The sequence below is a fragment of the Xanthobacter luteus genome (assembly GCF_040049235.1).
GTDB lineage: Bacteria > Pseudomonadota > Alphaproteobacteria > Rhizobiales > Xanthobacteraceae > Xanthobacter.
Window position 1 is genome coordinate 1,000,208 of record NZ_JBDZDO010000001.1, and the last position, 110,988, is coordinate 1,111,195.

General features: G+C 66.4%; 111 protein-coding genes, 2 tRNA genes, 8 pseudogenes and 1 other annotated feature (2 of these 122 only partly in view). Of the genes and pseudogenes, 64 read left to right on the top strand and 57 right to left on the bottom strand.

Going from position 1 to position 110,988, the window contains the following annotated elements:
* On the top strand, positions 1–830 hold the 3' portion of the coding sequence (locus ABLE88_RS04825; RefSeq protein ID WP_348830319.1) for a pyridoxal phosphate-dependent decarboxylase family protein. The gene continues 550 nt to the left of window position 1, outside the view; 830 of the gene's 1,380 nt are visible here — the last part of the coding sequence; its start codon lies off the left edge, out of view; its stop codon occupies positions 828–830.
* A 41-nt stretch (positions 831–871) separates the two neighbouring features.
* Here the strand turns inward: ABLE88_RS04825 and ABLE88_RS04830 are convergent, their stop codons facing one another.
* From ABLE88_RS04830 to ftrA, 3 genes and pseudogenes are all read right to left on the bottom strand, one after another.
* A complete protein-coding gene (locus tag ABLE88_RS04830; protein WP_348831124.1) occupies positions 872–1,060 on the bottom strand; it encodes a hypothetical protein in 189 nt (62 codons plus the stop codon).
* Positions 991–1,118: a sequence feature (AL1L pseudoknot), on the bottom strand. It overlaps the preceding gene by 70 nt.
* A pseudogene (locus ABLE88_RS04835) lies at positions 1,023–1,399 on the bottom strand (IS3 family transposase); the annotation flags it as partial. It overlaps the preceding feature by 96 nt. The pseudogene ABLE88_RS04835 and the gene ABLE88_RS04830, both read right to left, overlap by 38 nt.
* Positions 1,400–1,683: 284 nt before the next feature.
* On the bottom strand, positions 1,684–2,688 hold the full coding sequence (gene ftrA / locus ABLE88_RS04840; RefSeq protein WP_348831085.1) for a transcriptional regulator FtrA: 1,005 nt from the start codon (positions 2,686–2,688) through the stop codon (positions 1,684–1,686).
* Between the two features lie 100 nt (positions 2,689–2,788).
* Between ftrA and ABLE88_RS04845 the strand changes: the two genes are divergently transcribed.
* From ABLE88_RS04845 to bktB, 6 genes and pseudogenes are all read left to right on the top strand, one after another.
* A complete protein-coding gene (locus ABLE88_RS04845) occupies positions 2,789–3,403 on the top strand; it encodes a glutathione S-transferase family protein (protein WP_348830320.1) in 615 nt (204 codons plus the stop codon).
* A gap of 28 nt (positions 3,404–3,431) precedes the next feature.
* A complete protein-coding gene (locus tag ABLE88_RS04850) occupies positions 3,432–4,106 on the top strand; it encodes a glutathione S-transferase N-terminal domain-containing protein (protein WP_348830321.1) in 675 nt (224 codons plus the stop codon).
* 174 nt (positions 4,107–4,280) lie between these two features.
* A pseudogene (locus tag ABLE88_RS04855) lies at positions 4,281–4,436 on the top strand (2-deoxy-D-gluconate 3-dehydrogenase); the annotation flags it as partial.
* Positions 4,376–4,714 (top strand): SDR family oxidoreductase, encoded by a 339-nt coding sequence (locus ABLE88_RS04860; RefSeq protein WP_348831086.1) that lies wholly within the window; start codon positions 4,376–4,378, stop codon positions 4,712–4,714. The pseudogene ABLE88_RS04855 and the gene ABLE88_RS04860, both read left to right, overlap by 61 nt.
* Before the next feature lie 80 nt (positions 4,715–4,794).
* Entirely contained in the window at positions 4,795–8,241 is a 3,447-nt protein-coding gene (locus ABLE88_RS04865) for an indolepyruvate ferredoxin oxidoreductase family protein (protein WP_348830322.1), read from the top strand.
* Positions 8,242–8,257: 16 nt separating this feature from the next.
* On the top strand, positions 8,258–9,445 hold the full coding sequence (gene bktB / locus ABLE88_RS04870; RefSeq protein ID WP_348830323.1) for a beta-ketothiolase BktB: 1,188 nt from the start codon (positions 8,258–8,260) through the stop codon (positions 9,443–9,445).
* 61 nt (positions 9,446–9,506) lie between these two features.
* Here the strand turns inward: bktB and ABLE88_RS04875 are convergent, their stop codons facing one another.
* Positions 9,507–10,208, bottom strand: a complete 702-nt coding sequence (locus ABLE88_RS04875; RefSeq protein WP_348830324.1) for a GntR family transcriptional regulator — start codon at positions 10,206–10,208, stop codon at positions 9,507–9,509.
* Between the two features lie 158 nt (positions 10,209–10,366).
* Between ABLE88_RS04875 and ABLE88_RS04880 the strand changes: the two genes are divergently transcribed.
* From ABLE88_RS04880 to ABLE88_RS04930, 11 genes and pseudogenes are all read left to right on the top strand, one after another.
* Positions 10,367–10,720, top strand: coding sequence for a RidA family protein (locus tag ABLE88_RS04880; RefSeq protein ID WP_348830325.1), 354 nt, complete (start codon positions 10,367–10,369; stop codon positions 10,718–10,720).
* Positions 10,721–10,748: 28 nt separating this feature from the next.
* Complete coding sequence (locus ABLE88_RS04885; protein ID WP_348830326.1) at positions 10,749–12,041, top strand: D-amino acid dehydrogenase; 1,293 nt, start codon at positions 10,749–10,751, stop codon at positions 12,039–12,041.
* A 256-nt stretch (positions 12,042–12,297) separates the two neighbouring features.
* Complete coding sequence (locus ABLE88_RS04890; RefSeq protein ID WP_348830327.1) at positions 12,298–13,398, top strand: ABC transporter substrate-binding protein; 1,101 nt, start codon at positions 12,298–12,300, stop codon at positions 13,396–13,398.
* A gap of 98 nt (positions 13,399–13,496) precedes the next feature.
* Positions 13,497–14,390, top strand: a complete 894-nt coding sequence (locus ABLE88_RS04895) for a branched-chain amino acid ABC transporter permease (protein ID WP_348830328.1) — start codon at positions 13,497–13,499, stop codon at positions 14,388–14,390.
* Positions 14,383–15,276, top strand: coding sequence for a branched-chain amino acid ABC transporter permease (locus ABLE88_RS04900; protein WP_348830329.1), 894 nt, complete (start codon positions 14,383–14,385; stop codon positions 15,274–15,276). Before ABLE88_RS04895 ends, ABLE88_RS04900 begins: the two co-directional genes overlap by 8 nt.
* The gene (locus ABLE88_RS04905; protein WP_348830330.1) at positions 15,269–16,027 is read left to right on the top strand and encodes an ABC transporter ATP-binding protein; all 759 of its coding nucleotides are present in this window, start codon (positions 15,269–15,271) and stop codon (positions 16,025–16,027) included. Before ABLE88_RS04900 ends, ABLE88_RS04905 begins: the two co-directional genes overlap by 8 nt.
* Positions 16,024–16,779, top strand: coding sequence for an ABC transporter ATP-binding protein (locus ABLE88_RS04910; RefSeq protein WP_348830331.1), 756 nt, complete (start codon positions 16,024–16,026; stop codon positions 16,777–16,779). The genes ABLE88_RS04905 and ABLE88_RS04910 overlap by 4 nt, the downstream gene beginning before the upstream one ends.
* Positions 16,780–16,824: 45 nt before the next feature.
* The gene (locus ABLE88_RS04915; protein ID WP_348830332.1) at positions 16,825–17,637 is read left to right on the top strand and encodes a maleate cis-trans isomerase family protein; all 813 of its coding nucleotides are present in this window, start codon (positions 16,825–16,827) and stop codon (positions 17,635–17,637) included.
* Positions 17,544–17,828 (top strand): annotated as a pseudogene (locus tag ABLE88_RS04920) (helix-turn-helix domain-containing protein); the annotation flags it as partial. The gene ABLE88_RS04915 and the pseudogene ABLE88_RS04920, both read left to right, overlap by 94 nt.
* 258 nt (positions 17,829–18,086) lie before the next feature.
* Positions 18,087–18,248: pseudogene (locus ABLE88_RS04925) on the top strand (IS21 family transposase); the annotation flags it as partial.
* Positions 18,248–18,373 (top strand): annotated as a pseudogene (locus tag ABLE88_RS04930) (IS21-like element helper ATPase IstB); the annotation flags it as partial. The pseudogenes ABLE88_RS04925 and ABLE88_RS04930, both read left to right, overlap by 1 nt.
* 147 nt (positions 18,374–18,520) lie before the next feature.
* Here the strand turns inward: ABLE88_RS04930 and ABLE88_RS04935 are convergent.
* Positions 18,521–19,429 (bottom strand): AraC family transcriptional regulator, encoded by a 909-nt coding sequence (locus tag ABLE88_RS04935; RefSeq protein ID WP_348830333.1) that lies wholly within the window; start codon positions 19,427–19,429, stop codon positions 18,521–18,523.
* 138 nt (positions 19,430–19,567) lie between these two features.
* Here ABLE88_RS04935 and ABLE88_RS04940 point away from each other — a divergent pair, with 138 nt between their 5' ends.
* On the top strand, positions 19,568–20,521 hold the full coding sequence (locus ABLE88_RS04940; protein ID WP_348830334.1) for an SDR family NAD(P)-dependent oxidoreductase: 954 nt from the start codon (positions 19,568–19,570) through the stop codon (positions 20,519–20,521).
* Between the two features lie 336 nt (positions 20,522–20,857).
* On the opposite strand, the pseudogene ABLE88_RS23785 reads toward ABLE88_RS04940, so the two are convergent.
* The 8 genes and pseudogenes from ABLE88_RS23785 to ABLE88_RS04980 all read right to left on the bottom strand — a co-directional run.
* Positions 20,858–21,055, bottom strand: a pseudogene (locus ABLE88_RS23785) (integrase core domain-containing protein); the annotation flags it as partial.
* A 101-nt stretch (positions 21,056–21,156) separates the two neighbouring features.
* Complete coding sequence (locus ABLE88_RS04950) at positions 21,157–22,149, bottom strand: Gfo/Idh/MocA family protein (protein ID WP_348830335.1); 993 nt, start codon at positions 22,147–22,149, stop codon at positions 21,157–21,159.
* 14 nt (positions 22,150–22,163) lie between these two features.
* Entirely contained in the window at positions 22,164–22,925 is a 762-nt protein-coding gene (locus ABLE88_RS04955) for an SDR family NAD(P)-dependent oxidoreductase (protein ID WP_348830336.1), read from the bottom strand.
* 12 nt (positions 22,926–22,937) lie between these two features.
* Complete coding sequence (locus ABLE88_RS04960) at positions 22,938–23,765, bottom strand: phosphoenolpyruvate hydrolase family protein (RefSeq protein WP_348830337.1); 828 nt, start codon at positions 23,763–23,765, stop codon at positions 22,938–22,940.
* A 29-nt stretch (positions 23,766–23,794) separates the two neighbouring features.
* Positions 23,795–25,081 (bottom strand): TRAP transporter large permease, encoded by a 1,287-nt coding sequence (locus tag ABLE88_RS04965; RefSeq protein WP_348830338.1) that lies wholly within the window; start codon positions 25,079–25,081, stop codon positions 23,795–23,797.
* Between the two features lie 26 nt (positions 25,082–25,107).
* The gene (locus tag ABLE88_RS04970; protein WP_348830339.1) at positions 25,108–25,611 is read right to left on the bottom strand and encodes a TRAP transporter small permease; all 504 of its coding nucleotides are present in this window, start codon (positions 25,609–25,611) and stop codon (positions 25,108–25,110) included.
* A gap of 4 nt (positions 25,612–25,615) precedes the next feature.
* Positions 25,616–26,644 (bottom strand): TRAP transporter substrate-binding protein, encoded by a 1,029-nt coding sequence (locus tag ABLE88_RS04975; RefSeq protein ID WP_348830340.1) that lies wholly within the window; start codon positions 26,642–26,644, stop codon positions 25,616–25,618.
* A gap of 174 nt (positions 26,645–26,818) precedes the next feature.
* On the bottom strand, positions 26,819–27,820 hold the full coding sequence (locus ABLE88_RS04980; RefSeq protein WP_348830341.1) for a LacI family DNA-binding transcriptional regulator: 1,002 nt from the start codon (positions 27,818–27,820) through the stop codon (positions 26,819–26,821).
* Between the two features lie 130 nt (positions 27,821–27,950).
* On the opposite strand from ABLE88_RS04980, the gene ABLE88_RS04985 reads away from it, so the two are divergent.
* Both ABLE88_RS04985 and ABLE88_RS04990 read left to right on the top strand, forming a co-directional pair.
* The gene (locus ABLE88_RS04985) at positions 27,951–29,150 is read left to right on the top strand and encodes a Tm-1-like ATP-binding domain-containing protein (protein ID WP_348830342.1); all 1,200 of its coding nucleotides are present in this window, start codon (positions 27,951–27,953) and stop codon (positions 29,148–29,150) included.
* A 141-nt stretch (positions 29,151–29,291) separates the two neighbouring features.
* Positions 29,292–30,071 (top strand): LysR family transcriptional regulator, encoded by a 780-nt coding sequence (locus tag ABLE88_RS04990; protein ID WP_348830343.1) that lies wholly within the window; start codon positions 29,292–29,294, stop codon positions 30,069–30,071.
* Positions 30,072–30,791: 720 nt separating this feature from the next.
* On the opposite strand, the gene ABLE88_RS04995 is transcribed toward ABLE88_RS04990, so the two are convergent.
* The 4 genes from ABLE88_RS04995 to ABLE88_RS05010 form a co-directional block, all read right to left on the bottom strand.
* Positions 30,792–30,868, bottom strand: a tRNA-Arg gene (locus tag ABLE88_RS04995).
* Positions 30,869–30,974: 106 nt separating this feature from the next.
* Complete coding sequence (locus tag ABLE88_RS05000; RefSeq protein ID WP_348830344.1) at positions 30,975–31,277, bottom strand: hypothetical protein; 303 nt, start codon at positions 31,275–31,277, stop codon at positions 30,975–30,977.
* A 104-nt stretch (positions 31,278–31,381) separates the two neighbouring features.
* Positions 31,382–33,007, bottom strand: a complete 1,626-nt coding sequence (locus ABLE88_RS05005) for a GMC family oxidoreductase (RefSeq protein ID WP_348830345.1) — start codon at positions 33,005–33,007, stop codon at positions 31,382–31,384.
* A gap of 143 nt (positions 33,008–33,150) precedes the next feature.
* Complete coding sequence (locus ABLE88_RS05010) at positions 33,151–33,822, bottom strand: GntR family transcriptional regulator (RefSeq protein WP_348830346.1); 672 nt, start codon at positions 33,820–33,822, stop codon at positions 33,151–33,153.
* Between the two features lie 330 nt (positions 33,823–34,152).
* Here ABLE88_RS05010 and ABLE88_RS05015 point away from each other — a divergent pair, with 330 nt between their 5' ends.
* The 5 genes from ABLE88_RS05015 (at position 34,153) to ABLE88_RS05035 (ending at position 40,163) form a co-directional block, all read left to right on the top strand.
* On the top strand, positions 34,153–35,523 hold the full coding sequence (locus tag ABLE88_RS05015) for a malonyl-CoA decarboxylase (protein WP_348830347.1): 1,371 nt from the start codon (positions 34,153–34,155) through the stop codon (positions 35,521–35,523).
* 14 nt (positions 35,524–35,537) lie between these two features.
* Positions 35,538–37,064 carry a malonate--CoA ligase gene (locus ABLE88_RS05020; protein ID WP_348830348.1) on the top strand — a complete coding sequence of 509 codons (1,527 nt, stop codon included), beginning with the start codon at positions 35,538–35,540 and terminating at the stop codon, positions 37,062–37,064.
* Between the two features lie 144 nt (positions 37,065–37,208).
* Complete coding sequence (locus ABLE88_RS05025; protein ID WP_348831087.1) at positions 37,209–38,201, top strand: TRAP transporter substrate-binding protein; 993 nt, start codon at positions 37,209–37,211, stop codon at positions 38,199–38,201.
* Between the two features lie 133 nt (positions 38,202–38,334).
* On the top strand, positions 38,335–38,841 hold the full coding sequence (locus tag ABLE88_RS05030; protein WP_348830349.1) for a TRAP transporter small permease subunit: 507 nt from the start codon (positions 38,335–38,337) through the stop codon (positions 38,839–38,841).
* The gene (locus ABLE88_RS05035; RefSeq protein WP_348830350.1) at positions 38,838–40,163 is read left to right on the top strand and encodes a TRAP transporter large permease; all 1,326 of its coding nucleotides are present in this window, start codon (positions 38,838–38,840) and stop codon (positions 40,161–40,163) included. The genes ABLE88_RS05030 and ABLE88_RS05035 overlap by 4 nt, the downstream gene beginning before the upstream one ends.
* Before the next feature lie 379 nt (positions 40,164–40,542).
* On the opposite strand, the gene ABLE88_RS05040 is transcribed toward ABLE88_RS05035, so the two are convergent.
* The 3 genes from ABLE88_RS05040 to ABLE88_RS05050 form a co-directional block, all read right to left on the bottom strand.
* Positions 40,543–41,427 carry a transglutaminase family protein gene (locus tag ABLE88_RS05040; protein ID WP_348830351.1) on the bottom strand — a complete coding sequence of 295 codons (885 nt, stop codon included), beginning with the start codon at positions 41,425–41,427 and terminating at the stop codon, positions 40,543–40,545.
* Between the two features lie 7 nt (positions 41,428–41,434).
* A complete protein-coding gene (locus ABLE88_RS05045; RefSeq protein WP_348830352.1) occupies positions 41,435–43,942 on the bottom strand; it encodes a circularly permuted type 2 ATP-grasp protein in 2,508 nt (835 codons plus the stop codon).
* A gap of 485 nt (positions 43,943–44,427) precedes the next feature.
* Positions 44,428–45,246, bottom strand: coding sequence for an enoyl-CoA hydratase/isomerase family protein (locus ABLE88_RS05050; RefSeq protein ID WP_348830353.1), 819 nt, complete (start codon positions 45,244–45,246; stop codon positions 44,428–44,430).
* Positions 45,247–45,495: 249 nt separating this feature from the next.
* On the opposite strand from ABLE88_RS05050, the gene ABLE88_RS05055 reads away from it, so the two are divergent.
* From ABLE88_RS05055 to ABLE88_RS05115, 13 genes are all read left to right on the top strand, one after another.
* Positions 45,496–45,810 carry a DUF2849 domain-containing protein gene (locus ABLE88_RS05055; RefSeq protein WP_348830354.1) on the top strand — a complete coding sequence of 105 codons (315 nt, stop codon included), beginning with the start codon at positions 45,496–45,498 and terminating at the stop codon, positions 45,808–45,810.
* A 27-nt stretch (positions 45,811–45,837) separates the two neighbouring features.
* Positions 45,838–47,490: a nitrite/sulfite reductase gene (locus ABLE88_RS05060; protein WP_348830355.1), complete on the top strand. Its 1,653-nt coding sequence runs from the start codon at positions 45,838–45,840 to the stop codon at positions 47,488–47,490.
* Entirely contained in the window at positions 47,477–47,986 is a 510-nt protein-coding gene (locus ABLE88_RS05065) for a DUF934 domain-containing protein (protein WP_348830356.1), read from the top strand. The genes ABLE88_RS05060 and ABLE88_RS05065 overlap by 14 nt, the downstream gene beginning before the upstream one ends.
* Positions 47,983–48,693: a phosphoadenylyl-sulfate reductase gene (locus tag ABLE88_RS05070; protein ID WP_348830357.1), complete on the top strand. Its 711-nt coding sequence runs from the start codon at positions 47,983–47,985 to the stop codon at positions 48,691–48,693. The genes ABLE88_RS05065 and ABLE88_RS05070 overlap by 4 nt, the downstream gene beginning before the upstream one ends.
* 181 nt (positions 48,694–48,874) lie before the next feature.
* On the top strand, positions 48,875–49,888 hold the full coding sequence (locus ABLE88_RS05075) for a sulfate ABC transporter substrate-binding protein (protein WP_348830358.1): 1,014 nt from the start codon (positions 48,875–48,877) through the stop codon (positions 49,886–49,888).
* 182 nt (positions 49,889–50,070) lie between these two features.
* The gene (gene cysT, locus ABLE88_RS05080) at positions 50,071–50,925 is read left to right on the top strand and encodes a sulfate ABC transporter permease subunit CysT (protein ID WP_348830359.1); all 855 of its coding nucleotides are present in this window, start codon (positions 50,071–50,073) and stop codon (positions 50,923–50,925) included.
* Complete coding sequence (gene cysW, locus ABLE88_RS05085) at positions 50,922–51,836, top strand: sulfate ABC transporter permease subunit CysW (protein WP_348830360.1); 915 nt, start codon at positions 50,922–50,924, stop codon at positions 51,834–51,836. Before cysT ends, cysW begins: the two co-directional genes overlap by 4 nt.
* Positions 51,833–52,882 (top strand): sulfate/molybdate ABC transporter ATP-binding protein, encoded by a 1,050-nt coding sequence (locus ABLE88_RS05090; RefSeq protein WP_348830361.1) that lies wholly within the window; start codon positions 51,833–51,835, stop codon positions 52,880–52,882. Before cysW ends, ABLE88_RS05090 begins: the two co-directional genes overlap by 4 nt.
* Positions 52,883–52,971: 89 nt before the next feature.
* Entirely contained in the window at positions 52,972–53,163 is a 192-nt protein-coding gene (locus tag ABLE88_RS05095) for a hypothetical protein (protein WP_348830362.1), read from the top strand.
* Positions 53,164–53,324: 161 nt separating this feature from the next.
* Positions 53,325–54,578 carry an efflux RND transporter periplasmic adaptor subunit gene (locus tag ABLE88_RS05100; RefSeq protein ID WP_348830363.1) on the top strand — a complete coding sequence of 418 codons (1,254 nt, stop codon included), beginning with the start codon at positions 53,325–53,327 and terminating at the stop codon, positions 54,576–54,578.
* Entirely contained in the window at positions 54,575–56,572 is a 1,998-nt protein-coding gene (locus ABLE88_RS05105) for a MacB family efflux pump subunit (RefSeq protein ID WP_348830364.1), read from the top strand. Before ABLE88_RS05100 ends, ABLE88_RS05105 begins: the two co-directional genes overlap by 4 nt.
* 149 nt (positions 56,573–56,721) lie before the next feature.
* Positions 56,722–57,525 carry a hypothetical protein gene (locus ABLE88_RS05110; RefSeq protein ID WP_348830365.1) on the top strand — a complete coding sequence of 268 codons (804 nt, stop codon included), beginning with the start codon at positions 56,722–56,724 and terminating at the stop codon, positions 57,523–57,525.
* Positions 57,512–58,027 carry a type II toxin-antitoxin system VapC family toxin gene (locus tag ABLE88_RS05115; protein WP_348830366.1) on the top strand — a complete coding sequence of 172 codons (516 nt, stop codon included), beginning with the start codon at positions 57,512–57,514 and terminating at the stop codon, positions 58,025–58,027. Before ABLE88_RS05110 ends, ABLE88_RS05115 begins: the two co-directional genes overlap by 14 nt.
* 37 nt (positions 58,028–58,064) lie before the next feature.
* Here ABLE88_RS05115 and ABLE88_RS05120 read toward each other — a convergent pair whose 3' ends face one another.
* Both ABLE88_RS05120 and moaA read right to left on the bottom strand, forming a co-directional pair.
* A complete protein-coding gene (locus ABLE88_RS05120; protein ID WP_348830367.1) occupies positions 58,065–59,000 on the bottom strand; it encodes a DMT family transporter in 936 nt (311 codons plus the stop codon).
* 529 nt (positions 59,001–59,529) lie between these two features.
* A complete protein-coding gene (gene moaA / locus ABLE88_RS05125; protein WP_348831088.1) occupies positions 59,530–60,573 on the bottom strand; it encodes a GTP 3',8-cyclase MoaA in 1,044 nt (347 codons plus the stop codon).
* A 196-nt stretch (positions 60,574–60,769) separates the two neighbouring features.
* Here moaA and ABLE88_RS05130 point away from each other — a divergent pair, with 196 nt between their 5' ends.
* Positions 60,770–61,159 (top strand): gamma-butyrobetaine hydroxylase family protein, encoded by a 390-nt coding sequence (locus ABLE88_RS05130; RefSeq protein WP_348830368.1) that lies wholly within the window; start codon positions 60,770–60,772, stop codon positions 61,157–61,159.
* 6 nt (positions 61,160–61,165) lie between these two features.
* On the opposite strand, the gene ABLE88_RS05135 is transcribed toward ABLE88_RS05130, so the two are convergent.
* Positions 61,166–61,750: a TetR/AcrR family transcriptional regulator gene (locus ABLE88_RS05135; RefSeq protein ID WP_348830369.1), complete on the bottom strand. Its 585-nt coding sequence runs from the start codon at positions 61,748–61,750 to the stop codon at positions 61,166–61,168.
* Positions 61,751–62,001: 251 nt separating this feature from the next.
* Between ABLE88_RS05135 and ABLE88_RS05140 the strand changes: the two genes are divergently transcribed.
* Together ABLE88_RS05140 and ABLE88_RS05145 are read left to right on the top strand one after the other, a co-directional pair.
* Entirely contained in the window at positions 62,002–62,703 is a 702-nt protein-coding gene (locus tag ABLE88_RS05140) for a glutathione S-transferase family protein (protein WP_348830370.1), read from the top strand.
* 19 nt (positions 62,704–62,722) lie between these two features.
* Entirely contained in the window at positions 62,723–63,520 is a 798-nt protein-coding gene (locus tag ABLE88_RS05145) for an SDR family NAD(P)-dependent oxidoreductase (RefSeq protein ID WP_348830371.1), read from the top strand.
* A gap of 9 nt (positions 63,521–63,529) precedes the next feature.
* Here ABLE88_RS05145 and ABLE88_RS05150 read toward each other — a convergent pair whose 3' ends face one another.
* Together ABLE88_RS05150 and ABLE88_RS05155 are read right to left on the bottom strand one after the other, a co-directional pair.
* Positions 63,530–64,276 (bottom strand): SDR family oxidoreductase, encoded by a 747-nt coding sequence (locus ABLE88_RS05150; protein ID WP_348830372.1) that lies wholly within the window; start codon positions 64,274–64,276, stop codon positions 63,530–63,532.
* Positions 64,277–64,466: 190 nt separating this feature from the next.
* A complete protein-coding gene (locus ABLE88_RS05155) occupies positions 64,467–65,393 on the bottom strand; it encodes a polyprenyl synthetase family protein (protein ID WP_348830373.1) in 927 nt (308 codons plus the stop codon).
* A 159-nt stretch (positions 65,394–65,552) separates the two neighbouring features.
* On the opposite strand from ABLE88_RS05155, the gene ABLE88_RS05160 reads away from it, so the two are divergent.
* The 3 genes from ABLE88_RS05160 to ABLE88_RS05170 all read left to right on the top strand — a co-directional run bounded on the left by ABLE88_RS05160 (position 65,553) and on the right by ABLE88_RS05170 (position 67,604).
* Positions 65,553–66,224 carry a biosynthetic peptidoglycan transglycosylase gene (locus tag ABLE88_RS05160; RefSeq protein WP_348830374.1) on the top strand — a complete coding sequence of 224 codons (672 nt, stop codon included), beginning with the start codon at positions 65,553–65,555 and terminating at the stop codon, positions 66,222–66,224.
* 240 nt (positions 66,225–66,464) lie between these two features.
* Entirely contained in the window at positions 66,465–67,070 is a 606-nt protein-coding gene (locus tag ABLE88_RS05165; RefSeq protein ID WP_348830375.1) for a septation protein A, read from the top strand.
* Positions 67,071–67,157: 87 nt separating this feature from the next.
* A complete protein-coding gene (locus ABLE88_RS05170) occupies positions 67,158–67,604 on the top strand; it encodes an RrF2 family transcriptional regulator (RefSeq protein ID WP_348830376.1) in 447 nt (148 codons plus the stop codon).
* Between the two features lie 65 nt (positions 67,605–67,669).
* Here ABLE88_RS05170 and ABLE88_RS05175 read toward each other — a convergent pair whose 3' ends face one another.
* Both ABLE88_RS05175 and ABLE88_RS05180 read right to left on the bottom strand, forming a co-directional pair.
* Positions 67,670–68,542, bottom strand: a complete 873-nt coding sequence (locus ABLE88_RS05175) for a DUF72 domain-containing protein (protein ID WP_348830377.1) — start codon at positions 68,540–68,542, stop codon at positions 67,670–67,672.
* Positions 68,543–68,562: 20 nt separating this feature from the next.
* On the bottom strand, positions 68,563–69,024 hold the full coding sequence (locus ABLE88_RS05180; protein WP_348830378.1) for an Lrp/AsnC family transcriptional regulator: 462 nt from the start codon (positions 69,022–69,024) through the stop codon (positions 68,563–68,565).
* A gap of 167 nt (positions 69,025–69,191) precedes the next feature.
* Between ABLE88_RS05180 and ABLE88_RS05185 the strand changes: the two genes are divergently transcribed.
* The 3 genes from ABLE88_RS05185 to ABLE88_RS23790 all read left to right on the top strand — a co-directional run bounded on the left by ABLE88_RS05185 (position 69,192) and on the right by ABLE88_RS23790 (position 72,150).
* Entirely contained in the window at positions 69,192–71,576 is a 2,385-nt protein-coding gene (locus tag ABLE88_RS05185) for a thiamine pyrophosphate-binding protein (protein WP_348830379.1), read from the top strand.
* Between the two features lie 109 nt (positions 71,577–71,685).
* Positions 71,686–71,775 (top strand) — tRNA-Ser (locus ABLE88_RS05190).
* A 129-nt stretch (positions 71,776–71,904) separates the two neighbouring features.
* Positions 71,905–72,150 (top strand): hypothetical protein, encoded by a 246-nt coding sequence (locus tag ABLE88_RS23790; protein ID WP_510182850.1) that lies wholly within the window; start codon positions 71,905–71,907, stop codon positions 72,148–72,150.
* A 189-nt stretch (positions 72,151–72,339) separates the two neighbouring features.
* Here the strand turns inward: ABLE88_RS23790 and ABLE88_RS23795 are convergent.
* The 6 genes and pseudogenes from ABLE88_RS23795 to traA all read right to left on the bottom strand — a co-directional run.
* Positions 72,340–73,380 (bottom strand): annotated as a pseudogene (locus ABLE88_RS23795) (recombinase family protein); the annotation flags it as partial.
* Positions 73,377–73,838 carry a type II toxin-antitoxin system VapC family toxin gene (locus tag ABLE88_RS05200; RefSeq protein ID WP_348830380.1) on the bottom strand — a complete coding sequence of 154 codons (462 nt, stop codon included), beginning with the start codon at positions 73,836–73,838 and terminating at the stop codon, positions 73,377–73,379. The gene ABLE88_RS05200 and the pseudogene ABLE88_RS23795, both read right to left, overlap by 4 nt.
* Positions 73,835–74,083 (bottom strand): type II toxin-antitoxin system Phd/YefM family antitoxin, encoded by a 249-nt coding sequence (locus ABLE88_RS05205; RefSeq protein WP_348830381.1) that lies wholly within the window; start codon positions 74,081–74,083, stop codon positions 73,835–73,837. The genes ABLE88_RS05200 and ABLE88_RS05205 overlap by 4 nt, the downstream gene beginning before the upstream one ends.
* A gap of 86 nt (positions 74,084–74,169) precedes the next feature.
* On the bottom strand, positions 74,170–74,415 hold the full coding sequence (locus tag ABLE88_RS05210) for a hypothetical protein (protein ID WP_348831089.1): 246 nt from the start codon (positions 74,413–74,415) through the stop codon (positions 74,170–74,172).
* The gene (locus ABLE88_RS05215; protein WP_348830382.1) at positions 74,405–74,623 is read right to left on the bottom strand and encodes a helix-turn-helix transcriptional regulator; all 219 of its coding nucleotides are present in this window, start codon (positions 74,621–74,623) and stop codon (positions 74,405–74,407) included. The genes ABLE88_RS05210 and ABLE88_RS05215 overlap by 11 nt, the downstream gene beginning before the upstream one ends.
* 129 nt (positions 74,624–74,752) lie before the next feature.
* Entirely contained in the window at positions 74,753–77,659 is a 2,907-nt protein-coding gene (gene traA / locus ABLE88_RS05220; protein WP_348830383.1) for a Ti-type conjugative transfer relaxase TraA, read from the bottom strand.
* A gap of 169 nt (positions 77,660–77,828) precedes the next feature.
* On the opposite strand from traA, the gene ABLE88_RS05225 reads away from it, so the two are divergent.
* The 5 genes from ABLE88_RS05225 (at position 77,829) to ABLE88_RS05245 (ending at position 79,478) form a co-directional block, all read left to right on the top strand.
* Complete coding sequence (locus ABLE88_RS05225) at positions 77,829–78,155, top strand: conjugal transfer protein TraD (protein WP_348830384.1); 327 nt, start codon at positions 77,829–77,831, stop codon at positions 78,153–78,155.
* Between the two features lies 1 nt (position 78,156).
* The gene (locus ABLE88_RS05230) at positions 78,157–78,423 is read left to right on the top strand and encodes a conjugal transfer protein TraD (RefSeq protein ID WP_348830385.1); all 267 of its coding nucleotides are present in this window, start codon (positions 78,157–78,159) and stop codon (positions 78,421–78,423) included.
* Between the two features lie 156 nt (positions 78,424–78,579).
* Positions 78,580–78,786 carry a type II toxin-antitoxin system Phd/YefM family antitoxin gene (locus tag ABLE88_RS05235; RefSeq protein WP_348830386.1) on the top strand — a complete coding sequence of 69 codons (207 nt, stop codon included), beginning with the start codon at positions 78,580–78,582 and terminating at the stop codon, positions 78,784–78,786.
* Entirely contained in the window at positions 78,776–79,009 is a 234-nt protein-coding gene (locus ABLE88_RS05240) for a hypothetical protein (protein ID WP_348830387.1), read from the top strand. The genes ABLE88_RS05235 and ABLE88_RS05240 overlap by 11 nt, the downstream gene beginning before the upstream one ends.
* Positions 79,002–79,478, top strand: a complete 477-nt coding sequence (locus tag ABLE88_RS05245; protein WP_348830388.1) for a hypothetical protein — start codon at positions 79,002–79,004, stop codon at positions 79,476–79,478. Before ABLE88_RS05240 ends, ABLE88_RS05245 begins: the two co-directional genes overlap by 8 nt.
* Positions 79,479–79,859: 381 nt before the next feature.
* On the opposite strand, the gene ABLE88_RS05250 is transcribed toward ABLE88_RS05245, so the two are convergent.
* The 5 genes and pseudogenes from ABLE88_RS05250 to ABLE88_RS05270 form a co-directional block, all read right to left on the bottom strand.
* A complete protein-coding gene (locus tag ABLE88_RS05250) occupies positions 79,860–81,110 on the bottom strand; it encodes an MFS transporter (RefSeq protein WP_348830389.1) in 1,251 nt (416 codons plus the stop codon).
* Positions 81,107–81,916, bottom strand: coding sequence for an endonuclease/exonuclease/phosphatase family protein (locus tag ABLE88_RS05255; RefSeq protein WP_348830390.1), 810 nt, complete (start codon positions 81,914–81,916; stop codon positions 81,107–81,109). The genes ABLE88_RS05250 and ABLE88_RS05255 overlap by 4 nt, the downstream gene beginning before the upstream one ends.
* Positions 81,917–81,928: 12 nt before the next feature.
* A complete protein-coding gene (locus ABLE88_RS05260) occupies positions 81,929–82,471 on the bottom strand; it encodes a Chromate resistance protein ChrB (RefSeq protein ID WP_348830391.1) in 543 nt (180 codons plus the stop codon).
* 127 nt (positions 82,472–82,598) lie between these two features.
* Positions 82,599–82,671, bottom strand: a pseudogene (locus ABLE88_RS23800) (sulfite exporter TauE/SafE family protein); the annotation flags it as partial.
* A gap of 108 nt (positions 82,672–82,779) precedes the next feature.
* The gene (locus tag ABLE88_RS05270) at positions 82,780–83,211 is read right to left on the bottom strand and encodes an SDR family oxidoreductase (RefSeq protein ID WP_348830392.1); all 432 of its coding nucleotides are present in this window, start codon (positions 83,209–83,211) and stop codon (positions 82,780–82,782) included.
* Positions 83,212–83,311: 100 nt separating this feature from the next.
* Here ABLE88_RS05270 and ABLE88_RS05275 point away from each other — a divergent pair, with 100 nt between their 5' ends.
* Together ABLE88_RS05275 and ABLE88_RS05280 are read left to right on the top strand one after the other, a co-directional pair.
* Positions 83,312–84,232: a LysR family transcriptional regulator gene (locus tag ABLE88_RS05275; RefSeq protein WP_348830393.1), complete on the top strand. Its 921-nt coding sequence runs from the start codon at positions 83,312–83,314 to the stop codon at positions 84,230–84,232.
* 333 nt (positions 84,233–84,565) lie between these two features.
* Positions 84,566–85,054 (top strand): DUF8051 family protein, encoded by a 489-nt coding sequence (locus ABLE88_RS05280; protein ID WP_348830394.1) that lies wholly within the window; start codon positions 84,566–84,568, stop codon positions 85,052–85,054.
* A gap of 448 nt (positions 85,055–85,502) precedes the next feature.
* Here ABLE88_RS05280 and ABLE88_RS05285 read toward each other — a convergent pair whose 3' ends face one another.
* The 8 genes from ABLE88_RS05285 to pstS form a co-directional block, all read right to left on the bottom strand.
* Positions 85,503–87,296, bottom strand: a complete 1,794-nt coding sequence (locus ABLE88_RS05285; RefSeq protein ID WP_348830395.1) for a sulfatase family protein — start codon at positions 87,294–87,296, stop codon at positions 85,503–85,505.
* A gap of 194 nt (positions 87,297–87,490) precedes the next feature.
* On the bottom strand, positions 87,491–88,234 hold the full coding sequence (arsH, locus tag ABLE88_RS05290; RefSeq protein WP_348830396.1) for an arsenical resistance protein ArsH: 744 nt from the start codon (positions 88,232–88,234) through the stop codon (positions 87,491–87,493).
* Positions 88,235–88,244: 10 nt separating this feature from the next.
* The gene (locus tag ABLE88_RS05295; RefSeq protein WP_348830397.1) at positions 88,245–89,522 is read right to left on the bottom strand and encodes an MFS transporter; all 1,278 of its coding nucleotides are present in this window, start codon (positions 89,520–89,522) and stop codon (positions 88,245–88,247) included.
* Between the two features lie 55 nt (positions 89,523–89,577).
* Entirely contained in the window at positions 89,578–90,009 is a 432-nt protein-coding gene (locus tag ABLE88_RS05300; protein WP_348830398.1) for a PadR family transcriptional regulator, read from the bottom strand.
* Between the two features lie 157 nt (positions 90,010–90,166).
* Positions 90,167–91,441 (bottom strand): organoarsenical effux MFS transporter ArsJ, encoded by a 1,275-nt coding sequence (gene arsJ, locus ABLE88_RS05305; RefSeq protein WP_348830399.1) that lies wholly within the window; start codon positions 91,439–91,441, stop codon positions 90,167–90,169.
* Between the two features lies 1 nt (position 91,442).
* Positions 91,443–92,483 (bottom strand): ArsJ-associated glyceraldehyde-3-phosphate dehydrogenase, encoded by a 1,041-nt coding sequence (locus tag ABLE88_RS05310; protein WP_348830400.1) that lies wholly within the window; start codon positions 92,481–92,483, stop codon positions 91,443–91,445.
* Positions 92,484–92,570: 87 nt separating this feature from the next.
* Complete coding sequence (locus ABLE88_RS05315; protein WP_348830401.1) at positions 92,571–93,458, bottom strand: metalloregulator ArsR/SmtB family transcription factor; 888 nt, start codon at positions 93,456–93,458, stop codon at positions 92,571–92,573.
* Positions 93,459–93,501: 43 nt separating this feature from the next.
* Positions 93,502–94,527: a phosphate ABC transporter substrate-binding protein PstS gene (gene pstS / locus ABLE88_RS05320; protein WP_510182872.1), complete on the bottom strand. Its 1,026-nt coding sequence runs from the start codon at positions 94,525–94,527 to the stop codon at positions 93,502–93,504.
* Between the two features lie 556 nt (positions 94,528–95,083).
* Here pstS and ABLE88_RS05325 point away from each other — a divergent pair.
* From ABLE88_RS05325 to pstB, 4 genes are all read left to right on the top strand, one after another.
* Entirely contained in the window at positions 95,084–96,085 is a 1,002-nt protein-coding gene (locus ABLE88_RS05325) for a PstS family phosphate ABC transporter substrate-binding protein (protein ID WP_348830402.1), read from the top strand.
* Between the two features lie 129 nt (positions 96,086–96,214).
* Positions 96,215–97,150 (top strand): phosphate ABC transporter permease subunit PstC, encoded by a 936-nt coding sequence (gene pstC, locus ABLE88_RS05330; protein ID WP_348830403.1) that lies wholly within the window; start codon positions 96,215–96,217, stop codon positions 97,148–97,150.
* Between the two features lie 11 nt (positions 97,151–97,161).
* A complete protein-coding gene (gene pstA / locus ABLE88_RS05335) occupies positions 97,162–98,097 on the top strand; it encodes a phosphate ABC transporter permease PstA (protein ID WP_510182851.1) in 936 nt (311 codons plus the stop codon).
* Between the two features lie 29 nt (positions 98,098–98,126).
* Complete coding sequence (pstB, locus tag ABLE88_RS05340; RefSeq protein WP_348830405.1) at positions 98,127–98,936, top strand: phosphate ABC transporter ATP-binding protein PstB; 810 nt, start codon at positions 98,127–98,129, stop codon at positions 98,934–98,936.
* Positions 98,937–99,049: 113 nt separating this feature from the next.
* On the opposite strand, the gene ABLE88_RS05345 is transcribed toward pstB, so the two are convergent.
* From ABLE88_RS05345 to soxY, 9 genes are all read right to left on the bottom strand, one after another.
* The gene (locus ABLE88_RS05345) at positions 99,050–100,327 is read right to left on the bottom strand and encodes an FCSD flavin-binding domain-containing protein (protein WP_348830406.1); all 1,278 of its coding nucleotides are present in this window, start codon (positions 100,325–100,327) and stop codon (positions 99,050–99,052) included.
* A 26-nt stretch (positions 100,328–100,353) separates the two neighbouring features.
* Entirely contained in the window at positions 100,354–100,860 is a 507-nt protein-coding gene (locus ABLE88_RS05350; protein WP_348830407.1) for a DsrE family protein, read from the bottom strand.
* Between the two features lie 113 nt (positions 100,861–100,973).
* Entirely contained in the window at positions 100,974–101,336 is a 363-nt protein-coding gene (locus ABLE88_RS05355) for a c-type cytochrome (protein ID WP_348830408.1), read from the bottom strand.
* Between the two features lie 217 nt (positions 101,337–101,553).
* Positions 101,554–101,952 carry a c-type cytochrome gene (locus ABLE88_RS05360; protein WP_348830409.1) on the bottom strand — a complete coding sequence of 133 codons (399 nt, stop codon included), beginning with the start codon at positions 101,950–101,952 and terminating at the stop codon, positions 101,554–101,556.
* 68 nt (positions 101,953–102,020) lie between these two features.
* Positions 102,021–102,761, bottom strand: a complete 741-nt coding sequence (locus ABLE88_RS05365; protein ID WP_348830410.1) for a c-type cytochrome — start codon at positions 102,759–102,761, stop codon at positions 102,021–102,023.
* Positions 102,745–104,058 carry a sulfite dehydrogenase gene (soxC, locus tag ABLE88_RS05370; RefSeq protein ID WP_348830411.1) on the bottom strand — a complete coding sequence of 438 codons (1,314 nt, stop codon included), beginning with the start codon at positions 104,056–104,058 and terminating at the stop codon, positions 102,745–102,747. Before soxC ends, ABLE88_RS05365 begins: the two co-directional genes overlap by 17 nt.
* 88 nt (positions 104,059–104,146) lie before the next feature.
* Positions 104,147–105,841, bottom strand: coding sequence for a thiosulfohydrolase SoxB (gene soxB / locus ABLE88_RS05375; protein WP_348830412.1), 1,695 nt, complete (start codon positions 105,839–105,841; stop codon positions 104,147–104,149).
* Between the two features lie 108 nt (positions 105,842–105,949).
* Positions 105,950–106,279 (bottom strand): thiosulfate oxidation carrier complex protein SoxZ, encoded by a 330-nt coding sequence (soxZ, locus tag ABLE88_RS05380; RefSeq protein ID WP_348830413.1) that lies wholly within the window; start codon positions 106,277–106,279, stop codon positions 105,950–105,952.
* A 79-nt stretch (positions 106,280–106,358) separates the two neighbouring features.
* Complete coding sequence (soxY, locus tag ABLE88_RS05385; protein WP_348830414.1) at positions 106,359–106,832, bottom strand: thiosulfate oxidation carrier protein SoxY; 474 nt, start codon at positions 106,830–106,832, stop codon at positions 106,359–106,361.
* A gap of 257 nt (positions 106,833–107,089) precedes the next feature.
* On the opposite strand from soxY, the gene soxA reads away from it, so the two are divergent.
* A complete protein-coding gene (soxA, locus tag ABLE88_RS05390; protein WP_348830415.1) occupies positions 107,090–107,920 on the top strand; it encodes a sulfur oxidation c-type cytochrome SoxA in 831 nt (276 codons plus the stop codon).
* A gap of 13 nt (positions 107,921–107,933) precedes the next feature.
* Positions 107,934–108,557: a sulfur oxidation c-type cytochrome SoxX gene (soxX, locus tag ABLE88_RS05395; RefSeq protein WP_348830416.1), complete on the top strand. Its 624-nt coding sequence runs from the start codon at positions 107,934–107,936 to the stop codon at positions 108,555–108,557.
* Positions 108,558–108,615: 58 nt separating this feature from the next.
* Here the strand turns inward: soxX and ABLE88_RS05400 are convergent, their stop codons facing one another.
* Both ABLE88_RS05400 and ABLE88_RS05405 read right to left on the bottom strand, forming a co-directional pair.
* Positions 108,616–109,194, bottom strand: a complete 579-nt coding sequence (locus ABLE88_RS05400) for a SoxW family protein (protein ID WP_348830417.1) — start codon at positions 109,192–109,194, stop codon at positions 108,616–108,618.
* A 21-nt stretch (positions 109,195–109,215) separates the two neighbouring features.
* On the bottom strand, positions 109,216–109,947 hold the full coding sequence (locus ABLE88_RS05405) for a cytochrome c biogenesis CcdA family protein (protein WP_348830418.1): 732 nt from the start codon (positions 109,945–109,947) through the stop codon (positions 109,216–109,218).
* Between the two features lie 115 nt (positions 109,948–110,062).
* On the opposite strand from ABLE88_RS05405, the gene ABLE88_RS05410 reads away from it, so the two are divergent.
* The 3 genes from ABLE88_RS05410 to ABLE88_RS05420 form a co-directional block, all read left to right on the top strand.
* Positions 110,063–110,437 carry a thioredoxin fold domain-containing protein gene (locus ABLE88_RS05410; protein ID WP_348830419.1) on the top strand — a complete coding sequence of 125 codons (375 nt, stop codon included), beginning with the start codon at positions 110,063–110,065 and terminating at the stop codon, positions 110,435–110,437.
* A gap of 30 nt (positions 110,438–110,467) precedes the next feature.
* Positions 110,468–110,839, top strand: a complete 372-nt coding sequence (locus tag ABLE88_RS05415; protein ID WP_348830420.1) for an ArsR/SmtB family transcription factor — start codon at positions 110,468–110,470, stop codon at positions 110,837–110,839.
* A 74-nt stretch (positions 110,840–110,913) separates the two neighbouring features.
* A protein-coding gene (locus ABLE88_RS05420) for a YeeE/YedE family protein (RefSeq protein WP_348830421.1) crosses the window boundary here: on the top strand, positions 110,914–110,988 show its 5' portion. It continues 1,032 nt past the right edge of the window; 75 of the gene's 1,107 nt are visible here — the first part of the coding sequence; it begins with the start codon at positions 110,914–110,916; the stop codon falls past the right edge of the window.

The following is a 110,988-nucleotide window of genomic DNA, read 5'->3' on the forward strand; positions in this document are numbered from 1 at the left end:
CGCTGTTGGGCCTGGGGCGCAGCAACCTTCGCCTGATCCCGGTCGACGAGGACTTTCGGTTGCGGTCCGACGCGCTCGCGGCAGCCATTTCCCGTGACAGGAGGTCAGGCAAGAAGCCCCTGGCGATCGTGGCAAGCGTCGGCACGGTGGCCACCGGCGCGATCGATCCGTTGCCCGAGATTGCGAAGATTGCGGAGACCGATGGTCTTTGGCTTCATGTCGACGGTGCCTTCGGCGTCCTGGCGGCGCTGGCGGCCCCGGACAGGTTCGAAGGATTGAACTTGGCCGACTCGGTTTCTCTCGATGCGCACAAGTGGCTCTACCAGCCAATCGATTGCGGATGCCTGCTTTATCGCGATCGCGACGCGGCGCGAAAAACCTTCTCGGATAGCGGGGATTATGTCCGGATTCTCAATCAGGACCCAGGAGAATCTTTCGCGTTCTTTGACGAATCGATAGAGCTGTCGCGGCGCTTCCGGGCGCTAAAGCTCTGGCTGTCGCTGCAGTATCATGGACGCAAGGCTTTTCGAGAGGCCATCGCCCGGGATCTTAGGCACGCCCAGCTCCTTGCCGAAACGATCCAGGCGCACCCGAAGCTCGAACTGCTGGCGCCGGTGCCCCTCAGCGCCGTCTGCTTCCGCTATCGCGGAAGAGACAACGAGGCCATCCTGCGGCGCGTGATCGCGCGGGGGCGCGTGTACCTCTCGAATGCCACGATTAATGGTCATTTTGCATTGCGCGCGTGCTTCGTCAATCATCGGACAGGACCGGAAGATATTCATGAGATTATTTACGAGGTGATAGCTGCTGCGGATGACGTAAAGTCTTAGACCGCTGAAATATTCATTGTGTGTGTCGGAAACGAACTGGGTCAGCCGGCACGGAAGCGCCCCATGCCGAAATACGTTGTGAGGCTCGTGATGGGCTTCCAGCCCAGCGCCGAGCCTGCGCCCGCTGGAAACTGGCGATGGGTCCGCATCTCGTCGATGCGGGGGCCCCACCTGCACATCAGCATCAGCCGCGCATTGCGGCTCGACCCCAAACGCACCGCCGTGATCATCGATCAACGCGATCATGTCTTCGACCGGCGGTCGAGCTCCGCCAGGGCGAAATATGCGGAGGCCTTGCGCAGGATCTCGTTCGCTTGCCGCAACTCGCGGTTCTCCCGCTCGAGCGCCTTCAGCTTCGCCGCCATATCCGTCGACAGGCCGGCCCGCTTGCCGGCATCGACCTCGGCCTTCTTCAGCCCCTCGTTCAACGCGTGCGCCGAGCAGCCGATCTTCGCCGCAATCGAGACAATCGCCTGCCAGCGCGACGGATGCTCGGCCTCGTGATCCAGCACCAACCGCACGGCCCGCTCGCGCACCCCAGGCGAAAACGTGTTCGTCGTCTTGCTCATGGTGGCTCATCCTTCTCAGGAGTTGAGCCCTCCGGCAAACCCAGTGCGGTTCATCATCGCCTTCTCATCGGAGACTGTGAATCACACCCTCAGTTCTATTAATATGTCCTGAGCCTAGATCGCCTGCATCGGACGCGAGTCAGGCCCAATTTTCCATGCCGAAACACATCAAAGGCCATTGTTAATCCTCCGGGTGGCGCTGTTCAAGCCTCTCGCTCCTCGAAGAGAGAAGACTTTGCATGCGAACAATAAGGATGAACAACCGTCTGTACTCGGCGTCCCGATCATTTCGCCAAGGCATCCGGTCCGACACATCGAAATCGAACTCGGTAAGTGCCGGGGGACAGGCCGACCGACGCACGGAAATGCTGACGGAAATTTGTGGCCGTACCGAAGCCTGAGCGGGTCGCGATGTCCTCTATGGACAGGTTCGTCTCTTCCAACATGTCACGGGCATAGGCGAGACGCCGCCGCTGCAGCCATTCCCCAGGCGGCATTCCGGTCGCCTCGCGGACCTGCCGGTGAAGGCTGCGCACGCTGACACGGGCCTCGGATGCCATGCGCTTCACGCTCCATCGCTTGTCTAGGTGCTGCTCGACCGATTCCAACAAGGCCGATAGGCGGGCGCCCGAGGGCGGTGGCAGTGAGCGCTCGATGAATTGGGATTGGCCGCCGTCCCGGTGCGCGGCAACGACAAGGCGCCGTGCCACGCTGTTTGCGGCCTTCGCGCCGAAATCCTTCCGGACGATATGGATGCATAGGTCTAGGCCGGACGCACTGCCGGCCGAGGTGAGGATATCACCCTCGTCCACATAGAGCGCCCGCCGCTCGATTGAGATGTCCGGATAGCGGGCAGCGAGCGTTGCGAGGTGGTGCCAGTGGGTGGTCGCGCGCCGGCCCGTGAGCAGGCCGGCCTGCGCCAGCACGAACGCGCCGCCGCATATGGAGACGATGCGTGTGCCGTTGGCGTTCGCCCGGCGCAGGGCGTCCAGCATGGGTTCGGAAGCCGCGGCCGTGGGACCGCGCCAGCCGGGGAGGACGATCGTGTCCGCTTGCTCCAAGAGCTCCAGTCCGCCATCGGCCTCAATCCGTAGGCCGCCGGCGCCGCGGATGGGTCCTGGCTCCGCCGCGGCGGTCAAGCAGCGATACCAGTCCGGTCCCATCTCCGGCCGGGACAGGCCGAACACCTCGAAGGCGCACCCAAACTCGAAGGTGCAGAGCCGATCGTAGGCGAGGATGACGACGAGGGGGGCGCGGCCTTTTGGCATGATCCTTACGCTAATGGCAATTCCAGCCACTCGCAACCGCAGCTCCGGGCCTTTAGCGTCGCTCGTGAAGGTGGACTTGCGATCCACCGAAGGTAGCCAAGACAAGGCAAGAGCTAGTCCCATGAAACTGGTCGGAATGCTGGATTCGCCCTATGTGCGGCGAACGGCCGTCTCCCTGCGCGCGCAGAACATCCCCTTCGAGCATCTGCCCCTATCGACTTTTGCGAGCTTCGACGCCTTCGCCGCCATCAATCCGGTCGTCAAGGCGCCCTCCTTCGTCACGGACGAGGGGATTGTGCTGATGGATTCCAGCCTGATCCTCGAATACGGGGAACGGCTAGCTGCGCCTAGCCTCAAGCTCGCGCCGCAGGACATGGAAACCCACGCCCGGGCGCAGCGGATCATCGGCCTTGCCCTGGCCGCCTGCGAGAAGACGGTTCAGATCGTCTATGAGCACAACCTGCGTCCGCCAGAAAAATGGCATCAGCCCTGGCTCGATCGCGTGCGCAGTCAACTCGTGGCGGCCTACGGCTTGCTTGAGCAGGAGGTCCGGCGGGCCGACCCGTGGCTCTTCGGAGAGCGGCCTCTTCAGGCCGACATCACCAGCGCCGTCGCGTTCCGCTTCACGCGCGAGAAACTACCGCAAGCCATTAGCGCCGAGGACCATGCGGCCCTTGCAGCCCTTTCGGCGCGGGCGGAGGCCACAGAGCCGTTTTGTGCCTTCCCCTTCGTTTGACCCGCAGAGCAAGGATGCGAAGCTGCCCATGACCGCGCTTCAACTTTATTTCTGGCCAACAGCCAATGGCCGCAAGGCGGCCATCATGCTTGAGGAACTGGGCGTCCCCTATCAGTTGAACTTCGTCAATATCGTCAAGGGGGAGCAATTCGCGCCCGAGTTCCTCAAGATCTCACCCAACAACCGCATCCCGGCGCTGGTCGATACCGGTGGGCCGAACGGTACCTGCCTCTCCGTCTTCGAATCCGGCGCCATCCTTCAATATCTCGGCCGCAAGTTCGGGCGCTTCTACGCTGACGACGAGAGGCGCCGGGTGGAAGTCGAGCAGTGGCTGTTCTGGCAGGTCGGCGGGCTCGGCCCCATGGCCGGACAGGCGCACCACTTCCGGGAGTATGCGCCGGTCTCCATTCCTTACGCAGTCGACAGATACACGAAGGAAGTCGAGCGCCTCTATGGCGTCATGGAGCGACGGCTCGCCGACAGGAACTTTCTCGCCGGCGAGTACTCGATCGCCGATATCGCCTGTGTTGGCTGGATCGTGCCCTACGAGAAACAGGGGCAGGACCTTGGGAACTTTCCCCGTCTGAAGACCTGGTTCGAAACCGTCATGGCGCGGCCGGCGGTGGAACGCGCCATGGCGATCGGGCGCGCGGAGCGGGATCGGACAAACTTCGCTGAAGTCGCGTCCTTCAGTCCGCCTTAGACGGCACAGCCCCTCTGCTTATCAGAAAGGAAACGAACGCGGCGCCGTCGCGCCACCGCGCCTCGCGATGACCGCAGACCGTTCCGGTCCCAGGTCGATGGACTCTCAATCGCGCCTATTGCGCTCGCAATAAAATCCACTAGTGTATTCACTAATGATTGAAGGGAAGATCGGGTGTCGCATTTTGACTTGACCGGGCGTATCGCCCTGGTGACGGGGGCTTCCTCCGGGCTTGGTGCGCATTTCGCCGCAACGCCGGCGCGCAACGGTTGCGCCGTCGCCCTGGCGGCCCGTCGCATAGATCATCTGCCGGCGCCAGGCGAGCGAGTTTCAGGGGATGGCGGCGAGGCAATTACGGTCCCGATGGACGTCGGCGACCTTGGTACCATTTCAACGCCATTGCCCCCGGTTATTTCGAAACCGAGCTCACACGACAGTTTCTCGCCAGCGATGCTGGCGAGAAACCGCGCCGGCGCATTCCGACGCGGCGTGTCGGACGGCTTCAGGGGCTCGACGGGCTCCTCCTATTGCTGGCCTCTGACCTCGCCAACGTCAGGACCGGCGCGGTGATCCCCGTGGACGGAGGGCATCTCCTTGCCAGCCTCTGACCCCGATCTCGAGCCGTCGGGGACGCTCGGCCTGCCCGCTATCCTGCCCGCGCATGCATCGCTGCGAAGAGACGTAACAGATGACTCTGATGCCGGTTGACTTAAACGACAAATATAAGCTTGATAAATCACGGATCTTCATCAGTGGAACGCAGGCGCTTGTCCGCCTCTGCCTCACCCAAAGCTGGAGAGACCGCGGGGCCGGACTGAATACCGCCGGATACGTGACCGGCTATCGCGGCTCGCCACTCGGCGGGCTCGATCATGAGTTCCCCCGGGCCAAGGAGCGGCTCGACGCCGCGAACATCGTCTATGAGCCGGCCCTGAACGAGGACTTGGCAGCGACCGCGCTCTGGGGTTCGCAACAGGCAGAGATGCGCGGCGAAGGCCGGTATGATGGCGTCTTCGGCCTTTGGTACGGCAAGGGACCCGGCGTCGACCGCACGGGGGATGTCTTCCGCCATGCCAATTTGGCAGGCACCTCGGCAAGGGGCGGGGTCCTGGTCCTGATGGGCGACGACCACACATGCGAGAGCTCAACAACCTGCCACCAGAGCGAGTATGCCTTGGTAGATGCCATGATCCCGGTGCTGAACCCGGCCGGCGTCGAGGAAATCATCGATCTCGGCCTGCACGGCTGGGCGCTGTCGCGTTTCGCGGGCACTTGGGTGGGCCTCAAATGCGTCAAGGACAATGTCGAATCCACCGCCTCGATCGATGCGGATCCGGCCGCTTTCCGCTTCGTCCTGCCGGCCGACCACGCGCTGCCTGATGGCGGGCTGAACATTCGTCCGAGCGACGCTCCGCAGGAGCAGGAGGTGCGCCTGCATCGGCACAAGCTCGATGCCGTACGAGCTTATGTGCGGGCCAACGGGCTCGACCGGGTCGTGCTATCCGGCGGTCCGCGGCGCCGCATTGGCATTGTCTCGACCGGGAAGTCCTATAACGACGTGCTCTCCGCGCTCGACGAGCTGGGCATCGACGCGGCGCGCGCCGATGCCCTGGGGCTCGCGCTCTACAAGGTCGCCATGCCTTGGCCGCTGGAACCTGAGGGAATCGCTGAATTTGCCTGCGGGCTCGATCAGCTCGTCGTGGTCGAAGAAAAGCGCGGGCTCATCGAAGATCAGATCCGCTCGCAACTCTACGCAGTGGCAAACGCGCCACGCTCGATCGTCGGCAAGGCGGACGAGCAGGGCGCGACGCTGTTCCAAGCCGAGCTGGCGCTCAACCCCATGCAGATCGCCGAGGCCATCGGCCAGCGCCTCGCCGCCGCCGCCGGCGACGCCGATCTTGCGGCGCGTGCCGCGTCGGTCCGCACGCGGCTGGCAGCCGAGCGCGAGACATTGACCGTTCAGCGCAAGCCTTATTTCTGCGCAGGCTGCCCCCATAACACCTCCACCCGCCTGCCCGAGGGCGCGCGCGGCTATGCGGGCATCGGCTGTCACTGGATGAGCCAGATGATGGAGCGGAACGTCGAGGGCTACACTCACATGGGCGGCGAAGGTGCCAATTGGATCGGCGAAAGCAGGTTCTCCACCCGCAAGCACATGTTTCAGAACCTCGGCGACGGCACCTACAACCACTCGGGCCTTCTGGCGATACGTGCGGCCGTGGCCTCCCGGACCAACATCACCTACAAAGTCCTCTTCAACGACACCGTCGCCATGACCGGGGGGCAGGATCACGAGGGTGCTCTGAGCCCGCAGAAGATCGCCGCCGAGGTCCATGCCGCCGGCGTGGCAAGGCTGGCCTTCATGTCGGATCGGCCGGAGCTCTATTCGAGCGAGGACTTCCCGCCGGGCACCAGCATCGATCATCGTGACAATATCCTGCGGGTGCAGAAGGAACTGGCCGTCGTCGAAGGCGTGAGCGTCTTGCTCTATGAGCAGACCTGTGCCGCCGAGAAGCGTCGGCGTCGCAAGCGCGGTAAGATGGGCGAGCCCGAGCGCCGCGTCGTCATCAATCCCACCGTCTGCGAAGGCTGCGGCGATTGCGGGAAGGCTTCGAACTGCGTCGCAGTACTGCCTCTCCCGACCGAGTTCGGCCGCAAGCGCGAGATCGACCAGTCTGCGTGCAACAAAGATTTCAGCTGTCTCAAGGGGTTCTGCCCATCCTTCGTGTCCGTGGTCGGCGCTCGCCTGAGGACCTCGCGGACGCAGGGGACAACGGTGCCCGAGCCAGGCGAACCCGTGCGCGCGGCGACGCTCGACCGGCCCTTTGCCATCGCGCTGGCGGGCGTCGGCGGCACCGGTGTCGTGACCATCGGGAGCCTCCTCGGCATGGCGGCTCACCTGGAAGGCAAGGGATGCGGCATCATCGACATGACCGGCATGGCGCAGAAGGGCGGCGCTGTGATCTCCCACATCATGCTTGCCGCCCGGCCCGGCGACATCAAGGCGATCCGCATTCCGCCGGGCAAGGTCGATCTGGTGCTGGGTTGCGATCTGGTCGTCAGCGCCTCTGACGGGCTGATGCGATTGGTCAATCCCGCCAGCCGCCTGGTGGTCAACACGGCCGAGATCATGACCGGCGACTTCGCGCGCGACGCTGACTTCCGCCTGCCGCTCCCCCTCATGCAAGCGCGCCTGGAGGCGGCTGTGGCTGGCGGAGCAGCAACCTTCGTCGATGCCACGCGCATTGCGCGCGCCCTGATGGGTGACAGCATCGCGGCCAATCTCTTCCTGCTCGGCGTCGCGTATCAGAAGGGCCTTATCCCCTTGTCCAGCGAGGCGATCCTGCGCGCCATCGAGCTCAACGGGGTCGCCGTGCCCTTCAACACGCAGTCCTTCGCCTGGGGCCGCCTGTGGGTTCAGGAGCCCGCGCTGATCAAAACCCGCGCGACGCAGGGGTCGGAGCCGAAGGTCGAAGCCCCGATGGCTCTGCATGAGCTGATTGCCCACCGGGTGTCGGAGCTGACGGCCTATCAGGATGCAGCCTATGCCGCGCGCTACAAAGCCCTGGTGGATCGCGTTGCGGCCGCCGACCGGGACGGGGGAAAGGCGCTGACCATGGCGGTCGCAAGGAACGCCTACAAGCTGATGGCGTACAAAGACGAGTATGAAGTTGCCCGGCTCTACACCGATGGGCGCTTCCGCGATCTCCTCGCGCGCCAGTTCGACGGCGACTTCACTTTGCGCCTGCACTTGGCGCCGCCGATCTTCTCGCGACGCGACCCGGAGAGCGGCCGGCTCGAAAAACGCACGTTCGGGCCTTGGATTCTGCATGCGATGAAGATCCTCGCGCGCCTGAAAGTCCTGCGCGGGACGGCCTTCGATATTTTCGGCCGGACCGAAGAGCGCAGGTTGGAACGATCGCTTGTTGAAGACTATTTCCGCGACGTCGACCTCATCCTGGGAATGTTGCCACGGGCCGATTATTCGACCGTGGTGGCGTTGGCTTCGCTGCCGGAACGAATTCGTGGCTTCGGCCATGTGAAGGAGGCCAGTGCGGCCGCCGCGGCAGAGGCACGCGCGGACCTCCTTCGGCGCCTCGCCACACCGGAAATCGAGCTCGCCAGGGCCGGGTGACATCTCAGGAGGAAGAATGGGCCAGGATGTCTTGATCCTCAGCGGGGTTCGCACCGCAATCGGCACCTTCGGAGGCGCGCTCGCCTCCTTTGCGCCGGCGGACCTTGCGGCGCGCGTCGCGAAGGAGGCCATCGCCCGGTCCGGGCTCGATGCGGCGGATATTGGCCAGACGGTGATGGGCAACGTGATCCATACCGAGCCGAAGGACATGTATTTGTCGCGGGTCGCGGCGATCGACGCCGGCGTTCCCCCGGAGAGCCCCGCGCTGACGCTCAATCGACTGTGCGGCAGCGGCCTGCAGGCTGTTGCCTCCGCCAGCGAGGCGATCCAGCTCGGCCACTGCGCGGCGGCGCTGGCGGGCGGAGCCGAAAGCATGAGCCGCGCCGGCCACCTTCTCTCCGCGGCGCGGTTCGGCATGAAGGCGGGGGACGTGACGGCCGCCGACATGATGGTTGGCGCGCTGACCGACCCCTTCGGCAACGGGCACATGGGGATCACTGCCGAGAATGTATCGGTCCGCGAAGGTGTGGACCGCGCGGCGCAGGACGCCCTTGCGCTCGAGTCGCACCACCGGGCAGCGCGAGCCCAGGCGGAGGGCCGCTTTGACAGTCAGATCCTTCCGATTGACGTGCGCCGCGGACGCGAAACCACAAGCTTCCGCGCCGACGAGATGGTGCGCGCGAGCGTCAGCAGCGAAGACCTCGCCAAACTTCGGCCGGCCTTCAAGGCCGAGGGGTCGGTGACGGCCGGCAATTCCAGCGGCATCAATGACGGTGCTGCTGCGCTGGTGCTGGCATCAAGCGAACTGGTTCGCGAGCGCGGGCTGATACCGCTCGCGCGGATCGTCGCCTCTGGGCTTGGCGGCGTCGCCCCCGAGCTGATGGGCCTTGGACCGATACCCGCCACCCGCCAGGCCCTGGAGCGCGCGCGGCTGAGCATCTCCGATCTCGACGTGATCGAAAGCAACGAGGCCTTCGCTGCCCAAGCCTGCGCAGTCTCCAGATCACTCGGGTTCGACGCCGGGAAGGTCAATCCCAACGGCGGCGCGATCGCCCTCGGCCATCCGATCGGGGCTTCTGGAGCGATCATCTTGGTAAAGCTCGTCTTCGAGCTGCAACGGACCGGCGGCCGGTACGGCCTCGCCACCATGTGCATTGGCGGCGGTCAGGGTATCGCGCTCGTCGTCGAGAACATGCGCCGGTAGGCCGGGGGGCGGCCGAACGACCTCGCCCGCCGAGCCCTGTGCCCTGCAACCCGATAAACAGCTATGCCGCGGTGTCGAAGAAGATGCGAGCCAACCCCTCTTTGGTGACCTCAACGGCATGGGCGGAACTCATGACGATGTGCTTCCGAAGGGTTTCTTCGCCATCCACTGCGCGCTTGCGCAGACGATCGAGGATGGTGGCATGCTCGAGATAGGTATTTTCCCGGCGCTTGGCATCTTCAAGGTCGATCCTGCGAAAGAAGCGAATCTTGGCATTGAGATCCTTCAACGATTTGACGATGTGAGGGTTCCCCGCGAGATCGGCGATCGCGACATGGAAATTCTCGTCGGCTTCGCTGATCATCTTCCAGTCGTGGCAGCGTGTCGTCTGCTCCTTCCAGGCGCGCTGAATGCGTCGGATCGCGTCGTCCGTCGCCCGCTCGCAGGCAAGGCGAAACGCACCGCATTCGACCAACGCCCGGAACTCGTAGATCTGCCGGATATCCTGAGGCGTTATCTCGCGCGCGAAGAAACCGCGATTGGGCACGAAGGTGACGAATTCTTCCTGCTCCAATCGGTTCAACGCCTGACGGACCGGCGTGCGCGAGACGTCGAAACGTTGTGCCAACTCGACCTCGTTAATCCGCTCGCCCGGCCTGAACCGGTAGTCGATCGCCATGTCCCTGACCTGCCGATAAACCTTCTCGACGACATCGGCCGCCCGTTTGGTCTTCGGTGCGGTGCTCTTCTCGGTGGTGGTCATCCTGCCGATCCTACATTTTCAAACACTTACGGCGGCGGACAAGGCGCCGACGATACCGCGGGACGCTAGCTGCGCGGAGTGGTCGAAGCAAATGAAAATTTCATTGTGTATTCACTTATGCTTTGATATGGTGATTCAATTAAGCGCTGGAGGGGTGAATGAGCAGCATTACGCGTATCGACGCAGGCCCGCGCATGAGCCAGGCCGTGGTTCACGGGGACACGGTCTATGTTTCGGGACAGGTCGCCCTTGATGCCGGCGGCGAAAGCGTCGCGGCGCAGACCGAGAACATTCTCGCCCGGATCGATGCCTTGCTGCACAAAGCGGGAACCGACAAGGCGAAGCTGCTCTCGGCGTCCATCTGGCTGGCCGACATCGCGGATTTTGCCGAGATGAATTCGGTCTGGGACCAATGGGTCGCCAAGGACAGTGCCCCGGCTAGGGCGACCGTGGAATCGAAGCTTGCCGCCCCCCAGTTCGCGGTGGAGATCGCCGCGATCGCAGCCCGTTGATCGCTGGATATTCGCGGGGAGCGAGAAGATGCGCGTTGCCGTGCTCGGTGCCGGGGTCGTCGGCGTCACGACCGCCTATGAGCTTGCCCGGGATGGGCACGATGTCACCGTAATCGATCGGCTGACCGAGCCGGCGGCCGAAACCAGCTTCGCCAATGCCGGGCTCATTGCGCCCGGCCATGCTTATACCTGGTCGTCGCCACGAGCGCCGGGCATCCTGCTCCGTTCGCTCGTCGACGACGGCCAGGCGCTGCGTTTCAAGCCCAGTCTCGATCCCCGGCTGTGGTCGTGGTCATGGCAGTTCCTGAAGAATTGCACGGCCGAGAAGGCGCGCATCAACACCAAGCGGAAGGTGCGGCTCTGCCGCTATTCGCAGGAGCGCCTCGCAGGCATTGTCGCCGATACCGGCATCAGCTACCACGGCCTCGATGGCGGGCTTCTCTATCTCTATCGCGACCCGGGCTCGTTCGCTCGCGGGTCCGCCAACACGCGCATTCTCGCCGAGGAGGGCCTGGATCTACGGGCGGTCTCGCCCGAGGAAGCCGTCCGCATCGACCCGGCGCTCGCAAACGCCAGGAACAGACTCGCCGGGGCGGTCTATTGCCCCTCCGACGGCAGCGGCGACGCCCGCGTCTTCACGCAAAATCTTGCTCGACATTGCACAGAGCACCTCGGGGTGAGGTTCCTTTTCGATACCGAGGTGAAGGGGTTCGAGGCTTCCGGCGATCGCATCTTGAGTGTCGCGACCACAAGGGGATCAGTCGCGGCCGAGGAATTTGTGCTGTGCCTCGGGGTCGTTTCTCCGGCTTTCGCGGGCGACCTGGGCGTGGCGCTGCCGATCTATCCCGTCAAGGGTTACTCGGTGACGCTGCCGCTCGATGAAACCCATGTGGCGCCAACGGTCGGCGGCGTCGACGAGGACAATCTTGTCGCCTATGCCCGCTTCGGAGATCGGATGCGCGTGACCGCGACCGCCGAGTTCGCGGGCTTCGATAAATCGCACAGGCCGGAAGACTTCCGCCACATGCTCGCGGCGGTCCGGGATCTGTTTCCAAGCGGTGCCGACTATGCCCGGCCGCAATATTGGGCAGGCTTGCGGCCCATGACGCCGGAAGGCACGCCCATATTCGGCCGCGGTGGCCGCTTCTCCAACATGACCTTCAATGTGGGTCATGGCCACATGGGCTGGACCATGTCGGCGGGATCGGCCCGTATCACGGCCGATATCGTCGGGCGGACGAGGCTGGAGTTCGACCCCTCAGGCCTCATGGTACAAGACGCGAAATCCTGGTTTTCGGGCTCCCGTCAACGGTTGAACTGATCAATCGGGCAGTATGTGGATATTGAAATTCAGGTTTTACCGCTCAGATCTCAAGTATCTGGCATGCATCGTCCAATTCAGGGAACAATATCAAGCTTGACGTCCGTAAGTGTATTCAATTATGTGTACGAAATAAGATGCGCCTTGTTCAACTCAATGACCCTTGGAACACCGGGCATCGCCGACAGCAGTCGTGGCCAGACGCGCCTCTCCCTTGAGGGCGCGGCCACCAAAAACCACCAGCGGGGGAAACTACATGCATCAGGTGAAGAAGCATCTCTTGGCGGCCGCATTGCTCGCCGTCATGCCGGTCGTGGCGGAGGCCGCCGACGTGTCCATTGGCGCGGTGCTGCCGCTCTCCGGGGCGAACGCCACGCTGGGCGATGACCAGCGCCGCGGCATCGAGCTGGCGGTTGATCAGATCAATCGCAATGGCGGTGTGCTCGGCGGTCAGAAGTTGCGCGTCATCGTCGAGGATTCCGGCGGCCGCGCACCATCTGCGCTCGATGCAGCCAAGAAGCTCGTGACAGTCGACAGGGTTCCGATCGTCCTCGGTGAGTATTCCTCCGGCATCACCATCCCGATCGGCCAGTACCTGGTTCAGGAAGGTCGCGTTCACGTCAACATCGGCTCCTCAAGCGGCAGGATTCGCGGGCTCGGCGACGGCGCCTTCAGCGTCGTCGGCCTCGACAATGTTTCCGCCGCCTTTGCTGCTCGGGACGTGATCGGCAGCGGCTGGAAGAAGGCGGCCGTAATCGTGCCGAACAACGCCTACGGCCAGAGCGTCGCCGAGCAGTTCCGAAAGGCATTTTCCACGGTTGGCGGTGAGGTGGTCTCGACCATCCTCTACACCGAGGGGCAGACGACCTACCGCCGCGAACTGCAGCAGGTCGAGCGCGCGGCGCCGGATGTCTACGTCTATTCAGCCTACGGCAAGGAAGCGGCCACCATCAACCGTGAAGCGTTCGAGCTCGGACTCAATGCGACGCCCTGGTACGGTATCTATCTGTCCATGTGCACAGCGGACGCCGATCCCAAATTCGTCCAGGGCCAGTATGGCCTCGACCTCAATTACATCGGCCCCGATGGGGTGGCCTACGAAGCCGCCTACAAGACCCAGTACAAGGAACCGTTCAAGAGCAGCTTCAGTGGCTACGGCTACGACGCGGTGATGCTGGCGGCGGCGGCCATCAACAAGGCAGGCTCGGCCGATCCCAAGGCGATCACAGCGGCCCTGAAGGAGATCGGCCACGGATACAAGGGCGCCACCGGAGACATCACCTTTGACGCCGACCGACAGCGCGCCGCCCAGCCCTACCTCAAGCTGATCCTGAAGAACGGCCTCCAGCAGCGATAGGAGCACGTGGCCGGGGCCGGGGCCGGCTGGTGTGCCGCCCCCCGCAATCGCACGTCTTTCACGGCGTGCCACGCTCAAGCTCTGCTGGGAAAGAAGCCATGATCCAGTTTGTCGTCGATGTCTTGATCCGGGCGGTCGACCTGGCGCTGATCGCCGTCGGCCTGAGCAGCGTCTATTCGCTGATCCGCTTCCCAAATGTCGCGCTGGTGCAGTATGCGACCACCGGCGCGCTGCTGGCGCTCGGCCTGCAGCTGGCCGGCCTGCCGCTGATCGCCGCGGGGATCGTTGCCTGCGCACTCGTGGGTCTGATGGCAGTGGTCCTCAACATCGCCATCTTCGAGCGGCTGCTGTGCGCCGGCTCGGCCATCGCCATGATCGGCTCTCTGGCGCTGAGCATGGTGTTCTCGGCGGTCCTCCTGGCGGTGGCCGGATCGCGCGCGCAAAGGTTCGAGGTGGAGATCGCCCCCCCGCTACGGCTTCTCGGCGCGAGGCTGACGGAGCTCCAGCTGATCTCGATCGGCATCAGCGCTCTCGCCATCGCGGTCCTCGCGCTGATCTTGTTCCGAACGGACCTCGGCCGCTGTATGCGCGCTACCGCCACCAACCCGGTTCTTGCGCGTGCCACAGGCATCGACACCCGCAAGGTCACCAACACCGTGGTCTTCCTGTCGGGTGTCATGGCCGCGCTGGGCGGCATCGGTCTCGCGGTGAAGGGAGAGATGAGCGCCCAGCTCGGTCCGGACATCCTGCTGCCGGTGTTCGCCGCTGCCATCCTCGGCGGGCTCGGCAACCCGCTCGGGGCGTGCGCTGGCGCGGTCGTCATCGCGCTGGCCGAGACGCTGGTGACCAACGTCAATTTCGGGCCGCTGTTCGGGCAGCCGGTGCTGTTCATTCCAGCCGCCTACGCAACCGCCGCGTCCTTCCTGCTGCTCGTCCTCGTGCTGCTGGTCAAGCCCCACGGCCTGTTTGTCTCCGAGGTGAAACGTGTTTGAATTTTTCGTCCATGTCGCGGTCATGGCCTGTCTTTACGGGCTGCTCGCGCTCAGCCTCAATCTGCAGGTCGGGTTCGCCGGCCTGGTCAACTTCGGCCAGATCATCCTGTTCGGCTGCGGCACCTATGCCGCGTCGATTGCGTTCTCGCACCAGCTCGGACCGCTCGCCGGGATCGCGCTTGGCGTTGTCTTCGCGCTCTGCGTCGCCGCAGCCTTCGCCCGGCTTGGCCGCAACCTTGGTGCCGACTATTGGGGCATCGCCACCCTCGCCGTGGCCGAGGTGCTGCGCATCCTCGCCAACAACGAGACGTGGCTGACGGGCGGCGCGCAGGGGGTCGGTGGCATCCCGCTGGTCTTCGCAGGCATATCCCGTCCCGTGGGCCCGCTGTTGACCCTGGGCCTCTGCCTTGCCCTGCTGCTCGCCGCATGGTGGCTGTGCAGCCGCCTGACCGCCAGCCGCTACGGCCTCTCGCTCAAGCTGATGCGCGAGGAGCCGCTGCTCGCCGCCTCGCTCGGCTACGACCTGTCGAGGCTCAAGATCCAGACGCTCATGGTTGCCGCCGTCATCGCCGCCGCCGCAGGTTTCGTGTTCGCTCACTACACCACCTTCGTCGGCCCCGACCAGTTGGTCAGCTCCGAAACTTTCCTGATCTGGGCGATGGTCATCATCGGCGGTGCCGGAACCCATCTCGGCGCCATCGCAGGCGCGTTTCTGCTGCAGTTCGTCCTCGCCTTCGTGCCCTTCGTGAAGGATGCGCTTGGCCTTCCTTCCGAATATGTCGCCATCATGCGCATGACGCTGATCGGCGGCGGCCTGCTCGCCTTCCTCATGTGGCGCACGCAGGGACTCATCCCCGAACGCTTGGGAGAGACGCGCCGTGGCTGAAACGATCCTCAAGACGGAGCACATCGCCAAGGCGTTCGGCGCCCACCAGGTGCTCGCCGACGTCGGGTTCCAGATCGGCTCCGACGAAATCATCGGCCTGCTCGGGCCGAATGGCTCCGGCAAGTCGACCCTGCTCAATCTCATCTCCGGCTTCGGCGGGGCGGATGCCGGCGACGTGACCTTCCTCGGCAGCAGCATTGTCGGATTGGCGCCGCATCAGATCGCCCAACGCGGCTTGGTGCGCACCTTTCAGCTACCGTCGATGCCGCACAGGATGACGGTCCGCGAGGTGCTGCGCGCCGGCTCGCGCGAGCGGGCCGGACTGCTCGACGCCTTCAGGCGCGATGCCGGCGAGGATAACGCCGAGGAATTGCTCGAGCAGTTCGCCCTGAAGTCCGTGGCGCATCAGCCGGCAAGCTCGCTGTCGGGCGGACAGAAGAAGCTCCTGTCGATCGCAGTCGCCTTGCGCACGCATCCGAAGCTTCTGTGCCTCGACGAACCGACTGCCGGGGTCCATCCGCTGTTGCGTGGTCACATGGTTGACCTGCTGAAGGCCATCAACAGGCGCGGCGTCGCCCTTCTGGTCGTGGAGCACGACATGCACTTCATCCATGAGTTGTGCCAACGCTGCATCGTGCTGGACCGGGGAAGCATCATAGCCGGCTGCGCGCCCTGCGAGCTTGCCCAGAACGAGCGCGTCGTCGAGGCATATCTCGGCAAATCCCTAGAAAGACAAAAGGTGCTGGCATGATCCGCGTCGAGACCGTCCGGGCTGGCTATGACGAAGGCCCGGACATTCTCCGGGGCATCGATCTTGCTGCCGCCGCTGGTGAGATCGTCACCATTCTGGGGCCGAATGGGTGCGGCAAGTCCACACTCCTCAAATGCATCGCAGGCTTTGTCCGCCCGCGCGACGGCTCGGTGAAGCTTGAGGGCCGCGACATCGGTGCGATACCCGTTCACGCCAAGATACGGCATCACCACATGGGCTTCGTGCCGCAGACCGATAACGTATTCTCGACGCTTACTGTTGCGGAAAACATCCTGCTGGGCGCGCGCCACCTGCAATCCGTCGAGCGAGGTGTGCGTTTCACACGGTTGATGACCCAATACCCGTCGCTCGCCTCCAAGCAGGACCGCAAGGCGTCCGCACTCTCCGGGGGCGAGCGCCAGATCCTCTCCCTTGCGCGGGCCCTGATCTCACACCCAAAGGTGCTCTTGCTGGATGAACCTTCGGCGGGCCTGTCGCCCCTCACGACGCACGAGGTCTTCAGTGCGATCGCCGAGATCCGCGATCGCACTGGCATGTGCATCGTCATGGTCGAGCAGAACGCGTTCGAGGCGCTGGGCGTTGCCGACCGGGCCTATGTGCTCTCGCTTGGAAGGGTGGCGCTGGAGGGGCGGGCGAGCGTCCTCCTCGCAGATCCGGAGATGCGCCATCTCTATCTCGGCGGCGAACTCACAACGGTGGCCGGCAACGACCGATCGCGCGCCACCGCATGAGCTGCGACCATAATCTTTTGAGACTGGATACCTTAAGGGCAGGCCATGACAATCGTCACACAGGCAGCAGGCCGGGCAGGCCTCATCGCCAACATTGAAGACATTCCCTTCGAAATGGATAGCGGTGTCGGCTCCGCAGCCAACCTAGGTCTCGTCGTGCTGCGCACGGACCAAACCATCGAGGATGAATTTCGCTTCGTCGTACCGGATCGGATGGCGCTCTATGAAGTGCGGCTTCCGTCGCCGGTCGAGATCACTCCAGAAAACCTGAGCGGGATGGAAGCTGATATCCCCGCAGCGGTCGCCCTGCTGCCCGACGTCCGCTTCGACGTGATCGGGTTCGGCTGCACCTCAGGCGCGCTCGTGATCGGTGAGGCGAATGTGGCTAGGCGGGTTAACGAAGTAAAACCTGAGACGGCGGTCACGGACCCTATCACGGCAGCGATCGCAGCATTCCGGGCATTGGGCGTAACACGCATTGGCCTCCTCACCCCCTACATTGAGAGCGTCAATCATGCGTTGCGTGAAGCCTTCATCGCCCGCGGAGTGGAGATCCCGGTTATGGGTTCGTTCAACGAGCCCGATGACAACCGCGTAGCCCGGATCGCTCCCGAGGCGATCGAGAGAGCAGTCTTAGAAGTTGGGGCATCTGATGAATGCGACGCGGTGTTCGTCTCCTGCACGAGCCTGCGTGTCGCACGCATCGTGGCAAGGATTGAAGACAAGTTGGGCAAACCGGTCACTTCCAGCAACCACGCGCTGGCATGGCACATGCTATTCCTTGCGGGTCACGTCGAGGCCATCCAAGGCCTCGGAAAGCTATACACCAGATTTCTCAACAAAAATGCGGATATGTGAGAATACATGAGCATAGGGTCAGTCTCACGGATTCGAGATACTTTTATGTCTCAGCAGATATTGGGAGCTTTCGGAAAGCCTCAGGTCTCGTAGGCATCCGAGAACCTGCCATCAGCCGGCGCATCCGAGGCTTGGAAGATCAGATCGGCGCATCTTTGTTCATTCCGCGCACGGGTGGCGTTGCCCTCACATTGGCCGGCCAGCGCTTTCTGGCCCGAGCGCGGTGGGCGTTGCGCCAGTTGGACCAAGGCGCGAGGGAGGTAGGCGCGATCGGCCGCTCACAGACAGGCCATCTGCCCGTGGGACTTTTCTCGTCGATCGCGTCCGGCTTCGTCTCACGGCTGTTCGCCGCCTACGACAACAAGCATCCCAATGTTGAGGTTGAGTTCTGCGAGGACTCTGCGACGCATCATCTGTTGAGCTGCGTGTCTCGATTCGCTAGCAGAGACCTCGACCAGGGCGTCCACTCGGCGGATGTGATCCTTAACATCCTCGCCCGACGCCGGGAGCCTGCAGACCATGTCACCATCATCACGCCTGATGCCATGCGCCTCCGCCACGCCCCGAGCGCCGACTGCTCACGATACGACCTGCTAAGGAGATCACCATGATGGAGCGTTCTCAGGTCATCGAGACCATGAGCGAGCTCAAGTCCTATAGCATGAAGTCCGCCTACGACGAGATCCTCGCCACCGCCGTCAAGTGTCAGCATGAGCCGCAATGCATCGGCGGAGATTTCCGAGAAGTAGGCCCGCTCCATCAGATACCAGATCCCCCGTGGAGGCCGCTCACCGACCGCCAGCTTGTCCGTGAGGTGTCCAGCATCGTGCAGGGTGGATCAGTGTGTTAGTTGGGGCGGCAGCGGAGATTGAGACTGTGAGATCTACGAAAACCCTGCACGTCGATATTGCGTCGGCGTGCGGCCCATCACACGGCGAAATGCCGTGCTGAAGGCCGCTTCAGATTCATAGCCGACGGAAAAGCCGATGGTCGCAACGCTTTCATCGCTGCGGTGAAGACGATCGGCGGCCAGCCGCATCCGCCAACCCGCCAAGTAGTCGAGTGGCGTCTGTCCGACGACACTACGGAAACGCTCGGCAAAGGTCGTGCGCGACATGCCGGCGAGGCCCGCAAGATCGGCAAGCGTCCAGCGGCGTTCCGGTTCAGCGTGCAACGCACTCAATGCGCGGGTTAGCCTGTGATCAGCCAGCGCGCCTAGCCAACCGGAATGCTTGCCGGAAGCGAGCCAGAGCCGCAGCACCTGAAGCAGCATGATCTGCGCAAGATAGTCGGCCATGAGTGCGCCGCCGGGTGATCCCTGTTTAAGTTCCATCGCCAACTGCTCGAGCGACCAGCGTAGCACCGCTGCCTGATTGGAGGCATCACGGACATGGACGATGGGGGGCAGCGCATTGAACAGCAGCCCTGCATGATCTCCCTCGAACGAGAAGCGTCCGCCGATCAGAAAGAAATCACCACCACCGTTGCAGGTTGCGATCCCATCCGTTGCCTTGTCGTAGATCGTTGCGGAGTCGATGGTTGCCGGTGCTCCGTCAGAAGCGAACTGGAACGGCCGGCCGCGGGTCAGCAGGAAGCAGTCTCCGGCCTCGATCCGTAGCGGTGCGTCGACTTCACCTTCTACAGACACCCAGCAGGCTCCCTGCACCACGGTGTTGAACTTGATCCCTTGATGGGCGGAAAATCGGATCCCCCATTCGCCGCCGGCATCGAGACCTGCACTGATCGCGGTTTTGGGTCTCAACAGGGAAAGAACGTCGGACAAGGGGTCCAAAGCGGCATATCCGTATCATCGCAAAAGAAAGTCGGACTATACAGCATGGATCGTTCGACTGCCATTGCTCATCTTCGCCTTAGCGAAATCAGCCGCCCCGCCCTTGCACGGGACTGTCCTGAACTGCGGAGAAGCATCATGGCAGATCATCAGAAACCGTTGGGGTCAGGGTTCGGAGCGCACTCGACCGCGTCGGATGTGCTGTCTGGCATCGACTTGACCGGCAAGCGCGCGATCGTCACGGGCGGCCATTCGGGCCTTGGCCTGGAAACTACCAGAGCGCTGACGGAGGCCGGCGCGGAAGTGATCATCGGCGTACGCGATCCCAAAGCAGCGAGGTCGGCGACGCGCGACCTTCCCAATGTGACAGTGGACGCTCTCGATCTTGGAGACCTCGCCAGCGTCGATTTGTTTGCGAAGCAGGTTCTAGCGTCCGGCCATCACATCGACATGCTAATCAACAATGCCGGCATTATGGCCTGCCCGGAAACACGTGTGGGCCCGGGATGGGAAGCGCAGTTTGCCACCAACCATCTCGGCCATTTCGCGCTGACGAACCTGATCTGGCCGTTGCTAGAAGGTGGCGCGCGCGTGGTTTCCGTCTCCTCTGCCGGCCATCACAATTCGCCGATCCGCTGGGACGATGTACAGTTTGCGGACGGCTACGATAAATGGCTCGCCTATGGTCAGTCGAAGACGGCGAACGCTCTGTTCGCTGTCCACCTCGACCGAGTAGGCCGGAAGCATGCCATCCGCGCTTTCTCGCTCCACCCCGGCAAGATATTCACGCCGCTCCAGCGCCACCTGACTCAGGCCGAGATGACCGCGGAAGGTTGGCTGGACGAAAATGGCAATCCCGCCGATCCAACTTTCAAGACTCCGGCACAAGGCGCGGCAACACAGGTGTGGGCCGCGACATCACCTCAACTAGACAGCCTTGGTGGCCTCTATTGTGAGGATTGCGACATTGCCGTCCGGGCCGAAGCTGCTGGCGAACCTTTCGTCGGAGTCAAAGCCTATGCGACCGATGCGACCGAAGCGGAGCGTACGTGGAGGCTGTCCGTGGAATTGACAAAGATCGGGTCACGCTGACGGTCGGAATAAGCGAAGATGCGGTGGGATCGGAAGTGTGGAAAGGAGCCATCGAAAGCCGATCGAGACATGCTTCGCGGCATTCCACTAGCCTCCATGCGTCACGTCGTTGTCGTCGCTGAGGTGTTGAACTTCCATTACCCCGCCAATGTTCTCGGCACGACACAATCGCGCGTCAGCGCCCGTGACGTTGCCTCAAGTTTTATCCAGCGGCGAGTTCGTTCTGGCGGTTGAATTTGACCTTGTCGGCCGGGTGAACGGGGCGATCTGGCGCGGGGCTTTGGACTTGGCGCAGCGGCAGATCTCATCGCGGACGGAAAGCGGCGGCGAATGCGGAGGGCTCTGCCGGTCGAGGGCGGAGTGCGGCCGGGATGCAATGTAGTCGGACCGCCACCTGCCCTGGGCCGTTCTGGCATGGCTCAGCGCCGAGAACGGCGTCTCGTTGAGCAGCTCATCGCGCAGCCGGTCGTTGAAACTCTCGAAAAAGGCGTTCTGCAGGGGCTTGCCCGGCGCGATGTAATGCCATTCCACCTGTGCCGCGTCTGCCCATCGGCGTTAGCCCATGCTCGCCGATGAAGCAGACGCTGAGCGACGTCATCGCTCAATCCCTCAGAACTCGCAAAAAGAGGATCTTCTCAAACGAGATCGACTGGTGCGTGCTGTCTCGCCGAGGCAAGCGCTGCGCTGATGACCTCGACCACCGGTCGGATCTCGACGGCCGAGGCTTGAGGCACCCTGCCCTCCCTGATTGCCAACGCGAATTCCCGGAACTGGTTGTCGAAGGATTCATCGCCTTCAATGTAGGGGGTCAACGTACTGTCGATGACCTCCTGTCCATCCAGTTTCAGTATGCGGTCGTGGGTCAGGTGCATGCTGCCATTCGGTCCGATGATCCAGCGTTCATTGGTGTGAGGACGCATGTTGAAGGACAGGTGCCCTGTCGCCGTACTGCCGTCGGCGAAACTGAGAACCACGGTCGCCTGATCCTCACCCTGCCAGTTCTGCGGCTTTAGCTGCCCGGTCCGGGCGTAAACTGTGATCGGCTTCTCCCCCAGCAGCCACAATATTGTATCGATGACGTGCGGTCCGTTGAGACCGAGCGCCAGCCCGCCTGTGGCATCGGCCGACTTCCACCAATCAGCTTGCGCCTGAGGCACATCGACACCAAGGATATGAATGATGTCGAGCGGCCGGCCGAGCTCCGCGACGCGCTTCTTGGCCTCCTGAGCACCAGGAAAAAAGCGGCGGCACTGCGCGACCATCAGAACGCGACCAGTTGCGTTGGCAGCGGCGATCATACGGTCGGCTTCGTCGACCGTGTTCGACAGTGGCTTCTCGACCAGCACGTGCTTACCGGCTTCGAGCGCCTTGATGCCGACCGAGCAATGTAGGTGGTTGGGGACCGTCAGGACGACGGCATCGATCGATGCATCGTTGAGGATCTCGTCGAGATCGTGAGAGACGCGCTCGGCGCGAAAGCGCGTCGCCAATTCGCGCGTCTTCTCCGCCTCATGTGGCAGGCCGACGATGGCGACAAGTTCGGCGAGGTCGGGGTTGTTCTGGATTGCCGTGAGATGGGCCAGAGCGATCCGGCCCGGTCCGACCAGTGCTGTACGAAGTTTCGTCATGATGTCGATCCCGGCTAGTGGGTCACGAGGCCGCCATTCACATCGAGCGTTACGCCGGTGATGAAGCGGGCCTCGTCAGACGCGAGAAACACGATAGCGGGGGCGATATCCTCCGCGTCAGGGATGCGCCGCAGCGGCGTCTTGCTGATCAGGTCGCGTTCCTGTTCGGGCGACATGATCTCGGAGAGACGTTCGCCGCGGAAGGCGGTCGGCGCGATGGCATTTGCGGTGACGCCCTTGGGGCCATACTCATGGGCAATGTGCCGCGTAAGGCCGAGCGTGCCGGCTTTGGCGGCGGAATAATGGGAGCCGAGGAAATAGCTATAGGTGCGCGCCGCGAGAGACGACACATTGACGATGCGGCCGTAGTTCTGCTTGACCATGGTCGGCAAAACCGCCTGACAGCACAGGAAAATACTCTTCAGATTGGTATCGACGATGCTGTTCCACTCCTGTTCGGAGGTGCTGATTAACCCGTTGTAGTGATGGTATCCGCCAGCACAGTTTACGATGGCGTCGATCCGCCCATTCCTTTCCAAAGCCTTCTTGACCATGCCGTCGATCATCAATGGCGACGTTACATCGACTTTGACCGCGACGGCCTGCGAATTCTCCGGTGACGAAGCATTGATGTCGGCGGCGACCTTTTTTAGCCGATCCATGTCCAAATCCGCGAGCACTAGCGAAGCTCCTTCCTTTGCCAACATCCTGGCGGCTGCGGCTGCGAGCCCACGGGCGGCGCCCGTAACGATGACGATCTTGTTTTCGAAACGCATGGTCGCTCTCTTTCAGACTGACTGTTGCAGACGCTTGAACTGGCGCGCCTGATCGGTGATGGCGATCTCGGTCGGCAGACGCTCCATGCTGGAGGCTCCGAAAAAGCCGGAGATGCCGGTGGTGTTCCTGAGGATAAAATCGACGTCTTCCGGCCCGGAGATCGGCCCGCCATGACAGAGCACATGAACATCGGAACGGACTTGCTTGGCGGCGTCGTGCATTGACTGCACTCGCCGCGCCGCCTCCTCCAGCGACATGGCGGTCTGGGCGCCGATCGCGCCTTTCGTGGTTAGTCCCATATGTGGGACGATGATGTCGGCGCCGGCCTCGGTCATCGCCACTGCCTCGCCGTCATTGAACACGTAGGGACTGGTCAGCAGGTCGAGCTCATGGGCATGGCGGATCATGTCGACCTCAAGCCCATAGCCCATGCCGGTCTCTTCGAAATTCGCGCGAATGATTCCGTCGAAGAGGCCGACGGTCGGGAAGTTCTGAACGCCGGTGAAACCCATTTCCTTCAACTGGCGAAGGAATTGCGGCATCAGGCGGAACGGATCGGTTCCACAGACACCGGCGAGCACGGGCGTATGCTTGACGACGGGCAGGACCTCGCTTGCCATCTCGACGACGATGGCGTTGGCATCTCCATAGGGCATGAGGCCGGCCATGGAGCCTCGGCCCGCCATGCGGTAGCGGCCGGAATTATAGATGATGATGAGATCGACGCCGCCCGCTTCCGCGCATTTGGCCGACAATCCGGTGCCCGCGCCTGCCCCGACAATTGCCGCACCGGACGCGACAGTCGCCGCCAATTGCTCGAGTGCTTGCTTACGGTTCATGAGACGTCCTTTCAGAAGTGTACGGCCGCTTACAGGCCGAGCGCATGGACCAGCCCAAGCGATAGCCAAGGCACATAGGTGATGAGCAGGAGATTGAAGATCAGAGCGGCCAGGAACGGCAGGCATGCCATCGCCACATCCCACAGCGGGACCTTGGTAACGCTGGAGACCACGTAGAGCACGACACCGACTGGCGGGTGGATGAATGCGACCGCGAGATTGGCGATCATGATGACGCCGAAATGGATGGGATCGACGCCCACGCTCTTGATCGCTGGCAGAAGGATCGGCGTCAGGATCAGGACTGCTGCCAGCCCCTCCATGAAGATGCCGACAACCAGCAGAAGGATGTTCACCAGAAGAAGCAGCAGATATTTGTTGCCGCCCGACACGTCGATTAGGAATTCGGCGATCATCGCCGGCACCTGCTCGACCGTGAGGATGTACGAACTCAGCGACGCGCAGGCGATGAGGAACAGGGTCGAAGCCGAAATCCGTGCCGACTTCAGAAGCAGTGCCGGCAGGACCGAGACCTTGGTGTCGCCATAGATGACGATGGCGACGACCGCGGAATAGATCACGGCGATAACGGATGCTTCGGTAGGTGTGAAGTAACCCAGAGCAAAGCCGCCGATAATGAAGGCTGGCGCAAATACTGCAAAGAAGCTGATCTTCCCTTCATGCAGCAATTTATGGAACTCGAATGGCTGGCGGTCGCCCCAGCCGGCGCGGCTGACGATCAGATAATTCGTCGCCATGAGGAAAAGTCCGCCGAGGATACCCGGAACAGCGCCGGCGACGAGCGCTGCCGACACCGGCACATTGGCGGTTACGGCATAGACAACCGCGATGATGCTCGGCGGGATCAGAACATCAAGCGAGGCGGCGGCGGCAATGAGGCCGGCAGCGTAGGAGCGCGGATAGCCATGCTTTTCAAGGGAGTTTACGGATATGGGCGCGAGGGCCGCCGCGTCCGCCACGGACGAACCGGAAATTCCACCGAAGATCATCGCGGCATTGATGACCACATTGCCGAGGCCTCCGCGAAACCCACCGACCAATGCCTGCGAGAAACTGAAGATGCGCCGTGCAATGCCACCGGAGTCCATAAGGAAACCCGTCAGCGCAAAGAACGGCACGGCGAGAAGTAGGAACGAATCCATAGAGTTGTACATCATGATAGGAATGATGCTGAATGGGACAGATCCCGAGAGCCCGATCGCCAGCACCGCCGCGAGACCCATGCTTACGGCGATGGGCGTGCCCAGACAGGCAAGAACGGCGAAGCCGATCACCCAAATGAGTGCCATACTCATAATGACAGTTCCCGATTTTCGACGGATTATTCAACGGCCGGCGGCAGTTCTGACGCCTCGTCCGGCAGATCCACGACGTTTCGTGCGGCATAGATCGAGCCCAGCGCGCTCGCCACGGGAAGCGCCAGTCCGACCCAATAGATCGACATGGGGAGCGTAATGGCGGTCTGCTCCGAAGAGACCAGGCCGGCGACCCACACCGAACTCAGGCAAAGAATGACGAGCATAAAGACCAGTGTGCCAATACGCGCCACAAGCCGAAGCAGTGTCCGTATCGGGGCCGGCGTGGATTCGGCGAGCAGCACAAAACCAATGTGCTCATCGTGCCTGACGCATACGGCTGCGCCGAAAAACATCAGCCAGACCATGAGATAGCGGCTGATCTCCTCGGTCCAGGGCGGTGGATGGCCCATGAAGCGTGATCCGATTTGCAGCACCACGAGGCCAAAGAGCGCGATCATAATGATGATCAGGATCGCGCTTTCGAGCCGATCGAGCCCTCGGTCGATCGCCCGCCACGTTCTACTCATCGGTTTAGCTGCCTACGGCCATCTGGGCGCGCTCGATCATGCCTGCCGGCAGTTTTGCGCCCCACTGTTCCCACACCGGCGTGACCCCGCGCTTGAAGGCCTCACGATTCTCGCTGGTGAGAACGTTCACCTCCATTCCGGCCTTACGCATCGTGTCGATGACGATGGCGCGCATCGATTTCTCGCGCTCGAACTTCGCTTCGCCCGCCGTGCGAAAAGCGTCGGTCAAAATACGTTGAACGTCAGGAGGCAGACTGCTCCACCGCGCCTTGTTGAAGGTTGGCATCAATGCGTCGCCCGTATAGGCGGAGATAGTGAGATATTTGGCGATGCTCTGCCACTTTTCGCCAACGATGAATTCAGTTGGTCGCTCAGCTCCATCGAGCGTTCCCAGCTGAATTGCTGTGAATACTTCGCCAAAAGACATGGGCGTCGGCGTTGCACCAAGCGCCCGGAAGGTCGCGACCCACAATGACGTCTCCGGCACCCGAAAACGAAGACCCTTGATGTCATCCGGAGTGATGATCGGCCGCTTGACATTGACCCAATGCCGCAGATCGCGTGCCCAGATGTCAACGGCGTAGAGGCCAAGCGGTTCGACGGCCTTCTTAACGTCATCGCCGACACTGCTCGACACGAGCTTCTTCATGTCTTCGACGCCGGACAGCAGGAACGGCAACGAGATAATGTCGGCGCGCGGCGTCCAGTTGTTGAGAATGCCGGTGGCGGTGATGGCGATGTCGATGGCGCCGGCCTGGTTCTGCTGAAACTGCGCCTTGAGATTGCCGCCAGCGAGCTGCGCGCCGGGAAAAATGGCGATCGTAACTTCGCCATTGGTCTGTTTCTCGACGGCCGCCGCCATTTCGGTCAGCACACCGTGTGTGATCATCGTCGCCGGCTCGTCGTGCGACAGGCGCAGCTTGATCGCGTTCTGCGCAATCGACACGGACGGGGCTAGGCCGACCGCTGAAAAAGGCACAGTTGCCGCGGCTGCTTTCAGCAGCCAGCGGCGTGATAACTTCTCGCGACGCATAGTATCCTCCCACGTCTATTTTTTAGCGCTCACTTATCGTGAACGTTCACGGTTCGCCGGAAAAAGCGGGTGCGCCCGCTCCGTGAACGTTCACGAAGAAATGCCATCGAAGCTACGCCATGTCAAGCGGGCTACTCCGACGGGACTTTCTCACCTGTCGCAGTGGTCGCGCGCTTACGACGGAACCACCAACCGCGTCGGCAAGCGGATCTCCGCAGCTTCGCCGGTGCCGGTGATCATGCCGAGCAGCATGGCGACAGCCTTTCGCCCGATATTGTGGGTATCCTGCGCGATCACCGTGACTGGAGGATCGAGCAGCGCGGCCCAGGGAAAGTCGTCAAAACCCACCAGTTCCACGTCGACACCGTGTCTCAGCCCCAGATGCCTCAGCGCCATCAGCACGCCCTGCGTGATGCGCTGACTTGAGGTGATGATGGCGGTCGGTCGGTCGGAACGCTTCAGGATTTCGATTGCCGCCTCGCATGCGCCCTTCGGATAGATCGTACCCGCTGCGGTCCAATGACGCTCGATCGGAAGGCCGAGCCGCTCCATGGCGCTTCGAAAACCATCCAGACGCTCTTGTGACGTCATCAGATTGGGGCTGCCGACGACAGCACCGATCTTGGTATGGCCGCGCGTGACCAGATACTCGACCGCCGCCCCGGCACCTTCCCTGTTCTCGCTTAGCACAGCGCCATAGAGCGGCGACGACAAGCTGCGGTTGATCGCGACGACGGGAAAAGTTTCCGGCAGATCGGTCTTGAGAAAATCATGCTCCCCCTCCGCCGGGGCGACGATCAGCCCGTCTACACGGCTTTCGAATAGATTGAGGATAGCCGTCCGCTCGCGATGAATGTCTTCGCTGGTATTGGCAAGAAGGACAGAGTAGCCGCGCTCGGTCGCCTCGGCCTCGACGCCGGCCGCTACCTCGGCGAAGAACAGATTCTCGATATCTGAAACCACTAGCCCCAACGCCTTAGACTTCGCGCTCCGTAGGCTGTTGGCCAGTCGGTTCGGGCGATAGCCCAGTTCAGCAGCGATTTTCAGCACGCGCTGCGAGGTCTCGGCGTTGATCTCTCCAAATCCGTTGATGGCGCGCGAGACGGTCTGATAGGAAACGCCCGCCGCGGCTGCAACATCTTTGAGCGTGACCGGGCGTCGGAGAGATTTCTGCATCGGAAGGTCCATGCGCTGCGTCGGTCCGACAATAGACTTTACAGCACGGCATTTCATCTCCTATCACTCTTACCGTGAACGTTCACGAAACGCAATGCGAACGCGCCGGCGTCTCAAGAGGGTAGATACGATGGGTGTGGTCTATGTGGTTGGAACGTGCGACACCAAGCAGGATGAACTGGCTTTCGTGAAGTCGGTCATCGTGGAGGCTGGGGTGAAGGCGGTTCTCGTCGATGTCGGGACACGCGGGAGCGGCCATGCCGATATCACCGCCGAGGATGTGGCGGCGCACCATCCGGCGGGGAAGAACGCCGTCCTTGGCCTCAATGACCGGGCGACCGCCGTCGAGGCAATGGGCCTTGCGCTGAGCGCCTTTCTCTCGGCACAAGGCAATATCGACGGCGTCATCGGACTAGGCGGGTCCGGAAATACCGGCATTGTCACCCGCGCTATGCGAGCGTTGCCCGTGGGCGTGCCCAAGATCATGGTGTCGACCATCGCGTCGGGTAATGTCGCGGCCTATGTCGGCAGTACCGACATCGCCATGATGTACTCGATCACTGACATCGCTGGACTGAACCAGATCAACCGGACGGTGCTCGGCAATGCGGCTCATGCCATCGCTGGCATGGCGAAATGGCATCTTCCAACGGTCGACGGCTTGCATCCACAAATCGGCCTGACCCAGTTCGGCGTCACGACACCATGCGTCGATCAGGTGCGGAGCGAATTGGATGATGAGTTCGACTGCATGTCTTTCCATGCCACCGGGATCGGCGGACAAACCATGGAAAAGCTGGTCGATTCAGGTTTCCTCTCCGGCGTGATCGACATCACGACAACCGAGGTGGCGGACTTTCTCGTCGGAGGTGTCCTGCCCTGCACTGAAGACCGCTTCGGCTCCATTATCCGCACCAAGATTCCCTATGTGATGTCGCTCGGGGCCCTGGACATGGTTAATTTCTGGTCTCGTGGCTCGGTACCCAAGGAATTCGGGGACCGGACCTTCCATATGCACAATCCCGAAGTCACGCTGATGCGGACATCGGTCGACGAATGCAGACGTATTGGCGAATGGATCGCCGCCAAGCTCAATCGCTGCGAAGGTTCCGTACGCGTCCTAATCCCGGAAGGGGGGATGTCTGCGCTCGATATGCCCGGCAAATCATTCCACTCGCCGGAGGCTGATGCCGCACTATTTGATGCGCTTGAGCGCGATACAATGACAACGAAAGATCGCCGTATTAGCCGGCTTCCCTACAATATCAATGATCCGGCGTTCTCGACTGCACTGGTAAAGGCTTTTATAGAAATCGCTCGGCGACAGTGACGCGCTCTCGACGTCGATCGCCGTTAAGGAAGCCGCCCCAGACCAAAACCTAGCCGGCTCGTCCATCGCCATCATGTCGCAAAACCTGAAATTTCACACCGCATCTCGAATATTATACCCATTGAGCTCGGTTTATTTTATTTGAACGGCACCGTGAGGCCGTTAGCACTCAAGATTGATTTTCGCCATCTCCGATATTTCATCGTTGCGGCGGAGACCGGAAGCTTTCGCGAGGCGGCAGCCGCACTTGGTATTCAAGAATCGTCTGTTAGCCGCCGGATCCGAGACATTGAGGATCAAACTGGCGTTTCCCTCTTCGTGCGACATCATGGCGGAATCAACCTCACGATAGCTGGCCAGCGCTTCCTGCATCGAGCGCGTCACGCTTTGGAGCAGATCCGGGAAGGCGCTGCGGAGGTTGCAGCCATTGGAAGAGCCGAGGGCGGCCATCTCCGGGTCGGGCTGTTTTCATCCCTGTCGTCCGGCTTCCCATCTGCGCAATTTAGCCGGTATGATTCACGGTATCAGTCGGTTCACATTGATTTTGTCGAAGGCGAGGCTCATGAGCATATCAATGCGCTGCGTCAATTTCGTATGGATATTGCCTTTGTCATCGACATGGCAGATTTCGCCGACTGTTACGCGAGCCATCTCTGGTCGGAGCCGGTTTTCGTTGCCCTCCCCCAGGCCCACCGACTCGCCTCTTCAGAAGAGCTGACCTGGAAGGAACTCGACGCTGAAAATATCCTCCTGCGGGATACCCCTGCCGCTGGTCGCATTGAGGATTATGTCGTGCACAGAATCCGGGAAGCCGGTGGGCACCACTGGTCGATGCCCAGCGCGTCGGACGCTACAAGCTCCTCAACCTTGTCTCAGCCGGCGGTCGGCGGGTTCATCTCGACCCTGGAAGTCGCAAGCTAGCAGCAGCTGAAAAAGCTGAGTGAGCAACCGTCAGGTCTACCGGACAAATTTCGAACCGCATGTGGGCGGGGAACGCATACGGCACGTGTGCTTTCCCGGCCCCGCTCTCTAAAAGCCGTCAGTCTGCCTCCGGTGCCATCAGGATGGTAGAGGCCGAGGCAATAAACTTGCTCGAGACCGGAGATTGCCAAAGGCCGCTTCGGGTCATCTTTTGCCTCTGCAGTGAGGACAGTCACCCAGGCTTCCAGGTCATTGGGGGCTCGCCAAAATCCGGAACCTCAGTTCCCGTTGGAAGCGTGTTAGCAGCCCAGCTGTTGGTGCTCCCGTCATTCAGGACAGTGATATAGCGCCTGCTTCCCACCACGCGTCCGTAGCGAAGCGTGTTCATATCGCCCACCAACGAGGGAGAGCTGGTCGCGAGTGGAAGGGACAGCAGCTCGACGTGACGGGAGGCGGGAGCGGACCTGGTGCTTGTGATTGACGATCTGTGAGCGGCGGGGAGGCATCGGGCGTCTGCCGACTTCTGTGCTCTTCAGAGGCCGCCGTGGAAGCAGGCTCGCCCAGCCGAGCGTCTCATAGACCGTCGAATTTTGGAGGAGGCGAGATTCAGATGCAGGCGGGAGCCGCGCCCCGGTCTTGCCAAGGCGGTCAATGAGCGTCCAGCGTTAGGATGGAAAAACGCGACTTCCGCGCAAATACCAAAGCAACTTCTGATTGTGATGGCGCACCCGGCACGATTCGAACGTGCGGCCTTTGCCTTCGGAGGGCAACGCTCTATCCAGCTGAGCTACGGGTGCAGGCTTTGAGCCGGTTCGGCCTTCTTAGTCCATGCGCACGCCTCCGGCAACCGTGCCGCACGGGCGTGCACAGGCGGGCGGGGAAATTCGGCCGCGGCGGCGCCGGTCACGGCAGCCGGCGCTCATGCGCCTCGGCGCTGCCGTCGGCCTTGGCGTAGAGGCAGGCGAAGGCGGCTGGCGGGGCGCCCGTCATGTGCGGCTGGGGCCAGCGGCCGCGCACCAGGACGAGAACGTGGGCCGAAAAATCCACCGGCGCGCCCTCCACCCGCGCCTCGGCGAGGCCGGTGGCGGCAAGGCAGGCCGCCTCGGCGGCGCGGAACAGCTGCGCCCAGGCTTCCGGCGTCGACGCCGCGGCGGGCGCGGCCGCACCGCCGGCGCCGAGTAGCGCGGCAAGAAGGCCGGCGCGCACCAGTCTCGTCCCTTCCCGCGTCCCGTCCGGCGTCCCTTGCCGCGTCCCTTGCCGCGTCCCTTGCCGCGTCCCTTGCCGCGTCCCCTGCCCCGGCCCGCGGCGGCTCACCGCGCGTCCTCCAGGATCATGCGCGCGCCCTTCTCGGCGATCATCACCGTGGGCGAGTTGGTGTTGCCGGAAGTGATGGCGGGCATCACCGAGGCGTCCACCACCCGGAGGCCGGGAACCCCGATCACCCGCAGGCGGGCGTCCACCACCGCCAGGGGATCGCTCTCAAGGCCCATCTTCGCGGTGCCCACGGGGTGGAAGATGGTGGTGCCCACCGCGCCCGCCGCGCGCCGCAGGCCCGCCTCATCGGCGTCGGCGATCGCTGCGCCCGGCACCGTCTCCTGCGGCCGGAACGGGGCGAGCGCGGGCCGGCCGACGATGCGCCGGGCGATGCGCAAAGACTGGGCGGCCACCCTTAGGTCCTCCTCGCTGGACAGATAGGCCGGCGCGATGGCGGGGGCGGCGGCGAAGTCCGGGCTCTTCAGGCGCAGGGTGCCGCGCGAGGTGGGGCGCAGGTTGCACACGCTCATGGTGAAAGCGGGGTAGCGGTGCAGCGGGTCGCCGAACTTGTCGAGCGAGAGCGGCTGGACGTGGAATTCGAGGTCGGCGCGCGCCTTGTCGGGAAACGAGCGGGTGAACAGGCCGAGCTGGGAGGGCGCCATGGTGAGCGGCCCGCGCCGGCGCAGGGCGAAGTCGAGCCCCATGCCCATCTTGCCGAACACCGAATGGTAGCGCTCGTTCAGCGTGCCGACGCCGGCGACCTTGAACACCGTGCGCAACTGCAGGTGGTCCTGGAGGTTCGCGCCGACGCCCGGAATGTCGCGCGCGACCGCAAGGCCCATCTCGGCGAGGTGCGCCGCCGGCCCAAGGCCGGACAGCATGAGCAGCTGCGGCGAGCCGAGGGCGCCGGCGGCGAGGATCACCTCGCGCCGGGCGTTGATGCGCCGCGCGCCGTCCTTGGTGCGCACCACCACGCCGGCGGCGCGGCCGTCCTCGAGGATCACCTTCTCCACATGGCCGGCGGTGACGAGGTCGAGGTTGGGGCGCGCGAGGACCGGCTTCAGGAAGCCGCGCGCGGTGCTCCAGCGCAGGCCGGCCTTCTGGTTCACGTGGAAATAGCACGAGCCTTCATTGTCGCCGGTGTTGAAGTCGGCGATGGGCGGAATGCCGTCCTGCGCCGCCGCCCGGCGCACCGCGTCGAGCAGCGGCCAGGTGACGCGCGGAAACTCCACGTGCCATTCCCCGCCTCTGGCATGGTGTTCGTTCGGGCCGAGGAAATGGTCCTCGTGCGCCTTGAACAGCGGCAAGACGTCGTCCCAGCCCCAGCCTTCCAGGCCGAGCTGGCGCCAATGGTCGTAGTCGCCCGCCTGGCCGCGCATGTAGATCATGGCGTTGATGGCCGAGGAGCCGCCGATCACCTTGCCGCGCGGATAGGAGAGCTGGCGCCCGTTGAGGCCCGGCTCCGGCTCGGTCTTGAAGCACCAGTCGGCGCGCGGATTGCCGATCGCGAACAGATAGCCGACCGGGATGTGGAACCAGATCCAATTGTCCCGCCCGCCCGCCTCGATGACGCAGACGCGCACCTTCGGGTCCTTCGAGAGGCGGTTGGCGAGCACGCAGCCGGCCGAGCCCGCGCCGACGATCACATAATCATAGGGCTGCGTGAGATCCGCGCCGGCCATCCGTCCCTCCCCCGTTCTCGTTGGCCGGACTTTGGCGCCCCCCGCTTCACGCGGCAATGGAACGCGGACTGCCGGCTCGCAAGCGGGATAGGCCCGGCCGCGGCGCCTGTCGATGCCCCGTTCGGCGGAGGCGGCGCGCGCCCTCACCCGGCGCGGGCGGCGTCCTCCTCCTGCTCCAGGGCGGCGATCAGCGACATGAAGCGCTCGCCCTGCACCAGAACGTGGGCGCGCACGCGCTCGGCGGCGGCGGCGCCGTCGCCGGCGAACAGCGCCTCGAGGATCGCCTCGTGCTCGGCGAACGAGGCATCCATGCGGCGCGGCACCTTCAGCTGCAGCCGGCGGTAGGGCTGGAGCGCGCGCTGCAGGCGGAGCGCCTCGGCGCCCAGCACCCGGTTGCCGGTGGCGGCGTAGATGGCGGCGTGGAAGCGGGCGTTGGCCGGGTAGTAGGCGGCGTCGTCCGAGGCCGCCACCGCCGCGCGGCATTCGCCATGGGCGGCGGCGATGGCAGCGCGGTCCGCCGCGCCCATGCGGGCCGCCGCGAGGCGCGCGCAGGAGGCCTCGATCTCGGCCATGAGCTCGAAGGATTCCACCAGCTCGCGCGGGCCGAGCAGGGTCACGTGGGCGCCGCGCCGGGGGCGGATGTCCACGAGGCCCGAGGCGGCGAGCTGGATCAGCGCCTCGCGGATCGGCGTGCGCGAGACGCCAAAGCGCTCGGCGAGGCCCACCTCGTCGAGCCGCTGGCCGGGCCGCAGGCGGCCGGCGACGATGTCGTCCTCCAGCGCCTCCCGCAGCTTGGGGGTCTGCTCTCCGCGCACCGCCGTCTCCTCCGCCGCCGAGGGAAGAAGACCTTGGCTGGAAATGCAAGAGGAAAAAATTTGTATACATGAACGTTGACAGCGCATGCAGAGTGCGGCTTCAATGGTGAAAACAGGCGATCATGGGTCGATCATGCGCTTTGCGGTCACCGAACTCCGGACGAGGCAGATGCGCCCCATGGCGGCGCCGGGCGCATCATCGGCGGGCGCCGGCGCGCCGGCGCGGTTGGCCACGGCAGCGCTTGCCTTTGCAGGGCTTGCCTTCGCGCCCGTTCCCTTGTCCCATGGCGGCCGGGCGGGGCTTTGGCAGGCAGCGGCGGGAGCGCTCCGATGAACGCGAACACCTCCTTCTTCGGCGAGCTGCTGACCTCCATCGCCGACCGCGGCCGCGCGCTGCTCGACCGCAACAGCCGGGTGAGCGGCGCCACCAAGGCGGCGACCCTGGTGGAGCGCTGCGAGGACCTGCTCTCGGGCAAGGGCGAGGCCTCGGGCGTCGCGCTCGCCACCGATATCCTCGGCCGCTACACTCGCATGAAGACCGGCGAGCGCATCGCTTTCTTCGAAGGGCTGGCGGAGCAGTTCGGCCCGGACCGGGCGCGCCTCGGCGCCGCCGTCGAGAGCTACGCCCGCACCGGCTCGGACGCCGCCGTGGCCGAGATCCACGCCGCCTCCGAGCCGCGCCGCCAGGAGCTGTTCCGGCGCTTCAACCTCGCCCCCGGCGCCACGCTCTCCTTGGTGCGGATGCGCGAGAACCTGATGGACGCCATGGCCCACCGGCGCGACCTTGCGAGCGTGGACCGGGATTTCGGCCACCTGTTCTCCTCGTGGTTCAACCGGGGGTTCCTCGTGCTGCGCCGCATCGACTGGTCCACGCCCGCGAGCGTCTTGGAAAAGATCATCCGCTACGAGGCGGTGCACGAAATCCGCGACTGGAACGACCTGCGCGCCCGCGTCGACAGTCCGGACCGGCGCTGCTACGCCTTCTTCCATCCCGCTTTGGTGGACGAGCCGCTGATCTTCGTCGAGGTGGCGCTCATGAAGGAGCCGCCGGCCGCCATCGCCCCGATCCTCGACCAGAAGCGCGAGCACCTGGAGCCCGAGAAGGCCACCACCGCGGTGTTCTACTCCATCTCCAACTGCCAGCGCGGGCTTGGCGGCGTCTCGTTCGGCAACTTCCTGATCAAGCAGGTGGTGGAGGAGATATCCCGCGAGATCCCCTCGCTCACCACCTTCGTCACGCTCTCGCCGGTGCCGGGCTTCCGCGCCTGGCTGGAGGCCGAGCGCGCGGCCGACAGCTCGCGCGCGCTGACGCCCGCCGACAAAGAGGCGCTGAAGGCGCTCGACGCGCCGGACTGGGCCGAGAACGAGGCGGTGCGCGCCGACATCACGCCGGCGCTGACCGCCGCCGCCGCCCATTACTTCCTGGTTGCGAAGACCAGCAAAGGCAAGCCCCTGGACCCGGTGGCGCGGTTCCACCTCGGCAACGGCGCGCGGCTCGAGCGCATCAACCCCATGGGCGACCTCTCGCCGAAGGGCATCGCCCAGGCGGCGGGCCTGATGGTGAACTACCGCTACATCCTGGCCGACATCGAGAAGAACCACGAGGCATTCGCCGGCAAGAGCGAGGTGGTGGCGAGCCCGGCGGTGCGCAAGCTGTTGCGCGCGGACCCCTCGCCGCGCGCACTCGTCCCCATCCCCTGAGCCCAAAAAAGAACATGACCACGAACCATCTCTTCAGCGCCGTCCGCGCGGCCATCCCTGACCTCGACAAGCCCCTCGCCCTCCATCCCTCCGGCGGCGCCGAAACCTATGGCGACGCGCTCGCGCTGTCGGCGCAGCTCGCCAACCTTCTGGTCGCGCGCGGCGTGAAGCCGGGCGACCGGGTGGCGGTGCAGGTGGAGAAATCCTGGCCGGCCTTCGCGCTCTATCTCGCCGCGGTGCGCGCCGGCGCGGTCTATCTGCCGCTCAACACCGCCTACACGCTCAACGAGGTGGAGTACTTCCTCTCCGACGCCGCGCCGACCGTGTTCGTCTGCCGCCCGGAGATCGCCGCCGAGGCGAAGGCGCTGGCGGGCAAGCTCGGCGTGGCGGCGGTGGAGACGCTGGGGGCCGACGGCACAGGCTCGCTGACCGCGGCCGCCGCCGCTTTGCCCGCGACCTTCGAGGACGTCGCACGCGGTCCGGAAGACCTCGCCGCCATCCTCTACACGTCCGGCACCACGGGCCGCGCCAAGGGCGCCATGCTCACGCACGACAACCTGCTGTCGAACGCGCTGACGCTGAAGGACTACTGGCGCTTCACGGCCGACGACGTGCTGATCCATGCGCTGCCGCTGTTCCACACCCACGGTCTGTTCGTGGCCTCGAACGTGGTGCTGCTGGCCGGCGCCTCCATGATCTTCTGTCCCAAGTTCGACGCCAAAGAAGCGCTGGCGCTCATGGGCAAAGGCGCCACCAGCCTCATGGGCGTGCCCACCTTCTACACCCGCCTGCTGGACCAGCCCGGGCTGACCCGCGAGGCGACGGCGCACATGCGCCTGTTCGTCTCCGGCTCCGCGCCGCTGCTCGCCGAAACCCACCGCGCCTTCGCGGAGCGCACCGGCAAGGCGATCCTCGAGCGCTACGGCATGACCGAGACCGGCATGAACACCTCCAACCCCTATGACGGCGACCGGATCGCCGGCACGGTGGGCTTCCCGCTGCCGGGGGTGGACCTGCGCGTCACCGATCCGGAGACCGGCCGCGTGCTCGGCGCCGACGAGATCGGCATGATCGAGGTCAAGGGCCCCAACGTGTTCAAGGGCTACTGGCGCATGCCGGAGAAGACCGCGAGCGAATTCCACGACGGCTTCTTCATCACCGGCGACCTCGGCAAGGTGGACGCCGCCGGCTACGTGCACATCGTCGGGCGCGGCAAGGACCTCGTCATCACCGGCGGCTTCAACGTCTATCCCAAGGAAGTGGAGGGCGAGATCGACGCCATCCCCGGCGTGCAGGAGAGCGCCGTGATCGGCCTGCCCCACCCGGACTTCGGCGAGGGCGTGACCGCGGTCGTGGTGCGCACCAAGGGCGCGGGGCTCGCCGAGGCCGACATCCATGCGGCGCTGGAGAGCCGGCTCGCCAAGTTCAAGCTGCCGAAGCGGGTGTTCTTCGTTGAGGAACTGCCGCGCAACACCATGGGCAAGGTGCAGAAGAACATCCTGCGCGAGACCTACAAGGACACCTATCGTAACGTAGCGTAAAGCCGTAACGGCCGGACCCTCCCCGCCAAGGGAGGGTCACCGACCGGGGAGAAACCCCGGCGGACCAGGGAGCAACGCAATAGCCGGCCGCCGGAATCCGCGGCCGCAGGGAGGAAGACCATGACCAGGCACCCCAACACCGGCATGCGCACCGCGCTCGCCGCCGCCGTCTGCGCCGCCGTCGCGCTCGCCGCGCCCGCCCTCGCGCAGGACATCACGCTGAAGGCTTCGCACCAGTTCCCCGGCGGCAAGGGCGACCCGCGCGACGAGATGGTGCAGATGATCGCCCGCGACGTGGAAGGGGCGAACGTCGGCATCAAGATTCAGGTGTTCCCCGGCGCCTCGCTCTTCAAGCCGAACGAGCAGTGGGGCGCGCTCACCAAGGGCCAGCTCGACATGAGCTCGTTCCCGCTCGACTACGCCTCGGGCCGCGTGCCGCAATTCTCGGTGACGCTGATGCCGGGCCTGGTGCGCAACTTCGACCGCGCCGAGCGCCTCAACGATTCCGACTTCATGAAGGACATCAAGAAGATCATCGAGGCTCAGGGCGCCATCGTCATCGCCGACGCCTGGCTCTCCGGCGCCTTCGCCTCCAAGAAGAACTGCATCACCGGTCCGGACAGCATCAAGGGCCAGGTGACGCGCGCCGCCGGCCCCGCCTTCGAGCAGATGCTGGCCAAGGCGGGCGCCTCCATCGCCTCCATGCCGTCGTCGGAAATCTATTCGGGCATGCAGACCGGCGTGCTGGACGCCACCAACACCTCGTCGGAGAGCTTCGTCTCGTACCGGCTCTACGAGCAGGTGAAGTGCCTGACCGCGCCCGGTGCCAACGCCCTGTGGTTCATGTACGAGCCGGTGCTGGTGTCGAAGGTGGTGTTCGACCGCCTGAAGCCCGACCAGCAGAAGGCCATCCTCGCCGCCGGCAAGAAGGCCCAGGACTGGTTCGCCAAAGAAGTGCGCAAGGGCGACCAGAAGCTGATCGACACCTACAAGAAGGCGAACGTCGAGGTGATCGAGATGTCGGCCGCCGATTACGACGCCTGGCTGAAGGTGGCGCAGGACAGCGCCTACAAGAACTTCGCCGAGAAGGTGAAGGGCGGCGACGAGCTGATCAAGAAGGCGCTCGCCGTCCGGTAGCCGCGCCGGCCGCTTCCCCGGCGCCGGGCACCACCCCTTCGACACCGAAAGTCCCCTCTCCCGTGCGCGGGAGAGGGCGCGGCGACGGCCGCCAAGGCCGGACCGACCGACGCCCATTGCGAAAGCAGACGCCATGATCCGCCTCTATCTGAAGACCGTGGACACCCTGTCGAAGCTCGCCGGCGTCGCCTCCGGGCTCATGCTGGTGGCCGCCATGCTGGTGATCTGCCAGATGATCTTCCTGCGCTACGTGTTCCGCTCGCCCACCATCTGGCAGACCGATTTCGTCATCTTCTCGGCCACCGCCGCGATCTTTCTCGGCGCGCCCTATGTGCTGCTGACGCGCGGCCATGTGGGGGTGGACGTGATCGAGATCATGGCCCGCCCGCCGGTGCGCCGGGTGCTGGGGCTGATCGGCGCCGTGCTGGGCCTCGCCTTCGCCATCGCCATGACGGTGGCGAGCTTCATCTTCTTCCACGAGGCCTATGTGAACGAGTGGCGCACCTCGTCCGCCGCCGCGATCATCCTGTGGGTGCCGCTGCTGCCGCTGCCCGTCGGCTTCGCGCTCCTCAGCCTGCAATACATCGCCGAGATCCTGCGCCGCCTCGCCGGCACGGACGGCTTCGGAGCCCATCCATGAGCGCGCTCTCCCCCACCACCGCGGGATTCCTCATCGTCGGCACGCTGCTGCTGCTGCTGGCGACCGGCATGCCCATCGCCTTCGCGCTCGGGCTCGCCGCCATCGCCGGCCTGCTGGTGGCGAACGGCATCGGCGTGTTCGACGTCTTGGCCGAGACCATGTTCGCCGGCATCGGCAACCTCGCTTACGTCTCGATCCCCATGTTCGTGCTGATGGGCGCGGCCGTGGCGGCCACGCCGGCGGGCAAGGATCTCTATGAGGCGCTCGACCGCTGGCTCAACCGGGTGCCGGGCGGGCTGGTGCTGTCCAACATCGGCGCCTGCGCCATCTTCGCCGGCATGACCGGGTCGAGCCCAGCCACCTGCGCCGCCATCGGCAAGATGGGCATCCCGGAGATGCTGAAGCGCGGCTATCCCGCGTCGGTCGCCACCGGCTCGATCTGCGCCGGCGGCACGCTCGGCATCCTGATCCCGCCCTCGGTGACCATGATCGTCTACGGCATCGCCACCGAGACCTCCATCGGCCGCCTGTTCCTGGCGGGCGTGATGCCGGGGCTGATGCTCACCGCCATGTTCATGGCGTGGGCTCTGATCGACTGCAAGCGCAAGGGCTTCCGCTTCGACGATAGGGGCACGCGCTTCACCTTCGGCCAGAAGCTCGCGGCGCTGCCCAAGGTCACGCCCTTCATCATCATCATCGTCGGCACGCTCTACGTGCTCTATGGCGGCGTCGCGACGCCGTCCGAGGCGGCGGGCGCGGGCGCCTTCCTGACGCTCGGCGTCGTCATCATCATGTACCGGCTGTTCCGGCCGAGGCCGATCATCGAGATCTTCTCGTCGACCATGCGCGAGAGCATCATGATCATGATGATCATGGCGTCCGCCGAACTGTTCGCGTTCGCCCTGTCCTCGCTGTTCATCACCCAGACGGTGGCCTCCACCATCGCCGGCCTGGAGGTGAACCGCTGGGTGCTGATGGCGATCATCAACGTGTTCCTGCTGGTGGCCGGCATGTTCCTGCCGCCGGTGGCGATCATCGTCATGTCGGCGCCGCTGTTGTTTCCGATCGTGGTGGCGTCGGGCTTCGACCCCTATTGGTTCGCGGTGATCCTCACCATCAACATGGAGATCGGCCTCATCACGCCACCGGTGGGGCTCAACTTGTTCGTGGTCAACGCCATCGCCCCGCAGGTGCCGACCGCGCAGGTGCTGTGGGGCGCGCTGCCCTACGTCATCGCCATGGTGCTCGGCATCTTCATCCTGTGCCTGTTCCCGGAGATCGCCACCTGGCTGCCGGACCAGGTGATGGGGCCGGCGCAATAGGGCGCGGCGACGGGGCGAAGCGCCCGACGGCGGCGGCGGGGAGAGCCGGCGGCCCCCCTGCCCTAACCGCCGTCATGCCCCGGCTCGTCCGGGGCATCCACTTTTCCGCCTGCGCGCGGCCCAAGAACGAAGCGCCGGCCCGGCCGCCGGGTGGATCCCCCGGACGAGCCGGGGGATGACCGTGGCGGCAGCGGCGAACGGGCGCCGAACACCCAAACCGCCGTCATGCTCCGAACTGATCGGAGCATCCATGGCCCCGGCGTGGCGTCTCCGACCGGCGGCCATGGGCCCTCCGGTCGAGCCGGAGGGCGACGGCGTGAGGGAGGGAAGGCGCGGTTCTGAAAGCTGAGCGACGCGGGAGGCTTCGAGATCCGCCCCCTCACCGCTCCACGGGGATCACGTCGACGCCGACGGTGAGGATGTGGTCGCCCGAGGCGACGATGACGCCGTCCACCGGCGCCACGTCGGCATAATCACGGCCGATGGCGAGGATGATGTGGTCGTCGCCCGCCGGGATGGCGTTGGTGGGGTCGAGGCCGATCCACCCCGCCCGCGGGCCGCACCACAGTTCCACCCAGGCATGGGTGGCGTCCGCCCCTTCGAGGCGCGCCTGGCCCTCGGGCGGCACGGTGCGCAGATAGCCCGACACGTAGCGCGCCGGCAGGCCGAGCCCGCGCAGGCCAGCGATCATCACCTGGGCGAAGTCCTGGCACACGCCACGCCGCGCCTCGAACGCCTCGTGGGGCGGCGTGGTGACGATGGTGGAGCCCGGCTGGTAGAGGAACTCGTCCTTGATGCGATGCATCAGCTCCAATCCGGCCTGAAGCACCGGCCGGTCGCCCGGAAAGCTGGTCGCGGCCCAGTCGGTGATCTCACCGTCGAGCGGCACCGCGCGCGAGGCGAACAGGCCGTGGCAGGGGGCGCGGGCGGACAGGTCCGGGATCTCCAGCGCCGCGGCCCGCACCGTGTCGACGCTCGGCGTCTCCTCCGCCTCCGGCAAAGCGGTGGCGGCCACCTCGACGCGGCTGCGGGTGGAGATCTGCAGATGGTCGTGCGGCTGGTCGAGGGTGACCCAGGTGACGCCGTTGCCGAAGAAGTCGATGCCCTGCTCGCGCTCCGCCGGGTCGGGCTGGATCTCCAGCATGTGGGCGATCACGTGCTGGTGCCCGGCGCGGTCCACCGGCGTCATGCGCAGCACCTGCCGCGCCACCCGCACCGGCACGGTGTAGGTGTAGGAGGTGGTCTGGCGGATGTCGTAGAGCATCGGCGCCTCACAGAGCCAAGGTGAGGGTCATCTCCGGGGAATGGCCCTGGAGGAAATAGTGGGCCGAGACCTCGTCGGACAGCTCCATGAGCAGGTCCTCCATGGACTGGAACCAGTCGGGATCGAAGCTCTCGGCGGTGGCGGCCGCCAGCTCCGCCTGCATGCGGGCGACGAGCCGCTCCCAGCGCGGCGGCGGCGCGTCCATGTCGCGGCCCGGCAGCACCTTGAGGTGCGCCGCCATGCGCTCCACCTGGAACGCGACCGAGCGCGGATTGTCGGGGTCGAGCAGCACCAGATCGAGCACCGGCCCGCGCGCCTCCATCATCACGTAGCGCGTGCGGTAGGTGATGCGGCTGTCCGACACCTGGAGCAGCGCGTCGAGCGAGCCGGCGGGCGCGCCCTGCTCGCCGAAGGTGCGGGCGAAGCGCAGCGTGCCGATGGCGCGCTCGGTGCGCCGGCCGAGCTCCAGGAAGCGCCAGCCGGTGAGGCGGTTCATGTTCTCCGAGGCGAGGCCCGAGAAGGCGGCGATGATGCGCAGCGCCGCGTCGGCCCGCTCGTGGGCGTCCGCCTCCGAGGGGGCGGCGGGCACCGGCAGGTTCACGCACGCCTCAAGATCCACCAGCGCCCCCCAGGCATCGGGCGAGAAGCGGTCGCGGATCACGGACGCCGCCGAGCGCGCGGCGAGCACCAGCTGCGGCAGCGCCCCGGGGATGTCGTGGCGGGTGAGCACGGCGATGGCGTAGCGCGCCGGCGTCGCCCGCGCCAGATCGCGCGGCATGGCGCCCCAGGCGCCCAGCAGGCCGAGCAGGCGCGAGACCAGGGGGCTGGTGCCGACGTCGCCGCTCTCGGCGAGCCGGCTCACCAGCACCCGGGCGAGGCGCAGCGTCGCCTCGGCGCGCTCCACGTAGCGGCCGAGCCAGAACAGATTGTCGGCGGCCCGGCTCGGCAGCGTGCCCGAGGAGCGGCGCACCTTCACGTTGGCCGGGCTCGGCAGCAGCGTGGTGTCGGCCACCGCCTGGTCCGAGAGCACCCACACGTCGGCCGAGCGGTCGCCCTTCTGGAGCGAGACCGCGCGCGCGTCGGGCGCCGAGGAGATGCGGCAGAAGCCGCCCGGCATCACCTCCCAGCCGCGCTCGGTGGCGCACAGGAACACGCGCAGCATGAAGGGGCGCGGGGTCAGCTTCTCGCCGGTCCACACCGGCGTGGTGGACAGGCGGGCGATGTCCTGGCCCACCACGTCGGCGCCGCGCCGGGCGAGCACGGTGGACAGGCGCCGCCGGGCGGCGGGCGAGAGGTCGGCGCCGATCACCGAGCCGCCCTCCAGCAGGCCCGGCACCGTCCGGCCGAAGGCCGAGCCGAGCACCAGTTCGTCGAGATGCTCCAGCACCTGGGCGCGCTCGGCCTCCTGGCCGCACCACCAGGTGGCGACGTGCGGCAGCTTCAGCGGGCCGCCGATGAGGCGCTGGGCGAGGCGCGGCAGGAAGGCGAGCAGCGCCGGCGATTCCACCAGCCCCGAGCCGAGCGCGTTGGCGAGCGCCACCCCGCCGCTGCGCGCCGCCTGCACCAGGCCGGGCACGCCGAGGCGCGAGCGGGCGTTGAGCTCCAGCGGGTCGGCGAAATCGGCGTCGAGGCGGCGTAGCAGCACGTCGATGCGGCGCAGGCCGGCAACCGTGCGCACATGGAGCGCGTCGCCGCGCACCGTGAGGTCCTCGCCCTCCACCAGCAGGAAGCCGAGATAGCGGGCGAGCAGCGCGTGCTCGAAATAGGTCTCGTTGAGCGGGCCCGGCGTGAGCAGGCCGATGCGCCCCTCGCCGGTGCGGTCGAGTTTCAGCAGCGAGGTGCGCAGCGCCTGGAAGAAGGCGGCGACCCGGTGCATGCGCAAGGCGCGCGAGACGTCCGGCAGCGCGCGGGTCAAAGCGAGGCGGTTCTCGAGCGCATAGCCGGCGCCCGAGGGCGCCTGGGTGCGGTCGGAGAGCACCCACCAGCGCCCGTCCGGGCCGCGACCCACGTCCGCCGCATAGAGCCGCAGATAGCGCCCGCCCACCGGCTTCACGCCCACCAGCGGGCGCAGGAATTCCGGGCTGCCGGCCACCGCGGCGGCGGGAATGTCGCCCTCCGTCACCAGGCGCGCGGGGCCGTAGAGGTCCTTCAGCACCAGTTCCAGCAGCTCGGCGCGCTGGGTCAGCCCCTGGCAGAGCGCGTCCCAGTCGGCCGAGCCCAGCACCAGGGGCAGGTGGCTGAGCGACCAGGGCCGCTCGTCGCCGCCGGCATCGTCATAGACCCGGTAGAAGACGCCCGAATCCTTGAGGTAGCGGTCGGCGGCGGCGAAGCGGCGGCGCAATTCCTCCGGCCCGAGCTCGGCCAAGGCGGCGAGAAAGGGCACCCAATGGGCGCGCGGACGGCCATCCGCGTCCATCATCTCATCGCGCACGCCCGGCAAGGTCTCGTAGCCGCCGAGCACGCTCTCGACCGCAGCCTTCTCGAACACGTCGCTGCGCTGCTCGGCCCCCGACACGAAATACCCCTTCCCCGCGGCGCACTCCGGCCGGGCGGCCATTATGCCCAAAGGCGAGGGAGATGCACCCGCGCGCTCCGGCAAAGCGCGGCCGGCGCGCGCGGGCGCAGGGGATGGCGCGAGGGGGCGGTGGCGCTGGCGGTGGGGCGGTTCACGCCCGCCGTCGGCCTCCCCATCGAGGAAAGAATTATTCTCAACGATGCGCGAGGGCCACACATGGCGTCCCGCGCCGGCGCGAAGCGACGGACGCGAAAAGGCCGGGCCCGATGGGCCCGGCCTTGCGGAAGACGGAGGCGGTTCAGCCGAACAGGATCGCCGCCAGGATCACCGCATAAGAAAGCGCGAACAGGATGCTGTCGCGCACGAGAGGGGAGGTTCGGGAGGTCATCGGACGTCAGCCGGCGCGATTAAGTTGATCAAACTTATCGAGTTGTCGTGAGTTTGGTCAATAACCAATTATTTGACGTTAATTAAAACGTCCCCGGTCATCCACCCGTGAACTTGGGCGCGCGTTTCTCCACGAAGGCGGCCACGCCCTCGGCGAAGTCGCGCGAGCCGGCGCTGGCGACGAAGGCATCGCGCTCGGCGTGAAGCTGCTCGGACAAAGTGTGGGAGAAGGAGGTGCGCATCAGGTGCTTGATGCGGCCATAAGCGAGGGTCGGGCCGGCGGCGAGGCGGCATGCGAGCGCGTCGGTCTCGGCGGCAAGCTCGGCGGCCGGCACCACCTTGTTCACGAGCCCGAGCCGCAGCGCCTCGGCGGCGTCGATCACGTCGCCCAGCATGGCGAGCTCCAGCGCCTTGCGCAGGCCCACCACGCGCGGCAGCGAGAAGGTGCCGGAGCCGTCCGGCGTGGTGCCGATGCGGGCATAGGCCATGGTGAAGCGCGCATCGTCCGCGGCGATGGCGAGGTCGGCGGCGAGCGCCACCGACAGTCCCGCCCCCGCCACGGCCCCATGCAGGCTGGCGATCACCGGCGCATGCAAGGAAGCAAGCGCGACGATGGCGTGGTGGAACGGCTCGATGATCGCCGCCACCACCTTCGGCGCGTCGCGCCCGGCGGCATGGAAGCGGCCGACGTCGCCGCCCGCGAGGAAGGCCCGGCCCTCCCCCGACAGAACCACCGCCCGCACCGAGGGATCCTTCGCCGTGCGCTCCACCGCGTCCTTGAAGGCGAGGATGGTCGCCTCGTCGATGGCGTTCAGCACCGCCGGCCGGTTGAACCGGATGCGGGCGATGCCGTCCGCGACCGCATACAGGATCGGGGCGGCATCGGCGGATGAGCTGTGGGGCGGACTGTCGGACATGGGCGCTCCTCGACCTCGTTGCCCGGCCGGCGGTGCCGGGCCGAGGCGCCGCAGGCTGCCCGAGGCCGCGGGGCCACACAAGCGGGACGCGGCGATGTGGGCCAAGCGGCGATCCAATTTCACATGTATTAAATGCTAATATTTTCATATTGCGCAGATTGATGATGCGTTTTATTTTATATTCCACGATGAAATGTTGTTTTAACGCCTCCAACCTGTGGTTTGCAGCGCGGTAGCGAGGAGCATCCGATGACCTCTCCCCTCCAGCGCAAGCTGAAGATCGCCGGCCCCACCGTGGTGACCGCGAACCGCCTCGCCGACGGCGCGGTGGTATGGCTCGGCAAGGGCGGGCGCTGGACCGACCGGATCGCCGAGGCCGAGGTCGCGACCACCGCCGACGCCGCGCTGCACCTGCTCGACCTCGCCCATGCCGACGAGCGCGCGGCGGTGGGCGCCTATCCGGCCACGGTCGCCCTCTCGGCGGCGGGGGTGCCGCAGCCCGCGACCCTGCGCGAGCGCATCCGCACCGCGGGCCCTACCGTCACCCTGCCCGGCGCGCTCTGAGCGCGCGGCGACTGATCGGGTTTCCCCATGTATGTCCATGACGAGTTCGACCGCGCCTTCCTCGCCGAGCGGGTGGAGGATTTCCGCGGCCAGGTGGCGCGGCGCCTGTCCGGCGCGCTCAGCGAGGAGGAGTTCAAGCCGCTCCGCCTCATGAACGGCGTCTATCTCCAGCTCCACGCCTACATGCTGCGGGTGTGCATCCCCTACGGCACGCTGTCGGGCACCCAGTTGCGGGCCTTGGCCGCCGTGGCGCGCACGTATGACCGCGGCTATGGCCACTTCACCACGCGCCAGAACATCCAGTTCAACTGGATCAAGCTCGCCGAGCTGCCGGACGCCATGGCCGACCTCGCCAAGGTGGGCATCCACGGCATCCAGACCTCGGGCAACTGCATCCGCAACACCACCACCGACCCCTGGGCCGGCGCCGCCCCCGACGAGATCGAGGACCCGCGCCTTTATGCCGAGATCATCCGCCAGTGGTCGACGCTGCACCCGGAATTCACCTTCCTGCCGCGCAAGTTCAAGATCGCCATCACGGCGGCGACCCACGACCGCGCCGCCATCAAGGTGCACGACGTCGGCCTGCGGCTGCACAGGAAGGACGGCGAGACCGGCTTCGAGGTGATCGTCGGTGGCGGGCTCGGCCGCTCGCCCTTCATCGGCAAGACCATCCGCGACTTCCTGCCGAAGGAGCACCTGCTCTCCTATCTCGAGGCGGTGCTGCGCACCTACAATCTCGAGGGCCGGCGCGACAACATCTACAAGGCCCGCATCAAGATCCAGGTGCACGAGATCGGCCTCGAGGAATTCACCCGCCGCGTCGAGGCGGAGTGGGCGGCGATCCGCGACGGCGCCTTGCGGCTCGACGCCGACGCCATCGACCAGGTGCGCGCCCATTTCGCGACCCCCGACTTCGACCGTCTGGAGGACCGCCCGGCGGTGCTCGCGGCGGCGCTCGAAGAGCCGGACTTCGCCCGCTGGCACGCCAATGCGGTGGCGCCCCACAAGGCGCCGGGGCACGCCATCGTCACCTTGTCGCTGAAGCCGATCGGCGGCCCGCCGGGCGATGCCACGGCGGACCAGATGGACGCCATCGCCGACCTCGCCGAGCTTTACGCTTATGGCGAGGTGCGGGTCGCCCACGAGCAGAACCTCACCTTCCCGCACGTGCGCCAGAAGGACCTGCCGGAGCTGTGGAAGAAGCTCGACGCCATCGGCGTCGCGACCCCGAACGTCGGCCTCGTGAGCGACATCATCTCCTGCCCCGGGCTCGATTACTGCTCGCTCGCCAACACCCGCTCGATCCCGATCGCGCAGGCGATCTCACAGCGCTTCGCCGACCCGGCGCGGGCCGCCGAGATCGGCCGGCTGCACCTCAACATCTCCGGCTGCATCAATGCCTGCGGCCACCACCATGTGGGCCATATCGGCATCCTCGGGGTGGACAAGAAGGACGAGGAATTCTTCCAGATCGCCCTTGGCGGCAAGGGCAATTTCAAGGCCCGCCTGGGCGAGCTGATCGGCCCCGCAATCCCCGAGAGCGAGATCGTCGATGCGGTGGAGCGCATCGTCGACACCTATCTGGAACTGCGCCTTTCCCCGTCCGAGACCTTCATCGCCGCGGTCGAGCGCCTCGGCCCCGACCCGTTCAAGGAGCGCGCCTATGCCCCTCGTTAAGTCCGGCGCCGTCACGGCCGATCCCTTCGTCTTCGTCGCCGACGGCGAGGCGCTGCCCCAGGGGGCGGTGATCGTCTCGGCCGCGCGGCTCCTGTCGGGCGATCCGGCGCTCGCGGCCCATGCCGGCCCGCTCGGCGTCGCCTGGCCCAACGACAAGGATGTCGCGCTTCTGGCGCCGGTCCTGCCGCGCCTCGCGCTGGTGGCGCTCGCCTTCCCGAAGTTCCGCGACGGGCGCGCCTTCAGCCAGGCGCGGCTCTTGCGCGAGCGCCACCGCTTCCGGGGCGAGGTGCGCGCCACCGGCAACGTGCTGCAGGACCAGGTGCTGTTCATGGCGCGCGCGGGCTTCGACGCGTTCGCGCTCGAGAAGGCGAGCGACGCCGCCGCCTTCCGGGAGGCGCTGGCGCGCTACTCGGTGTTCTACCAGCCGACCGGCGACGGCCGCCGCACCGTGCGCGACCTGCGGGCGCGTGCCCAGGAGCTCGAGGCCGCCGAATGAACGCGGTCGACCCCCTCCTGCCGCGCATCGACGCCGCGGCGCTCGACGCGCGTCTGCGCGCGGCCGCGCCCACCGCCATCATCGCCGCGGCGCTCGACGCGTTTCCCGGCCGCGTCGCCGCGGTCTCCTCCTTCGGCACCGAATCGGCGGTGCTGCTGCATCTGATCTCGCTGGTGGACCGGGCGACGCCGGTGCTGTTCCTCGACACCGGCCACCTGTTCCCGGAGACCCTCGCCTATCGCGACGCGCTCGCCGCGCGGCTCGGCCTCACCGGCATCGTCACCTTCGCGCCCGATGCGCGCGACCTGGCCGCGCGCGACCCCGAGAGCGCGCTCTGGGCGGAGAATCCGGACGCCTGCTGCGCCCTGCGCAAGGTGGCGCCGCTCGCCCGCGCGCTCGCCCCCTATGGCGCCTGGATCAACGGCCGCAAGCGCTACCAGGCGGCGACCCGCGCCGAGATCCCGGTGGTGGAGGCGGATGGGGCGCGCGTGAAGTTCAACCCGCTCGCCGGCATGGCCCGGGCCGACCTCGAAGGCTACATGGCCGCGCACGATTTGCCGAAGCATCCTTTGGAGGCGTTCGGCTTCGCCTCGGTAGGCTGCATGCCCTGCACCACCCGCGTGATGCCCGGCGAGGACCCGCGCGCCGGACGCTGGCGGGGCCGCGCCAAGACCGAGTGCGGCATCCATATGGGCGAGGGAATCTGAAGCGCCGCAACGGGTTGCGGACCGGCGGAGGGCCTTGCCGCCCGCCGGTTTTTATTGTCCGATAAGTTATACTTTAATCTATCGATATTATAGAAAATTGCATTGACCCCCCGGGAATCCGATGCCATCGTTTTACTCGATCGGAATAATCGGGGCTGACGACGGCTCCCTAGGAGGTTCCATGACGCACCGTTCCGCGCCCCTATCGGCCCTCTTCGCCGGCGCCGCCCTCGCGCTGGTCTCCGGCGCCGCCCTCGCCGCCGACACGACGCTGCTCAACGTCTCCTACGATCCCACCCGCGAGCTGTATGTGGACGTGAACAAGGCGTTCGCCGCCGAATGGCTGAAGTCGCGCCCCGGCGACACGCTGAAGATCAACCAGTCGCACGGAGGCTCGGGCAAGCAGGCGCGCGCGGTGATCGACGGCCTGGAGGCGGACGTGGTGACGCTGGCGCTCGCCTACGACATCGACGCCATCGCCGAGAAGGGCCTCATCGCCAGGGACTGGCAGAAGCGCCTGCCGGAGAATTCGGCGCCCTACACTTCGACCATCGTGTTCCTGGTGCGCAAGGGCAATCCCAAGAACATCAGGGACTGGGACGACCTGGTGAAACCGGGCGTCAAGATCGTCACGCCGAACCCGAAGACCTCCGGCGGCGCCCGCTGGAACTACCTCGCCGCCTGGGGCTACGCGCTCAGGAAGAACGGCGGCGACGAGACCAAGGCGAAGGACTTCGTCAAGGCGCTGTTCAAGAACGCGCCCGTGCTTGACACCGGCGCCCGCGGCTCCACCGTCACCTTCGTCGAGCGCGGCATCGGCGACGTGCTGCTGGCGTGGGAGAACGAGGCCTATCTCTCGGTGAACGAGCTCGGGCCGGACAAGTTCGACATCGTCACCCCCTCGCTCTCGATCCTGGCCGAACCGCCGGTGACGGTGGTGGACAAGGTGGTGGAGAAGCAGGGCACGCGCGACATCTCCGAGGCGTACCTCAAGTTCCTCTACACTCCCGCCGGCCAGGAGATCGCCGCCAAGCACTATTACCGCCCGCGCGACGAGCAGGTGGCCGCCCGGCACAAGGACACGTTCGCCAAGGTAGACCTGTTCACCATCGACCAGGTGTTCGGCGGCTGGCAGAAGGCGCAGAAGACCCACTTCGCCGACGGCGGCGTGTTCGACCAGATCTATGCGAACTGAGCGTTCCGGCCGCTTCGGCATGACCATCGAGACCCGGTTGGGTTCGGCATCGCGCCCCTCCCCACAAGGGGGAGGGGGTGCGCCACGGCAAGGGCCGGCGATGGCGGACCGCGCCGGCCCCCTGCCGCCCGCACCGTCCGGACGCAGGCACCGATGACCATGCGCGCCCATAAGTCCCGCCCATGACCGCCGCGCCCGCCCGACGCCGCCTCCGGCGCCCGAAGAGCGTGATCCCTGGCTTCGGTATCACCATGGGGCTGACGTTGACCTGGCTCAGCCTCGTCGTGCTGCTGCCGCTCTCCGCGCTGTTCATCAAGACCAGCGAGATCTCGCTGGAGCGCTTCGTCGCCATCGTCACCAGCCCGCGCACCCTGCACGCGCTGCAGATCTCGTTCGGGCTGTCGCTGGCGGCGGCGGCCATCAACCTGGTGTTCGGCGCCGTCGTGGTGTGGGTGCTGGTGCGCTACGACTTCCCGTTCCGCAAGGTGGTGGATGCGCTGATCGACATCCCCTTCGCCCTGCCCACCGCGGTCGCCGGCATCGCGCTGACCGCGCTCTATGCGCCCAATGGCTGGATCGGCTCCCTTTTGGCGCCGCTCGGCATCGCCGTGTCCTTCACCCCGCTCGGCATTCTCGTCGCCCTCGTCTTCATCGGCCTGCCGTTCGTGGTGCGCACGGTGGAGCCGGTGCTCGCCGACCTCGACCGCGAGCTGGAGGAGGCCGCGGCCAGCCTCGGCGCCTCGCGCGGACAGGCGCTGTGGCGCGTGGTGCTGCCCTCCATCTGGCCGGCGCTGCTCACCGGCTTCGCCCTCGCCTTCGCCCGCGCGGTGGGCGAATACGGCTCGGTCATCTTCATCGCCGGCAACCTGCCCGGCGTGTCGGAGATCGCGCCGCTGCTCATCGTCATCCGCCTGGAGGAGTTCCGCTACGCCGACGCCACCGCCATCGCCTGCGTGATGCTGGTGGCGTCCTTCGCGCTGCTGTTCGTCATCAACCGGCTCCAGCGCTGGGCCGAGCAGCGGGGGGCGAACGCATGAGCGGCGCCGTCAGCGGAGCGCACGCCGCCGCCAGCGAGGGCCTGCCCACCGGCGCCGCCCGCGTCGACGCCGCGCGCCGCGCGGCGGGCCGGCCGGTGCACACCGAGCCGGCCGCGGTGCGCATCGCGCTCACTCTGGTGGCGCTCGCTTTCCTCGCCCTGTTCATCGGCCTGCCGCTGGTGGTGGTGTTCGTGGAGGCGCTGAAGCGCGGCCTCGCGGCCTATGCCTCGGCGCTGGCGAACCCGGACGCCCTCGCCGCGATCCGCCTGACGCTGCTGGTCGCCGCCATCTCGGTGGCGGCGAACCTGCTGTTCGGCCTGGTGGCGGCCTGGGCCATCGCCAAGTTCGAGTTCCCCGGCAAGAGCCTGCTCATCACCTTGATCGACCTGCCGTTCTCGGTCTCTCCGGTGGTCGCGGGCCTTGCCTTCGTTCTGCTGTTCGGCGCCCAGGGCCTGTTCGCGGCCCCTCTCGCGGCCTGGGACGTGAAGATCATCTTCGCCGTGCCCGGCATCGTGCTCGCCACCATCTTCGTCACCTTCCCGTTCGTGGCGCGCGAGCTGATCCCGCTGATGCAGGAGCAGGGCACGGCCGAGGAGGAGGCCGCGGTCTCGCTCGGCGCCTCCGGGCTCTCCACCTTCTTCAGGGTGACGCTGCCCAACGTGAAGTGGGCGCTGCTCTACGGCGTGCTGCTCTGCAACGCCCGCGCCATGGGCGAGTTCGGCGCCGTGTCGGTGGTGTCGGGCCACGTGCGCGGGCTCACCAACACCATGCCGCTGCACATCGAGATCCTCTACAACGAGTACCAGTTCGCCGCCTCGTTCGCGGTGGCCTCGCTGCTGGCGCTCCTCGCCCTCGTGACCCTGGTCGCGAAGACCATCCTGGAACACCGGCTCGCCGAGGAAGACACATGACCATCGAGGTCGCAGGCGTCACCAAGCGCTTCAAGAACTTCACCGCGCTCGACCATGTCAGCCTCGCCATCGCCACCGGCGAGCTGGTGGCGCTGCTCGGCCCCTCGGGATCGGGCAAGACCACGCTGCTTCGCATCATCGCCGGGCTCGAATGGCCCGATGCGGGCGAGGTGCGCTTCGACGGCCAGGATGCGCTCGCCCGCTCGGTGCGCGAGCGCAATGTGGGCTTCGTGTTCCAGCATTATGCCCTGTTCCGGCACATGAACGTGTTCGAGAACGTCGCCTTCGGGCTCAGGGTGCGCAAGGGCGCCGACAAGCTGCCCGAGGCCGCCATCCGCGCCAAGGTCGAGGAGTTGCTCTCCCTGGTACAGATCGACTGGCTTGCCGAGCGCTATCCCTCCCAGCTCTCCGGCGGCCAGCGCCAGCGCGTGGCGCTCGCCCGCGCGCTCGCCATCTCGCCCAAGGTGCTGCTGCTGGACGAGCCGTTCGGCGCGCTCGACGCCAAGGTGCGCAAGGAGCTGCGCCGCTGGCTCCGGCACCTGCACGAGGAGCTGCCCGTCACCTCGGTGCTCGTCACCCACGACCAGGAGGAGGCGCTGGAGCTCGCCGACCGGGTGGTGGTGATGGGGCACGGCCGGATCGAGCAGGTGGGCTCGCCCGCCGAGGTCTATGACGCGCCCGCCACCGCCTTCGTGCACGACTTCATCGGCGAGACCGTGGCCCTGCCCGGCGAGGTGCGCGCCGGCGCCCTCTACCATGACGGCCGGCCGCTCGGCCTTGCCGCCGCCGGCGTGCCGGACGGGCCGGCGCGCATCCTCGCCCGGCCGCACCATGTGGACCTCGCCCCGCCGGGCACCGCGCCGTTTTCCGGGCGCGTGCGCGCGCTGCGCGCCTTCGGCCCCACCCGCCGGGCGGACGTGGAGATCGCCGACGGCGCCGGCACGGTGGTGGTGGAGGCGGCGGTGCCGCTCGACCTCGCCATCGAGGCCGGGGCGCTGGTGGGCCTGGTGCCGCGCGCCTACAAGGTGTTCCCCGCCAAGGCATGAGGCGGGCCGGGCCAGATTTCGCCATAGGCCCGTGCTTTGCTTCACCGAATCGGTGTTCCGCCGGCCGATCGAGGTTCGAGGAGAGGTCCGTGCCGCCGCTCGTCATCGCCGCTTTGGGAGTTCTCGGCGCCGCCGCGCTGGTGAAGCTGCTCGCTTCGGAGAGCCGCCGCGTGAACGAGGCGCTGGCGCGCCGCCGCGCCGCCGAGGCGGCGCCGCCGGAGCCGGTGACGCGGCTCGAGCGCGACCCGCAGAGCGGCGCCTATCGTCCCCGCGCAGACTGAGGGGCGCGCACGCACGCCCTCGCCGGCAGGCCCGCGCGGGGTTTAGCGCAGCGGCGCCGCAGGTTACCGCGAATTCACTTCGACGGCCGGCGCGAAACGACTAATCTCGTTTCGGCAACGCACCATCGACGGTTCCAGCTTTCGCTTCTTGCGCGGTATCCATGCTGCAGACGCCACCTCCCGATCCATCCCGCGCCGGCGCGCCCGGCGCCGCGGCGCGCGCGCCGCTCGCCCCCGCCGCCCGGCAGGCGGCGCCGTGGCGCCGGTTCGCCGCGTATGCGCTCGCGGGCGCGCTGCTGGCCGGCGGCGCCTTCTGGTGGAGCCGCGGCGGCGCGGATGGCGCCGCCGCCCCCGCGCTCCAGACCCAGCCCGTGGTGCGCGGCGACATCGAGCAGCAGGTCACCGCGCTCGCGGTGATCGAGCCCAAGACCTATGTGGACGTGGGCACCCAGGTCTCCGGCCTTTTGCGCAAGATCCACGTGAAGATCGGCGACGAGGTGAAGAAGGGCATGCTGCTGGCCGAGATCGACCCCACCGTCTACCAGGCCAAGGTGCTGGGCAACCAGGCGCAGATCGACAATCTCAAGGCCCAGGTCGACCAGCAGACGGCGCAGCTCGAGCTCGACCGGCTGCGCAACGACCGCGCCCAGAAGCTGCTCGCCTCCAAGGCCGGCAGCCAGGACACGGCGGACGCCACCGGCGCCACCGTGCGCATCGGCGAGGCCAAGATCGCCGCCCTCAAGGCGCAGATCAACCAGACCCAGGCGACGCTCGACGGCGACCTCGCCAATCTCGGCTACACCAAGATCTTCGCGCCCATGGACGGCACCGTGGTCTCGATCGACGCGCGCGAGGGCGGCACGCTGAACGCCAACATGACGGCGCCGGTGATCCTGCGCGTCTCCGACCTCGACACCATGCAGGTCAAGGCCCAGGTGGCCGAGGCCGACATCCCCAAGGTGAAGGTGGGCATGGAGGTCTACTTCACCACCCTCGGCATGCCGGACCGCCGGTTCAGCGCCAAGGTGGTGCAGATCCTGCCGACGCCGGAGACCATCAATGACGTGGTGCTCTATTCGGTGCTGATCGACGTGCCCAACACCGAGCGCCTGCTGATGACCTCCATGAGCGCGCAGGTGTTCTTCCGCCTCGGCAGCGCCACCGACGTGCTGGTGGTGCCGGTCTCCGCCGTGCGTCCGCTCGCCCGCGGACGCAGCGGCGAGGACCGCAGCCTCGCCATGGTCCGGGTGATGGAGAACGGCGCGGTGAAGGAGAAGCGCGTGCGCATCGGTCTCGCCAGCCGCACGCTGGTGGAGGTGCGCGAGGGCCTGAAGGAGGGCGACGAGGTGGTGACCAGCACCGACGTCAGCCGCACCGAGCGCGCCATGCGCCCGCCGCCGCCGAGGATGATGTGAGCGCGCCCAGCCCTGCCCCGCTCCTGGATCAAGCCGCGCCGGCGGACGCCGCAACGCCCCTGATCGCCCTCGACCGGGTCGACAAGCTCTACCCCTCGGGCGAGGGCGTGGTGCATGCGCTCGACGACGTCTCGCTCACCATCATGCCGGGCGAGTACGTGGCAATCATGGGCCAGTCGGGCTCGGGCAAGTCGACGCTCATGAACATCCTCGGCTGCCTCGACCGGCCGACGCGCGGCACCTACCGCGTGCTGGGCCGGGACGTTTCGACCCTGTCGCCGGACGCGCTCGCGGCGCTGCGCTCGCGCACCTTCGGCTTCGTGTTCCAGCGCTACAACCTCCTGCCCGCCATCACGGCGGAGGAGAATGTGGAGATCCCCGCCATCTATGCCGGCCGGCCGCGCGCCGAGCGGCGCGAGCGGGCGCGGGCGCTGCTCGCCCGCCTCGGCCTTGCCGACCGGGCCGACCACCGGCCCGCCCAGCTCTCCGGCGGCCAGCAGCAGCGCGTCTCGATCGCCCGCGCGCTCATGAACGAGGCGCCGGTGATCCTCGCCGACGAGCCCACCGGCGCCCTCGACAGCCATTCCGGCGAGCTGATGCTGGCGCTGCTGGGCGAGCTGCACGCCGAGGGGCGCACCGTCATCCTCATCACCCACGACAAGGAGGTGGCGGCCCACGCCGAGCGCATCGTGCGGATCCAGGACGGGCGCATCGTCGCCGACGAGCGCCAGCGGGCGGCGCCGGCCGCGCGCGCCTCCACCTTCGGCGCCGAGCATCTCGACCTCCGGGCCCACAATCCCTTCCTGTCCGACCTCTCCGAGGCGGTGAAGATGGCGTGGCGCTCCATGGCGGGCAACGCCTTCCGCACCGCGCTCACGCTGCTCGGCGTGGTCATCGGGGTGGCGGCGGTGATCGCCATGATGGCCATCGGCCAGGGCTCCAAGCAGGACGTGCTGGACCGCATCGCCTCCATCGGCACCAACCTGCTGATCGTGCGGCCCGGCGCGCCGGGGGTGCGCACCACCGGCGTCAACGCCTCGCTCAAGGAGGAGGACGCCGCCGCCATCGCCGAGGAGATCGACAACATCGTCGCGGTCTCGCCCGAGCGCTTCCTCACCGCGACGCTGCGGGTGGGCAATCTCGACTACGCCACTTTGATCCAGGGCTCGGGGCCCGGCTACACCACGGCGCGCGACTGGGGCATGACCTCGGGCGCCATGTTCACCCAAGCCGATTACGACGCCTACGCGCCGGTGATGGTGCTGGGCGCGACCGTGGCGAAGGTGCTGTTCCCGGGCCAGGACCCGGTGGGGCGCTACGTGCTGGTGCGCAACGTGCCGTTCCAGGTGCTGGGGGTGCTGGCGCCGCGCGGCGCCAATGCGTTCGGCTCGGACCAGGACGATCTGGTGCTGATGCCGCTCTCCACCGGCTTCATCCGCATCTTCGGCCGGCGCTACGTCAATTCCATCACCGTGGCGGTGGCGGACACGAGCCGGGTCGACGAGACCCAGGCGGAGATCACCTCCCTGCTGCGCCGGCGCCACCGGGCCGACGATTTCCAGATCCGCAACACCTCCTCGCTGCTGGACATGGCCACCGCCTCGGCGGACACGCTGACCACCATGCTGGCCTCGGTGGCGGCGATCTCGCTCATCGTCGGCGGCATCGGCGTGATGAACATCATGCTGGTGAGCGTCACCGAGCGCACGCGCGAGATCGGCATCCGCATGGCGACCGGGGCGCGGCGCTCCAACATCATGCTGCAGTTCAACACCGAGGCGCTGGTGGTGTGCGGGGTCGGCGGCCTCGTGGGCGTGGCGCTGGGGCTCGGCGTCACCCGGGGGCTCGAATATCTCGGCGCCACGGTCGCCTATGCGGCGGAGCCGGCGCTGCTCGCCTTCGGCTGCGCCTTCCTCACCGGCCTCGTGTTCGGCTATTTGCCGGCGCGCAAGGCGGCCGGGCTCGACCCGGTGGTGGCGCTCGCCTCCGAGTGAGGCGCGGGCTCAATAACAAGGCCAAATTGGAGAAGACGATCCCACGCTAGCGGCTATCCCGATCAGCAGGTCGGCCGCAAAAGGCTTATGTACCGGCTCTCATTCGTGGGTTAGCATCGGACCAGCCTCTCAGGATTGTGGTGCAATTTATGGGCGACAATGACTGGATCACGCTGATAATCGAGGGGCTGCCTGAGGACGAGGGCAGGGTCCGACTCAGCGCGTTTGTGGCACAATTGCAAAATTTGAACGCAACAATTTCTAAGATTGATAAAGAAGCTAATGGCAAAACGACGACCTATTTGAGAATTGCGGAGCTATCTTATAACAGTCCCGTTAGAGTTGTTTTGGAACCACAACCCCTCCCTAATGCTTCTTATTTCGGCTCCATCTTAATTGGAAATCTGGAAAGACTAACAACAACCATCAACCATGGTGGCGACTTATCTGTCCTGGACGCCGATTTGCTGGAAGATATACGTGGATTGACGCGCCCGGTTGGACGGACAGTCAAGAGTTCCGCTCTTGTTTTTAGAGATCACACCTTCGACCTCACGCCAAAAATTTTAAGTGACGTAGAAAAAGCACTGGCCGTCGATGAAGAATGCCGCGGCTCCATTGAAGGGATGTTGGAGCAAATAAATCTTCACGACGGAGCCAATGTGTTTCATATCTATCCGGACGTCGGGCCACGTAAAGTCATTTGCCATTTTCCAACCCGGCTTCTGGATGATGCTGTCGCAGCCGTCGGCAGGCGGGTCGAAGTGCAGGGAACACTACGCTATCGGGCAGGTGCCTTTTTTCCACATCAAGTATCTGTGGTGGAAATTGAGGCCTTCCCGATAGCATCTGATTTGCCAGATTGGGAGGATTTGCGCGGTCGGGCACCTAACGCAACGGGCGATCTTAGCAGCGAAGCGTTTGTGCGGGAGCTCCGCGATGGCTGGCGCTGAACCCATCTACTATTGGGATACCTGCCTATTTCTGGCTTGGATCAAGGACGAGCAGCGTAAAACTGGAGAAATGGACGGCGTTCGCGAGGTTATAGAACGCTTCAAACGTCGCGAGGTAAAACTAATCACTTCCACGCTGACAACGGTTGAGGTTCTGCAAAGCAGGCTACCGGTTGGCATGGAGCGGCTCTTCAATGATTTTATGAAGCGAATTACGCGCATTGGCATGGACACCAAAGTCGCCGCGATGGCGCACGACATTCGAGACCATTACCAGCGCCATTCAAGTCAATTCGGCGACAAAAAACTTACGACTCCAGATTCCATTCATCTAGCCACTGCCATCATGTACCGAGCCACAGAGTTTCACACATTCGACGACGGCGGGAGCGGCTCCAAGAGTATTGGCCTCCTAGGCCTATCCGGCAACGTTGGTGGGCACAGACTGACAATATGCAAACCTCAGGCAAAAAACCCGCAGTTAGATCTTAGAAAACCGTAGCTCTGAAAATCAGATCTATGAACATGTTTTAAAAGCCTCAGTCCTTGGGCGCGGCGAGGGCGGCGGGCGGGCAGGCGGGCGCCCCGGCCGCGTCCGCGCGGCCGGCGCGGCGGCTGCGTCGGCGCTCGGCATTGATGGAATAGAGCCCCGCCCCCACCACCAGCACCATGCCGAGCGCGGCGAACGGGTCGGGCAAATCGCCGAACACCGTGTAGCCGGAGACGATGGCGCCGAACACCAGGACGTAGCGCAGCGGCGAGATCAGGCTCACCGGCGCGCTGCGGAAGGCGTAGACCAGGGCCAGCGTGCCGAGCGCGAAGGTGAAGGCCGAGGCCGCCAGCTGCGCGACGGTGAGCGCGGACGGCACCCGCCAGGGCTCGAACGGCGCCGACAGCGCGCACACCAGGCCGAGCACCAGGGTGGTGGAGACACCCACCACCGATCCCGGAATCTCCATCGCGATGCCGCGGGTGACGATGTCGCGCAGCGACCCGCTCAAGGCCGCGACCAGCGGCAGCAGCGCCACCCACTGGAACGTCGCCGGATCCGGCCGCATGACGATCACCGCGCCGGTGAAGCCGACGAACACCGCGCACCACTGGGGCAAGCTCACGCGCTCGCCCAGCAGGGGCACCGCGAGCGCCACCGTGATGAGCGGCGCGGAGAGGTAGATGGTGGTGGTGGAGGCGATGGGCATCACCCCCAGTGCGCCGACATAGAGCACGGTGGTCAGGGTATCGAGCCCCGAGCGCGCCAGCACCTGCGGCCGGAAGGCGTGCAGCACCAGCCCCAGCTCCCCCGCGCGCGCCACCAGCGCCAGCAGCAGCACGCCGGCGAACAGCGAGCGCAGCGCCAGGGCCTGGCCCAGCGGCACCTCGTGCATGGTCACCTTGAGCAGCGTGTCGTTGGTGATGAACAGGGCCATGGACACCACCATGGAGACCATGCCCCGGACATGCGACGGGCCGCTCACGGCCGGGCCTCCACGGCGCGCGCGGTCGCGGGCGCGAGGGCGGGCTCGAAGGGCAGAGGACCGATCGCTCTGGGGCGCATGGGATCGCAGGGTGTGGGAGCGCAGAAAGGCATGACGGCCGCCGCTTCCGGCGGGGACCCGGCGGCGCCGGAGCGGCGTTCGCCTCGACCCGTCCCTGAACCGGAAAGGTGAATGGTTTCCTAAGGATCGGCGCTGCACGCAGCAGCCGCCGAGATCATGTACCCGATTTGCGCGCGCCGCGTCCTGCGTGTTCCTTGGATCTTGGCCGCGAGCCCGGCGCCAGGGGCATGGCGCCGACATGGAGGCGCCGCAATCGGCCCCTCGGGCAGCGCCGGGGGTCAGGCGGTCATCCCCCGCTCCCCAAGGCGCCATCCCGCCTTGGTGGAACGCTCAACCCCTGGGGAGCGGGCGGCGTGGGGGAAGGCTCCGTCGGATGCGGGCGGTCGGGCGCGGCGCCCGCCGCCCGGCGGCGCACACCCGCGGCCCGCTCTCTGCCCGAGGATCGGGCTCAGCCGCCGGTCATGCTCATGTGGCGGCGCACCGCCGGCTGGCGGGTCTGCCGGTCGATGACGAAGTCGTGGCCCTTGGGCTTGCGGAAGATCGCCTCGTCGATGGCGGCGTCGAGCCGCGCGTCGTCCGGCGCGGCGCGCAGCGGCGCGCGCAGATCGGCGGCGTCCTCCTGGCCGAGGCACATATAAAGCGTGCCGGTGCAGGTGACGCGCACCCGGTTGCAGCCCTCGCAGAAATTGTGGGTCAAAGGGGTGATGAAGCCGAGCCGCCCGCCGGTCTCCTTCACCTCCACATAGCGCGCCGGGCCGCCGGTGCGGTAGGCGATGTCGGTCAGCGTGAAGCGCTGCTCCAGCCGCGCGCGCACCTCAGAGAGCGGCAGATATTGGTCGACGCGCTCCTCGCCCACCTCGCCGAGCGGCATCACCTCGATGAGGGAGAGATCGTGCCCCTCCCCGTGCGCCCAGGCCATCATCGTGGCGATCTCGTGCTCGTTCACGTCCTTGAGCGCCACCGCGTTGATCTTCACCTGGAGGCCCGCCGCCTTGGCGGCGCGGATGCCCTCCATCACCTTGCCGAGGTCGCCCCAGCGGGTGATGGCGCGGAACTTGTCCTGGTCCAGCGTGTCGATGGAGACGTTGATGCGCTTCACGCCGCAAGCGGCGAGGTCGGCGGCGTAGCGGGCGAGCTGGGAGCCGTTGGTGGTGAGCGTCAGCTCGTCCAAGAGGCCGCTCTCCAGGTGGCGCGAGAGGGCGCGGAACAAGGTCATCACGTCGCGCCGCACCAGAGGCTCGCCGCCGGTGAGGCGCAGCTTGCGCACACCGCGCCGCACGAAGGCCGAGCACAGGCGGTCCAGCTCCTCGAGCGTGAGCAGGTCCTGCTTGGGCAGGAAGGTCATGTGCTCCGCCATGCAGTAGACGCAGCGGAAGTCGCAGCGGTCGGTGACTGAGACGCGCAGATAGGTGACGGCGCGGCCGAACGTGTCCACCAGCGGCGCGCTTTGCTGGGCGGCGCCGGCCGGGCGGTCGATCAGGTCCCTGAGCATGCTTGCCTTGCGGTCCAAACTTGCGCTCCTCACGTCTCCCCCCGCCCCTTCGCCGCCGGTTAGAACCGGTCTGCTGCCCGACAGCGGTAAAGCGTGCGGACGGGGCGCGTCGTCTATATATCGTATGCGCCGCGCCGATGGGTAGGCGCAAAGCCGCACAAATGCGTGCTGCCATGCAACACAGGAGCGCCAAGCCGTGGCCCCTTCGCAGTCCAGCGCCCCGCCCGCCGCCGACGACACCTGGCCCACGGAGCTGAGGGTGGTCGAGGACCGCCACGCGCTCGCCGTGACCTTCGAGGACGGCGCGGCCTTCACCCTGCCGGCGGAATATCTGCGGGTCGAGAGCCCGTCCGCCGAGGTGCAGGGCCACGCGCCGGACGAGAAGATCACGGTGCCCGGCAAGCGCCGGGTGCGCATCGCCGCCGTGGAGCCGGTGGGCAATTATGCGGTGCGGCTCCAGTTCGACGACGGCCACGGCACCGGGATCTACACCTGGCCGCTGCTCCATGCGCTCGGGCGCGAGCAGGAGGCGCGCTTCGCCGCCTATCTCGCCGAGCTGGAGCGCCAGGGCCTGTCGCGCGGCTGACGCGGCTCAGGGCGCCCGCAGCAAGGCGAAGAGCGGGCGCAGCATGCCCTCGAGCCGCGCGGGCGAGGGATCGACGCGGGACAGGACGCGCAGGCCCAACAGCTGGCCGAGCAGCATCCCGGCGAGCTCGTCGGCCTCGCCCGTCGCGGTGACGACGCCCAGCGCCCGGCCCTTCTCCACCTGGCGGCGGAAGAAGCCCTGCATCGCGCCGAGCACCTCCTCGACCAGGCGCCGGAACCGCGGGTCGTGGGGCGCCAGCTCCAAAGTGGCGTTCACCAGGAAGCAGCCCTTGCGCGCCGGATCGCCGAGCGCGTTCGCCACCACCTCGGCGAAGAAGGTCTCGATGGCCTCGAGCGGCGGCAGGTCCTCGAGCCGCGCGATGCGCGCATGCACGCCCTCGCGCACATAGCGCGCGAACGCCTGCTCGTAGAGCGCCCGCTTGTCGCCGAAGGCGTTGTAGAGGCTGGCGCCGGTGATCCCCATCTGCGCCGCGAGGTCGCGCACCGAGGTGGCCTCGAAGCCCTTGGACCAGAAGCAGTCGACGGCGGCGTCGAGCACCGCCGCCTCGTCGAAGGCGCGGGGCCGGGCCATCAGGACGCGGTCCTGTGGAAAAGGGGCAAGCAGGCGATCATCGCGGAATTCTAGAGCAAATGCTTGGAAACTCAAGAAAGCGGCTGGGAGAGCCGGCGCCGGCCGGGCCGGACGCCCGCCCCGGGGCTTGTCAAGCGCGCGGCGCCGCGTCATTTTAGATCGAACGCTCTAAATACAGGTCCAGCCACCCGGCGCCTTGCGCGCGGCGGCGGGAACCGAGATGCCGCCATCCACACGCCGGGAAGGACCCCATGATCCGCTTCTATTTCCACCCCACCCCCAATCCCCTGAAGGTCGCGCTGTTCCTGGAGGAGGCGGGCCTGCCCTACGAGGTGGTGCCGGTGGACACCCGCAAGGGCGAGCAGCACGACCCGGCCTTCCGCGCCATCAACCCCAACGGCAAGCTGCCCGCCATCGTCGACACCGACGGGCCCGGCGGCGCACCGGCGCGGGTGTTCGATTCGAGCGCGATCCTCATCTACCTCGCCGAGAAGACCGGCGCCTTCCTCGGCCGTCCGCAGGACCGGCCGGAAATGCTCTCCTGGCTGTTCTTCATCGCCACCGGGCTCGGCCCCTATTCGGGCCAGGCGGTGCATTTCCAGCTCATGGCGCCGGAGAAGCCGGCCTATGCCGTCAACCGCTACCGGCGCGAGGCGGAGCGCCACTACGCCATCCTCGACGCGCGGCTCGACGGCCGTCCGTTCCTGCTGGGGGACGACTACACCATCCTCGACATGTCCGCCTGGGGCTGGATCGAGCGCGCCAAGGCGGTGCTGCCGGGCAGCGAGGAGCCGCTGGCGGCCTATCCCCACATCGCCCGCTGGCACGCGGCGGTGAGCGCCCGGCCCGCCGCCGCGCGGGCGCGGCTGGTGGGCTCCGGCCACGCCTTCAAGCAGGAGATGGACGAGGAAACCCAGCGCGCTCTGTTCCCCTCCAACTATTCCGCGGCCTGACGCGGGCGGGAGCCTTCTCATGCAGATCGACGGCAAGCGCGTCCTGATCACCGGCGGCACCAGCGGCATCGGCCTCGCCGCGGCCCATCTGCTCCAGGAGAAGGGCGCCCGCCTCTTCGTCACCGGACGGCGGCCGGACGCCCTCGCCGCCGCGCTCGACGCCCTCGGCCCCGGCGCGCGGGGCCTCGCCGCGGACGTGGCGAGCGACGCCGGCCGGGCGGCGACGCTCGAAGCGGCGCTGGCCGCCCTCGGCGGCCTCGACGTGCTGGTCAACAATGCCGGCGCCGTGCGCGCCGGCCGGCTCGAGGAGACCGGCGCGGCGGAGATCCGCGCCATGGTGGAGGTGGACCTCCTCGCGCCCATCCTGCTGACCCGCGCCGCGCTGCCGGCGCTGCGGGCCTCGGGCGATGCGATGGTGGTCAACGTCGCCTCCGGCATCGCGCTGGTGGGCGTGCCCTTCTACGCCACCTATGCGGCGGTCAAAGCCGGCCTCGCCCATTTCGGCGAGGCGCTCCGGCGCGAGCTCCTGGGCGAAGGCGTGCACGTGCTCACGCTCTATCCCTCCGCCACCGACACGCCGATGATGAGGACCTCGCGCGCCGGCCCCGACCTCGGCTTCGTCAAGGAGACCGCGCAGGAGGTGGCGGCCGCGCTCGTGGCCGGCATGGAGGCGGACGCCCTCGACGTGCGCCGCCTGAGCGAGCAGCGCGCGCAGATGGTGGCGCTGAACCGCGCCGACCCCGCCGCGCTCGACGCGCGCTTCCGCGAGCTGAAGCCGGCGCTGGCCGCGGCGGTGAAGGACCATTCGGCCTTGTGAGACGCGCCCTCAGCCGCGGCCGATGAACGGCATCTTGGTGGCCATGACGGTCATGAACTGCACGTTGGCCTCCAGCGGCAGGCTCGCCATGTAGACCACCGCGCTCGCCACGTGGGCGACGTCCATCACCGGCTCGACCTTGGTGGAGCCGTCGGCCTGCAGGATGCCGGCCTTCATGCGCTGGGCCATGACGGTGTCGGCATTGCCGATGTCGATCTGGCCGCAGGCGATGTCGTAGGCGCGCCCGTCCAGGGAGGTGGACTTGGTGAGGCCGGTCATGGCGTGCTTGGTGGCGGTGTAGGGCGCCGAGAACGGGCGCGGCGCGTGCGCCGAGATCGAGCCGTTGTTGATGATGCGCCCGCCGCGCGGCGCCTGCGCCTTCATCACCCGGAACGCCTCCTGGGTGCACAGGAACGGGCCGGTCAGATTGGTGTCCACCACCGCGCGCCACTGGGCGAGGGTGAGCTCCTCCAGCGATACGGGCGGCGCGCCGGTGCCGGCATTGTTGAACAGCAAATCGAGCCGGCCGAACTTCTCCACCGTCGCGTCGAACAGCGCCTTCACCGAGGCGGGATCGGTCACGTCGGTGGGCGCCGCCAGCATGTCGGCGCCGGGCACCAGGGCGGCGGTCTCCGCGAGCGCATCGGCGCGGCGGCCGGCCAGCGCCACCGCATAGCCCGCCTGGGCGAGCGCCACGGCGACGCCGCGCCCCACGCCCGAGCCGGCCCCGGTCACCAGCGCGATCTTCTTGGTCATTCTTGTCTCCTCCCGTCCGGCGCGGCGCCCGCCGCGGGCGCGCGCCGCGCCACATCTAGCCGGAATTTGCGCGAATCTGAATCGATTTGAGCCGCCGCCGCGCTTGCGCGCCCCCAAGGGCGCGCCCGAGCACGCGTTTCCGAGGCCGGGAGCGTTTCCCCAAGGCGCGACGGGGCCCCTGCCCCGCCGCTCAGCTCTTGCGGGCGGCGACGAAGTCGGCGGCGGCGGCGAGCACCGCGCCGCGCGGGCCGAACGGGGCGAGCGCGGTTTGGGCCTGCGCCACCAGGCCCGCCAGCGCGGCCCGCGCCGCATGAAGGCCGAGGGCGGACACCAGCGTCGCCTTGCCGGCCTTCGCGTCCTTGCCGACACTCTTGCCGGTCGCCTCGACGCTGCCCTCCACGTCGAGGATGTCGTCGGCGATCTGGAATGCCGCGCCGAGCGCCCGGCCGTAGGCGGACAGCGCCGCGCGCGCCCCCGCCTCCGCCTCGCCCAGGATCGCCCCGGCCTCGCAGGAGACCAGCAGCAGCGCGCCGGTCTTCATGGCCTGGAGCTCGCCGATGGCGTCGGTCCCCAGCGCCAGGGGCCGGCCGGCGTCGAAGCGCCCTTCCGCCGCGAGGTCGAGCATCTGCCCGCCCACCATGCCGCCGATCCCCGCCGCTCGCGCCAGCGCCCGCACCAAGGCGATGCGCACCGCGGGGCTGGCATGGGCGTCCTCGCCCGAAAGCAAGTCGAAGGCGAGGGTCAGCAGCCCGTCGCCGGCGAGGATGGCGGTGGCCTCGTCATAGGCCCGGTGGACCGTGGGCCGTCCGCGCCGCAGGTCGTCATTGTCCATGGCGGGCAGGTCGTCGTGGATCAGCGAATAGCAGTGGACGCACTCCACCGCCGCCGCCGCGGTCGCCGCCGCCTCCGGCGCGATGCCGAACAGCGCCGCGCTCTCGATCACCAGGAATGGGCGCAGCCTTTTGCCGCCGGAAAGCGTGCCGTGCCGCATGGCCGCCATCAGCCGCGCGGGCCGCGCCCGCTCGCCATCCGCGGGCGCGTCCGCAAGGGCGCGGGACAGGCGCGCCTCGGCGCGGGCGGCGGCGGCGTCGAGGCGTTGCGCGAGGAGGCTGTTCACGGGATGGCCTTGGCGAAAGGGGGAACCGGTGGCGGGGCCGGGGGTTGACGCAGGGGCGAATGCGAAGCTTGACTTCGCCGCTCCCGGTGCCCGATCGGGGCGGCGAGGTCAAGACACTGCGCGCGGAAGCGCCGGGCGCGCCAACGGAAAGGCCGGAACGTGATCCGCCTGCTGCTGCGCGTGATTTTGATCATCATCGCCGTCCCGCTGGTGCTCTCGGTGCTCTACACGGTCGTGAACCCGGTCTCGACGCTGATGCTCGGGCGCTGGATCAAGGGCGAGCGGGTGGAACGCATCTGGACCCCGCTGTCGCGGATGTCGCCGGTACTGGTGCGCACGGTGATCGCCTCGGAGGACGCGAACTTCTGCCACCATCCCGGCGTCGACCTCGGCGAGATCCGCCAGGCGATCGAGAAGGCGGACGAGCTCGAGGAGGCGCGCGGCGCCTCCACCATCCCCATGCAGGTGGCCAAGAACCTGTTCCTGTGGCCGGGCCGGGAGCTGATCCGCAAGGCGATCGAGATCCCGCTCGCCATGTGGCTCGACCTGGTGCTGAGCAAGGAGCGGATGATCGAGATCTATCTCAACATCGCCGAATGGGGGCCGGACGGCGAGATCGGCGTCGAGGCGGGCGCGCGGCGCGCCTTCGGCATCCCGGCGGCGCAGGTCAATGCCGGCCAGGCGGCGCTGCTCGCCGTGATGCTGCCCAATCCGCTGCGGCGCGACGCGGGCAAGCCCACCGCCAATCTCCAGCGGCTCGCCGCGCGGCTGCGCGAGCGGGTGCCCAAGGAGGGACCGGAGCTGGTCTCCTGCCTGCCGCCGGGCAAGTGAAAGGCGGGCGACGTCGCGCCTCCTCGGCGGGAAGCCCTCTCGCGCCGTCCCCCCTTGGCGCCGCCATGGGCCATGGCATGCGCGGGCGGCGCGGCGGGCGCTCCGCCGTCCCGGCCTGCCGACGCCGGTCCGGGAGCCCAGGACCGGCACCGCACTTGATTGTCGCGCGTCCAGGCGCCAAATGAGAGGTTCCGGCGGCACCTGCCGCCACGGTTCCAGCGTTTCCGGAGACCTGCCATCATGACCGAGGCCGCCGCGGCCCCGCCCAGGAAAATGAACCCCTGGGTGAAGATCCCCCTCGAGATCGGCCCCCTGGTGCTGTTCTTCGTCGGCAATTCCTACGGCGGCATCTATTTCGGCACCGGCGTGTTCATGGTGGCCACCGTGCTCGCGCTCGGCGCCATGTGGGTGCTGGCGCGGCGCATCGCCGTGATGCCCCTGGTCTCGGCGCTGGTGGTGATGGTGTTCGGCGGGCTCACGCTGTGGCTCCAGGACGACCACTTCATCAAGCTGAAGCCGACCTTGCTCAACGCCGTCTTCGGCCTCGCGCTGTTCGGCGGGCTGGCGTTCCGCAAGCCGCTGCTGCCTTATGTGTTCGACGGCATGGTGAACCTCACCGACGAAGGCTGGCACAAGCTGACCGTGCGATGGGGCCTGTTCTTCCTGCTCATGGCGGCGCTCAACGAGGTGGTCTGGCGCTCGGTCTCCACCGACACCTGGGTCTCCTTCAAGACCTTCGGCTACCTGCCGCTCACCTTCGCCTTCGCGATGGCCCAGGCGCCGCTGATGGCGCGCTATGAGGCCAAGCCGGAGCCCGGGCCGCCTCTGGCGGAGGGCGGCGCCTGAGCGCCGGCCCGGCGCGCGCGGCGCCGGGGGCTCAACCTTGTTGACTTGAGGCGACGGCTTCACCATAAGCCCTCGAAGGGGCTCTGAATGCTGACGAAAAAAGGAAAATACGGGCTCAAGGCGGCGGTGCACCTGGCGCGCCTGCCCCCCGGCGCGTCGACCCAGGTCGCCGACATCGCCGAGACCAACCATATTCCCAAGAAGTTCCTGGACGTGATCCTGGGCGAGCTGCGCAATGCCGGCTTTCTGTCCAGCAAGAAGGGCAAGCTCGGTGGCTACCGCCTGGCGCGCGCGCCGGAGGAGATCATCGTCGGCGAGATGATCCGCGCGCTCGACGGCCCGCTGGCGCCCTTGCCCTGCGCCAGCCGCAACGCCTACGAGCCGTGCGAGGACTGCAACCTGGCCCGGTGCGAGGTGCGCCTCCTGATGGTGCGGGTGCGCGATGCCATCGGCACCGTGCTCGACACCTACACGCTGGCCGAGATGCGCGACCTCTCCCAGGACGAGCTGGCCTCGTTCGTGGACTATATCTGAGGGCGGGACGAGCCCCTCTCGCCTTGCCGGACAGGGACGGAGGTCCGCGCCGCCGGCGCCGTGCCTCAGCCGTCCACCAGCTTCTGGAGCGCCATCGCCCCCGCGGGGGCGCGCACCTTCGCCCCGTTGATCAGGAACACGAACACGTCGCGGGCGGCATCGGCCGGCGCCTTGCTTTTTGCCGGCTTGCCCTGCGCCGTCTTGCCCTGCGCCGTCTTGCCCTCGGCGCCCTTGCCGGCTGCCGGCGCCGGGCCGGCACCGCACACCGGCAGGCCCTCCGGCACCCGGCCCCGCGCCCAGTCCCCGGCGGCCGCGGCCCAGCGATTCAGGGCTCCGGCATCGTAGCCGGTCTCCACCTCCTCCCGCGCCGTCATCAGCCGGGCATAGGTGAAGGGCGCCGTCACGTCGGCGATGGCGGGATAGGTCTCGTGATCGGCGAACACGACGGCGACGCCGTGCCTTTGGGCGAGGTCGACAAATTCGGGGCAGGCAAAGGTCGGGTGGCGCACCTCGACCGCATGGCGCAGCGCGAGGCCGCCGCATGTGCCGGGAAGAAGAGCGAGAAAGCGCGCGAAGTCATCGGGAAGAAACGCCTTCGTCGGCGCGAATTGCCAGTTGATGGGGCCGAGCTTGTCGCCGAGCTCGGCGATGCCGCTGTCGATGAATTTCGCGACGCTCTCCCCCGCCTCCGCCAGCACCCGGCGGTTGGTGGCATAGCGCGGCGCCTTGAGCGCGAAGACGAATCCCTCGGGCGCCTGGCGGGCCCAGTCGGCGCACGCCTTCGGCGTCGGATTGCGATAGAATGTTCCATTGATCTCAATGGTTTGCAGCGCCCTGGAGGCGAAGGACAGCTCCTTCGCCTGGACCAGGCCGTCGGGGTAGAAGACCCCGCGCCAGGGCTCGAACGTCCATCCGCCTATGCCCACCCGGATCGCCATCGCGCCGTCTCCCACGCCCCTCAGGGCAGGGGCAACACGTTGGAATATTTGACCTGTTCGAGCGCGAAGGAACTCTCGATGGAGGCGATGCCCTCCACCCGGGTCAGCTTCTGCTTCAAGAACCTCTCATAGGCGTCGAGGTCCGCCGCCACCACCCGCAAAAGGTAGTCCCGCGCCCCCGTCATGAGGTAGCACTCCAGCACCTCCGGCCAGGGACGGATGGCGGCCGCGAACGCGTCGAGGGCGTCCTCCCGTTGGCGCTCCAGCTTGATGGACACAAAGACGCTGACCGGCAGTCCGGCCTTGCGCTGGTCCAGCACCGCCACGTAGCGCGCGATCAGCCCCGTCTCCTCCAGCGCTTTCACCCGGCGCAGGCAGGCGGACGGCGAGAGCCCCACCTCCCCGGCAATGTCGGCGATGCTGGCCCGCCCGTCGCGCTGGAGGGCGGCGAGGATTTTTCTGTCAGCCGGATCAAGACGCACTTTTCCGTCTTTCTGGATCGTTCAAACACCAGAATCGTGCACCAAACACGCTCTGTCCAGCACAAATCGGCGAAAAGCGCCGTCGTGCCCGCGCTAGACTGGCCGCCATGCCGGCGCCGCGCCGGCCGGCCCGGAGCGGGCCGAAGGAAGGGCCGAGGACCAGCGCAATGGCACGCGACATCGACATCCTGGCCGCCCTGGAGCGCAAGGCGCTCTGGCTGGCGAGCTACATGATCCACAACGCCAACCACCTGCGCGCGAGCGAGGACGGGCTCAAGGTGGGCGGCCATCAGGCCTCCTCGGCCTCGCTCGCCACCATCATGACGGCGCTCTATTTCCATGTCCTGCGACCGCAGGACCGGGTGGCGGTGAAGCCCCATGCGAGCCCGGTGTTCCACGCCATCCAGTATCTGCTCGGCTTCCAGAGCCGCGAGAAGCTGGAAAATTTCCGCGGCTACAAGGGCGCCCAGTCCTACCCCTCGCGCACCAAGGACGACGACGACGTGGACTTCTCCACCGGCTCGGTCGGCCTCGGCGTCGCCCAGACGCTGTTCGCCTCCCTGGCGCAGGACTATGTGCACGCCCACGGCCTGGCGGGCGGCCGCAAGAAGGGCCGCATGATCGCGCTCGTCGGCGACGCCGAGCTCGACGAGGGCAACGTCTTCGAGGCGCTGCTGGAGGGCTGGAAGCACGACGTGCGCAACACCTGGTGGGTCGTGGACTACAACCGCCAGAGCCTCGACGGCGTGGTGCACGAAGGGCTCTACGAACGCTTCGTCGGCATCTTCGAGGCCATGGGCTGGCAGGTGGTGATCGTCAAGTACGGCGCGCTCCAGGAGGCGGCGTTCCGCGAGCCCGGCGGGCAGGCGCTGAAGCGCTGGATCGACGAGTGCCCGAACCCGGACTATTCCGCCCTCACCTTCCAGGGCGGCGCCGCCTGGCGCAAGCGCCTGATGGACGACCTCGGCGACCAGGGCGAGGTCTCGGACCTGATCGCGCGGCGCTCGGACGCCGAGCTTTCCGCGCTCATGACCAATCTCGGCGGCCACGACCTCACCACCTTGATGGACGCCTTCGACGCCATCACCCACGACCGGCCGGTCTGCTTCCTCTGCTACACGGTCAAGGGCTACGGCCTGCCGCTCGCCGGCCACAAGGACAACCATGCCGGCCTGATGACCGCCGGCCAGATGGAGGAGCTGCGCGCCGCCATGAATGTGCGGCCGGGCCACGAGCTCGACCCGTTCGAGGGCCTCGCCGTGCCGCCCGCCCAGATGGAGCGCTTCCTCGAGCAGGTGCCGTTCGCCCGCGAGGGCCGCCGGCGCTTCTCCTCCCCCGCTCTGCCGGTGCCGGAGATCGCCCCGCCGCCCAATGCCACGCTCTCCACCCAGGCGGGCTTCGGCCTCATCCTGCAGGAGCTGGCGAAGGGCGACGGCGCGCTGGCCGCGCGCATCGTCACCACCTCGCCGGACGTCACCGTCTCCACCAATCTCGGACCGTGGGTGAACCGGCGCGGCCTGTTCGCCCGGCGCGAGCTCTCCGACGTGTTCAAGCGCGAGAAGATCCCCTCCACCTTCTCCTGGCAGTTCTCGCCCAAGGGCCAGCACATGGAGCTCGGCATCGCCGAGATGAACCTGTTCCTGCTGCTCTCGGCGCTGGGTCTTTCCCATTCGCTGTTCGGCGCCCGCCTGGTGCCGGTGGGCACGCTGTACGACCCCTTCATCTGCCGCGGGCTCGATGCCTTGAACTATGCCTGCTACCAGGACGCCCGCTTCATCGTCGTGGCGACCCCGTCCGGCATCACGCTGGCCCCCGAGGGCGGGGCGCATCAGTCCATCTCCACGCCGCTGATCGGCATGGCGCAGGACGGGCTCGCCGCGTTCGAGCCGTGCTTCGTGGACGAACTGGCGGTGCTGATGCAGTTCGCCTTCGACTATGTGCAGCGCGAGGGCGACGGCGAGGCGGACGAGGCCAACTGGCTGCGCGACGAGACCGGCGGCTCGGTCTATTTCCGCTTGTCCACCCGCCCGCTGGAGCAGCCGGCGCGCCAGTTCAGCGAGGAGCAGCGCCGGCACATGGTGGACGGCGCCTATTGGCTGCGCCCGCCCGGCCCCAATGCCGAGGTGGTGATCGCGGTGCAGGGCGCGCTCGCGCCCGAGGCCATCGCCGCGGTGGCGCTGCTCGCCGAGGACCGGCGCGACGTGGGCCTGCTCATGGTGACCTCGTCGGACCGGCTGAACGCCGGCTGGACCGCCGCCGGCCGCGCCCGCGAGCGCGGCCTCCATTCCGCCCGCAGCCACATCGAGCGCCTGCTCGAGCCGCTGCCGCGCCATTGCGGCATCGTCAGCGTGGTGGACGGCCACCCGGCGACCCTCGGCTGGCTCGGCGCCGTGTGCGGCCACCGCATGCGGGCGCTGGGGGTGGAGCATTTCGGCCAGTCCGGCAGCCTGCCCGACCTCTACCGCCACTATGGCGTGGACACCGCCGCCATCCTCGCCGCCGCCCAGGCCCTGGCACCTGGGCGTCCGCTGCGGCATCTGCGGGCGGTGTGAGGCGCGCCCGTCCGTCGGGGACGGGGGCCGATGCGGGCTTGTCGGCGGCAACACTCTCCGCTAGAAGCGGCGCCGACCATGCGTCCGGCCGTCCTGTGCCGGGCTCTGCGGAGAGGTGGCAGAGTGGTCGAATGCACCGCACTCGAAATGCGGCATACGGGCAACCGTATCGGGGGTTCGAATCCCTCCCTCTCCGCCACTTCAGTCCCTGAGTGGGCACTGAGTTTACGCCGTTTTTCGCGGTGAGCGCCTGAAGTAGCCGCGTCTTCGATCCCATGATCCGAACCTCGCCGTCCGCGACCTCGACCCGCTGGGCGAGCGCGCGAAGATGGTCGCGGCGGTAGCCGCCACCTTCGAGGCGGATGCGCTGGCGGGCTGTCTTGGCGAAGGTGCGGACCATCTGCGGGGTGATGGCCTTGGAGCCGGAGTTGTCGAGCATGGCTTGGGCGCGCTCGGCGTCGGCCTTCGCCTGGTCCCTGATGGCCTTGAGGCCGTCGATACGGTCCTTGAGGGCGGGATCGTCGATGTCGGCCACGCCTGCTTCAATGGCGTCGTAGAGGCGTTTCAGCCGTAGTTCCGATTCGGATGCACGCTTGTTCAGTTCGGCTATATGCTCGCGGCGGCGCTCGGATTGCTCCTGTCGCCGGTCGAGGACGCTGGCAAGAATCATTTCCAGCCGCTCGGGCTGGAGAAGCTGGTCTTCGAGGTGGCTGGCGACCAGATCGTCCAGCTTGTCCATCGGCACGGCCATGCCCTCGCAGGCGGTCGGCCCCTGCCGGGCTTTCATGGAACAGGCATAGTAGCGGTAGCGCCCGCCCTTGCCGGTGCGGATGGTCATGGCCCCGCCGCACTTGGCGCAATGGATCAGGCCGGTCAGCATCGTGGGGCCGCTGATGACGGCGGATGGCGTGACCTTCGGGTTGCGGGCCTTCAATAGCGCCTGCACGGTGTCGAACGTCTCGCGGTCGATGATCGGCGGAACCTCTACCACCACGATCTCGCTGACCGGCTTCAGTTCCTTGGTCTTGCTGCGCTTGTTGAACTCATGCTCGCCCATATAGGTGCGGCGGGTCAGGATACGGTGAACCTGACCGATGCCCCAGCGCCCGCCGTCACGGGTGAAGATGCGGCGACTGTTGAGATAGGAGACGATGTTCTTGACGCCCATCTGGCCGGTCGTGCCGTCGCCTTCCAACGCGAGGCGATAGATCAGCCGCACCGTGTCGGCGTGGAGCGGGTCGATCTCCAGCTTTTTCTTGGTCTTGGCCCCGCGCTGCTCGGCCGCGACTACACGGTAGCCGATAGGAGGAAGCGAGCCGTTCCAGAAGCCTTGCCGCGCATTTTCCTTCAAGGCGCGGATGACGTGCTTGGCGTTTTCCTTCGACTGGTATTCATCGAAAAGGGCCATGATCTGCCGCATCATGACGTGCATCGGATCGTCGCCCATCTCCTGCGTGATGGAGACCAGCTTGACGCCGTTCTTCGCCAGTTTGCGGACGTAGAACTCAAGCTCGAAATGGTCGCGGAAGAAGCGCGAGAAGCTGTGAACTACCACCACGTCGAACAGCGCGGGCTTGGACGTGCCTGCTTCGATCATGCGCTGAAACTCTGGCCGGCGGTCATTAGTCGCCGACGCGCCGGGCTCCACATAGGTCTCGACCAGTTGCAGGCCGCGCGCCTCGCAATAGGCTTCGCCTTGGCGCTTCTGATCGGGGATGGACACGTCATGCTCGGCCTGCCGCGCCGTCGAGACGCGCAGGTAAAGGGCGGCGCGCAGGGGGATCGTGGAAGAGGCAGCGCTCATGCCGGGTCTCCTTGGGCAGTTGCCTCGTTCGGCGACAACACGGCGATACCGAATGGCACAAAATGCTTCGTGTTGCGGGTGATGATGACGAGTTCATGCGCTGCGGCGATACCGGCAATCACAGCATCGGCCATGCCGGGGTCGTGACCGGCCGCAAGCGCCTTCGCTTCCAGCCGCCCGCCGATTGCGGCAGCCTGCGCGTCGAAGCCAATGATCTTGTCATCGTATGTGGAGACGAGACCACTGAGCCATGCTTTCAGGCTCGCGGCCTTCGCCGTTGTCCCCTTATGGTCGAGGAGCGCGATTCCCTTCTCGATTTCATGGATGGAGACGACCGACAGGAATAACCGGCCGTCGCCGTCCATGCGGTCCAGCCAGGTGAGGAAGTCAGCGGATGCTTCCGACTTCGACGGCGCCAGCATGGAGACGACGTTGGTGTCGAGAAGAAAACCGCTCAAAGCTCGACATCCCGCGATGGTTTGCGGTTACGCGGGAACTCTCCGCCTGGGAATGTCCTGAGATAGCTGACAAGACCTGCCCGTTTGCGTTCGAGCGCCTTGCGGGCGATCTCCGCCGCCTCGACCGAGACCAGTGCCGCGACGGGTTTGCCATGGCGGGTGATGGTCACGATCTTTCCTTTGACGGCCTCATCCACAAGGCTGGAAAATCCGGCCTTAGCGTCTCTGAGGTTGATGGTCAGCATATTGCGCCCTCCACATGTGGTCATGTATGACTACATGTAATCTATTGGAAGGCGGATTTCAACGCCGATTTCAAATCCCCGAGGTGTTAGCCCTTGGAGCCAAACAGTTCATCGAAGATGTCGCCAAACCATTGCTCGAACACCTCGATCTCGGCCTCTGTGACCGGAACGGGATGGGGCCAGTCGTCGGTGACGGTCCATGTGGACAGGTCATGTTTGGGCGGCCGGCCGGGGAACGGCCACGAATAGCCCAACAGCGCCTCAAGCTGCTCCGATGCCGCGGGCGGCCTGACGCGCCGGGCGCGGGAGCGCGCGCCGCGATCAGACGCCATCGAGGTCACGCCCGCTTCCGGGCCGCCACGCCACAGGATTGGCGATCCATTGGTTGATGTCGGATTCCCGCCAGCCCGCGCCATTGACGCTGATCCTGATCTGGGGCGGGAACGTGCCTTCGGCGATCTTGCGGTAGATGGTGGACCGGGACAGGCCGGTGCGGTCAAGGACGGTGTTCAGGCGGATAATACGGTCTGGCTGGCGCATGGCCGCGATGCCTCCTGCTGGCTGTTTGTGGGACTGCCAGGACAGGCAATGGCAAGGATTTATTGTTGTGCAATAGATAGTTAGGCGTCGTAGGGCTGTGGCGAAGAGGCGGCGGAAAATAGGATGGTTCTACAGTCCGAGACCCCGGCCCCGACCGAGCCCGAAAGTGAGGGTGAGGTCGCGGCCGACGCCCATTCCCGAATCGAATGAGATGCCGAGTTCGCGCTTGCGGCCTGCCAGAAGGGACTCCATCTGCGGGTCGCGTTCGAGGCTGTGCGCCATGTTCCCCATTTCCGCCCGCGCGGCCCTGTGACCGGAATAGTCGCCCGCCGCATACCGTTCGTCGCTGGCCCTATGGAGATTTTGCCAGCGTTCCACGAAACGGTCGGCGCGCAGGCCGGGATCGGTGCGCAGCTCGGTTTCCAGTTGCAGGGCACGGATTGCGCGCCGGGCGTCGCCGGACGCCGCCTCCGCCGCAAGCTCCGGGTTTTTCTTGTAGGCGGCTTCGGCGTCGTGCGAGCCGTAGGGGCGCACCTCTTCGAACCGCTGGCGCGCCTCCTGCAATTCCCTGATCTGATCGGGGCTGGTCTTGTTGCCCTGTTCCTGCGCCGCGAAGATCGCATCCACGGCGCGCGCATGACGGACGAGCGCCCGGCCACGGGCGCGGCGCAACGCCGCCTCCGGGTCTTCCTCCACCTTCCTTTCCGGCCCCTGTCCGCCCTCGGCTGGCAGGCGCAGCCCATCGAAGATGCCGCGCACCTTTTCGGGAACCTGGCGGACGATCTCGACAACCCGTTCCACCCGCTCGCGGAAGGTGATGCCGCGCCGCGCGGCATAGTCGCGGGCGGATTCGTAGTCGCTCGCCATGTCCTTGGCCCGGTCGCGCGACAGGGCGCTGACAAGCCGGTCCCGATGGATAAAGTCGTCGTGGCCGTAATGCAGGTCCATGCCGTCGCGGTGCCGGGACAGGGCAACGTAGCTGCCGTGGGCGTCCATGCCCGGCGTTGCCAGGACATGAGTGCGATCCACGGTCATGCCCTGCGCCTTGTGGATGGTGGCGGCATAGCCGTGGTCGATGCGGTCGTAATCCTTAAGGTCAAACGAGATGCTGCGCCCATCGTCGGCGCGGACGGTCATGCTCTGCGGACTGACCTGCTCGACGGTTCCGAGCGTGCCGTTCTTCACGCCAAGGCCGCGCTCATTTTGTAGGAACATGATGCGGTCTCCGGGTGCGAAGTTCCGCGCACCGCGTTCGGCGGCGACATGCACGTCCGCGCCAAGTTCGCCTGCGTCGCGCATCCGGTCGCGGGCCGCCTCGTTCAATTCCCGCACCTCGTCGTTGGTGTGGGTGAGTATAATACGGCTGGCGTCGGGGCTGGCCTGCCGGTCACGGTCCCAGCGGTCGATCAGGTCGCCGCGCGCCTGCTCGCGTGTTTCGGCGGCATGGACCATGCCGTGATTGTCATAGGCATGGATCGCATCGCCGGTTCTGCCGGTCGCTAGGTCGCGGGTGGCGTCGCGCTGCCAGTCCTCACGCTGGCGTCGCACCTCGCCGATCTCCGCGCCGCCGTGGCGCTCGTGGATCGAGCGGAACGCCGCCCCCGCCTCGATGGATTGCAACTGCTGCGGATCGCCGACCATGACGACTTTCGCGCCAGCGTCGGCGGCATAGGACAGCACGCGCTCCAACTGCCGCGTGCCGACCATGCCCGCCTCGTCGATCACCAGAACGTCGCGGGACGTGAGAAGGTCGCGGCCCTGCGACCAGCCATGCTCCATGCTGGCGATGGTGCGGGACGCAATGCCCGATCCGCCCTCCAGATTCTCGGCCGCGATACCGGACAGGGCCGCGCCGCGCACGGTGTAACCGGCATCCTCCCAAGCCTCGCGCGCCACACCCAGCATCGCGCTCTTTCCCGTTCCGGCATAGCCGACGACAATGCCAAGATCGCGTCGGTCCGTGACATGAGCCAAGGCATCGGCCTGCTCGCCGGACAGGACAAGGCCGCGATCCGCCGCGCGGGCCAATGCGGCTTCGCGGTTCCTGCCGCTGACCTCATGACGTTCCCGTTCCGCCATCATCGCGGCGGCACGATGCAGGCGCTGTTCCGCTTCGATCATGTCGCTTGTGGTGAAGCGGTCCTGCCCGGCATCGTCCTTGCCGAGTTCGACCAGATCGGGCGCGCTGCGCATCGCGCCAACGACCTCGTTGAACTGGTCGATCCCGTCGCTATGTCGGTGCGCGAACATCGCCATGTCGCGCCGCGTGAACGTCGATTGCTGCTGCGTGATCGCGCCCAGCGCGGCGGAGGGATTGGCGACGATCCGCGCGCCGTTCTCGTGGGCGATGCGGCGGTGATCTTCGGCGCGGTCGGCCTCGATCCCGGCGGCCTCGATGCGCTGCGCCGGTGCGCCGATCTTGGTCTGCGGCTCAAGACCGATGCCCTGCGCCTCAAGGCTGCGATGGTCGATCCGCGCGTCGATGTCGAGTTCGGCCAGCCGCTCGTTGACGTGATCGGCCCAACGCTCGCGCCATTGCTCGACCAGCTCGGTACGGTTCCAGTCCCGGGCCTTTGGGCCGAAACCGTTTTCGTCAACCGACCGCATGGTGAGCATCACATGGGCATGGGGCTTGGGCTGGCCGTCCGCGCCCATGTCCCAATGCACATTGAAGTCCGCGATCATGCCCTGATCGACAAATTCCCGCGCCACGAAATCGCGGGCCAGTTCGACGCCCTGGGCCTGTGTCATCTCACGGGGAATGGCGAACTCCACCTCGCGGCAAAGCTGGGCGTCCTTTCGTTTCTCGAACGCCTCGACATCGTTCCAAAGCTTTTCGCGGTCGCGCCATTCCTCGGGCGCGTTCTCCGGCAGCATGACCTCGGAATGGACGACGCCCGGCTTGTTCGAGAAGTCATGGTCACGGTCCAGCCGGTCGTCGCGCAACCGCGATGCCGAGCGGTAGGCAGCGGCTGCGACCGCGCTACGGCCCGCCGCGCGTCCGATGACCTGAACAGAGAAGTGGTAGATCGCCATGGCGACCGACCAGATACTGCTCTAAAGCGCACGTCGGAACGACGTATAAGCGCGCCCTCGAAACTAATTTCTCGGGAATGCTCGCGCCAATTCAGCCCGTCCCGGCAACATTACTGCATTACGCGCCCACTCAACTACGCTTCCTTCATCGTCACTGATGGAGGACATGATGCGCAAGCCACGCGACTACGACGCGGAACTGAAGGCGCTCGAAGACAAGGCGCGGGACCTGAAAGCCCGTAAGGTGCAGCAGCTCGGCGAGCTCGTCATCTCGACCGGAGCCGACGCGCTGACCGCCGACGAACTGGCGGGCGCGCTGATCGTCCTGGCCGAAACCAGGGACGCCGGAAAGAGGGAGGCATGGGCCAAGCGCGGGGCCGCGTTCTTTCAAAGCCGGGCGCGGCGATCTGTGCCAGCGCCTCACCGCGACGCTGGCGGCGCTCAACCGCAATCGGACAGCGCTCAACCGGCATCAGGCGGCGCGGGCGCGGCGTGACGTGCGCACCTGGCAGGTCGAGCGCCGTAAGCGCACGCGGCATCTGATCGAACTCGGCGGCCTCGTCGTCAAGGCAGGCGTTGTCGAACTCACTGGCGACGACCGCGCCACCATCTACGGCGCGATGATCTGGATGGCCGAAAAGCTCAAGAGCGGGGACGGCGAACGGGCACGCGGCGTCTGGACCAGACTCGGGAAGATGGCGTTCGAGACTGAACGTCACGGCGTGAATCTTGCCGCCATGCAGGACCGGCACGATGAGACGTGACCGATGGCGGGCGGCGCGGAGACCCCCACATATCGCAGCGCCGCCCGCCACCGCGCGGCAACGCCGCGCAGACGCAGGTTCTCCTGACTAAGTTGCCATTGCCGAAAAGAGCTATTTCGCCCTAAATGGAGCAATGGATCGGCTCAGGATTCGGCCATGAAAACCATGTCGGCGCGCGAAGCGAAGAACGGCTTTGGCCTGATGATCGACACCGCGCGTGCGGAGCCGGTGCTGATCGAAAAGCACGGGCGCGGCGTTGTGGTGGTCGTCTCGGTAGAAGAATATGAACGGCTTTCCGTGCAATCTGGACGCACGGAAAACGGGGAAACGGCGACCAAGGGGGCATCGAAAGGTGGCCAATGAAACGCTCGAGCACGTCAAGATAGACCAGCTTCTGAAGGACGCCGATTGGTCGCTCACCAACGGCCGCAGCGTGCGCTTCGAATATGCGCTTGATGACGGCGGTAAGGCGGACTACGCGCCGTTCGACCGCCAGGGCCGTGCGCTCGCCGTGCTGGAGGCCAGGAGCACCAACGTCGATTCGGGCACAGGCGGAACGCGGAAAGTGCGCTGCGCCAATGCCTGATTTTCGCATCTCCCCGATCTCGATCGTCAATCAGATCAAGAGCAATCTGCAAGATCGCTACGATTCCGGGTATCCGATCCTCAAGGAGTTGCTGCAAAACGCCGACGACGCGGAAGCCCAACGATTCAGGCTCGACGTGCTGCCTAGCTGGCCAAACGCGGTGAATCCGCTGCTGCGCGGGCCGGGTCTTCTGGTCGCGAATGATGGCTTCTTCCGCAAGCAGGACGAGAGCGGAATCACGTCGTTTGGCGCGATAGCAAAGCCGCCGACAATGCCGCGATCGGCAAGTTTGGTTTCGGCCAGAAGGCCGTGTTTCACCTCTGCGATGCGTTTATCGTCTACGCCCGAAGGGAAGACGGCGACGTCTTCAGCACGGTCGTCAACCCGTTCCTGGAGGTGGATGTCGCAGGCAATATCAGTCGGCAGTGGGAGCCTCTCGACCCCGCGATGTCGGATTCTTGGGAGGTAAGGTCGTCTCAGATTTCCCGGATCGCCACCTCATTCTTTGGCTGCCGCTGCGCCGGGAAAATATCCAGCCAGCCCCAGGGGTTTTTCCAGCAACATGCCATCGGCAGCAGAGACGATCAGGGAACTCATCCGACCTGATGATTTACGCGCTGTCCTGACGACGCTGCGCCACCTTCGAGCGAGCTCCGTATCCGTCGCCTGGCGGACTCGACTTGCTACACCGGACGATCTCTTGATTTCCCGGAACTCCTGCGGGCCACAATATCTGCCGGGAACAAGCTCGCGGATTCCTGTCCGCAAAGTCGGTCCAGCGCCCGCCCCGCATCCTGCTAGATTCGTCAACGCCGAGCTTCAGCGTAAGAACCACCAGTCAACCGATCCGTTATCGAGCACGAATGAGGGCGAGAGTGCCCGCGACCATCAGGATCGCCGCAATGGCGAAGGCGAAGACCGGCGACACAGCGGTCCACAACGCACCGACGGCCGCGCTGGATACGAACTTCGCTGCGCCGTTGACGGTGCCGAGCGCCCCATAGCTCGTCGCGAGCGTATCCTGGCTGACCATCTCGGCGGTCACGGTCGATTCAAGGGCCTCCTGAACGGCAACATAGAGACCCGCAACGAAGAAGATCCCGGCAAGCATCACGACGGTGCCTGCGCCAGTGGCGAAAGCGTACGCGGTCAGCGCCGCAGTGAGCACGCCCAAGCTATAGCCCGCGATCAGCACGCTGCGCTGGCCGTAGCGATCCGCCAGCACGCCGATCGGATAGGAAGTCGCGACCTGGACGATATTGCGCCAGACATAGAGCAGGCCCGCGACCTGGGCGGCTTCGATCACGCCCATCGAAGGCGTCAGCATCTGGGTTGCGGCCAGGATGAGCAGGCTGTGCGAGAAATCGCCCATCCCGAAAATGCCGACCGCGGCAAGGTAGCGCTTGAAGCGCGCCGGCAGGTCCCGCAGCGTCGAGAACAACTTCAGCCCCGGGTTCGGCGATTGCTCGGGATCACGAACGAGAATCAGAAACGCCAGCACCGCGAGGAGGCCGGGAATGAGCGTCAACCAGAACACCAGCCGGAATGGCCCGGCGGCCGTCTCCCACTGGAGATGCTGCGCCCAGCCGAGCAAGGCGACGCCGAGCAGCGGTCCGGCGACCGCGCCGATGGTGTCCATCGCGCGATGGAAGCCGAAGGCACGTCCGCGGGTATCCGGCGCAATCGACTGGATGACGATGGCGTCGCGCAACGGGCCGCGCAGGCCCTTGCCGAACCAGGACACGATGCGCCCGAGCAGGATTAGCGGCCAGCCGACGGCAAGCGCGATCAGCACCTGGCCGAGCGGGGTCAGGCCATAGCCGACCAGCACCAGCAGCTTGCGATGGCCGAATTTGTCGGCGATGTAGCCGGCGATCATCTTGGTGAAGCTCGCCACGGCGTCGGCAATGCCCTCGATGATGCCGAGCGCCGCCGCCGGCACGCCCAGAACGGCGAGAAAGCCCGGCAGGATGACCGTCGTCGTCTCGTAGCAGAAATCCCCCAGCGCGCTGGTGATCCCCGCACCGGCCACGGTCCGGTTGAGCCAGCCCTTTGGCTCGATATTGGGGGGCGTTACGGTGGCTTCCGTTTTCAATGTCATGGCGCCACCTCGAAGGTTGCGACAATGGGATAGTGATCCGACGCCATGTCCGTCGCAGGCGTGCGGACGACCTCGTAGCTGGCAGCGCCTGCCGCCATGGCCTTTGTTGCCAGCACATAGTCGCAGCGCATCGCCGCGAACTCCGTGCCTACGAACCCGGCCGTCGGCACGGTGGGCGTGATCGCCTCGTCAAGGACATGGCCGACATCGACCCACCCGGCCGCCTCAAGATGGGCGAGCACGCTTCGGTCGGCCCCCTTCAGATCATCGGCGAGATAACGGGCGCGATGGTGAGCCGGCAGTTCGTCGAACCCCGCCGGCTCGGGATCGTGCGGCGAGGCCGAATTGAAGTCGCCGGTGAGAAGCGCGAGGGTATCCGGCGCGGCCTGGACCGCGAGATGCGCGGCCTCGCGCCGGCGGATTGCCGGGCCATTCGGGCAGAGATGAGTGCTAATCAGCGTCAAGGGCCGCTCGGCGCCTGGCAGCTTCACCTTGAGCGTTGCCAACGCATGGTGGAAATTGGCGCTGTCCGCTTCGAAGGAGATCGGCTTGAGCGGTTCGCGAATGAAGATCGCGACGTTCTGCCCGGTGCGCGGCGCGACTGCGAGGAAGCCGCGCATGCCGATCCTGGCTTCGAGCGCGTGTAAGAGCGCGCCGCCTGCGGCATCGAACCCTTTTGCTTCTTGCATCAGGAAGACGTCGGGCTTGATGCCGCTGATTAGCTCGATCTGTGCCGCGGCCCGGCGATCGTCAACGCCGTCGCGGCCGGCAAAAAGCGTATTGTAGGTCAGGATGGTCAGCGTCACCGGGCGCCCCTTTCATTTGTTCTCGTCATGGGCGTCGAAGACGCGTTGCGCATATGTATCGAGCAGAGCTTCGCAGGCTTTCAGCCGCTCAGCCGCCTCAGCCGCCACGGGCGCGCCGTAGAAGTCGAGCTTGCGGATCTTCTCGAGCCAGCCCTTGAGTTTCTTCAGATCAACGTCGTTTTCTTCCAGTTCGGCATAGGTGAAGTGCTCCGCCGCCGTTTCCTTGGCGATTTCTTTTTCGAAGTCGTCGCACTTGTCGATGAACTCGCGGTAGGCCTCGTCCCTGTCGGCTTTGAAGCGACCGACGACCTTTTCTTCCTGGCCACGGTCGAGCGCGACGGTTTCCAGCAGGACCGATTCGCCAGCCACTTCGGCGACGTCGTTCTCCAGCATTTTCAGGCGCCGTACATGGTCGTCCGTCTTCGGGAGCAAGCAGACGCCGTTTTGCAGATAGACCGCGCCCATGCCTTTCAGCCGCCGCCAGATGGCGACGCGCTTGGAAGCCGGCTCAGGCGGAACCTTGTAGGTAAGGAGGAGCCATGATTGAGATGTCATGTCTCATGAATATTGTAACGACAGTAACATGTCAATTGATACCAAACGGCGTTTCCGCTGGTGCCTAGCTCGGCTTTCGTCGCGCTTGCCAGCTAGGCGTGCCGCCAGACTTTGACCGCCGAGACCAACAGGATCGCTGCCAGCGACAGGCTGCCGGCAGGCTTGATGTCGGCGCCGAATAGGAGCACGAGCGTTGGGATCGACACCGCAGAAAATCGTAGCGAAACACAACTATCCCAAACTAATCGTGCTTTAGAGGGCTATAGCGTAGATGTAGTTCTCATCAGGGTCTCGCACGGCCCGCCAGTTCAGTCCCAGACTATCGCGCTGCGCGCGCAATCGGCGGCTATGGTCTGCGCCATAGTTATGCAGATGCCGCCGATCACCGCACGCCGCAGCAAGGCGCAATTGGGGATTGGCTTCCCGCTTCCTTCCCCGACCGAACGGCCACCTTCGCGAAGCGACGTCGCGAGACTCACGGGACGAATGAATCCCGCTGCGTTCACAAGAACGTCCATGCGATCGAAATCAGCGAACGCCGTTTCCACGTCCGCGCGGCAGCCGACATCTGCGCGCCGCCACTGAGCTGCCGAACCGAGCGTTCTCACCGCTTCCCTTGGGCGTTCTTGATCCCGGCCAACGACAACAACGGCATATCCAGCCCTGATGAGGGCTTCCGAGAGGCCGAGCCCTATGCCGCTCGTGCCTCCGGTCACGATTGCGGCTTGCTTTTCCGTCACTTCACGTCCTCGAACATTAACAAACCGCGTCAGAATGGAGCAGCAGAAGTGATATGTCGGACGCGGTTGATATTTCTATTTGATACGATAAATATATCACATGCTTAGCCTGCGCCAGTTTCAGCAATTCCTCGCGGTCGCTGAGACCATGAACTTCCGCCGTGCGGCGGAGCGGCTGAACATGGCCCAGCCGCCCCTAACGGCGGCCATTCGCCAGATGGAGAAAGAGCTTGATGTGCGTCTGTTCGAACGCAGCAACAGGATTACCGGTCTGACAGCCGCAGGCGAAGTTCTGCGCCAGGAAGCACTAAGGACCATTGCTCAAGCCGAACGTGCTGTCGCCATGGCGAAGCGCGCTGGCAAAGGTTCCATTGGGACGCTTCGGATCGGTTTCGTCGCCAGCGCCGTGCGCCATCTGGTGCCGCACATCGTCGCCGCGTTCCGGCAAACCCATCCGATGGTCGTGCTGGAGTTGGAGGAAGCGACCACAGCGCGGCAAATCGCGGCGCTCATGGCCGAGCGCATGGATGTCGGTATTGCCGCTCTACCGGTCCCGGCCGGCGCAGAAGCACATGTCTCGACGAGACTCTTGGTGGAGAGCCGTCTAATAGCGGCTATCCCAGCCGACCATCCGTTGGCTCTGACGCCTTCATCTCCGCTCGCGTTGGCTTCGCTGGCAAACGAATCTTGGGTTCTATTCCCCGGCGGAGAAGGCCCCGGTCTCTACGCCACAATCCTGCGGGCTTGTGCCGAAGCGGGCTTTGCTCCCCGTGTCGCACAACGGGCCGTGCAGATGGAAACGATCATCGGCCTTGTCGCCACCGGCCTTGGCGTGGCCTTGGTGCCCGAACTATTCCGATCCTCGAATCGTGACGGCGTGATCTTCAGGGACCTTGCTGGAACCGGCACACCTGTACCCTACCGGGTTGGTTTAGCCTGGCGGGAGGGGCGATCTTCAGCCGTCCTTTCCTCGTTCCTACAATCAGCGGGGAGCTTGAACAAAGTAACTTCGCTTCGCTGACGTTTTCATGATCCCCTCTCGCGCTCGCGCGGCGCGGCGAGAAGATCGCGACGGTGGAAGGCTCGAACCTTGCCTGCTCCAGATGGATCGTGCGCGACCAACCCAATTGCCGCCGGTTGTCATTCTTTCGTTGCGACCGGCCTGTTTCCTGACCTGATCCTGACGGCCAAATTCGGGACAAGCAGACACGATCCCCGGCGCGACTGACCGGCCCGCAATGGTCGGCTCAAACAGGTCTGGACCAGCGGTCCAGATCATTCGCCGCATGGCCTGCGCCAGGCGAAGGCAGCGGCGCGCCAGCGAATAGTGCCAAATCATCCAAGGATTGGTCGAATGCCCAGATCCCGCCTCATCATCACAACGCTCTTGGCTGCATCCGCTCTGAACTTGGCGCTCATGGTTCCTGGGGGATTTGTTGAGACGCGAGATTTCAGCGCCTATCCCTCCCTTGTGCTCGGCGCATTCAATGTGTTCTTGACGGTGCTGGGTTTGGGCAGCCTTGTACTGGCCTACACCGTCACGGCAGCCGGCAGGGCATATGGCTGGTCGGCACTGGCCGGCCTCGCCTTCGTCGGCGTCTACGTGCTCGATCTCGGCGGTATTTTTCCCGTGCCGCCCGACCCCATGTCGACGCTCCTGGCGACGCTGGAATGGATCGGCACAGGCCTGGGCGTGGCCTTGGCCGCCGCCGCGCTCGTCCTGCCACAGGGCGCCACGGCGACCTCAGCCACATCATCCCTGCCGAGACCGGTCGTGGTCGGCCTCGTCATCGTGGCGCTGATCATTGTCGCCTTCGCGACCAAATCGGCGATGGGAAACTAAAGCGCCTGCCGATCCGATCGCAGCTTGAGGGGCGCGCGGCGGCGCGGGTCAACTGCAACCCCAAGCGGCACCGCAGGGCCATAGCGAAGACGTAGTGCTCATTCCCGTCGGGCGCGGCCGCCAGAACTTTCCGCCAAGCACCTGGCGCGCCAGCCGTTGCGACGCCGGAGCGTTGGCCGGCGGGGCGCACGAGGTGGCGGCGGTGGGTGCGGCCACGCGGGGGGCGCCTCCCCCGATGAAGGCGCCGAGGAGCGCGCAAACCGCCGCCAAAGTCGCATCGCCGCAGACAGGTCCGCCGCCGCCGCGCCGTCCGGGCGCGCGCAAAGCGGCAGCCTGAGGGGCACCGGACCATTCGGCCGCGTCCTGGCGATTGCGGGATCGCCTGGCTGCTGCTCGGCGGGCGATGACGCCCGCTCAGTCCACCACGCGCCCCCGATCGGGTCGCGCCCTAGCGGCGCTGGCTGAGGGGCGGGAAGTGCCACTTGCCGTCGCGGATCGGCAGGAAGGCGCCGTCATCGACGCCCACCTCCTCGGCGATCCGCCCGTTCAGCTTGGCGTTCATGGCCATGATCAGGTCGCCATTGGCCTTCACGTCCATGGCGAGATTGCGCGTCTCATCCGGGTCGTTCTGAAGGTCATAGATCTCGAGGTCGTTCTTCGCCATCAGCTCTTCCACGGTGCTCGGCGTGTTGAAGCCCACTGGCGAGAAATAGCGGCTGAAGCGGTAGCGGCCGTCGAACATGCTGCGGATGCTGCAGCGGTTCGAAAAATCGGGATCATTCGCCTGGAGCTTGGCGAAGCGGCTTTCGAGCGGAACCTTCTTGTCGTCCATATAGACGTCGAACTCCACCGCCCATTTTGCGTCCTGGAAGGTCAGCATGTCGTAGCAGAACAGCGAGGCTGGCCTGAGCGCATCGGCGCCGGCCTTCTTCGGCTCGCTCATGAGGGGCGAGAAATCCCGGCCGGCAAGGCCCGCGCTCGCCTTCTTCAGGCGGTCGGGGTCGGCGCCCGTGAGCGCGAGTAGCGTCGGGGTCAGGTCCACCTGCGAGGTCACGGCATCGCAGCTGACCCCGCCGGGATAGGCCGGGTGGACGATCATCAGCGGCAGATGGACCTGCTGGCGGTAGGTGCAATTGCCCTTGCCGCGCATCTGGTGATGACCCCCGAGTTCTCCGTGGTCGGCGGTGAAGACGATGATGGTGTTCTCGCCGAAGCCGTTGGCCTTCACAGCCTCGAGCACCCGCGAAACCTGGATGTCGCAGTCGCGGATGCAGTTGAAATAATAGTCCTGCAGCACCCGCCAGCGCCGGTCCTCGTCGGGCCAGATGCCGACCAGGACGTTCATCACCTCCTGGTAGATGTGGTGCGCCTTGGGCCGGCCGGGGGCGTTCCAGGCCTGGGTGCGCGTGCTCGGCAGGGGCACGCGGTCCCAGGTCGCCTTGTAGAGATCGTTCCGGGGCGCGCGGGCGATGGGCATGGCCGTGCCCTTGCCCTGGATATTCTGGCCCGGCAGATCCGAGTTAATGAACATCACGTCGTGCGGGTTGACGAAATTCACCGCGAGGTACCAGGGCTTTCCCTCCTGCGCGAGGTCCTGGGCCTTGGTGCGCAGCCAGCGCGTCACGAACGCGGTGGTGGTGTCGTCGTAATTGTATCCGCCCAGCGTCGTGTCGTTGATGTCGCCGACGCCGAAGAAGTCGTCGAAGCCATAGCTCTCGATGATCTTCCGATATTCAGGAAATGGAGCGTCGATGGCCCGGGTCACCTGATCGAGGTTTACCGAGAGGTGCCACTTGCCTTGATATGCGGCGTGATACCCAAGCTCGGCCAAGCGGTGGCCGATGGTCTTCACGTCCAGGGACATGTTCTTCTGCCACAGCGAGTTGGCATTGTCGAAGACGCCGGTATGGGGGATGTGGAGGCCGGTGTAGACGGTCGAGCGCGCCGGTGAGCACACGCAGGATGCGCCCTGGTGGTTGTTGAAGGTGATCCCGCGGGACTTGATCCACTCGCGGCCCGGCACCGGGAACGGCCAGCTCTCGAAGAAATGCTCCTGGTCCACGAGGATGAAGAGGATGTTGTAGCCTTTCGGCGGGGCGCCGGGCGCCTTGATGGGCGACGGCGGCTCAGCCCCCTGGGCCTGAGCCACATTCGGCAGGATGCTGGCGCCCAGCAGGGCGGCACCCGAGGAGACGATATCGCGACGCGACGGATCCGATCCCGATTGCGCTTTCTTCGCCATGATGCTGCGCTCCCGCTAGCCAGGGGGGGATAATTGCAGCTCCGCCTTAAGCCCGCCAGCGCCGCGGGCCACGCGCGCCGTGCGCGATCCGGCCTGCGGGATTGCGGCCGGCCTCTTTGGCGCCTGCGGGTCCGCGCTCTCAGGACCCGCCCGGGCGGCGCGCCGGCCCTGGAGGGGCGCATCCCTGCGCCAAGTCAGGACCGCTCCGGCGGGGCGATGCCGGCAGCCTCGATCATTGCCTGCGCCTTCTTTCTAGCCTCCCGTCGCTCGCTGTAGCGGTCGGTCAGATAGTCCGTGCGTCCGCGCAACAGGAGCGTGAACTTCATCAGCTCCTCCATCACGTCCACCACCCGGTCGTAATAAGGCGAGGGCTTCATGCGCCCCGCATCGTCGAACTCCTGATAGGCCTTCGCCACGGACGACTGGTTCGGGATCGTCACCATGCGCATCCATCGCCCCAGCACCCGCAGCGCGTTCACCGCATTGAAGGACTGCGATCCGCCGCTCACCTGCATCACGGCCAGCGTCTTGCCCTGGGTCGGCCGCACCGCGCCGATCTCGAGCGGAATCCAGTCGATCTGGCTCTTGAAGATCGACGTGATGGTCCCGTGCCGCTCCGGGCTGCACCAGACCTGCCCTTCCGACCAGGTGGACAGCGTGCGCAGCTCCTGCACCTTGGGATGATCCGGCGGGCAGCCGTCCGGCTGCGGCAGGCCGGTGGGATCGAAGATGCGGGCCTCGGCGCCCATGCGGGTCAGCAGGCGGGCCGCCTCCTCGACCAGGAGCCGGCTGTAGGAACGCTCCCGAAGCGATCCGTAGAGCAGGAGGATGCGCGGCCGATGGGCGATGGCCCCAACGGGCGCGAGCTTCTCCAGATCGGGAACGTCGAACTGGCTCTCGTCGAGCGCGGGAAAAGAAGCGTCGAGCAAAAGGGGCATGGATCCGGTCTCAGAATGTGGTGCCATGATCGCGGCGCGACAGCAGCGCGGCAACCCAGAAGGCGACGGCCAGGACCGCGCCGCCGCCGGCCATGACCAGCAAGGCGCTGCCGTAGGACTGGGACTGCGCCCACAACAGCGCCGCGCCCGCCGGCGCCACGGCGCGGGCGATCATGGCGGGGGCCGCCAGCGCGCCGTTGACCGCGCCATACGCCTGACGGGTCAGCATTTCGGGCACGGCAAGCCCGCGCACGATGGTCATGATGCCGTTCGCGCCGCCATAGAGCACGGCGACGCCCGCCACCAGCGCGAAGCTCGGCGGCATCCAGGCGAGAGCGAGCAGGGAGAGCGGGAAGGCGACCACCACCACGCTACCGATGACGCGCACCGGCGCCTGCGGCGCCCAGACGGATATGGCGATGCGCCCCGCCACCTGCGCCGGGCCAATGATCGCCATGGCGATCACCACGCTGGCCGTGTCGATGCCGCGCTCCAGCAGCAGCGGGTAGAGGTGGAAGGTGAATGCGGAGAAGGTGGCGGCAAAGGCCGTGAAGGCCACCGCCAGGGCCCAGAAGGTGGGACGCCGCACCATGGATCCCATGACCTGCCGCAGGGTCGCCGTTTCCGCCAGCGGAGCGGCGTGGACCGGCGACGTCGGCTGGTCCGCGGACGGCCGGATCACCGCCGCATAGAGCGGGGCGCAGAGCAGGAGGTTCACGGCGCCGAGCGCCACCAGCGTGCCGCGCCACCCCACATGGTCGAGCAGGGCCTGGATCAGCGGAACGAAGACCGTGGAGGCAAATCCGCCCCACAGCGTGAGGGCGATGATGCCGGCGCGGGCCCCCGCCGTGCCGGCGCGGCGGGCCACCACCGCGAAGGCGGGCTCATAGAGCGTCGCCGCCTGGAGCACGCCGATGGCGGCCACGAGGACATAAAACAGCCGCAGCCCGTCCACCTGCGACCATGCCAGAAGGGCGATGCCGGCGAGGCCGGCGCCCGCCGCCATGACCAGCCGACCGTGTCCCCTGTCGATGGCCGCGCCCACCGGAAAGGCGGCGATGCCGCCCAGCGCGAGGCCGAGGCTCGCGGCACCGTAGAGCTCGGGCTTCGACCAGCCGAGCTCGTGCTCCATGGCCTGCGCCAGAAGCGGGAAGCTGTAATAGAGCGATCCCCAGGAGCAGATCTGGCCGATGCCGAGCCCGGTGATGAACAGGCTGCGGCCGCTCAGCGGGTCCCGGGGCGCAGCCATGGGCTCGGCAAGGTCCGGCTCGGCAAGGTCCGCGCTCATGCCCCGGCGCTCGCCGTCGCGCGCGCCCGGCGCGCGGCGCGCCCGCGGCCGGAGCTCAGCGGCAGCACGACGCGGCGCTCCCGTCACCGGGCGCCGGGCGCTCGACCATCTTCTTGGCCTCCACCAGGCAGCGCGTGACGTCGATCCAGGCCTCCACCGCCACCTTGAAGGCGGTGCGGCCCTTGTCGGTGAGGGAATAGACCTTGCGCGCGCGGCCCGAGACCACCGCGTTCGCGCAGGTGACGTAGCCGCCCTCCTCGAACTCCCGCAGCACCGGATAGATGGTGCCCTCGGTGGGGGAGCAGCAGCCGTTGGTCGTCGCCTCCACCGCCCGCGCCACGTCGTAGCCGTGCATGGGCCGCTGGTGCAGAACGCACAGGATGAAGAATTTGGAGAGGCTCATCTTGATGGTGCCGTTCCAATAGGTCCGGCTCAGGAAATCGGGCGCCGTCTTGGCGACGGCGGCAGGCCGCGGGGATCCAGGCATGAAGCAATTCTATACCTTGATCATCGATGCTTCAATGGCCGCGGCCTCTGCAACGCCACGCCGGATCCGCCGATCCCGGATCACGGCATCGAGCAAAGGGGCGATCCCCTGGGAGAGCGGTCGCTTCCGGCGGCGGAGAGGGCGAGCGGGATCGGCCTCAGCTGCTCGGCAGGGCGCTGCCCGGAGCTGCGTTCTCGGCGAGGCGGGCCTGGGTCGGCAGCAGCAAAGTGGTGAGCCAGCAGATGCCAAGCATGATGGCGGAGCCTATGAGGCAGGCGGTGATGCCGCCCATCTGGTACAGCAGGCCGGAAAGCAGCGTTCCGGCGAACCGCCCCGCGGCATTGGCCGCATAATAGAAGCCCACGTCCTCCGCCGCCTTCTCCGAGCCCGCATAGGCCAGGATGAGGTAGGAATGGAGTGAGGAATTCACCGCGAAGGCGGCGCCGAAGATGCCGAGGCCGATGACCACCACGAGGTCCGGCCGCATCGGGGTTGCGGCGAGCAGCACGGCGATGGCCACCGGCACCAAGGCGAGCGCCAGCGCCCACCAGCGCGCCGCCGGGACCTCCTTCGACAAGCCGTCCGGGCTGCGGCTCACCACGGCGGGCGCCGCCGCCTGCACGATGCCGTAGCCGATGGTCCACAGCGCCAGGAAGCCGCCCACCATGGGGAAGGTCCAGCCGAGGCCATAGAGGAACACCGGCACGCCCACCACGAACCACACGTCCCGGGCGCCGAACAAGGCGACGCGGGCGGCGGCGAGCAGGTTCACCCCCCGGCTCTTGCCGAACAATTCCTTCGCCGAGGAACTGGCCTTGGCCTTGCCCATCATCGGCGGCAAAGAGAGCAGCACGCCGAGCAGAACGATCGCCAGCACCCCCGCCATGAGCCACAGCGACAGGCGGAAGCCGAACGCCTCCAAAAGCACGCCGCCGAGGAAGAAGCCGAAGCCCTTCATGGCATTCTTGGAGCCGGTGAACCACGCCACCCAGCGGAACAGGCGCCCCTCGGCATTGCCCTTCGCTTCCGCCTCCGTGACCTTGATGGCGGACTTGGAGGCGGTCTTGGTGAGGTCCTTCGCCACTCCGCAAACGCCCTGCGCCGCCACCACCCACGCCACCAGGAAGGCGGTCTCCCACGAGGGCGACATGGCCGAGAGCAGCAGGAAGCCGGTGATCTGGGTGGTGAGCCCCACCGTCAGCATGCGGGTGATGCCGAAGCGGGCGGCGAGCCAGCCGCCGATGAAGTTCGCGCCGATGCCCGCTGCCTCGTAGAGCAGGAACAGGAAGGCGAGGGTAAAGGGCGAGTAGCCGAGCTTGAAGAAGGTGAACAGCACCAGCATCCGCAAGGCGCCGTCGGTCAGCGTGAAGCCCCAATAGGCCGCCGTCACGATGGCGTAGTTGCGGATGCCGGCCGATGACGACGCCACCATCTCACAGCCCCGCCTGTTCTAGGTGGCAGGCGAGGTCCACCATGCGGCAGGCATAGCCCATCTCGTTGTCGTACCAGGCATAGACCTTGAGCAGGGTGCCGTCGGTGACGAGGGTGGATGGCCCGTCGACGATGGCGGAGCGGGTGTCGCGCGCATAGTCCGCCGACACCAGCGGACGCGGCTCGAAGCCGAGGATGCCGTTGAGAGCGCCTTCGGCGGCCTCGGCGAACAGGGCGTTCACCTCCTGCGCCGTGGTCTCGCGGTTCAGCTCGAACACGCAATCGGTGAGCGAGGCATTGAGCACGGGGGCGCGCACCGCATGGCCGTTCAGCTTGCCCTTCAGCTCGGGATAGATGAGGGCGATGGCGGTGGCGCTGCCGGTGGTGGTGGGCTGCAGCGAGAGCATGGCCGAGCGGGCGCGGCGCAGGTCCTTGTGGGGCGCGTCCACCACCACATTGGTGTTGGTGGGATCGTGGATGGTGGTGATCTGGCCGTGCCGGATGCCGATCTTCTCGTGCACCACCTTCACCACCGGGGCGAGGCAGTTGGTGGTGCAGGAGGCGGCGGTGACGATGGGGTGGCGCTCGCGGTCGTAGAGATGCTCGTTCACCCCCACCACCACGTTCAGCACCGAGGGGTCCTTCACCGGCGCGGCGACGATGACGCGCTTGGCGCCGCGCTTCAGGTGGCCTTCGAGCACGGACGGGGTGAGGAACTTGCCGCTGGATTCCAGCACCAAATCCACCCCGAGGTCGCCCCAGGGGATGTCCGCCGGAGCCGCGTGGGACGAGAAGGACATGGCCTTGTTCCCGATGCGCACGCTGCCCTCGTCATGGGAGATGGGCGCACGCCAGCGGCCCTGCACGCTGTCGAACTCGAGCAGGTGGGCGCAGGCCTCGGCGCCGCCCTTGATCTCGTTGAGATGGACGATGTCGAGCCGGTTGTTGCCGCGCGGGTCGTTGTCCGGGCGGTGCGCCGCCCCCATGGCCGCGCGCAGCGACAGCCGTCCGATGCGGCCGAGGCCGTTGATCCCTACTCTCATGGCACCGTCATTCCCTGTGATCGTCCAATGGGGCGGCCCCGGCGCGATGGCGTCAGGCCCGCGGATGTCCGGCGGCGGCTTGCGTCCTCATGCGGCCAGCCCCGAAAGGGTAAGGTCCGTCGCGCCCTCCATCCGTCCGATCTCGCCGATGCGCTCCTTCAGCGAAGCGAGGTCGAGCTGCTCGAACGGCAGGTTGACGAAGGCGGAGACGCGGGCGGCGAGCCGACGATAGGTGGCGAGGAAGGCCGCCTTCTGCTCCGCCTCGGTTCCCTTCACCAGGATCGGATCGGGCAGGCCCCAATGGGCGTGGAGCGGATGGCCGGGAAAGGCCGGGCAGATCTCGCCCGCCGCCGCGTCGCAGGTGGTGATGACGAAATCCATCTGCGGCGCGTCCGGCCCGGCGAAGGCGTCCCAGCTCTTGGAAGCAAGGGGCGCCGTGTCGTAGCCGAGCTGGGCGAGCAGATCGAGCGCCATGGGGTGCGGCTTGCGCTTGGGCCGGCTGCCGGCCGAATGGGCCAGGAAGCGCCCTCGCCCCTCGCGGTTGAGCAGCGCCTCGGCGATCAGGGATCGGGCCGAATTGGCCGAGCAGATGAGCAGCACGTTGTAGACGCGATCGTTCGCGGCGGCGGGGCGCAGCTGCGGGAAGGCGGCGGCGCCGATGCCGCGCCGCGGCGAGACGGCAAAGCCCATTTCCCCCATCAGCTGGCTCAACAGGGGACCCGCCGCCGACAGATTGACGGCATAGAGGACGGAGCGGCCATCCCGCCGCGCCGTGACGAGGCCGGCGCGCTCCAGCACGGCGAGATGGGTGGACATGGTGTTGTGCGGCACCGCCAGCAGGCGGGCGATGTCGCCGGCCGGCAGGCCGTAGGGCACATAGCGCAGCAGGAGGCGATACGTTTCGAAGCGCGTGCCCTGGGACAGCGCATCGAAGATCCGCGTGGCGTCTTCCGCACTCAGCTTCGTCTCGTCCATCTCGCCTCGCTGCAATCTTCCCTCGAGCATTCCGTCGGGGCGCTCAGGCGCCGCCCTTGAAGGTCTTCGCCCAATAGTCCTTCACCTGCTGGATCAGGACGGCCGGCAAGGGAACATAGCCGAGTTCGGAGGCATATTTCTCGCCTTCGCCGAGGGCGAAGCGCCAGAACTCGAACGCGACCTGGCTGTTCGCGGGAACCTTCGGCTCCTTGTACATGAGGGCGAAGGTGGTGGCCGCGATGGGATAGGCATCCTCGGCGGCGGAATCGTTGATGACGACGAAGAAGTCCTTTGCGGACGCCCAATCGAAGCTCAGCGCCGCGGCCTGGAACGAGGCGGCGCTCGGCGCGATGAACTTGCCCGCGCGGTTCTGCACCAGGCCGTAGGCAAGCTTCGCCTGCACCACATAGGTGTATTCCACGTAGCCGATGGCGTTCTTGACCCGCTTGACCTCGGTGGACACGCCCTCGTTGCCGCGCGCGCCGGTGCCCACGGGCCAGGCCACCGCGCTGCCCTCGCCCACCTTCTGCTTCCATTCCGGGCTCGCCTTGGCGAGGTAGGACACCCAGTTGAAGGTGGTTCCCGATCCGTCGGAGCGGTGCACCACCGCGATCTGGGCATCGGGCAGCTTGAGATCGGGATTGAGCGCCTTGATGGCGGGATCCGACCAGATGGCGACCTTGCCGAGATAGATGTCGGCCAGCAGGGCGCCGGTGAAGCGGAGCTTACCCGGCGCCACACCGTCGAGATTGAACACCGGCACGACGCCGCCGAACACGATGGGGAACTGGCCGAGGCCGTATTTCTCCAGTTCCTCCGGCTTCAGCGGCTTGTCCGACGCGCCGAAATCCACCACGCCGTCCTTGACGCGGTTGATGCCGGCGGACGAGCCCACCGACTGGTAGCCGACGAGGTGGCCCGCGCGCTCGCGGAACTCCTGCGCCCATTTCCAGATGATGGGATAGGCAAAGGTGGAGCCGGCGCCCCGCACCTCCGCCGCATGCGCGGGCACGGCCATGGAAGTGACCGCGAACGCAGCAGCGGCGGTCAAGGCAAGAATGCGGCTCACGGCTATGCGGTTCACGGCGGACCTCCCTTGTGCCCTTGCGGCGTCCATTTCAGGCCGCTCCCTAACGAGTCATTATGTCGATAGGAATGGACATATCGCTAAACGCCGATCATGTCACCCGTGTGACACCCTGCGCGCCGCCCCCCTTCCGCAACGACAATATAACCTTCAATATGTCGATACCAATAGAAACAAAGACGTCTAAACCGGCTTCCTTGGCGCGGTTGAATCGCGAACTTTCCGGATCCCCCAACGCGCGCGGCGCGGTCTGGCAGGCATTTCGAACAGAAATCACCGCCCCCGGGGACCGCGTGAAGCCTGGCAGTTTTTGGTCTGCCACACGGGAACGGGGCTGCAATGCTATAAAATACCAAGAGACGATGCCGTTGAACGGAAACGTATACACTGTATTTAGATTGAAAAAATCCGTTCTAATTCAGTCTTATGGCCAGATATACACCGCTTGTCATTAAATTGTTACGGAATTTGCCTAGAGCACATCGAGCTGGGGGAGCGCTCGAAGCCCCGGCGACATGGTCCAGGGAGACGCCAACTCATGAAGATCATCACTCTCGCGAGCGCCTTCGCGCTGCTCGCTGCCGGCGCGGCGCTCAATGGCGCGGCGGCCCAGGCGCTGGTCAAGGCTGACGGCTCGTCCACGGTGTTCCCCGTGACCGAGGCCATGGCCGAGGAGTTCCAGAAGGCGAACAAGGACATCAAGGTGACGGTCGGCATCGCCGGCACCGGCGGCGGCTTCAAGAAGTTCTGCCGCGGCGAGACCGACATCTCCAACGCCTCGCGGCCCATCACGGCGAGCGAGCAGAAAGCCTGCAAGGAAGCGGGCATCGAATATATCGAGCTGCCCGTGGCGCTCGACGCGCTCACCGTCATCGTCCACCCGTCCAACACCTGGGCGGGCGAGATGACGGTTGCGGACCTGAAGAAGATCTGGGAGCCCGAAGCCCAGGGCAAGATCACCAATTGGAAGCAGGTGCGCGACAGCTATCCCGACCGTCCGATCACGCTCTACGGGCCGGGCGTCGATTCGGGCACGTACGACTATTTCACCGCCGCCATCGTCGGCAAGGAGCACTCCAGCCGCGGCGACTTCACCGCTTCCGAGGACGACAACGTGCTCGTGCAGGGCGTCGCCGGTGACCAGAACGCGCTCGGCTTCTTCGGCCTCGCTTACTACGAGGAGAACCACAACAAGCTGAAGGCCGTGAAGATCAAGCTCAACGACGCTGCCCCCGCCGTCGAACCCTCGGTGGAGAATGCCCGCACCGGCAAGTACCAGCCGCTGTCGCGCCCGATCTTCATCTACGTGAACAAGAAGGCGGCGGACACCCGCCCCGAGGTGGCCAAGTTCGTGGAATTCTATCAAAATCCCAAGAACGCGGTCGAGCTGGTCAAGGAAGTGGGCTATGTGCCGCTCCCCGAGGCCGCGCTCAAGGCGTTCCAGGAGCGCTTCAAGAAGCGCGAGATCGGCACCGGCTTCACCGGCTCGAAGGTCGGCGTGTCGGTCGAGGACCTGGTCAAGGAAAAGCTCGTCTACTGACGCGCCAGGGCATCCATTTGCGAGGCGGGAGTCGGCTCCGATCCGATCGCTGCGCGATGCGCGGATCCGATTCCCCGGGGGAGGCGGTTTGGCGTCCTCCCCCTCACGACCGAGAGCTTGATCGAAGTCATGGCCGTCCAAGGCAAGCCCGCACGACCGCGCCTGACGGTCTCGCCCGCCTTCCTCGCGCGGCGGCGTGTGGTGGACCACACCATGCGCGTCGTGCTCTTTCTCTGCGCGGCCCTCTCGGTGCTGGTCACGGCCGGCATCGTCTATGTCCTGTTGTCCGAAAGCGTCACATTCTTCGCCCAGGTGTCGATCATCGACTTCCTGACCGACACCCAGTGGACGCCGGTGTTCCAGGACAAGCATTTCGGCATCATGACGCTGGTGTCCGGCACCCTGGTGAGTTCGCTGATCGCCCTTCTGGTCGCGATCCCCGCCGGAACCGTGCTCGCCATCTACCTGTCGGAGTTTGCCCAGCCGCAGGTGCGCGAGACCATCAAGCCGTTCCTCGAGCTGATCGCCGGCGTGCCCACCGTGGCCTTCGGCTATTTCGCGCTGTTGTTCCTCACGCCCATCTTCCAGATCTTCATCCCCGGGCTCGCCGGCTTCAACCTCTTGGTGCCCGGCGTCGTCATGGGCATCATGATCTTGCCCTACATCGTCTCGGTGAGCGAGGACGCCATGCGCGCGGTTCCCACGGAACTGAGGGAGGGCGCCTATGCCCTCGGCTTCACCCGGCTCCGGACGGCGACGCGGGTGGTGATCCCCGGCGCCTTCTCCGGGGTGACGGCGGCCTACATCCTCGGCATGTCGCGGGCGGTGGGGGAGACCATGGTGGTGGCCATCGCCGCCGGCCAGCAGGCCAAGCTCGCCCTCAACCCGCTGGAGGGCGCCGCCACCATCACCGCTTACATCGTCCAGATCAGCCTCGGCGACGTGCCGCACGGCTCGATTGCCTATCTCACCATCTTCGCGGCCGGCATGACGCTGTTCCTCATGACCTTCGCCTTCAACATCCTCGCCTTCTGGCTGCGCCAGAAGTACCGCGAGGTCTATTGAGGGAGATGCCCGTGAAGCCGCGCGCCACTCCCTTCACCCGGCGCCGCTCGGACGCCGAGATCATCGCCCGCGCCCACCGGTCCGACCGCAGCTTCGCGGTTCTCGGCCTCGGCGTCCTCGTCCTCACCATGATCGTGCTGCTGTCGCTGATCGTGGACTTCATGGTGGACGGGCTCGGGCGCATCGACCTCGACTTCCTGACCAGCTTTCCCTCCCGGCGCGCGGCGGATGCCGGCATCCTGTCCGCCTGGGTCGGCACCACGCTGGTGATGCTGGTGACGACGGCGCTGGCGGTGCCGCTCGGCGTCGCGGCGGGCCTCTATCTCGAGGAATACGCGCCGCGCAACTGGATCACCCATCTCATCGAGATCAACGTCACCAATCTCGCGGGCGTGCCGTCCATCATCTACGGCCTCCTCGCCCTGGGCCTGTTCGTCCAGACCTTCGCCATGGGCCAGACCATCCTGGTGGCCGGCATGACGCTCGGGCTGCTCATCCTGCCCATCATCATCGTCGCCACCCGCGAGGCGGTGCGCTCGATCCCGCTCGAGATCCGCGAGGGCGCCTATGCGCTCGGCGCCGACCAGTGGCAGACCGTGAGCGGCTACATCCTGCCCGCGGCGCGTCCCGGCATCCTCACGGGCGCCATCGTCGGCATGTCCCGGGCGATCGGCGAGACCGCGCCCATCATCACCATCGGCGCCCTCACCTTCATCGCCTTCCTGCCGCCGCCGCCGGTGCAAGACACTTTTCCGTTCCTCAATTTCCACTGGCTCAGCTCGCCCTTCACGGTGATGCCGATCCAGATGTTCAACTGGGTGTCGCGCCCGCAGGCGGCGTTCCACGTGAACGCGGCCGCCACCGGCCTCATCCTGCTCGCCATGACGCTCATGATGAACGCCGTCGCCATCTGGCTGCGCTACAAGATCCGCCGAGGCATGCGGTGATGCGGCAGCCCGGCCTTTCGGAGAACGCGATGACCGCCGTGCCCCCCGCGTCGGACGCCGTGGCCGGCCAAGCGCCCGCCCCCCTGCGCGCGGCCGTTCGCCAGCTTGATTTCTTCTACGGCGACACCCAGGCGCTCAAGGCGGTGGAGCTGCCCATCGTCGAGGGCAAGGTCACCGCCCTCATCGGCCCCTCTGGCTGCGGCAAGTCCACGCTCCTGCGCTGCTTCAACCGCATGCACGATCTTTATCCGGGCAACCGCTACGAGGGCGAGATCATCCTCTACCCGGAAGGGATCAACATCGTGGCGCCCGATGTGGACCCCCTGCTCGCGCGCCTGCGCATCGGCATGGTGTTCCAGAAGCCCAATCCGTTCCCGAAATCGGTCTATGAGAACGTCGCCGCGGGGCTTCATGTGCGCGGCCTGCGCAACCGGACGGAGATCGGGCATCGGGTGGAAGCCGCCCTGCGTCAGGCGGCGCTGTGGGACGAGGTGAAGGACCGCCTGCAGGAATCCGCCTACGGCCTGTCCGGCGGCCAGCAGCAGCGCCTGTGCATCGCCCGCACGCTCGCCCCCGAGCCGGAGCTGATCCTGCTCGACGAGCCGACCTCGGCCCTCGACCCCATCGCCACCGCGAAGATCGAGGAGTTGATGGACGAGTTGCGCGGCGCCTACACCATCATGATCGTCACCCACAACATGCAGCAGGCGGCGCGCATCTCCGATTTCACCGCCTTCATGCATCTCGGGCAAATGGTGGAATACGACGTCACCGACCGCATCTTCACCAACCCGGCCGAGGAGCGCACGCGCGCCTACGTCACCGGCCGGTTCGGCTGAGGCGTCCGCGCGCCGAACCGGCCGGGGCGGACTGAGATGACCGTCCTCGTCTTCCTCGGCTCGCTGCTCGGGGCGAAGGCGATCGGCATGCCCATCGCCTTCGCCCCGCATCCTCAGCCCCAGATGTCGGCGGTGATGCCCGCATACCAGCCCATGTTCTCCTGCTCGGTCTGCTTGCGCAGCTCGGCGCTCTCGCCGGTCTTGGAGATGAAGCCCTCCACCTCCTTGATCTTGCCCTCGCCGGGGGCGTAGCGCCCGCCCACCTTCACCGCGTCGTCGGTGTCGATGAGGCTCCAGCAGGTGTTGGCGTAGCGCGCGGGGAACGCCTTCGAGCCGGTGAGCGCGGCGCGCGCCGCCATCGCCGCCACCTTGGCCTGGCTGTTGGCGGCGAATGCGGACTTCGGCATGTCGCCGGGGATGGCGGCATCGCCGACCACGAAGATGTTGGGGTCCATCTGCGAGGCCATGCTCTCCGGATCGATGGGGCAGAATCCGGAGGCGTTGGCGAGCCCCGCGTCGCGGGCGATGGCGCCGGCCATCTGCGCCGGGATGACGTTGACCAGGGCGGCGTTCTTGTAGGTCTCGAAGCCGGTGACGACGGTACCGGTCTTCGGGTCCACCGACTTCACGCCGTCATTGATGGTGGGCGCGAGCCACTCGACCATGCCGGGATAATGGCTCTCCCAGCCCTGCTGGAACAGGCCCATCTTGGAGAACTTCTCCTTGGGATCGACGATGATGATCTTGGCCTTGCCGCGGCCCGAGGCCTTGAGCGCATGCGCCATCATGGAGACCCGCTCATAGGGCCCGGGCGGGCAGCGATAGGGATTGGGCGGGGCGATCATGACGATCAGGCCGCCATCCGGGACCGCGTCGAGCTTGGCTTTCAGCAGCTTGGTCTGGGGCCCCGCCTTCCAGGCGTGGGGCATGACCTCCTCCGCCGCCTTCGACCAGCCGGGCACGGAATCGTATTTGAGGTCGATGCCCGGCGCGAGCACGAGGCGGTCGTACGGCAGGCGCGCGCCGTCCGCCAGAACCACCTCCTTCTTGTCCCGGTCGATGGATTTGGCGGCCTGGCGCACCATCTTCACGCCCTGGGCGGCGAGCTTGTCGTAGCCGTGCTCCAGGCTGTCGAAGGAGCGGAAGCCGCCGAGATAGAGGTTCGAGTGGAAGCAGGTGACGAACTTCGGCGCCGGCTCCACCAGCGTGACGTCCACGGCGCCGCCGGAATCCTTGGCGACGTAGCGCGCCACCGTGGCGCCGCCCGGGCCGCCGCCCACCACCACGAGCCGAGGCTTGGCCTGGCCGAGCACCGCCGGAGCCCCGAGCGTCGATGCGAAAGCGAGCGTGCCCGCGCCGGCGACGAAATGCCTACGAGACAGATTTGTCATTGTCGTTTCCTCCCAGTGCCGGCCTGTCAGCCGATCTTGATGTAGGCGAAGCCCTTGTTCTGAAGCGCGCCGACGGTGGCGACGCCCGAGGGCACGAAGGCGATGTACGGCGCCTTGCGCACCTTCTCCTTGTCGAGCTTGAGGCGCTCGAAAGTGATGGAGCAGAGGTAGATCTTGAGCCCGTTCTTGGCGACGCCGTCCACCTTCTCGAAGATGGACGGAACCATCACCTCTTCCTTCCAGGTGGTGCCGTCGAGATTTTCCAGGAAGAACTTCACCCCCTGCCCGTGCGCCACCACGGCGAGTTGCAGCGCGAACGGGTCCGCGCCATAGGCCGAATAGTGGTTGGAGATATTGGTGAGCATCTGCACGAAGCGTGGCGGATCGCCGAAGTCGCAGTGATAGAGGCAGGCATTGTCCGCCTCCTTCTTGATGTCGGCGAGCTTGAGGCTTTGTGCCGCGGAGGCGGCGACGGGCGCCGCGCCGGCGAGCGCCAAGGTGCCGAGAAAGGCTCGGCGGCCGAAATTGAACATGGACTCCTCCTCCCGTACGGGCGCCTTTGCGGCGCTCCATTGCTGCGCGCCGGGAATGCCCCCCGGCCGGCTTGGGCCCGCCCGCGGCCGCGCAAGGCGGCGGGCGGGGTCGTTCAGTGCCCGCCCGCGGGCTTCAGGCTGCCGAAATAGGCCGCGAGCGCGGCCATCTCTTCCTCGGTCAAGGTGGCGGCGATGGTGCGCATCACCTCGTTGTCCCGCTCTTTCTTGCGGTAGGAGTTGAGCACCGCGACGAACTGGTCCTCCGGCCAGGCGACGATGGCCGGGACGCCGCCCACGGTCGCGCCGGACGCCTGGTGGCAGGTCACGCACTGCGAGGCGAGATAGGCGCCGTACTCGCGATCGCCCGAGGCGCTCGCGTCGGCGGGACCGATGAAAAAGGGCGCCAGAAACGCCGAGAGGGCGGCGCGCGAACGCACCGCCCTGGCGAGGAGCGCCCGCGCGGGTCGGGCGGTCACTCCAGATTGCCCTTCTGCTCGCCGTCCGTCGTGGCGTCGAAAATGCGCGCGCGGCTGATCACCTTCACCTCCCCATTGCAGTTGTTCATGCAGGGATTGTTATTATCGAACGTTTTTCGCTTCTCCTGATCCCATCCTGGAAATCCGCATGTTTCGACAGCACCATTTTTCTCGCTGCGCCAATTTTATCCTTCCGCGCACGGAGCCGGCGCGTGGTCTATTTTTTCGAGCCGTCCGCCTTGAACTGGGCGAGAAAGGCGATGAGGTCCTTGCGCTCGTCCTCGTTCTTGATGCCGGCGAAGGCCATCTTGCCCTTGGGCGCGACCGCCTTGGGGTTGGTGAGATAGGCATCGAGCGTCGCCTCGTCCCACACCTTGCCGGCGGCGGCGCCGTCCTTGATGTCGGCGGAATAGCTGTAGCCCTCGAAATGCGCCCACTTGGCGCCGACGATGCCGTTCAGCGGCGGGCCGACCTTCGGCTTCGCGTCGGGGCCGATGGCATGGCAGGCCATGCACTTCTTGAACGACGTCTCGCCTTTGGCCACGTCCCCGTCGGCCCGCGCCGGAGCGACCGCGGCGCCGACGATCAGGAGGGCGATGCTGAGGGTGTTTCTCACGATCCTTGTCCTTTCCGTTGCCGGCTGTCTGCCTGCCATCCTCGGCCGGGCGCGCCGCAAGCGCTGCGTCATTCCAGGCTGCCCTTGGGGGCGTCGCCGTCGGGCGTCACATTGAGGATCTGGGCTCGGGCGGTCACATGCACCTCGCCGCTGCAATCCTTCATGCAGGGATTCTTCTTCCAGAAAGCCTTCTCGGCGGTCTCGCGGTCGTCGTCGAAGAAGTTCGCCTCGTTGGGCAGATCCACCTTGGGAAAGTTCTCCTTGGAGAGCACGTAGTTCTCGGGGACGAGGTCGTTGAGGTTCAGCAGATACGCGACGATGGCATAAGTCTGGTCTGCCGTCAGGGTCAGGTTGCTGCCGAACGGCATGGCGCGGTGCACATAGTCGAACGCCGTCGACGCGTAGGGCCAGAACGAGCCGATGGTCTTTTCCGGCCGCTCCGACTTCAGCGAGCCCCGTCCTCCGGCGAGAACCGGCCAGCGGCCGGCGCCTTCGCCGAACTCGCCATGGCAGGTGGCGCAGTTCTGCAGGAACAGTTCCTCGCCGTCCTTTACCGAGCCCTTGCCTTCGGGCAGGCCCTCGCCGTCGGCGCGCACGTCGATGTTCCAGGCCGCGATCTCCTCCGGCAGAGCCGGACGGCCGAGCGCGATGGCGCGGGCGGAAGCGGCCGGCGCCGGGATGTTGGCCGCCCCGCTCTCGGCACTCTGGGTCTTGCCCGATTTCAACGTCGGGTCAGCCAGCGCCGGGCCGGTGGCGAGGATCCCGGCGAACGCGGCGGCGGCGAGCACCATCTCAGCCGACTTCCACATTTTCCGTCTCCCCGTTAGAGCGCACCAGCCAGGTCTGGATGCCATTGTTGTGATAGATGGAATTGGTGCCGCGGACGGCGCGCAGTTGCTGTTTGGTGGGCTGGACGTAGCCGGTGTCGTCCATGGCGCGGGACTGCACCATCAGCTCCTGTCCGCCCCAATCGAAGTCGAGATAGAAGCGTGTCATGGACATGGGCATCGCCGGCCCGTCGATGCGGGCGGTGGTCCAGTTGCGCCCGCCATCGAGGGAGACATCCACCCGCGTGATGGTGCCGCGTCCCGACCAGGCGATGCCGGACAGAACATTCGGCCCCTTGTGCTTCAACGGCGCCTGCGGGCTCGGGCTCGTCACCACCGATTTTGCGTCCATCACGAAGGTGAAGCGGCGCGAGCGCCCGTCGGCGAGAAGATCCGTGTATTTCGACGTCTCCTCGCGCTGCTGCCAGGGCTGGTCTCCCACCTTGAGGCGGCGCAGCCACTTGACCCACATGTTGCCTTCCCAGCCCGGCACCACGAGCCGCACCGGATAGCCCTGCTCGGGCCTCAGCGCCTCCCCGTTCATGGCGAAGGCGACGAGACAGTCCTTCATGGCCTTCTCGAGCGGGATGGACCGCGTCATCACCGCCGCGTCCGCGCCCTCCGCCAGCACCCACTTGCCCTTCGGGCTGACGCCGGCCATGTCCAGCAGCGTCTTCAGCGGCACGCCGGTGTAGAAGACGTTGTGGATCATGCCATGGGTGAACTGGCAGCCGTTGAGCTGGGCGCCGCGCCATTCCATGCCGGAATTGGCGGCGCATTCCAGGAAGTAGGCCCGGTTCACCCGTCCGGGCATACGCTTGATGTCCTCCGCCGTGAACACGAGCGGCTTGTCCACCATGCCGTGGATCATCAGCCGGTATTTGTCCGGGTCGATTTCCGCCTCGCCCCCGTGATGGCGCACGAAGCACAGGCCGTTGGGCGTGATGACGCTGTCGAGCGCATAGAGCGGGGTGAAGCTCACCGAGCTCTCGGAGCTCGCGGTGAGCCAGGTCACCTCCCGTCGCACCACGTCCTTCTCAAATACCGAGGGCTTGCCGTAGGGGTTGGCGTTGACCGGCGCGCCGAGGGACTTGGTCCAGTCGGGGACCGGCACGATGTTGGGGTCCGGCGCGCCCGGCGCGGGACCGGCGAACGCCGAGCCGGCCCCCGCCGCGGCAGCCCCCGCACCCAGGCCGGCCAAGTTGAGGAAACGCCGCCGGGACAGGGGCGGCACCGCGCCGGTGGCGCGGTCCGTCCGGGGCAGCTGTGATTCGGACATGGCGTCCTCCCTGATATTCTTTTATTCGCAGATTTGAATATATACGGAAAACCAAGACAGGGCAACGCCTTGGTGCGCCAGACCGGTCTCAGGCCCCACTCACCTTCACCGAGGCATTGGGGGCGATCTTCACCGTCTTCACGTCGGCCACGTAGCGCTCCACCAGTTCCCATACCGGCGGCCCTTCCACGTTCTGGGCGACGGAGGCCCAGCCGGCGACCGCATAGGCCTTGTCGGCCTCGAGCGGCTTGCCGGTTTTCAGGAAGGTGAGATCGGAGATGCGCTGGCCGGTGCCCTTCGACACGTCGATGGCGTAGCCCACCCCGCCGACGCGCACCATGTCGCCGCCGCCCTGGAAATAGGGATCGGGATGGAAGATGTTGTCGGCCACGTCCTCCAGCACGTCCTTCAGCTGCTTGCCGGTCATGGTGGTGCGGTAGCAGGCGGGATAAGTGATGGCGGTGGCGTTGGCGATGGCATCGAAGGTGATGGGGTCGCCCGGCAGCAGCGTGCCGCCCCAGCGGAAGCCCGGCGAGAGGGCGATCTCGGCGTCCCGCTCCTTCATGATCGCGTCGCAGATCATGTCATCGAACGTGCCGTTGAAATTGCCGCGGCGATAGAGAAGGCTGTCGGCCCGGCCGACCTCGCGGGCGAGATCCTTGGCATAGGGCGCGCGGATGTCGGCGACGAGCTTTGTCATCTCGGGATCGGGCGCGACGGCGTCGGAGAACACCGGGATCAGCTGGAACCTGTAGCCCGCAACCTTCCTGTCCTTCACGTCGAGGTCGAGGCGGGACAGGAACTTGCCGTGCGAGCCGGTGGCCACCAGCACCGTCCGGCCCACCTCCACCACCCGCGGCATGGCGTCATGGGTATGGGCGGTGAGGATCACGTCGATGCCGGTGACGCGGGACGCCATCTTGCGGTCCACGTCGAAGCCATTGTGGGAGAGCACCACCACCACGTCGGCGCCGCCGGCGCGGGCCGCGTCCACCTGTTTTTGCATATCCTCTTCGCGGATGCCGAACTCCCAGTCCGGGATCATCCAGCGCGGGTTTGAGATGGGGGTGCGCGGAAAGGCCTGGCCGATGACCGCGATCTTCGCGCCGCCCTTCTCGAAGGTCTTCGCCGCCTCGAAGACCGGCTCCTGCCATTCGGCCGAGCGCACGTTCTGGGCAAGGAAGGCGAATGGCGCCTTCTCTTTGATCTCCGTCACCCGGTCGGCGCCGTAGGTGAACTCCCAGTGTCCCACCATGGCCTCTAGGCCGAGGGCGGAGAACACTTTCACCATGTCCTCGCCCTTGGTCTTGAGCGAGGACCAGGAGCCCTGCAGCCCGTCGCCGCCGTCGAGCAGAAGCACCTTGTCGGCCCCCCGCTCGGCGCGGATCGCCTTCACCAAAGTGGCGATGCGGTCCGCCCCGCCCATCCGCCCGTAGGTGCGGGCCAGCGCGGTGAAGTCCTCCGCGGTGAGCGCATAGGCGTCGGACGTGCCCGGCTTCAGGCCGAAATAGGAGAGGAACGCCATGTCGGTGAGGTGCGGCGGCACGCCCCGCGCCTCGCCGACGCCGAGATTTATCGACGGCTCGCGGAAATAGAGCGGAACCAGCTGGGCGTGGATGTCGGTGAGGTGCAGAATCGTCACCGTGCCCGGCCGGCCGAACTTCAGCAGGTCGGCCTGGGTGAGCGCCTGCGCCCGCACCGCCTGCGCCAGCCCCGTTCCCGACGCCGCGAGCAGCCCCGCGAGCGCCGTTCCGGCGGACAGAAAATCGCGCCTTGAGATCATGATGACCGTGCTTTCCCAAGTCATGGCGCGGCCGTTTGCCGGATCGCCGTGCGATCCGGCAGTACATCCGCCCCGCGCCTCATGAACAAACGTATTGCAGGCCTGCCCTCAAGCGACGGTGAGCTTGGCGGTGGCCTTCTGCTCGGCCCCGGCGTCGTCCTTCCAGCTGAAGGTGAACTCGCCGCTCTCCTTGGCCCTGAAGAACAGGGACTGGTAAGGGTTCGCCGAGATCGACGGGAACCATTCCGCCGTGAAGAACGGCTTGCCGTTGAAGGCGGCCTGGAAGGTGTTGATGATGTCGCGCGGCACGGTCTTGCCCGCGGAGTCCTTCCGCTGGCCGCTCTCCATCTCGTGGGAAATCAGCGTCTTGATCTCAATGATCTCGCCCACCTTGGCTTGGGCGGGAACGCGCACGCGCGGCTGCGACTTGATGGCCATCGTTTCCTCCGGTTTCCGAACGGGGACGCCAGACGCGCCCTCCCAATCTGTTCTTGTGCTTTGAGACGTCGCGGGGCCGTCAGCCGCCGCAGCCGCCGATGGTGACCTTCACCTGCGCCTTGGCGGAGTAAAGCGCGCCGTTGGACATCTCCGCCACGGCGATCACGTTCTGGGTCTGGGCGAGGCGCATGCGGGTGGAGGCGGACGCCTTCCCGCTCTCCGGCGTGAACCGGTAGGTGACCACCTGGGGCAGCGGATTGCCATCGGCAAAGACATGGACGGACTTGACGAAATCCGCCTCGGTCATGGGGCTTTCCACGTCGACGGTGATGGGCACGACGAGACCGTTCTCGGCGATCTCCGGCAGATCGAGCTTGATTTTGCCCTCTCCCATCGCCTTGCCGCCGAAGAGCTTCTTCAGCTCGTCCGCGACCTGCGCCTCGCTGGCGAGCAGCATGCGCGGGGCGAGCGCGGCGGTGAGCGCCGCGAGCCCGGCGATCTTGAGGGCGCGGCGCCGCGAGGCGAGAAGAGTGGCGTCGAGGTATGGCGACATACGTTTCCTCCTGGGGCGACCCCGTCGAGAGCAAGGGCCTTTGACGTTTTTTCGGTCAGCGGGAGCGCGGGAGAGCGATAAACGCCGCCGATCAATTTCACATATTGTGATATCGAATTTTTTGAATGTAAAGTGTCTCCCGTCAGGTGATCGCCGCCGCCTCTCGCAGGCGGGCGCGGTCGGGGCACACCACCGCTCTTCCCAAGGGCTTCTGCAGAAAGCCTTGGAGCGGCGGAACGTCGTCACGTGGAGGATCTATGCGACCCAAGGCCACATTATTCACCTGCCTATGCGCTCTCGCGCTGGCGCTCGTGCCCCTGGTCGGTGCCAGGGCCCAGGAGGATCCGAGCGAGAAGGAGATCGAGCGCTATCGCGCGATGATCAACGACCCCATGGCCAATCCCGGCTACCTCGCCGTCGATCGCGGCGAGGCGTTGTGGGCTGAGAAGCGGGGCGCCAACAACGTCTCGCTGGAGACCTGCGATCTGGGCGTGGGCCCCGGCAAGCTCGAAGGCGCCTTCGTGCGATTGCCGCGCTACTTCAAGGACGCTGACCAGGTGATGGACCTGGAGCAGCGCCTGCTGTGGTGCATGGAGAAGATCCAGGGTCTCGACACCAAGCCGTTCAAGGCGAAGCCCTTCTCCGGCCCCGGACGGGGCTCCGACATGCAGGACCTCGTCGCCTTCATCGCCAACAAGTCGAACGGCATGAAGATCGACGTGGCGCTGGACGATCCCAAGGAACGCGAGGCCTACGCCCTCGGCGAGGCCCTGTTCTTCCGCCGCTCGTCCATCAACGACTTCTCGTGCCAGACCTGCCATGCCGAGCCCGGCAAGCGCATCCGCCTCCAGGGGCTGCCGCAGCTCGACGTGCCCGGCAAGGACGCCAAGGCGACCATGAGTTCCTGGCCCACCTACCGGGTCTCCCAGAGCGCGCTGCGCACCATGCAGCACCGCATGTGGGACTGCTACCGGCAGATGCGCATGCCGGCGCCCGATTATGCGTCCGAGGCGGTCACCGCCCTCTCGCTGTTCCTGAACAGACAAGCCAACGGGGCCGAACTCAACGTGCCCTCGATCAAGCGCTGAGGGGAGGAAACCAATGAAGATCATACGGATGGCCGCCGCGGCGGCCCTGATCGTCCCGTCCCTCGCTCTCGCCCAGCAGATCCCGCCCGCGCCGCAGGCGATGGTGGACAAGGTGGTGAGGGAAAGCTTCACCAAGCTGCCCGAAGGCTGGGCGGCGCGCCTGGTCCAGGACGAGACCATGATGGTCTGCTCGCAGACCCGCAACCAGCCTTCCGCCGCGCAGGCGGACGCCATCCTTGCGCGCGAGACCAAGACCGTGGTGTTCCCAGCGGACGGCAAGCTGCTTGGCGATTGGAAGGCGGGCGCCAAGGTGGCCCAGAACGGACGCGGCGGGCAGTTCTCCGACCCGCCCGGCACGGTGAGCGGCGGCAATTGCTATGCCTGCCACCAGATGGATCCAAAGGAGGTGAGCTACGGCACCCTCGGTCCCTCGCTCACCAATTACGGCGCGGACCGCAAGTATTCGCCCGAGGATGCCAAGACCGCCTATGCCAGGATCTTCAATCCTCAGGCCGCGTTCGCCTGTTCATCCATGCCGCGCTTCGGTCACAACGGCGTCCTGAGCGAGCAGCAGATCAAGGATGTGGTCGCCTATCTGTTCGATCCCGAATCGCCGGTGAACAAGCCGGCCAAGTAGGAACCACGCAGGAACCAGGTAGGAACCACGCGCAGGGGGGCTCCGGCCCCCCTGTGCCTCAGCCCTTGCCGGCGCTTTGGCGGGCAAGCCAGGCGTCGAACGGCCCGTCCCGGTATGCGCCCTCCGCCACGTAGCGGAACAGGGCGGAAAATTCCTTGCGCGGCAGCAGGCCCGGCATGCGCGCCACCTCCTTGGGCGCCCCGTTCACCTCGGCGAAGAACTGGAAGGTCGGCGTGGCGCGGACCCTCTCGCGCTGGCCCAGCGCCTTCTCGCTCAGGCGCGCGCCGTCGAGAAACGTCACCTCCCGCGCCCCGAACAGATCCAGATGGACGATGTCGAACGCGTCCTTGATCGGCGCCTCGATGGCCGGATCGGCGAAATAGGCGGTGTGCAGCTCCTTGCAGTAGATGCACCCGCGCTGGCTCCATTGGAGGGCGAAGGTGCGCCCCTTGGCGCGGGCCGCGGCGAAGTCCTCGGGCAGATCGAGGAAGCCCTCCACATACCAGTCCTGGGTATAGAGGCCGTCATCGCCGAGGCGCGCCTTGGCGGCGGCCTGACCCGGCACAAGGGCGACGGCGCCGAGACCGGCGCCGGAGCGGAGAAAGCCTCTCCGGCTCTGCATGCAGGTATCATCCATGGGACGAACGTCCTCCCTATCCTAGCCGATGGTGCCGAGGCTCGGGACCGCGTCGAGCAGCCATTGGGCGATTTGCGGCATGAAGCCGGTGATGAAGGCGATGCCGGTGAGAATGAGCAGCCCGCCCGCCACCTTCTCGACGAGGCCGAGCCGGCGGCGCGCCGCCTGCGCCCAGACGAGGAAGCGCTCGGTGAACGCCGCCGCGATGAGGAACGGGATGCCGATGCCCGCGGCGTAGACCGCCAGCAGCGCCATGCCCCGGCCCACCGACGCCTCGGCGCCGGCCACGAGCAGGATGGCCGCCAGCACGGGCCCGACGCAGGGCGACCAGCCAAAGCCGAAGGCGAGCCCGACCACATAGGGGCCGATCAGGCCTGTCGGCCGCCTCCCCGGCTCGAGCTTCGCCTGGCGATAGAGCAGCGGAATGCGCACCAGGCCGGCCAGATGCAGCCCGAACACGATCAGCAACCCGCCCGAGATCAGCGTCAGCACCTCGATGTGCTGCAACAATTCCTTGCCGAGCGAGGAAGCGGTGGCGCCGAGCAGCACGAAGACCGAGGCGAAGCCGAGCACGAACAGCACCGCGGCCGGAAAGACGCTCCGGCGCCGCGCCGCCGCGGATCCCTCGGCGCTGTCCCCCGCCGTGCCGGCGAGGAAACCGAGATAGGCCGGCACCAGCGGCAGCACGCACGGCGAGGCGAACGACAGGAGGCCGGCAAGGAAAGCCCCTGCGAGGCTGACGTCCAGGAACATGCTCCTCCCCGATCATCGTGTTCCGCGTCGATTCCGGTGCGCGGATTGGTCCTCTTCATGATATATGCGAATGCGATAATATGTCTCCCCGAATCCACGGCAGGACTTTAAATTCATGCGGGCTTTCGCTGGACTGATTCTGGCCGCGGTCTTCTTGTCCCCCGCCGTCCTCGCGCCGCGCCCCGCTTTGGCCGGCGAACTGCTGATGTTCGAACGCAAGGGCTGCGTCTACTGCCTGAAGTTCGACCATGAGGTGGCGCCGATCTATGAGAAGACCGACGAAGGCCGCCGCGCGCCGCTGCGGCGCGTCGACCTCGGGCTGGGGTTGCCCGCCGGCGTGGCGTTGGCGTCTCCCGTGCGCTTCTCGCCCACCTTCGTGCTCGTGGATCACGATCGCGAAGTCGGGCGCATTACAGGCTATGCTTCCGACGAGGCGTTCTGGGGATTGCTGGGCGCGATCACGAACGGGATGGCGAGTGCTCAGCCGTGAGGCGGCGCTGCGGGAGGAGAAGGTTCACTCATGGCGATCGTTTCCAAGCGACTTGAAGACGAGCTCCGGGAGGGGCCAGAAATCTCGCCCGAGCTCGACCGCCTGATGCGCAACGCCCGCAAGGCGAGCGACTTCCTCAAGGCCCTCTCCCACGAGAACCGGCTGCTGCTTTTGTGCCTGCTGGCGGAGGGCGAGCGCTCGGTCACCGAGCTCGAGAACATTCTGTCCCTGCGCCAGCCCACGGTCTCCCAGCAACTGGCGCGCCTGCGGCTCGACGACCTGGTCGCCACGCGGCGCGACGGCAAGACGATCTATTACAGCCTCGCCAACGAGGACGTCCGCCGGGTGATCTCGGTGATCTATGACATGTATTGCGGAGCCGAGCGTTCAGGACGAGAGTGACTTCAGCGACAGGCGCCGGGCTGGCGACGGGACACCAAAAGTTCCGCTCTGGCCGTCTCAGGGAGGAGGCGCGCGTGGACATTTCGAGCCCCTGGTGGACCGCGCTCGCGGGCCTGGCGGTCGGCGGGCCGGCCGGCTTTGCCGTGTTC

Coding starts and splice junctions, on each gene's coding strand:
- ABLE88_RS05030 (WP_348830349.1), top strand. CDS start 38,335: ATGATCCGCCTCTATCTGAAGACCGTGGACACCCTGTCGAAGCTCGCC.
- ABLE88_RS04885 (WP_348830326.1), top strand. CDS start 10,749: ATGCGCGTTGCCGTGCTCGGTGCCGGGGTCGTCGGCGTCACGACCGCC.
- ABLE88_RS05165 (WP_348830375.1), top strand. CDS start 66,465: ATGACCGAGGCCGCCGCGGCCCCGCCCAGGAAAATGAACCCCTGGGTG.
- ABLE88_RS05020 (WP_348830348.1), top strand. CDS start 35,538: ATGACCACGAACCATCTCTTCAGCGCCGTCCGCGCGGCCATCCCTGAC.
- ABLE88_RS04880 (WP_348830325.1), top strand. CDS start 10,367: ATGAGCAGCATTACGCGTATCGACGCAGGCCCGCGCATGAGCCAGGCC.
- ABLE88_RS05235 (WP_348830386.1), top strand. CDS start 78,580: ATGAAAACCATGTCGGCGCGCGAAGCGAAGAACGGCTTTGGCCTGATG.
- ABLE88_RS05175 (WP_348830377.1), bottom strand. CDS start 68,542: ATGGCGATCCGGGTGGGCATAGGCGGATGGACGTTCGAGCCCTGGCGC.
- ABLE88_RS04965 (WP_348830338.1), bottom strand. CDS start 25,081: ATGAGTATGGCACTCATTTGGGTGATCGGCTTCGCCGTTCTTGCCTGT.
- ABLE88_RS05170 (WP_348830376.1), top strand. CDS start 67,158: ATGCTGACGAAAAAAGGAAAATACGGGCTCAAGGCGGCGGTGCACCTG.
- ABLE88_RS05295 (WP_348830397.1), bottom strand. CDS start 89,522: ATGAGCGCGGACCTTGCCGAGCCGGACCTTGCCGAGCCCATGGCTGCG.
- ABLE88_RS04975 (WP_348830340.1), bottom strand. CDS start 26,644: ATGCGTCGCGAGAAGTTATCACGCCGCTGGCTGCTGAAAGCAGCCGCG.
- ABLE88_RS05225 (WP_348830384.1), top strand. CDS start 77,829: ATGCGCAAGCCACGCGACTACGACGCGGAACTGAAGGCGCTCGAAGAC.
- cysT (WP_348830359.1), top strand. CDS start 50,071: ATGACCGCCGCGCCCGCCCGACGCCGCCTCCGGCGCCCGAAGAGCGTG.
- ABLE88_RS04890 (WP_348830327.1), top strand. CDS start 12,298: ATGCATCAGGTGAAGAAGCATCTCTTGGCGGCCGCATTGCTCGCCGTC.
- ABLE88_RS05280 (WP_348830394.1), top strand. CDS start 84,566: ATGCCCAGATCCCGCCTCATCATCACAACGCTCTTGGCTGCATCCGCT.
- ABLE88_RS05250 (WP_348830389.1), bottom strand. CDS start 81,110: ATGACATTGAAAACGGAAGCCACCGTAACGCCCCCCAATATCGAGCCA.
- ABLE88_RS04980 (WP_348830341.1), bottom strand. CDS start 27,820: ATGCAGAAATCTCTCCGACGCCCGGTCACGCTCAAAGATGTTGCAGCC.
- cysW (WP_348830360.1), top strand. CDS start 50,922: ATGAGCGGCGCCGTCAGCGGAGCGCACGCCGCCGCCAGCGAGGGCCTG.
- ABLE88_RS05350 (WP_348830407.1), bottom strand. CDS start 100,860: ATGTTCAATTTCGGCCGCCGAGCCTTTCTCGGCACCTTGGCGCTCGCC.
- ABLE88_RS05070 (WP_348830357.1), top strand. CDS start 47,983: ATGAACGCGGTCGACCCCCTCCTGCCGCGCATCGACGCCGCGGCGCTC.
- ABLE88_RS05035 (WP_348830350.1), top strand. CDS start 38,838: ATGAGCGCGCTCTCCCCCACCACCGCGGGATTCCTCATCGTCGGCACG.
- ABLE88_RS05215 (WP_348830382.1), bottom strand. CDS start 74,623: ATGCGCCAGCCAGACCGTATTATCCGCCTGAACACCGTCCTTGACCGC.
- ABLE88_RS05405 (WP_348830418.1), bottom strand. CDS start 109,947: ATGTTCCTGGACGTCAGCCTCGCAGGGGCTTTCCTTGCCGGCCTCCTG.
- ABLE88_RS05140 (WP_348830370.1), top strand. CDS start 62,002: ATGATCCGCTTCTATTTCCACCCCACCCCCAATCCCCTGAAGGTCGCG.
- ABLE88_RS05210 (WP_348831089.1), bottom strand. CDS start 74,415: ATGGCGTCTGATCGCGGCGCGCGCTCCCGCGCCCGGCGCGTCAGGCCG.
- ABLE88_RS05325 (WP_348830402.1), top strand. CDS start 95,084: ATGAAGATCATCACTCTCGCGAGCGCCTTCGCGCTGCTCGCTGCCGGC.
- ABLE88_RS05135 (WP_348830369.1), bottom strand. CDS start 61,750: ATGGCCCGGCCCCGCGCCTTCGACGAGGCGGCGGTGCTCGACGCCGCC.
- ABLE88_RS05245 (WP_348830388.1), top strand. CDS start 79,002: ATGCCTGATTTTCGCATCTCCCCGATCTCGATCGTCAATCAGATCAAG.
- ABLE88_RS04895 (WP_348830328.1), top strand. CDS start 13,497: ATGATCCAGTTTGTCGTCGATGTCTTGATCCGGGCGGTCGACCTGGCG.
- ABLE88_RS05310 (WP_348830400.1), bottom strand. CDS start 92,483: ATGAGAGTAGGGATCAACGGCCTCGGCCGCATCGGACGGCTGTCGCTG.
- ABLE88_RS05065 (WP_348830356.1), top strand. CDS start 47,477: ATGCCCCTCGTTAAGTCCGGCGCCGTCACGGCCGATCCCTTCGTCTTC.
- ABLE88_RS05150 (WP_348830372.1), bottom strand. CDS start 64,276: ATGACCAAGAAGATCGCGCTGGTGACCGGGGCCGGCTCGGGCGTGGGG.
- ABLE88_RS04830 (WP_348831124.1), bottom strand. CDS start 1,060: ATGATCACGGCGGTGCGTTTGGGGTCGAGCCGCAATGCGCGGCTGATG.
- ABLE88_RS04915 (WP_348830332.1), top strand. CDS start 16,825: ATGACAATCGTCACACAGGCAGCAGGCCGGGCAGGCCTCATCGCCAAC.
- ABLE88_RS04940 (WP_348830334.1), top strand. CDS start 19,568: ATGGCAGATCATCAGAAACCGTTGGGGTCAGGGTTCGGAGCGCACTCG.
- ABLE88_RS05205 (WP_348830381.1), bottom strand. CDS start 74,083: ATGCTGACCATCAACCTCAGAGACGCTAAGGCCGGATTTTCCAGCCTT.
- ABLE88_RS05005 (WP_348830345.1), bottom strand. CDS start 33,007: ATGGCCGGCGCGGATCTCACGCAGCCCTATGATTATGTGATCGTCGGC.
- ABLE88_RS04875 (WP_348830324.1), bottom strand. CDS start 10,208: ATGACCACCACCGAGAAGAGCACCGCACCGAAGACCAAACGGGCGGCC.
- ABLE88_RS05415 (WP_348830420.1), top strand. CDS start 110,468: ATGGCGATCGTTTCCAAGCGACTTGAAGACGAGCTCCGGGAGGGGCCA.
- ABLE88_RS05410 (WP_348830419.1), top strand. CDS start 110,063: ATGCGGGCTTTCGCTGGACTGATTCTGGCCGCGGTCTTCTTGTCCCCC.
- ABLE88_RS05060 (WP_348830355.1), top strand. CDS start 45,838: ATGTATGTCCATGACGAGTTCGACCGCGCCTTCCTCGCCGAGCGGGTG.
- ABLE88_RS05015 (WP_348830347.1), top strand. CDS start 34,153: ATGAACGCGAACACCTCCTTCTTCGGCGAGCTGCTGACCTCCATCGCC.
- ABLE88_RS04970 (WP_348830339.1), bottom strand. CDS start 25,611: ATGAGTAGAACGTGGCGGGCGATCGACCGAGGGCTCGATCGGCTCGAA.
- traA (WP_348830383.1), bottom strand. CDS start 77,659: ATGGCGATCTACCACTTCTCTGTTCAGGTCATCGGACGCGCGGCGGGC.
- pstC (WP_348830403.1), top strand. CDS start 96,215: ATGGCCGTCCAAGGCAAGCCCGCACGACCGCGCCTGACGGTCTCGCCC.
- bktB (WP_348830323.1), top strand. CDS start 8,258: ATGGGCCAGGATGTCTTGATCCTCAGCGGGGTTCGCACCGCAATCGGC.
- ABLE88_RS05345 (WP_348830406.1), bottom strand. CDS start 100,327: ATGACAAATCTGTCTCGTAGGCATTTCGTCGCCGGCGCGGGCACGCTC.
- ABLE88_RS05055 (WP_348830354.1), top strand. CDS start 45,496: ATGACCTCTCCCCTCCAGCGCAAGCTGAAGATCGCCGGCCCCACCGTG.
- ABLE88_RS04960 (WP_348830337.1), bottom strand. CDS start 23,765: ATGAACCGTAAGCAAGCACTCGAGCAATTGGCGGCGACTGTCGCGTCC.
- ABLE88_RS05025 (WP_348831087.1), top strand. CDS start 37,209: ATGCGCACCGCGCTCGCCGCCGCCGTCTGCGCCGCCGTCGCGCTCGCC.
- soxC (WP_348830411.1), bottom strand. CDS start 104,058: ATGTCCGAATCACAGCTGCCCCGGACGGACCGCGCCACCGGCGCGGTG.
- soxA (WP_348830415.1), top strand. CDS start 107,090: ATGCGACCCAAGGCCACATTATTCACCTGCCTATGCGCTCTCGCGCTG.
- soxZ (WP_348830413.1), bottom strand. CDS start 106,279: ATGGCCATCAAGTCGCAGCCGCGCGTGCGCGTTCCCGCCCAAGCCAAG.
- soxX (WP_348830416.1), top strand. CDS start 107,934: ATGAAGATCATACGGATGGCCGCCGCGGCGGCCCTGATCGTCCCGTCC.
- ABLE88_RS04845 (WP_348830320.1), top strand. CDS start 2,789: ATGAAACTGGTCGGAATGCTGGATTCGCCCTATGTGCGGCGAACGGCC.
- ABLE88_RS05300 (WP_348830398.1), bottom strand. CDS start 90,009: ATGCCTGGATCCCCGCGGCCTGCCGCCGTCGCCAAGACGGCGCCCGAT.
- soxB (WP_348830412.1), bottom strand. CDS start 105,841: ATGATCTCAAGGCGCGATTTTCTGTCCGCCGGAACGGCGCTCGCGGGG.
- ABLE88_RS23790 (WP_510182850.1), top strand. CDS start 71,905: ATGGTCGCGGCGGTAGCCGCCACCTTCGAGGCGGATGCGCTGGCGGGC.
- ABLE88_RS04950 (WP_348830335.1), bottom strand. CDS start 22,149: ATGACGAAACTTCGTACAGCACTGGTCGGACCGGGCCGGATCGCTCTG.
- ABLE88_RS04955 (WP_348830336.1), bottom strand. CDS start 22,925: ATGCGTTTCGAAAACAAGATCGTCATCGTTACGGGCGCCGCCCGTGGG.
- ABLE88_RS05075 (WP_348830358.1), top strand. CDS start 48,875: ATGACGCACCGTTCCGCGCCCCTATCGGCCCTCTTCGCCGGCGCCGCC.
- ABLE88_RS05365 (WP_348830410.1), bottom strand. CDS start 102,761: ATGTGGAAGTCGGCTGAGATGGTGCTCGCCGCCGCCGCGTTCGCCGGG.
- ABLE88_RS05285 (WP_348830395.1), bottom strand. CDS start 87,296: ATGGCGAAGAAAGCGCAATCGGGATCGGATCCGTCGCGTCGCGATATC.
- ABLE88_RS05115 (WP_348830366.1), top strand. CDS start 57,512: ATGGCTGGCGCTGAACCCATCTACTATTGGGATACCTGCCTATTTCTG.
- ABLE88_RS04910 (WP_348830331.1), top strand. CDS start 16,024: ATGATCCGCGTCGAGACCGTCCGGGCTGGCTATGACGAAGGCCCGGAC.
- pstB (WP_348830405.1), top strand. CDS start 98,127: ATGACCGCCGTGCCCCCCGCGTCGGACGCCGTGGCCGGCCAAGCGCCC.
- ABLE88_RS05400 (WP_348830417.1), bottom strand. CDS start 109,194: ATGGATGATACCTGCATGCAGAGCCGGAGAGGCTTTCTCCGCTCCGGC.
- ABLE88_RS05050 (WP_348830353.1), bottom strand. CDS start 45,246: ATGTCCGACAGTCCGCCCCACAGCTCATCCGCCGATGCCGCCCCGATC.
- ABLE88_RS04985 (WP_348830342.1), top strand. CDS start 27,951: ATGGGTGTGGTCTATGTGGTTGGAACGTGCGACACCAAGCAGGATGAA.
- ABLE88_RS05275 (WP_348830393.1), top strand. CDS start 83,312: ATGCTTAGCCTGCGCCAGTTTCAGCAATTCCTCGCGGTCGCTGAGACC.
- ABLE88_RS05185 (WP_348830379.1), top strand. CDS start 69,192: ATGGCACGCGACATCGACATCCTGGCCGCCCTGGAGCGCAAGGCGCTC.
- ABLE88_RS04850 (WP_348830321.1), top strand. CDS start 3,432: ATGACCGCGCTTCAACTTTATTTCTGGCCAACAGCCAATGGCCGCAAG.
- arsH (WP_348830396.1), bottom strand. CDS start 88,234: ATGCCCCTTTTGCTCGACGCTTCTTTTCCCGCGCTCGACGAGAGCCAG.
- ABLE88_RS05040 (WP_348830351.1), bottom strand. CDS start 41,427: ATGCTCTACGACATCCGCCAGACCACCTCCTACACCTACACCGTGCCG.
- ABLE88_RS05090 (WP_348830361.1), top strand. CDS start 51,833: ATGACCATCGAGGTCGCAGGCGTCACCAAGCGCTTCAAGAACTTCACC.
- soxY (WP_348830414.1), bottom strand. CDS start 106,832: ATGTCGCCATACCTCGACGCCACTCTTCTCGCCTCGCGGCGCCGCGCC.
- ABLE88_RS05145 (WP_348830371.1), top strand. CDS start 62,723: ATGCAGATCGACGGCAAGCGCGTCCTGATCACCGGCGGCACCAGCGGC.
- ABLE88_RS05315 (WP_348830401.1), bottom strand. CDS start 93,458: ATGGACGAGACGAAGCTGAGTGCGGAAGACGCCACGCGGATCTTCGAT.
- ABLE88_RS04865 (WP_348830322.1), top strand. CDS start 4,795: ATGACTCTGATGCCGGTTGACTTAAACGACAAATATAAGCTTGATAAA.
- moaA (WP_348831088.1), bottom strand. CDS start 60,573: ATGCTCAGGGACCTGATCGACCGCCCGGCCGGCGCCGCCCAGCAAAGC.
- arsJ (WP_348830399.1), bottom strand. CDS start 91,441: ATGGTGGCGTCGTCATCGGCCGGCATCCGCAACTACGCCATCGTGACG.
- ABLE88_RS05260 (WP_348830391.1), bottom strand. CDS start 82,471: ATGACATCTCAATCATGGCTCCTCCTTACCTACAAGGTTCCGCCTGAG.
- ABLE88_RS05100 (WP_348830363.1), top strand. CDS start 53,325: ATGCTGCAGACGCCACCTCCCGATCCATCCCGCGCCGGCGCGCCCGGC.
- ABLE88_RS05110 (WP_348830365.1), top strand. CDS start 56,722: ATGGGCGACAATGACTGGATCACGCTGATAATCGAGGGGCTGCCTGAG.